Origin of the sequence: Pseudoalteromonas sp. MER144-MNA-CIBAN-0113, assembly GCF_040308965.1 — a bacterium.
GTDB lineage: Bacteria > Pseudomonadota > Gammaproteobacteria > Enterobacterales > Alteromonadaceae > Pseudoalteromonas > Pseudoalteromonas tetraodonis.
On the sequence record NZ_JBEOOG010000004.1, the window covers coordinates 1 to 96,838 of the forward strand.

Sequence of the window (96,838 nt, forward strand, 5' to 3'; positions counted from 1 at the left end):
GTTCAGGGTTCAGGGTTCAGGGTTCAGGGTTCAGGGTTCAGGGTTCAGGGTTCAGGGTTCAGGGTTCAGGGTTCAGGGTTCAGGCAACAATGATAAGCGACATAAAATAATCCAGTTCAAGTAGTTAGCTTCGTTTATTTTAATAAGTACTAACTTGATCTATCAGGTTTGAACTGTAGGACTTTATCAAAGCTGATGGTCGCATTTGTGCTATGAGCGGATAAAAAGTGAATTTGAAAGCCTGTTGGGTGGCGCCTTCGGCTTAACCAACCTACATTTTGACGTAGGTCGGATAAGTGGCGGAGCAACGCCATCCGACAAAAATGATGAATTTATCAGAAACAGTCCAACTTACCGCGTTAACGTTACCAGTGACTGCTTTGTGCCATTTGCAGACAGTGGTAACGCCTGTGTAAGCAGCGGAAGCAGTTGACTAAAGAAGCAGTTGACTAAAATTAGTGAAAAAAAGCAGCCATCTGTTCACCGTCTACTCTTAATACGCTGGTTATAAATCTAACTTAGCTACACACATACGCTACAAATAAGCTGGTGCAATTCCAAGTAGTCTTCAAGCTCAGGCTTATCCGTGGACATCCTTGCTTCATATATATCTACAAGGAAGCCTTTGCCTGGAGGGAAAACGTCCTTAGCAACTCCACTACAAATCAAATCCATCCAATAGTCCAGCTTCTCACCTTCCATATAATACTCAGCGAGTTTTGCCATTGCCGCATAGCATTGTTCAGTTGTAGGCCATTTCATAATGATTCCTAGATTTATAACGCCTTTGGCAACGGCGGTGTTTTTGGAAACAAAAAACGTAACAGTTTACGTAGGACCAGCACGAAGTGCGTGGGTACCTAAACTTTTTAACTTTGTGATGTATCTCTCACTACTTAGCCTTTGCTTTACAATGCTGATAAATACACTCTAATAATTCATGAAGCTCACTATTTACTGCTGCTTCTTGATCTGGATTTATATTGTGACCATTGGCAAAACAAATATATAAATCATTTATACTTCCCATTCCTCCAAACTTTTTAAGTACAGTTCGTGCTGATGACGCAGAACGAACATCACTAAGCCTCCAATTGCGAACACCGTATTTGCCTAATAGCTCATTGTAAGATGTGATTGCTTCGTTTAATTCCATAACTCTCAAATACAGTAACGCCCGCAACAGCGGTATTTATGGAGGGGATTGGCTTGTGCTAGCGTAGCGATAAGCACAAGCCAAGCGCCGGAATAAATATCCGGCTGCTTGCGTTTGTTATGGCTTTTTATAGCTGACCAGCCTTAATTTTACCGGCAATATCTAGCAGAATCTGAATCAACCCGCCTTTGAATAAAAACGCGTCAGTGAAGGTGTGCTCTTTTGCCGAACCATAGCTCTCTTTACGATCAAGGGTCACAAAAGAATACCCGCCCCCGCCGTTACCGTCGGCGTTGAAAGCACGCCCAAGCTTTAGTCGCTCACCGTCAATTTCAGTTTTATCATGAAACTGGCCTTTGGGCAGGCCGCCTTCAGCCTCGGTTTTAAAGAATTTGTGCTGCAAGGTATCCAAGTACCACTGTAAGCCGCGCTTGGGGAATTCGATTTGGTAATGCAGCCATTCACTTTCTTGTGTCTCAAGGTCGGTGAAGTAGTCAGCAGTTGCCAATATTAAGTGATCGGCATCAATTAAGAAGTAATAAGTAATATTAGGGTTTCGGTCATCTTGAATGCTGGCAACCACACGGGGGTCTTGGGAAATGGTTAAGGGGTCTATCTCATTAAATTGCTTCATGTTTGTTCCTTAGGACTTATTCAGTGGAATGCGGGTAACAATGCCGTCTTTTTCCAGCTTGCCCAATGTTTGAGGGTTTTTATCGTAGGTGAAGGTTTCCAGTGGGCCATAGTCTTGGCCGGTCTTAGGTTCACCAAAGGGCGTAACCGGGTTATTGGCGGTATTGTCCTTGGTCATACCGTTACCCAAAAACTGTTCGTTAGCACCGAGCTTTTTGTTCATTTGGTGGCGCATATCCAGCAACACAGTCTGATCTTCATCGAAGCCGAGGCTTTTGGCGTGCTTGTTAAATTGCTGTTTATTATTAAGGTCTACACCTTTACGCTTAGCGGTGCCATGAATATGCTCATAGGCTTCGCTGTATTCCGGTGTCATGCAGGGCTCGATGAGGTATTCACGGCCTTCAAATTCATCGGCAATTTCTTTTTGTGAAAACTCGCTTAAATTGCCATAGGTGGGAATAAAACTCACCATATCGCCTTTGGCGTTGGCCTGTTCTTGGTCAATAAGCAATAAGGTGTAATCGGCCTCGGGGTTGTAATCAATACCAACGGCCTTGGTAATCAGTTCAGCGTCCTTATCGGCATGCTCTAGTTGTGTGTAAGTGGTTGTCCAGTAGGTGGCGGTGGTTGCTCCCTCTGGCATATAGCCAATGGTACCGCTATCACCCGCGTATTTGGACTCAATGACACGCACGATAAACTTATCGCTTAATCCCTCATCGACAATACGCGCCTTATCGGCCGTACTGTATGGGGAGCGCGGAAGCTCCTGTTTGGCTTGGCGGCATTCCTGTACTTTTTTTGTGGCCTGCTCCATGCGTTGTAAAGTTTCTTCTTTGTTTTGCGGGGATTGAGGCAGATGGCTGTCGCTAGTGGCGGGCGCGACAGCGCCGCCACCAGAACCACCACTATCGCCAATCAGTACCGTCGGGCAGCCAATGACAATCTTTCCTCCGTGGCCGCAGGAATCGCCCATGCGGGCAGCGGGTTTGCCATTGATCAAGACAGTAGATGTGCCTGAGGCGGCTTTGTCAGGCGGCCCAACGCAGACGGCCATATCGCCGACGCGGGCGGCGGGCATGCCGCCGATAATCACATTGGTCGAACCCTGTACAATTGGGCCGCCCACATGGGGCACCGGGCCGGGTTCAACTTTGGGACAGACGTGCATATCGCCCAATCGGGCAGCGGGTTTACTCATGAAACATTCCTTGTCATTTGAAAGGGCAGGATTATACCGGAATTATCAGGCTGCGAGGCCATAACGCCGCATTCAGCGGCTTGTCCGCTGCAATGCCTGGTTAGGCTTGGCTACTAGGCTTTCAATTATTGCAACAGCTTTCTCCACGCCGTGTTCTTCTCGCAAATTAGCTCCCAGCGCGGCGGCATGTTCGATTATAGTTTGATTTGTGGTTACCTCTCTAATACCTGCCGCTAGTCTTTCCACCGTCAGCTTTTTCAATGGAATAGGAGCTGCTCCGGCGCCCAGCGAATGCACACGATTTCCCCAAAAGGGTTGATCACCAAAAAATGGAATAACAATTGAAGGCTTGCCTGCCCGTAAGGCAGCAGCCGTGGTTCCAGCGCCGCCGTGGTGAACCACTCCACACACGCGAGAAAATAACCATGAGTGAGGCACTTGATCAACCGCAATCATTCCCTGCGGCAAAGCCTTAATTTCCATACCGCCCCAGCCTGTTGCCAGAATCCCCCGCACGCCTGCGCTTTGCAGTGCCTCAATGACGATACGTGCTAGGCGTTCGGGGTCACGCCCTGTCATGGATCCAAAGCCAACATACACAGGCGGCGGACCTGTCTCCAAAAAGGTCGAAAGCTCTGGTGAAGGTTCATAATCGTCATCATCTTGGGTATGCCAATAACCACAAATGCTGGCGGTTTGGGGCCAGTCGTCAGGTCGTGGTAGTGCCAAGTGACTAAAGCCATGAATAACCGGAATTAATGTGCCATCGGCGGTATGTAAAAGGCTAAACCGCTTTCCTTTAGGCAGTTGATTTGCTTTGCGCCAAGCTCGAGCATACTTAGCCACCGACAACCCAATCAGTCTATTAACAAAGCTATAGGAGAGTCTGTTATACCACCCGCCCAACCTCAGCCGTGGCAGCATCATATTTGGATATTTAGCCGTAGGCACTAAGCCGGGTACTACCAGCGCCAGTACAACAGGAACACCGAGCTTTTCAGCGATATCGGGGGCGGTAAACGCTTTAGGGTGAAACACAATGATGTCAGGCTGAGATTTTTCTGCTGCGGCCCAGCTCTCGTCCGCAAGGGCACGTTGGATTGGGCCAATTTTTTTGAGTAAGCCTAGCGTGCGCTTTACGACTTGAAATATATTGTTTGTATCTTCCAATGCGCCTTGATCTTCTGGTGCATCCAACAACCTCAGCATACCGTCGTTCATGAATGCGTATTGCAGCCCAGCAAGTTCGATATCCTCTTCAAATCGTGAACTCGTGGCTAACGTGACGCAATGCCCAGCCCGCTTCAAGCCTTGCCCCAAGGCAATATATGGCTGCACATCGCCTCGGGTTCCGTAGGTCAGTATAAGTATGTTCATGTTTAGCCTAACATTTTAATAGTGCGCTCATCGCGCATATTTCTGCCGACTAAACACTCATTTTTCTGCATGATATAGTTTTAACAAATAACCTAATGTATTACTATGACTAATTTTTCTAGAATTTTAAGTAAAGTTTAATAGAGCAATAATGCGCGCGTCGCTCATTTTCATGAATATATGCGCAAAGAACAGCTTAACCAATCAATTAACGACGATATTTAGCCACTTTCAATGACCGGTTATCGCTCATAGCAGCTTGTCAGGTGAAGTCTAAACTAATTCTCCTCAGCTGTAAGATCAGATATGAGCTACTACACCTATATGGCTTGCCTTTTTATTTTTATAATGTAATTGGCCGGTCAATTTCTTTTTAAATTTATATTTTATTACTGTGTTTATCGCGGATTGTTTTTTTAAGCTGTTTTTTAATTAAGGTTTGCTCGCAATATAATGCAACAAGAACTCCAATAAAACTCGAAAAGATCACAATAAGCCAATAGTAAATACTATTAAAAATGACCACCCCTGAAATAGATAGATACAAATTGAATGGAACCACAAAAATTAAAAACCCTAAGACTTTGATAAACTCCCTAAATAGCTGAGAGTCCATTTTTGCTGAGTTTATATGAGCATTAATAGTTTCGTCTGACACATTACCTAGCTCAGCATATTCCTTTTTCAACCAATTGAGATAATCCAATTTCACTTCCTTTTTTATATTTTTCGCTTCAATCACCTGATTTCATTCTCGACAAAATAATTACACTTTATTGATTACATGTAAACAATACAATGACTTAACACTTAAGCTGTGTGCTAAAAAGAACTAACAGGGAGAGGTAGTGAATTAAGAAGATGCAGCAAACCACGGCGCTAAATTTAACGCCGTGTTGGGCTCTTTTTACTGACAACTGATAGCTAAAAACTGAACGCTTTTATTTACGTCTTCTATTTGGCGCTCTTTGGCCTGTAATACGTTTTTTATCGCGATCTTTACGCGCTTTGTTAGTGTTTTTGCGGTTATCTTTGGGTGGCTTATTTAAGTCGGGCTCGTAGCCTTCAAGCCATTGTGGTGTTAAGCGGGTATCAAGCAATACTTCAATTTCTTCAAGCAGCCATTGCTCATCTAAGCTCACTAATGACATCGCTAAACCTTGCTCGCCAGCACGCCCTGTACGGCCAATACGATGCACATAATCTTCAGCTATGTATGGCAATTCAAAGTTAATTACGTATTTAAGTGCCGGTATGTCTAAACCGCGCGCCGCTACATCGGTGGCCACTAAAACACGCGTACTGCCTTCTTTGAAGTTTTGTAATGCGCGGTCGCGGGCACCTTGCGATTTATCACCATGAATAGATTCGGTTTTTAAACCATCTTTACACATTTCTTTGGCAAGCTTATCGGCCATTTGTTTTGTGCGGGTGAATATAAGCACTTGGCGCCAGTTTTTCATGCCAATCATGTGCGATACCAGCTCGCGCTTTCTGTCTTCATCTACTGCGTAAATAACTTGTTCAACCTCTACAGCAGCAGAGTTGCGCTTATCGACTTCAATAAGCTCAGGGTCTTTAAGTAATTTTTTACTTAACTCAAATACACTGTCATCAAAGGTGGCTGAAAACAGTAAGGTTTGACGATCGCCTGGGATATGACGCAGTATTCGTCTAATTTCGTCAATAAAACCCATATCAAGCATACGGTCTGCTTCATCAAACACCAAAGAGTCCACGCTTGAAAGCACCACACTGCCCTTCACTATGTGATCAAGTAAGCGCCCTGGCGTTGCCACTATTACTTGTGCTGTTTTAAGCGCTTTAATTTGTGGGCCAATACTTGCGCCACCATAGGCAAGTGCACCTTTTATATCTGTACCTTGTGCGTATTTTTCAAAGCTTGCAAATACTTGCTGAGCAAGCTCCCTAGTGGGCGTTAAAATAACCACACGGGCAATGCCTGGTTCGTCTTTTTTAGCGGTATTTAAAAGCTTATGTAATAGCGGCAAAACAAAAGCGGCTGTTTTACCAGTACCAGTTTGAGCGCTGCCCATAACGTCTTTGCCCGCTAAAATTGGCGGTATCGTTTTGTGCTGAATGGCGGTAGGCGTAGTGTAATTATTTTGCTCTATTGCCGTTAATAGTAACGGGTCTAGGGCTAGTGATGAGAACGATGTGGCAGACATAAGCTTGGCTTTAAAATAACAAAGAACGCTATTATACCTGAGCTTAAGTAATAAAAAAGGCGCTAAATAGCGCCTAAGTAAAATGAAGTATTTAAGCCGGTTTTAATGTGGCTTTACGCTCATTATAAAATGCAATTAAATCATCTACGGTGCTTTGACAGTATTCACGAATACCCGATACCACCATGTGTTTTTCACCAAAACCCACCTTTTCGCCGTTTTCTAATAAATTAAAGCGCAAGGTTATTTTGCCGCGTTTACCAGCGTATTCAAAACTTGGCTCTGCAAACTCTAGGGTCGGTGATTTAATATCAATGTTATTAAGATTAATGATCATTGATTCATAAATAATCATAGGGCGCGCAGGGTTTATCATTACCTCTTGCTTGCCCATTAAAGGAATAATTACATGCGGGAACGCAGCACCTGAGAACTCAACATAATTTTTTATTAAACTGTTTGTAAGTGTTGGGCATTTACTGGTTTTACCGTCGCGTTTAACCTTTAAAATTACTTTTTCGCCATGGTTTACATCAAACTCTTCTCCAGGTTGTTCTGGAAAATTTAGCTTGGTATTTTCATCAACCATACCGGCAAAGGTAAACTCCATTCGCTCACTAATGCCATAGCGGTCTAACACTAGAGAAAAAAGTAAGTCTCCTGGTGCGCAAAACTTTTTAGCGTCTTTATCATGAAGCGGGTTGTAGTCGTCTGCTACACATTTAGCAAAGCGACAACCTTGCTCACGAGAAATTGAAACATAATCAGCATGCTGCTGATAGTAAGGACTTAACATAGTGTGTTCACTGCTTAAACTGCTTATAACCTAGCTATACTACCAGAAAAAAATCTTGAGAGGTCGAATCTGTTTAATAAAGGCGAAAAATGATAATTTGCAACTCGCTAATTTACTAAGTAAATTAGGCAAATACGAGTTTAAGGGATTAACTAATGAAGTATTTTTCTTTATTAATATGCGCGGTTTCATTTTTAATTGGCTGTAATAACGTTACTTACACAACCAATATCGACGACGAGGTTTTATCAGAACACGTTTCAAGCCACATTAAAAAACGTGGCCTAGAGCAGTTTTACAGTGTTCAGGACGCTCTCGATAGAGGTGCAAGCCCCCTTGGTGGAATAAAAGGCGAAAGCTGCGATGTTTCAGATGATACGCGAACATCCTCAATTAGCTATAACCGTTTGAAATCACAAGCTATAGAATCCCTTAAAAACGATGTGCTTTCTTTAGGTGGCAATGCATTTACACTAGAGCAGTGCCAATCAGTATCCCGCTACAATTGTGATTTAGCCGTTATTTGTAGCGGACAAGCCTATAATTATTAATAGCTCAAAATTATCTAATTGAGACTATAACGCTATGTAATTCGTTTTTTCTTATTTCCCCTATCAAACAACAAGCTGTATTTGCCAATGACTTTTTACTTTTTAGCTGCCGCTATTTTATGTGTTTTCCCACAGTGTAAACTCACTGTATTTCGCCAACCATTATGGCAATACTTATTGCTGCTAAGTGTTATTACTGCCTATTATCAAGAATATATAAATTTAAACGCGGTTGCTGTTATAGCTGTTTATGTAGGATTGTTTCACTTTACGCTATTGGCAACCTCAGCGTTAAAACGTAATGTTCTAACGTCTTTATTTTTAACGACCTCCCTCGGGTTAGCCTTACATTGGTTTGCGGGTTTTAATAACCTGCCAATTGTTGTTAATGAACAAGTCACCAGTAACGCAATTGCATTTACCCTGTATGCTAATTTTGATAAAGCATTAGCGGGTTTAATGCTGAGCGCTTATTTTTTTGCAAAAAACAAAACGATAAAGCCAGTGACTATCGGCCACCCTATTTTAATTATAACTATCACCATTTTAGCGGCGCTTATAACTGCTTTAATATTGGGCCTTGTTGAATTTGCGCCAAAAGTACCTGAATTTTGGTTGTTATTTATAGCTATCAACCTACTTTTTACCTGCGTTGCAGAAGAGGCATTATTTAGGGGAGTGATACAAACTAAGCTTTCAAAACTAATAACCCCGAGCAGGTTTGCACTGCTCGCACCGGTGATCAGTACTTGTGTATTTTCACTGGCACACTTTTCAGCGGGTACTCATTATATGCTTGTGGCGGCCGTTGCAGGTTTTGGTTATGGCTATATTTACTATAAAACAAGCCGATTAGAATGGGCCATTTTATGTCATTGGCTCGTTAACGTGTTTCATTTTTTCTTATTTACTTACCCTATGCTGGCAACTCCATCTTAGAATTACAGGCACAAAAAAGCCGCTTAAATTAAGCGGCTTTTGAATCTGTATACGCGATTACGCACTTGGGTAATCGCGGTATGCGCGTTCTATCTTTTTAGCCTGCTTTTTAGAAATACCTAAATGGGCAAGCGCAACACGTAAACGTGCACGCGATAGGTCAGATCCTAAAATTTCCATTGCATCTAATACCGAAGTTGATGATGTTTTGCCGGTAATAGCCACAAATATAGGCTCTAAGAAGTCTTTAATTTTAAGCTCGTGGAAAGTGGCTACTTCTTTTGCAATTGCAAAAATAGCTGGCTTTTCAAAGCTACGTAAGCCTTCTAACTGCCATACAAAAAATTGTAATGCTTGGCGAATAACATCTTCATCAGCTTTACCGGCTGTTAATAGCGCTGGGTCGTAAGTCGGGATGCCGCCTACAAAGTGCCCTGCTAAATCAACCATGTCAGAGAGTGTATTTATACGCGTTTTAGCTTCAGGTAAGACTTTAGCCAGCATGTCGCCATTAAATTTCCAGTCAACAAAACGCTGCATTAGCTCTGCATCAGTTAAGTTTTCGCGGATCCACATACCGTTTAACCAGCTTAACTTGTCTACGTCGAATACTGGGCCACCAAGCGATACACGCTTCATGTCAAAATGTTCAATCATTTCATTAAGGGTGAACTTTTCACGCTCATCAGGCATTGACCAACCCATACGGCCTAAGTAGTTTAGTACCGCTTCTGGTAAGTAACCCATTTCTTTGTAGTAATTAATAGACGTTGGATTTTTACGCTTAGACAGTTTTGATTTATCTGGATTACGCAATAATGGTAAGTGACCTAGTACCGGTGCTTCCCAACCAAAATCTTCATACAGTTTTAATAGCTTAGGCGCTGAGTTTATCCACTCTTCACCACGGAAAATGTGGCTAATTTGCATATGGTGATCATCCACCACGTTAGCTAAAAAGTACGTTGGAAAACCATCCGCTTTTAATAGCACTTGCATGTCTACGTTTTCCCACGGGATCTCAATTTCGTCGCGTAGGTAATCGTTAAACTTAAAGGTACCTTCGCTTGGGATTTTCATACGAATAACGTACGGCTTACCAGCAGCTAGGTTTGCTTTAATTTCGTCTTCTGTATGGTTTAAGCCACGACCATCGTATTTAGGACGCAGACCTTCGGCCATTTGCTCTTCACGCATTTGGTCCAGTTCTTCGCTGGTTGCGAAACAGTAGAATGCTTTGCCGTCTTCAACTAACTGATGAGCGTATTTTTTATATAAATCACTGCGTTCAGATTGACGGTATGGACCAAACTCACCACCTACATCAGGACCATGATCCCATTCAAGGCCTAACCAGCGTAAGCTATCCATGATGGCTTGTTCAGATTCAGGTGTGCTGCGAACTTGGTCAGTATCTTCAATACGAAGTACAAATTCACCGCCTTGCTGTTTAGCAAAACAGTAGTTAAATAAGGCAATGTAAGCGGTGCCAAGATGCGGGTCACCAGTTGGCGACGGAGCAACACGGGTACGAATTGTCATGGTAATGTCTCTTTTAATAAGTGAGATGGTATGAAATACCAATAAATATTTTAAGCGGCTACTTTGTTTAAGTAAGCAATAATATCGTTTGATTCATAAAGCCATTTTACTTGGCCATCTTGCTCAATACGTAAACAAGGTACTTTAACTTTTCCGCCTTGGTCTAATAGCTCTTGGCGGTATTGCTCATCATTTTTTGCATCGCGTGTTTCAATTTTTAAGCCTTCACGCTTAATTGAACGGCGCACTTTTACACAAAAAGGGCATGCTTTGAATTGATAGAGCTTAAATTGTGCGGTTTGCTGATCAAGCTTAGTTTGCTCTTGCGGATCACGTTTTTTGCTACGCGGCGTAAAAACAAAATTAAAAAATAAGATGATACAACCTAAAACCCAGCGAACTAATTTCATCTTCAATACTCTTTACAACAAATTTAAGGTGCAAGATTTTAACACAAAAAAGCGCAACACTATAAGCGGATTATACGTTGCGCTATATCGTTAAAAAAGTGCTTAATTACAACACCACCATATCATCTCTGTGTAGCACTTCCACGCCGCTATCGTAATCAAGTAACTGGCTGATTTGATTAGAATGTGCGCCTTTTATTTTATCGATTTCAAGATGGCTAAAGCGCGTTAACCCCCGTGCAATAATTTGCTGGTTTACATCAATTAAGTTAATTAAATCTCCACGTTCAAATTCACCTATTGCACGCGTAATACCTTTAGCAAGTAAACTAGCCCCCTTAGATTGCAATGCATGCACCGCACCGGCATCAATTAAAATTTGGCCACTACTTTTAGGCCCTGCCAATAACCATTTTTTTCGACCATCTTTAGGCGCGGTAAGTTTTAAAAAACGGGTGCCTGGTAGTTGCTCGCTCATGCATTTTAAAATCACATTTTCATCCGCGCCTTTGGCAATAATCACCTCAACCCCAGCTCTTCTGGCAATATCTGCGGCCTGTAATTTGGTTGCCATACCCCCTGTGCCTAGGTTCGTACCGCTGCCACCCGCAAGTTGGCGTAACTCATCATTAATATGGGTAACTTCGTCAATCAAGGTGGCGTTAATGTCGGTGCGCGGATCGCTGGTGAATAACCCTTGTTGGTCGGTCAGTAGCAGTAACTTATCGGCATTGGCTAAAATAGCCACCAATGCCGACAAGTTATCGTTGTCACCTACTTTTATTTCGCTAGTAGCAACTGCGTCATTTTCATTAATGATCGGTACTACATCGTAATTTAATAGGGCATTGAGGGTATCGCGGGCATTTAAATAACGCTCTCTGTCGTCAACATCCGCGCGCGTTAGTAGCATTTGCCCCACGTTAACACCATACAACGCAAATAAGCTTTGCCAAATATGAATGAGCTGCCCCTGTCCAATGGCGGCCAACATTTGTTTGTCTATTAATGTGCGCCCACAGGGTTTTAATAGCTGTTCGCGACCTGCGGCAACCGCACCACTAGAAACTAAAATAACCTGGTGACCTTGCTTTTTTAGCTCACAGCATTGGCGAACAAGTTCCACCATATGTGCTTTGTCTAACTTATCGGTACCGCCAGTGAGTACGCTTGTACCTAGCTTTACAACTACGACCTGTTCCCTTTGCATGTTTTTTACTTAGTGCAATAAATGATGAATTTATTTATACCAGTTCGGTATTTTTGAACAAGTAAAAAATATTCAATCACACCGTCGCCGTGCTAGGATCGCACTATATTCAACCGATTAAATTACACCTTATGCCTGCCAGTTTATGTTTAATTATTGCCACCTTTTTGTGGGGTAGCTCCTTTATTGCACTTAAATACGCGATTGCGATTTATGATCCGGCCTTGGTGATATTTTTGCGTATGCTCACCACTTTACTGATTTCGTTATGTTTGTGGCGTTACGTAATTCGTTTTGAATATTTAAAAGGCGATTGGAAGTATTTATTAGGTATGTCGCTGGCAGAGCCTTGCTTGTACTTTTTATTTGAAGGCCACGCAATGGAGTACACCTCAGCCTCTCAGGCGGGGGTTATTGTGTCTTGCTTACCTATTATTGTGGCGTTATTAGCCTTTTTTATGCTCAAAGAATACATTAGTAAAGCTATTGTGGTGGGTTTTACACTGTGCATTGGCGGCAGTATTTTACTGACCCTACTTTCACCCAGTTCAAGCCAAGCACCAAACCCGTTATTAGGGAATTTTTTAGAATTAATGGCCATGGTGTGCGCTGCATTTTATACCGTGTGTATAAAGCATTTAGCTAACCGCTACTCCCCACTCACATTGATTGCTCTGCAAGGCGTGAGTGGTAGTTTGTTTTTTGCTCCGTTTTTACTATTTATTGACCTACCCAGTGAAAACCAACACGATTTAACCGCACTAATGAGCATATTGTACTTAGGCTCTTGTGTTACTTTGGGTGGGTACGGCATGTACAACTATGCGATTAGTAAAGTGTCGGTATTAACCGCCGCGGCTTACTCTAATTTAATCCCTATTTTCACTTTAATTTTGTCAGCCATTATCCTCAACGAAGTACTGACTCTTGGCCAGTGGATCAGCATATTTGTGGTGTTTATAGGCGTAATGATTAGTCAACGCCATCAAGAACTAGTGGTCGATATTCCTAACTCAACTTCGGGTGAGAATATTTCTGCCGACACTAACCATCTTAAATCGGTACCCGAGGCCAGTGAATCAAAAGGGTAACAGGTTAATAAATACAACCCTGATTGCTGCAAAAAATCGGTGTTGTACTGATTAATTACCTCAACGTGTGTTACTGAATAATGCTGCACTTGGCCATTTTTAAGTTGTAGAGAAAATTGCTCCCCCACTTTAGCGTTTTTTAAAAACGCAAAGTGGGTATCGTTGTGGCCAGCAATAAGTGCTCCTTGCGAGTTACCAACATCAGCCCCACCTAACTCCCCAGCTGGTAAAAAGTGGCTCGGCGCAAACGCTAAGTTTCTACCACTTGCACCATTAAGCACGGTTAGTCGTTTATTATGCTTTGGCCATATTATTTGTGCCACTGGGTAACTATCAGCATAAAACCACGGCTTAATTTTTTTATTGGGTGATTTAAGGGCTGTTTGCCATGCTTGCTCTATTAACACTTGTGCAAGCCATGCCTTTGCCTGCATATATGCACCATGACCAAATAAGGTCAGTCCTAAGGCTAGTAAACCTATGCTCAACCACTTTTTCATTTACAGCGCCTTACTAACAACAGGCCACCTAGTAGCATTAAAGCTCCAAACACAATATGCATTTTGCTTTGCCCATCAGTTTGCGGCAAGCGCATACTCATTCCTTGCGGCATTGAATTAGCCACTTGTGTAGTTTGTTTAGCAACTTCTTTAATGGTGCTCTCTTCTATGGCAATAAACGCAGTAAATGGGCTAAGTAACTGATGCTCAAGCGCAAGTTGCTGCACTTGCTGTTTTACTTCACTTTGTTGGTTGTATAGCAATAATGACTTTATTTTTTGACGTGCCCAGAGCTTATCAATTCCTGTGGCTTTTGAGCTTGCTTGCGAATTAAGCTTAACCTTAAACTCCCCATGTGTTGTTTGCCCAGTAAAAGTAATTGTATTGGTATTATCTAATTTAATAGCCACCATAATAGGCTCAGCAAAATACAGATCCGGTAATGGGGAGGGCCAAAAATCTAAGCTATCTCCATTTGTATTTGTTAACGCTAAATTAGTCATCGCCGGGTGAGCGAGTTTATCAAACAACTGCTGCATTTTTGGCTGCACATCAAAGGTGCTACCAATAAAGGTATAAGACCCCTTACCTATATCAGCAGCGCGGCGCATAAAAAAGCGATTAGGTGCGCTACCAATACCGACGGTAAATAAGCGGCTGTCACCTAAAGTGCGCGCAATACTTTTAAATAACTGATCTTCGTTACTCACGCTACCATCGGTTAAAAACACCACTTGGCGTACAAAACCCTCAAACTGCGCACCATTAAGTACGGCATCAAGCGCACCTTGTATTTCAGTACCACCGTCGGCTTGCAAGTTATAAATAAAACGCCTTGCACGGCGTAAATTAAAGTCACTAGCAACCAAAGGGGTATCACTCATGGCAGTAACCTGATTATTAAAGCCAATAATATTAAAGCTATCATCACTATCAAGTAACGAGAGTGCGTAAAACAATGCTTTTTTAGCTTGCTCCATAGACTGCCCATGCATAGAGCCCGAGGTATCAACCACAAACACCATTTCACGCGGCAAACGCTCAGACTGGGTAAACTGATCGCTTGGCGGCATCAACATCGCTAACGCAAACTGCTCACCATTTTTTGCTTGCTGAGTAAAAAGTGCGGCTTGAGCTTGCGCTTTTTGTAGTGGCTTAAACTCCAGTACAAAATCTTTATTTATTGCTTGCTGTGGTTTTAGCACAATGCTGTATTGCCCAAACGCAGAGTTTCCAATATTTACCTGATGGTACTTAGCGTTTATATCAACCAATTCTAAGCCTATATCCATGTTAATTGTTAAGCTTAAATCGCTGGCATTAGCCGCCTCATTGGTTTGCTTTGTATAAATAGGGCTTAACCATCCTTGTGGAGTAAACGAAGATGTATGATCACTTTTTACCGTACGCTTATCTTGCTCTTCGTTCAGTTTCCCTGTTGTTGCATGATAGCGTGGCGTTATTGTGGTTGGAAAATGAATCGCAAAGGTTCCATGCTGGTAATCAATAATCTCTTGATATTCAAGCGTTATAACAATCTCTTCACCAGGCCCTATATTCGCCACATTTGTAATAAACATATTTGCACGCTGCTGACGAACCAAAGAGGCCTGCTTCCCTGCTTGCTTGGCAGCTTGATACTGTTTTTCTGCTTGGTGTTTTTTTGCTATTTTACCGTGAATCACTCGCTCACCAATACGCATGGTCATTGCTTGCACGGCACTTTCATCGGGTAAAGGAAAAGCATAACGTGCATTTACTGCAAAAGGATTTTCATTTATGTAGTGCTGCGTTACTACAACATGATTAATTAGCCCTGTTAGGGTCATTTTTGCATCGCTTTTTAAAATAACCCCAGGGTTAACCGCCACTCCTTGGCTATCAAACAAAGATAGTTTTGGCGACTGTGCATGGCTTTTAAAGCTGGCCAAAAGCACGATAATAATAAAAATAAAAAGGCTTACCTTGGTAAGCACTTTGGTGGGTTTACTCAACATAAATCACTCCCTCGAACGCACGCTGTTAATTGCTTGCTGTTTGATTACTTGACTGATTTAACGCACGGGTAGTGAGAGTAACGCGTCTGTCAAAAAAGTTATCTTCAAGGGTGTTACTGTTTGCTATGCTTTGCTGCTCGCCAAATGCTTGTGCGCTTAAACGTGTATGGCTTACACCTTGTTTAATTAAGTAACTTTGTACGGCGTTTACTCTGGCTTTTGAAAGTAATAAGTTTGCTTGCTCTTCACCACGCTGATCGGCAAAGCCACTTAAATCAAGCGCGAGTTGCGGTTGGCTTTTTAATAACGCTACCAATTGATCAAGCTGCTTGGCAAAATGAGGAGCAATATCGCTAGAGCCTGTTTTAAATTGCACTGTCATCGCCAATAAATTATTAAGCTGTGATTGCGTTAGTTGCTCATTTTGCTGAGCCAGCAGCTCAAGTTGCGCCTCTAGGTGGCTGTTATGATTAAGAACATGTTGGTAGTCGTTGGTTTTCTCTGCCATAACTGTTAAAGCTTGTTGCTGCTCGGCAATAGTTTGCTCAGCCACCTTGGCATCGCCAATTAAGCCACCAGCAAATGCACCTACAAACGCGCCAATAGGCCCACCAACAACGCCACCAATAATGGCACCGGTGCTTAGGCCGACTATGGTTTCCTTTTTTGCTTCTTTCGATGGAGTATCCGCGGCAAATACTGGCGTACAAAAAGTGCTAACAAGTGTGAGTGCGATTAATGTTTTCTTCATGGTCTATTCCTTACTATTAATAATGGTTGGCAAGCTATTGGTTGGCACTTGCGTTGTATCTGTAATTTCAATAGTTGTATTAAAACACCATGAAGTGGCAACAAAGGGGATCAAAAATGACAAACTGCTGAGCAATTGTGGCAAAAAAATGGCAATTGTGTTTTTAACCGTACTTAGCGCAAAAACTTCGCTATAGTGCGCCTAAGTCAATATGAGTAATTAATAAAAATGAAGAAAATAGCTATCATTGAAGATGAAACCGCAATCCGCGAAAACTACATAGAAATGCTGAGCGCTCAAGGCTATCAGGTGAGTGGTTATGAAAACCGCGCTCAAGCAGAAGCGGCCTTTAAAGAAGCGCTTCCCGATTTAGCCATTGTTGATATTGGTTTAGGCCATGAAATAGATGGCGGCTTTTTACTGTGCCAAACACTGCGTTCACTGTCTAAAACCTTACCGATTATTTTTTTAACCGCTCGCGACAGCGAAATAGACACCGTATGTGGCCTGCGCATGGGCGCCGACGACTACTTAACCAAAGATATTAGCTTAGCCCATTTAGCTGCGCGTATTGGCGCGCTATTTCGCCGTATGGAAGCATTAGAGCAACCCGCCGATGCTAACGCACTGATAACACGCGGCCAACTAACGCTCGATACGCAACGTATGCAGGTGCTTTGGCAACACCAGTTAGTTGATTTAACCGTAACTGAATTTTGGATGCTGCACTCACTCGCCCAGCGACCAGGGCACGTTAAAAGCCGTAACGATTTAATGAGTGATGCTAAAATTTATGTAGACGACAGCACCATTACCTCGCATGTAAAACGTATTCGTAAAAAGTTTATAGCACTCGATAGCCAGTTTGACTGTATAGATACCGTGTATGGCATGGGCTATAGGTGGGAGCAACCCACATGCTGAGATTTGGCCTACGCAGTAAATTTATCCTACTTTCGTGCTTTTTGTTTTTGTTGCCATGGCTTGGCTACGAATATGTATGGGAAATGGAAAAGTTTTTACGCCAAGGCCAAGAAAAAACGTTGGTAGGCACTACACGCGCACTGGCCACGGCCCTGCATGAACGCCCCGCTTTATTTGACGAACAAACCAACTTTTTAGATCAAGTTGTAAAAGGTCGCGATCTCTATGCTTATAATTTAAAAAGCCCGATTCAGCTCGATGGCAAACTCAACGACTGGGACGCTTATCAATCGCTGTTTTGGCTTTATGATAAACGCTACTTACAAACAGCCAATGATAACCATCAACTGAGCGACTTATCATTTGAGCACATGGTGGGTAAGTTTGATAATTACTTATATGCTTTATTTAAAGTCACAGATGACACTGTAATTTACCGTGCTAAAAACAGCCTCAGCATTACCAATAACGATTACATAAAAATTGGTCTAAAAAATCCTGATGGGCTATTTAATACTTATATTATTGCTCCGCGCCAAGATGGCTGGGTCAACGCATTTGATGCCAACAGTAAAATGCCTTTTACTAAAATTCAGGGCTTTTTTAAACAAACTGAAACAGGTTACAACCTTGAACTGCGCTTTCCTTTGAGCATGCTTGGCAATAAACTGGGGTTTGCCATTGCCGATGTTGATAGTAAACAACCAAACCAAACACCTAATATCATGTCTACATCCAACTTAAATAACCCAAATGATTTAGGCTCAGTACTGGTGCCCTCCCCTGAGATAAACCGTATATTAAAAGGCATGGGCCACAGCGGCAGTCGCATTTGGGTGGTCGATAATCATCACCGTGTTTTAGCGCAATCGGGCAGTATTCAAAATGCCGATGGCGTATGGGCTGATGGGCTAAAAAATCAAGCGCCAAAAACCGCATGGCAACGCTTTGAACAAACCTATTTGCATCCTTTGTACTATAAAATTTTAACCCGTCCCGAAGATGAGTTTATAGACACCCTACACGATGTCGCCTCAATGCAAGGCACTCATTTAGCCAAAGCACTCAAAGGCCAATCCGCATCGTCGTGGCGACTCACCCCCGACAATAAAGCGGTGATATTATCGGCTGCGTATCCTATTTGGATTGAGGATAAGGTGATTGGAGCAGTTATAGCTGAAGAAACCACCAATGGCGTGCGTACACTGCGTAATAAATCGCTGGAAAAACTATTTAATGTGATTTTAGCGGTCATGTTAATTGGCACAGTCACTTTGTTCTTTTTTGCTTCGCGTATATCGAGCCGTATTAGACGACTGCGAGACACAGCAGAGCAAGCCATTGATGCGCAAGGACGAGTAACAGGTCATATAAATTACAGCGATGCCAATGACGAAATTGGCGACCTGTCGCGTAGCTTTTCAAATATAGTGAGCCGACTTGGTGGCTATACCGATTATTTAGAAAATATGTCGTCGCGCTTATCTCACGAGCTGCGCACACCGGTTGCGGTTGTCCGTTCATCTCTTGAAAACTTACAAAGCTTGCAGCAAAGTGAACTGAGTCAAAAATACCTTGAACGTGCTAGCGAAGGGGTTGAGCGCTTAGGAAAAATAATTACCACCATGAGCGAGGCAACCCGCCTTGAGCAAAGTATTCAAAGCAATGAGCCGGAGTCGTTTGATTTACAAAAAGTGATTAGTGGCTGTATGCAGGGCTACCAACTTACTTATCCTAACCAGTTATTTACACTCAACATTTGCCAAAGCACACTGTTGATGCAAGGTGCCCCTGAATTTATAGCGCAACTGCTCGATAAGCTAATTAATAATGCCTTGGAATTTAGTGAAGCTAACACAGCAATTGAAGTCAGCCTTAAGCAAAATGAAAGCAAAGCAACATTAACGGTAAGTAATACAGGTACTTTATTGCCTGAGGGACTTACTGAACATATTTTTGATTCTATGGTATCGGTGCGCAGCCAACAAATGCAGCAACAACCGCATTTAGGCTTAGGGCTTTATATTGTCAGACTGGTATGTGATTACCACAAAGGCACAGTAACGGCGCACAATAATGAGCAAGGCAATGGGGTGGTGTTTACCGTGAACCTGCCTTTAAATAATTAAACAAAAAGCGGTTTAATTATAAACCGCTTTATTTTAAAGCTTTGCAGTTACAATTTAATTCACACTCAAGTGTAACGATTCACTTTTAATTCATTCGCTCAGTCTTAGTCTACTCACCTAGGAGGAGTCAAAATGAAAAAGTTACTAGAACCCGAAGAAATAGAGTTTATTCTCGATTTATATCGTCCTAATGTAGCCAATAACCATGCTCAACAGGGCGCGACTAAAAAGCACAAGGTAAGTAATAAACAAGCCATGCAAGCTGAGGCTTTAGCTCGTAGTGCTTAACTACACAAACCTTACAAGTTAGCCATTAAGCTGTAAAAACGCTTTAATACAGTCTATTTCTGCCTGCTTGACCGTTTCGCCTATTTCAGGGCCCTTTTTGCCGCTTTTAAGCGCGTCTTGCACTATCTGTTTTTTATCCATTTTTTGTAGTTCGTTGTGAATAGCACGTAATTTAGCGGCTTGTGGATAGGGCTTATCCACCAGCGTTTCGCCTCGTCCTTGTGCATCACACTGGCACGCTTGAGTAAAAGCAATAAAACGCTCTGGATGCACTAGCGCATTTAAATTAGTGACGATTAATTTATGAATAGTTTGCGGTCTTAACTGTTCAAGTGTGTGACAAAGGGTATGGTTATCACTGGTAAGCACGCCTATATCACGAAAGCGATTAGGTACTTTTAAACGTTCACAAAACGCCTCAACTACAGCAACCCCTTCACGTTCATGGCCGCGTAAATTACCGCGTTTTTTATAGCTTAGTGCTTTACCAAAATCATGGGTTAAGGCGGCAAACCGCGTTTCTAGGTTAAAGCCTAAATCGGCTGCTCGTCTAAGCACTAGCATGGTATGGACAAACACATCGCCCTCGGGGTGATGATTTGCCGGCTGCGGAGTGTTTTTCATCTGTTCAATTTCAGGAAAAATACCTAACCCATCTAATGCTTGGAAATAAAGCTCAGGATGCTTTTCACCAAGCGCTTTTTCTGTTTCAAGCCAGACTCGCTCTGGTACTAGATGTTCCAACTCGCCTTTATTTTTAAGCTCATGCATTAATGCAGTAGTACTTGGATGAATAGACCAGTCACTACCATAACGGGCTAAAAAGCGAGCAATACGCAATACCCGAACAGGGTCTTCTACAAATGCTTGGGTGGTGTGACGCAGTATTTTATTTTTTAAATCAGCTTGACCATTAAATGGATCAATAATAGTGCCGTTTTCATCTAGTGCCATAGAGTTAATGGTTAAATCTCGGCGTGCTAAATCTTCTTCAAGAGTTACGTTTGGGCTGGCATCCACCACAAAGCCGGTATAACCTTTACCACTTTTACGCTCAGTGCGCCCTAGTGCATATTCTTCTTTAGTGTTTGGGTGTAAGTAAACCGGAAAATCGCTGCCAATGGGTAAAAATCCGAGCGCTTCCATTGTCTCTGGCGTTTCACCAATAACAACATAGTCATTATCTTTTGATTGTATGTTTAGCAGTTTATCTCGCACTGCTCCACCCACTAGGTAAACTTGCTTTAAACTCTGTTGCACTTTATTCCCAACCACTACTTTTAAGCTTTTCTTTGATGTTAATCATACCTAATAGTCATTAAAAAATCTGTGTTGTTTGCCAAGCTTTATTAAGCTCATTACAATAGCGCATTATTTTTTAATACCTAACAGCGAATGAAAAACCACTCAGCAAAAAAAGAACTTATGTTACTGCCCATCCTTTTGGTGGTTATTATTATGTGTGTTGCAGGGCATTTCTTGCTACAGGCTAATTTTCAAGACAGCCATTTGGTTGAGTATTTGTTAGCTGCAATCCCATTTGCTATGTTTGGCTTAGTAATAGTAGCCTTTAAAATGGCAGCCAAAAGTGAACAACAAGAAAATGATGAGTAAATAAGTTACTGATAGTTTTTTTCTGCTTTAGTGACTTTGTATAAATAGCGTCTTGATTCTGCACGTGAGTGCTTAGTGGTGAGAATATTATAAAACTGGCTTGCAGTAAGCTGGTTTATTTGTGAAAACGCCACACTTCTATTTTTATTAAATATGCGCAGTACATTACCCGCCCCGCCGTTATAAGACGAGATCATGGCAAAGTGCTTACTTTTGTCGGTACTAATTTTGTTTAAGTAGTTATTTTTTAAAATACTTAAATAGGCGCTGCCTATATCGATATTATATTTTGGATTAAACAATACTGCTTTGGTTGGCTGCCCAGGTACTTTTTTTATTTTTTGGTATACATCGCGCCCTGCGGTAGCCGGTATCACTTGCATTAATCCATAGGCGTTTGATGAGCTCACCGCATGTGGATTAAAGCTACTTTCGGTTTCAATAATGGCATAAATAAGTGCTGCCGATATTTGATATTTTTTTGCAGCCGCCAGCACATAAGCACTGTACTTTTGCTTTCTTAAATGGGTGTTTTGCTCCACTAAATCAAAGCTAACCGACGAAATAAGATGCCCATACTGACGCCTTTTTTGTAAGCGATTACTCACTAAATATCGAGCAAACCGATTCGCCCGCCAAGAGTATTTTATTGGTAACTTATCTTGGTCGAGTACTTGTTGATATAAAAACGGTTCGCCTTCTAATATGGGGGCTTCGCTGGTAAAAATATCGGTTTTATCGGGGTCGCTGGAGGTCAGTAGGGTCATAACAATGGCCTGCTGTAACAAGCTTATTGTATTTTTTAACGCGATGGTTTCTACTTTTACAGTGCCTTGCTCAAAATCAATAATGGCACGAGCTTGATAATCATTGCTGTATTTAACGTATTTTTTTGCACTAGGCTGTTGCGTATTTTGCTTACCCCACTTGCGCCCAACAACGCTTTCTAATGCGGCTAAAAGCTGCTTTACGCTACCAACCTGCGCTTTAATAGAGCGCTGTGTTTTTTGAGCTTGCTTGTGAATTGCAACCACATTAGTCGGGTCGTTTTTTACTTGCTTTACCAGTTTATTTAAATCAACAACGGGCGGTAAACCCGACAGTGATTTACAGCCACTTAAGCCAACTAGCAAAAGTATAAACGCATACTTTTTCACACAATATCCAAACAAATGCTTAGCAACTATAATACATGATAACCAAACCAGTCAGGTTTAATTGGTTGTGCTTGGCCGCTTGGGGTTAGCTTAATATTAAGCTGACTATCGAGTAAATCAATCGCAAAGCAGTCATCAACATCATATAAATCATCTTTATGAAGATGACTCAGCCCTGCTAATAAGTCATTTTTAGCGCGTTGTTTCGCTTCTTCACTACTACTGGCAACATACAAAGCAAAGTCGTGTTGCTCTGCCATTGAGTCGCTTCTGTAAGCACCTAAGTTAACAAAATAAAGTTGCTTATTTTGCTCTATATAACTATCAACCACCTCGATTTTATAACCATCAATGTGATTAACTGCCATGTAGCTATCCATGTGTACACTGTTTTTATCACCCACCCATTGGCTTTTTAGTTTGGTATAGGTTTGCTCAATATTTTGGCCTACCACAAAGCGTACGTCGTGCATTTCTATGTGACAACCTTGAATGCGTCCACCTAAATACACCATGAATAACTGCATGCTCACTTCCTTTTAAAAACCAAATTAAATTAAACTATCTACGTCAATTTCATGCTTTTTAATCAACTTATAAAAATCAGAACGATTACGCTTGGCAAGTTTGGCGCCTTCCGCCACATTGCCCCCTGCCATTTTCAGGGTATTAATTACATAGTCTCGTTCAAATTCTTTTTTAGCTTCATTAAGTGATAATGGCTCAACGTTACTTTCATTACTGTTTAGGGCACTAAGCACTAAATGTTCAGATATAACCTCACTAGGAGTCAACGCAACCACCTGCTCCACTACATTTTGTAATTGACGTATATTACCTGGCCAATCATACCTTACTAGGGCATGCATGGCATCGTTTGCAAAGCGCTTTTCTTTTTGCTCCATACGCTTTGCGATGTTGGCACTAAAAAAGTTGGCTAATAAGCTAATATCTTCACGGCGTTCACACAGCGGGGGCAGCTTTAAGTTTACGACGTTTAACCGGTAGTATAAATCTTCTCTAAACTGTTGATTACTAATCGCTTCAGGCAGGTTTTTGTGGGTTGCAGAAACAATTCGCACATTAATAGGAATTTCTTCTTGAAAGCCCACTGGGCGAATGGTTTTTTCTTGCAGCACACGCAACAACTTAACTTGTAAATTAAGCGGCATATCACCAATCTCATCTAAAAATAAGGTACCGCCTTGCGCTTGCTGAAATAGGCCTTGGTGATCTTTTACTGCGCCAGTAAATGCCCCTTTTTTGTGACCAAATAGCTCTGATTCTAATAGCTCACCAGGCACGGCCCCACAGTTTATTGCCACAAATGGGCCATCACTAACATGGCTATGCTGATGAATCGCCTGCGCAAGCAACTCTTTACCGGTACCGCTGGCACCAGAAATAAGCACGTTAACTTGTGTAGGCCCTAATAGTTTCACTTGCTCCAACAAATGCAGCATAGCGCCACTGCGGGTGACAATATTACTTTGCGGGGCGACTTCATCATTATTAACCCCATGTATCTCAATGGCTTTGGCTAGGCTGTCAAATAGCTCATCTTTATCAACGGGTTTTGTGATAAAGGCAAAAATACCTTGCTTGGTGGCCTCTACCGCATCAGGGATAGATCCATGAGCCGTCATCATAATAACAGGCAACGCAGGGTAGCGGTTTTGCAACTGTCGGTGAAGCGCCATGCCGTCCATTTCATCCATTCTTAAATCGGTGATCACCGCATCAAACACTTGGTTTTTAAGTAGTTGTAATGCGTTCATACCACTATCACAGGTCGTTACTTCATAACCCTTTGATTGAATTCGAATCGCCAGTAATTGCAGCAAGCTGGCATCATCATCAACGAGTAAAACTTTAGCACTTGATGGAAGTGTGACTGACATAGTTACTGCTCCTTGGTTTCTTCACGTAGTAAAAGTTGCTGTTCAATTGCGGCTAATGACGACAAGGTTTTTTGCATTTTGGCGTTCAATGCTTGCTGTTGTTTTTTTGCATCTATTTGCATTAATACGTGCTGTTTTTGCAGCCATAAATAGTGCTTTATATCATCGGGCCAATAGTACGCCTGATCCAGCTTAAGTAATTGACTCATCACAGTATTGGGGTCACTACTAAGCTTTAAACATGCTGTACTAAAAAACGCTTTCAGTGCTTGCTCACCTAAGTAGGTTTCATTGCTAGGCGCTAATTTAAAACCACCGCACTGATTGGCATGCCAAGCAATAACTTGCGCTGCAGAGGGATATATTGGCTCTGATTTTGGCCGAGGTTTGGGATTTGGCTGATTCGTTTTGCTATCTGGCTGAGAGGGTACATTTAATGCTGATTCCCCCTGTGTTTGAGTGTTTGTTATTTCACACCCAGATAAAAAAACAAGACTGCTGGTTAGCCATACAATAGCCATTAAACGCGCAGACATATTATTTAACTCCTTTATTTTTATAGGGGATGACAATGTTAAATCGACAGCCTTGCGGCTCATTATGCTCAATTTTTAGTTGCCCATGTAACTGTTCAACTGACTCTTTGACTATAGTAAGGCCTAAACCACTGCCTTGTAAGCTAATCTCTTTGGTATGTTTACCTTGATAAAACGCCCCAAAAACATGATCTCTTTCATGCTCTTTAATGCCACAACCCTCATCTGCTACTTGCATATTTAGGCCGTTATTTTCTAGACTCAAGCTAATAGTAACGACTTGGTTTGGCTGAGAAAACTTTAAGCCATTGGAAATTAACTGAATTAAAATCATTTCAATTAACTCCCGTGGTAAACTAAGAGAAATATTAGGTAAACTATTGTGCCAAATAAGCGATTGTTCTCGCGCATTTAAGCGGTGCTCAAAGTGGTTATTTACCTTTTTTATTAGCTGATTAAATTCCACTTCACTGACGTTGTCTTTACTGGTGCGAATGGCGTTATAACTCAATAAACTGTCTATCATAGTACGTAGCCTCACCATCGATTGACTGATCAGCCCAAGTACCGCTTTTTGCTCGTTATTGATGGGGCCAACGATTTCATCGGCTAGTAATTCAGTGCCCTCAACCATAGAAGCCAAAGGGGTTTTTAATTCGTGAGTAACGTGGCGTAAAAATGTATCTTTTTGTTGTTCTAACATATGCAGCTGCGCTTGCACCCACTGCAACTTGTTACCTAACTCTATGAGTTCAGCCGACCCTTGCACCGATATTTTTTGCTGCCAATCTCCTTGGCCTAACTTATCAATCACTGAGGTTAAGCTTTTTAAGCGCCCGCTTATGCGCCACAAAAAACCGCCGCCAACAAGCAGCGTTAAAGGCGTAAGTGCAATCAACCAGTTTATAAAGGAAGCTTGTAAATTTGTGAGCTTAATTTGGTTTTGAGTGATTTTGGCTTCATTTTCCTCACGTAACCACAATGTTAGCTCCGCTAATATTTCGCTGATTGGCACAAATAATTCAGCTTGTTGACGCGCTTCAACCACAAGTTGAGTATGCGCCGTTTGCAAAGTATCCGTTAGCCGTTGCCATTGGTGTGTATTTGCTTGGTTATTTGAAAGCTGTTTTAGCTCATTGATGTTTTGCAATGATGATTGCCATTTATCTACGATTAGCTTATCGAGTGAGTCGCTCTTTAATACCCAGTTTTGTCTTGTTGCCCTTTCTAAACTATTAAGCTCTTGCTTAAGCACATTAAACGACTTAGTTACTTGGTAATTATTACTCACAATTTGCTGAGTGACCGCTAATTGCTTATTTAATACATTTAAAAACACAATAACCACTATAGATAAGGGCAACAGCGACAACAGCATGCTCATTACAAATTGGCCAATTAAATTGGGGCGCCAATTTATCAATGCTTTATATTTTTCAGCCATGACTGCGGGCATACAAAAGTCCTTTACTATTTTTAAACGTTCTATTATTAAGCGCTCAACTTATACACTCGCTGAACCATCAAGGATAAAACCCCCCTGCTGTCTCTAAATAGCGACAAGTTAAGCAATTGATTTAAAAAATTTTAAACGCTTATAACTGCAAAATTGTTGCATAAAACACACAGTTACTTGTAAAAATTACGCACCAATCATCACAAAAAAACATAACTCACTGATTATTAATAAAAATAAATATTGGCATCATTTTTGTTACGAGAACATTAATATTAATCTAAAAAGAGCCAAGGAATGTTCAGAAACAATTTACAGAACGCTGCACTTATCAGTTTGTGCCTAACCAGTACTCATTTATTCGCTCTTGATGTAGATGCTGAATTTAATCGTTTAGACAAAGACAGTAATGGCACATTGAGTGAAGCTGAAGCAGGTGAAGATGCTTTATTACATGAGAACTTTGCACAGATAGACACCGATGAAAACGGGCTCATATCTCTAAACGAATTTAAGCTGTTTATAAAATAAAGGAGTACATTCATGAAACAACTAATTGGTGCTTTTTCGCTCCTATTTTTAGCTATTAGTGCCACCGCACTGGCATCGCCATTAAATGTACGTTTTATGCATTTAGATAAAAATATGGATGACCAAATATCGCTTGTTGAGGCAAAGCAAGATAAACAATTACTTAAGCAGTTTGCCGATTTAGACAAAGATAATAACGAGATGATTTCTAAAAAAGAATTCCAAAACTTTAAACCTTAAGTTTAGATTCAAGTTTAATCTATTAGTATAGAGTTAAAAGCACTTGCCATAATCCCTGAGGGAGTGTGTAAACGGATTTAATGTTGGGATTTAAATTATGGCAAGTGCTTTATTTCATTACTGCCAGCAATTAAAATATGCCTTGGAACGCCAACCATGAAAATACAGCTTCTCCTTATTGGTGCTTTACTATTTGTTAGCCATAGTGCATTTGCACTTGATGTAAAGCAACGCTTTGAACATCTAGACACCAACAACGACGGGGATTTAACCCATAGCGAGCTTGCTGCTCAGCCTCAGCTATTAAACTCATTTTCAAATTGGGATGAAAATCAAGACAACAGAATTTCTTTAACTGAGTTTAAAAACTATCTAACCACCAATTTATACTGAGTATTTAGATGAAACCTATCCGCCATATTATTTTACTAACGCTTACTGTTGTTAGCTGCATGAGCTTTGCGACAAGCAGCTATATTGCCTCAGAATTTGAAAAACTTGACCGTAATCAAGATGGCTTTTTAACTCGTTCGGAAACTGCCAGTGATCCTGCATTATGGTCACGCTTTGGCAGCTACGACCGTGACAAAGACGCACAATTGTCATTAAGCGAATATAGTTTGTACGCCAGTAAATAAATAGCTCCCTCAAATAAAGCCTAGTTAATTAGGCTTTATTTGAGAAGATTAAATAAATTCTTTCCTGTTAACACGCACCCTATCCCACCCTGAATTTGCTTGCTCTAGCTAAAAGCTGGACTTATTCGACTATTAATAAATTATGCTATTGGTATTCTAAATTTGAGTTTGCTACTGTGATAGTACAAATAATAACAACATACCTCTTATGCAACTCAATAAATTAATTAAACCGGTATTACTAGCAAGCCTCTGCGCCTTATCTAGTGTGGCAATTGCACAAACGAAAGTAATATATAATGCCAATGGCTACACCCCTTTATACAAAGGAAAAATGCGCCATGGCGAAGTAAATACATTTACAACCTTAGTCATAAAAGATGGCAAAGTTGTAAAAACAGGTCCTGACAGCTTAAAAAATAGCTTCCCGGGCGCAACCCTAATTGACGCCAATGGAAAAACCTTATTACCAGGGCTCATTGATGCCCACGGACACGTAATTGGCCTCGGTGAAAACTTGTCACAGCTGGATGTGCGCGGCGCAAAATCGGTAGATGAAATAACCGCTAAGCTCAACGAATTTGCCAAAGGCAAAGAAGGTTGGATTATTGGTCGGGGCTGGAACCAAGAGCTATGGTCCGACACGCGTTTCCCTACCGCTGCTGATTTAGACAAAGTCGTCAGCGACCGCCCTGTTATTTTATCGCGAGTAGATAGCCATGCTATTTGGGTTAATTCAAAAGCACTAGAACTTGCCAATATTAATGCTGACACACCAGCCCCAGCAGGTGGAGAAATTATAAAAGACGAGTTTGGCAAACCAACCGGTATTTTTATAGATAAAGCAGAAACCTTGGTTACCCAGCATATGCCTGCAACGTCTGCGCAATCGGTTAGCAATGCATTAGATGCCGCAGGTAAACATTTGTTAAGCTTAGGCATTACCTCAACTCACGATGCAGGTATTGATAAAACCACGTGGCAAGTTTATAAACAGCGCGCTGAGTTAGGTACATTACCGCTTAGAATTGTAGCGATGTTAAGTGCAGCAAGCCCAGATTTAAACATGATGCTTAAAGCGGGTCGGTATCAAGATGCTCAAGATTTTTTATCTATTCGCAGTGTAAAAATTTACGCTGATGGTGCATTAGGGTCACGCGGTGCCGCGCTTATTGAAGAATACGCAGACAGAGCAAACCACTTTGGCCTAATGCTTGAAACCCAACAAAAGCTAGAACAATTATTTACACTCACTTTTAAAAGCGGGTTTAGTGCAAATACCCACGCCATTGGCGATAGAGCAAATAAAATTGTGCTCGATGCCTATCAAAATGTATTTAAGCAAACCGGTGGTATACTACTGCGTAATCGCATGGAGCATGCACAAATAGTCTCGCCAGAGGATATTCCGCGCTTTAAAACCCTGAAAATAATTCCATCAATGCAACCTGTGCATGCTACATCTGACATGCATATGGCAGAGCAGCGTTTAACCGATAAACAACTCAAAGGCGCATACGCTTGGCAAACATTCTTAGAGCAGGGATCGACTATTGCAGCGGGTTCTGATTACCCTGTCGAGCTGGCGAACCCGTTTGATGGCTTATATTCTGCCATTACACGTATGGATCATAATCAATTGCCTGAAAACGGTTGGCGCGCCAGTGAAGTGTTAAGCAGAGAAGATGCATTACGTGCGTTTACCCTTGGCGGCGCGTATGCAGCGCATCAAGAGTTTAAGCTAGGGAGTTTAGAGCAAGGTAAATGGGCTGACTTTATACTGGTTGATCAAGACTACTTTAAAGTCCCTATTGAGCAGCTATACAAAACTCAGGTGCTGCAAACGTGGATTGCGGGCACGTTACGCTACGAAAAAGACGCCACAAAAGCTGAATAATTAAAAACAAAAAAGGGTTAACTTGCGTTAACCCTTTTTTGTATCAACTTTTGACTGACGATATAGCTTAATAATGTGATAAATATTGACCAAAGCCAACAAGCCGTTGGTAAAAGCCACCGGCACTGAGCCTATAGCCGCACCGTAAAAAGTAAACGCAATACAGCCCAATAAATTAAACCAACGTAGTTTGGTTACATCAGTCATGGTTAATGATATGACTAATAAGGCGGATGCTAAATAACCTAAATATTCCCAACTCAATTGTTCTCTCCTAGGCTTTAGGTTAGTATTACGCGTTAAATTTTAGTACATTATTAAGCTACGCTACGCAGTAGTTAAAATAAAAAAGCTAACTTACCAATAAAACCTTAAAATATACTGGTTAATACCACAATTTTTAATCATTACACGGAAGAATGAAGGTCATTTAACGCTATTAATTATATTAACGGCGTGGGCAAGTTAGCATAAATTCTTAATCTTAATGCTATCGTCATTAAGGTGTAATAAATAGGACAATTGTCCGAAGAGCATGATTGATGTTTCAATACCATTTTTCCAGTTACCTTGTTGATCAACTGCTGACGTTTGCCGGCAGTAGTTTTCAGCAATCAAAAAAAGAAATATTAATACAGCAAGACCAGCCGTTAACTAAGTTGGTATTAGTGCGAAGTGGAACTGTATCGTTTAGTTACGATGTAGGTAATGGCCGACGCCTGCTACTTGGCCAACTCGACTGTAACAATACCCTAATTGGCGAAATTGAAGCACTCAATAATAACCCCTGCATTTACACGGTAACCTGCTTTAGTGATGTCACGTATAACTTGATTGAATTAAAACATTGGCGTTCATTATTGCTCGATAAACCCGAGCTAAGCTTATATACGGCGCAAACGATTGCGGCTAAGTTTCAAGAAAATCAAAAAATTAATTTAGATAAGCTGTTACTGCCGTTGAGCTACAATATTGCCAAAGACTGCTTATTACGTGCAGAGAATAACAATCCCACCTTGTTACGTGCTTACCCTACGGTAAATGCAGAAGCTGAGCGCTTTGCAACCACTGAGCGTGCATACAGGCGTGTAGTGAGTGAGTTAGTAGAGAAAAACTTAGTGCAAAGAAGCACGCAAGGACTACAAGCTGTCGATATACCCAAATTAAGTGACTATGTAGATAGCTTTGCACAGCTTTAAAGACAATAAAAAAGGCCATTAAGGCCTTTTTTATTGTCTTTAAAGTAATACTTACTTTTCAAGTAAAATATCGTGGATTTTAGCTAAATCAGATTTACCTTCAATAATTTCATCCGGCGTTAAACCTGATAATTCATGCGGGAATACTAACCATTCTTCAGATTCATGAATGTAGTAATCAGGCACTGTATCTACTTTTGAATTTTTTGGCTTGTAGTATGGACAAGCAATACGAATATCACGTGGTAAGTTTAAACGCATTAGCTCAGAGAGCTTCTCTTTTAACGCTACAATACTACGACCTGAGTCAAAAACATCGTCAACAATCAATAAGGAGTCACCTGCATTTGCGTTTTCAACTATGTAGTGTAAACCATGTACTTTGATTTCTTTTGATTGCTTACCAATACCGTAATAAGACGAGGTACGAACCGCAATGTGATCCGTTTCTATGCCTTTGTAATCATAATATTCCTGAACCGCAATCCCAATTGGAGCACCACCGCGCCATATACCAATAATAAAATCTGGACGAAAGCCATCTTTATACACTTGTGCCGCTACGCGGAATGAATCTTCAAGTAATTGTTGAGCCGTGATATAGCACTTTTCTGACATAGTAAGGATCCCAGTGGTATGTATAATATTTGAGCGAGGTTTAAATAAAAATAGATGCCCAAACACGTAATGGCGAAGGATTTTACCGTAAATAAAACAAAATTGCTTGTTTGGCGGATAAAAAAATAGGCACCCTAAGGTACCTATTTTTTAACTAATGCGTAATCTCAGTAGATTATGCCTTTTCAAGTAGGGTACGTGCTACGGTGCGCATACCTTGTGTAGTTGCACCTGAAGCCCATTGACTTGTGCTACCACCCATATTAAATGCAGCAGCTAAATCGATGTGTACCCAGCCTTTGCCATCGTTTGGCACAAAGCGAGATAAGAAACCAGCGGCGTTAGATGCACCACCGAAACCACCGCCTTTTTGGGCGCGGCTATTTGCTGTATCCGCATACGGCGATGGGCAGTTTTGTTGATGCCATTTTTCAAGTGGTAATGGCCATGCGGCTTCCATTTCTTGTGACGCAAAGTCTTCCACTTCACGCACTAGCTCTTTATCAAGGGCAAACAATGCATTGTACTCTTGACCAACAGCAACAAGGGCGGCACCAGTAAGGGTTGCCGCATCAATAATAAGTGGAGCGCCTGTCTCGCCTGCGGCCATTAAGCCATCAGCCAATACTAAACGTCCTTCAGCATCGGTATTTACAATTTCAACGGTTGTGCCATTTTTGTAAGTAAGAATGTCACCTAGTTTGTATGCATTACCCGAAATTAAGTTCTCTGCACAACATAAAAACAACTTAATACGCTTTTCTACGCCATGGCTAATTGCCAGTGCCAAACCTGCGGTTACCGTTGCTGCACCACCCATGTCGCACTTCATACCCAACATACCTTCGCTTGGTTTAATTGAGTAACCACCTGAGTCAAACGTAATACCTTTACCAACAAGTGCTGCGCTTACCGGTGCGTTCTCATCGCCAGTTGGGTTGTAATCAAGCTCAAGTAATACTGGCGGACGCTCACTACCACGACCAACGGCATGAATACCAATCCACTGCTGTTCTAATAGCGCATCGCCTTTTATGATTTGATAGCTAACATGCTCTGGTGCAAGTGATTGAATAAATTCAGCGGCTTTTTCAGCTAAGCTTTCTGGGTAAATGTCATCGGCGGTACCATTGATCATTTCGCGCGCCCACGTTGCCGATGCTTTTAAATCAGCGAGTTCTTTAAGATCAGATTGTGCGTTATCAACAAACTCAACACCGTTTAGTACTTTTGGTGATACAAAGCCTTGGTAAAAAGCCCATTGGCTCTCTGTGCACCATACATCACCCTCAAGAACAACATTTTTAATGCCTTGATTTGCAATTGTACGACCCGCTTTTTGCACATTTTTTAATGTTTCTTGCTCAGATAAATGAACCGTTGCGCCGTGTTCGTTAAAAGATAATGACGCACTTTCGCCCCAATGCCCTGGTGCCAACTGCTCGCTTAATTGAACAACAAATTTTTCACTCATGTTAGAATATCCTTGCACTTAAATGTGCGGTTGAGTTTACTATAGAGCGCTTAAGTTCCCAACAGCTTGAGGTGAATAACCTCAACCTGCCTGTAAACCTCAATTTCACTTACCCTAAACTCGGGTTAATAAGTTTGCTAACATATTGAGCTATAAAAATATTTAAGTTTATTATCTCTAGAAAAAATGAACTCAACGCAGTTAGCGCTAAAACAACTACTTGAAATAAACTTATTATCCAGCGCTCAGGTTACATAAGGAAGTCATAAATGAAGTACACCCCGCCATTACAATCTGCCACTTTATTAAAGCGTTACAAACGCTTTTTAGCTGATTTAGAGCTCAGTGATGGCACTACTTTTACCGCTCACTGTGCTAATACGGGTAAGATGACGGGCTGTGCCGATGCCGGTTTTACTGCCTTTTATTCCACCAGCAGTAATACCAAGCGAAAGTACCCGCAGTCATTAGAGCTGACGCAAAATAATGTATCACAGCTTATTTGTGTAAATACCGCTATCGCCAATAAAGTGGTCGAAGAAGCACTTAATAATGGGGTTATTGATGAGCTTACTGGCTATCAACACATACAAAGTGAAGTGAAGTATGGCAGTGAAAACAGCCGCATCGACTTTTTACTTACCCACAGCAGCAAAGCCAATTGCTATGTTGAAGTTAAATCAGTCACGCTGCTGAGCGAAGATCGTCCACAAAGTGGTCAAGGCTACTTCCCTGACGCCCAAACTGTTCGTGGGCAAAAGCATATTCGTGAATTAATCGACATGGTAAAACAAGGGCATCGAGCGGTATTACTATTTGCAGTGCTGCACCAAGGCATCACACAAGTCAGTGCTGCGGTGCATATTGACCCAACCTATGCAAAATTGCTTAGCGAGGCCATTGAGCAAGGCGTAGAAGTATTAGCTTATAAAGCACACATTTCAGCGAGTGAAGTTACTTTAATTGAAAAAATAAACTTTGTTGAATCGCCAAATTAAGCGTATGAATAAAATCTGATTAATTTGCTCAATTCACTAATAAGCTCTTAAAGCGCAATTAATATTACTAAAATAAGAGTGCAATTTGTTAAATATGCACTTTGCTGGGCTTTTCTGAACAGCGTGCTTTTAAACGCTGGTATTGTATTACGCCTAAAAAATACTTAACCGAAAAGTAAAAGATAAGTTGTTTTTATTATTTTTGCCCACATAACAACGCCAGTTTATAAACCGATACTGTAATAAAAAAGTATAAACACTGCTTTTGCTACTTTTATATGGGTAAACAGGGTTGAAGCTAATTCGATTATTTAAAAATAAATTTGCCTAGGGTATGAGTTTCTGTTATTTATACCGCCGGCTAATGCTGAGGCATTAAATTAAGGATTTAGGAGAGAGTTATGCCAGACCAAAAAAGACATGGTTTATTGGCTCAAGCCGGTTTAGAACCATACCAAGAAAAACCGGGTGAAGAGTACATGAATGAAGCACAACGTGCTCATTTTAAAACAATTTTAGAAACTTGGCGTAATGATTTACGGAACGAAGTTGATCGTACTAAGTCACACATGCAAGACGAAGCAGCTAACTTTCCTGATCCCGTTGACCGCGCAGCACAAGAAGAAGAGTTCTCATTAGAGCTTCGTACTCGTGACCGCGAACGCAAATTAATTAAGAAAATTGAAAAAACAATCAACTTAATTAAAGAAGACGAGTTTGGTTTTTGTGAGTCTTGTGGTATTGAAATTGGTATTCGTCGTTTAGAAGCACGTCCTACTGCTGATTTATGCGTAGACTGTAAAACACTTGCCGAAATTAAAGAAAAACAAGCTGGACGCGGCTAATTAAGTTATAGCCATGTCTTCTACAGCCGTTACCGCGCAAGTATCTGACTATCGCGGCCGATTTGCACCGTCTCCTTCGGGGCCGTTACATTTTGGCTCACTTGTGGCGGCTGTAGGTAGCTACCTAGATGCAAAAGTTAACCAAGGGAAATGGTTAGTACGCATTGAAGATATAGACACCACTCGCGTTGTTAAAGGCGCAGCCACCGATATCCTAAATACCTTAGACGCCTACTGCCTTAATTGGGATGAAAACGTTGTGTATCAAACACAGCGTCTTACTATTTATCAAGATGCAGTAAACTCACTGTCAAAACAACACCTTATTTATGCCTGCCAATGCTCTCGTAAGCAAATAAAAGCGCTAGGTGGAATTTATCAAGGGCAATGTAAACATAGCCAACTCAGTGAACAGGGTCATGCCCTTCGCTTAACTCAATGCCATGCAACCGTGACTTATAACGACCTTATTCAGGGGCGTATTGACGTTGACCCTGCTCTGGCCCATGAAGATTACATTATAAAACGTAGCGACGGTTTATTTGCCTATCAACTGGTGGTGGTTATTGATGACATTGAGCAAGGGATCAATCGAATTGTACGAGGCGCTGATCTACTTGAACCTACCGCCCGTCAAATAAGTCTGTTTAAGCAACTTAATAACCCTATTCCAGAATTTGCTCATTTACCTTTAGCGGTAGCAAAACCCGGATTTAAACTCTCTAAACAAAATTACGCCCCCGCTATTTGCAAACAAAATCCCAAACCAACTTTGATAGCGGTATTTAACTTTTTAGGTTTGCCAACCCACGACCAACTTATGGATTTAACCACAGAGCAATTACTTGCTTGGGGCGTGGCACATTTTAACTTAAGCCGCGTTCCCACTACGCGTGAAATACAGATTTAACGCTCTTTCGCGGATTGGGTATAACAAATTCAAATAAAATCGTTAAAAATGGCTTAATTTCAGCACTGCAACTTAATTTTTCCACCTTGCTGGTATATGATAGCCGCCTAAATATATACTAATTACATAAAACAGTAAGTACAGCTCTATGAGAAGGTACTTGTTGTCATTTTGATTGCAATGGCGAGTCAATCAACCGCTTCTCTAGGAGACAGACTATTATTTCCAAGCTTTTTCAATTTTGTCGACAAATTATCGGCCCGAATGCCAGTGCCGAAGATGTCGCAATCAGCAGTGAACCGTTGGTGATCCCTCGAGGTGAGCATGGTATTTCTCGCAAACAATTTAGCCCAAATGCAATCAAAGTACTCTATCGCCTAAAAGATGGTGGCTATGATGCCTACTTAGTTGGTGGTTGCATTCGCGATGTATTGTTAGGTCAACAACCCAAAGATTTTGATGTTGTAACCAATGCAACCCCTGAGCAAGTTAAAAAACTGTTTCGTAACTGCCGTTTAATTGGCCGCCGCTTTCGTTTAGCGCACATTGTTTTTGGTCGTGAGATTATTGAAGTGGCCACCATGCGCGGCCATCACGAAGCACAAGAAGACAAAAATCAAATTAGCCAATCAAGCGAACATGGGCAACTACTTCGCGACAACGTATTTGGCAGCATTGAAGAAGATGCCGAGCGTCGTGATTTTTCAATCAATGCCTTATATTACTCAATCAATGATTTTTGTATTTATGATTACGCCAATGGTTTAGCGGCCATAAAGGCAAAACAAATTGAGTTAATTGGCGACCCTGAAACACGCTATCGTGAAGACCCCGTGCGTATGCTTCGTGCAGTGCGCTTTGCTACTAAACTCGATATGCAAATAGCACCTGCAAGCGAAAAGCCAATAACCGCTCTAGCTAGCTTGCTTGATAACATTCCACCGGCACGTTTGTTTGAAGAAATACTCAAGCTGTTTTTAAACGGCAAAGCACAACAAAACTTTTTAATGCTGCGCAAATACGGGTTATTTAAATCGTTGTTCCCAGAACTTGACCGCATTTTGGATAAAAACCCAGGCGGGCTTGAAGAAACTTTCATCAAGCAAATGTTTGCAAACACTGACATCCGCATTAATGCAGAGAAAAAAGTCACCCCTGCGTTTGTATTTGCAGCGTTACTGTGGTTTCCATTGGTTGAACGTACTGAAAAAATTCGACGTCAAGAACAACTCTCTGAATACGATGCCTTTGCCCAAGCAATTAATAAAGTACTTAGTGAGAACGCTCAGCATATTGCAGTGCCAAAACGCTTTACGTTAGGCGCCCGTGATATTTGGCATATTCAACAACGTTTAGACAAACGTGCAGGCCAACGTGCCTATCGCTTAACACAGCAGCCTCGTTTTAAAGCCGCTTATGACTTTTTACTACTGCGTGTTGATGCCGGTGAAACTGAGCATACAGAGCTTGCACAGTGGTGGACACAGTACTTGAGTCAAGATATTAATGGCCAAAAAGAAATGGTGCGAGAGCTAGGTCATCAAGGTGGACCAAAACCACGTAAGCGTCCTCGTCGGCGCACCACTAAAAAACCAGCTGAGTAAATAATGCAACGTGTCTATTTAGGCTTAGGTGCCAACCTTAATACACCTAAAAAACAACTTGATGATGCTGTTTTTGCACTTAAAAACTTGCCTAACAGCGAGTTTATCGCTTGCTCACACTATTATGCGAGCAAGCCTATGGGGCCACAAGATCAACCCGATTATGTGAACGCGGTTGCCTGTATCAATACCTCGATACAGCCAGAGCAATTACTTGATTTAACGCAAGCCATAGAGCTGGAGCATGGTCGAGTCAGAAAGGCTGAGCGCTGGGGCGCACGCACACTGGATATTGATATTTTATTATTTGGTGAGCAGGTTATAAATACTAAACGTTTAACGGTGCCTCATTACGGGTTAAACGAGAGAGAATTTGTTGTTTACCCGCTGCAAGAAATTGCACCCGAACTTATTTTACCAAGCGGCGCATCTATCAAACAGATAGCAAATAACCTACCGCTTAACGACTTACAACAATTACCGCTGTAATTAACTAAGGCTTATGTCTGCGAGAATATTATGTCTAAAATAACCGTTTCAACTTTGAATAAAATGAAGGCTGAAAGTAATAAAATCACTGCGTTAACAGCTTATGATGCCAGTTTTGCTAAGTTATTTCATGAGAATGGCGTTGAAGTTGTTTTAGTCGGTGATTCTTTGGGAATGGTATTACAAGGTGGCGATGACACACTCGCTGTGACAAACCAAGAAATTGCGTACCATACTCGCTGTGTTCGCGCTGGAAGCCGTGACCTATTTGTTATTGCCGACCTACCGTTTATGACCTATGCAAATCCAAATGATGCGTGTAAAAATGCCGCAGAGTTGATGCGCGCAGGTGCTAATATGATCAAGCTTGAAGGTGGCGAATGGCTGCATGACAGCATTAAATCACTTACTCAGCAAGGTATTCCGGTGTGTGGGCATTTAGGGCTTACGCCGCAATCTGTGCACGTATTTGGTGGTTTTAAAATTCAAGGCCGTGAAGAAGCACAAGCACAAAAAATTATTGCCGATGCAAAAGCATTAGAGGCAGCGGGTGCTCAACTACTCGTGCTTGAGTGTATTCCAAGTGCCTTAGCAAAACGTATTACTGACTCATTAAGCATTCCGACTATAGGGATTGGTGCGGGCAATGTAACCGATGGCCAAATTTTGGTTATGCACGATTTAGTCGGTATTTCTGCAGGCTACATTCCTAAATTTTCAAAAAACTTTTTACTCGAAACAGGCAACATGCCTGCCGCTGTTAAAAAGTATTGTAACGATGTTAAAAGCGGCGTTTTTCCAAGCGCTGAACACGAGTTTAAATAATGCAGTCAATCACTGAAATTAAATCATTACGCAGTCAAATAAGAGCTTGGCGCCAAGCGGGTTTAAGTGTTGCACTAGTACCTACTATGGGTAACCTGCACCGCGGTCACTTTTCGTTGGTAGAAAAAGCAAAAACACTGGCCGACAAAGTCGTTGTTAGTATTTTTGTTAACCCGATGCAATTTGGTGCTAACGAAGATCTAGACAATTATCCGCGTACCTTAGATGCCGATAAACAAGGTTTAGCCGATCTTGAAACGGATATTTTGTTTATCCCCAGTGTAGAGGCTATTTACCCAAATGGCTTAGGGGTGCAAAGTTTTGTTGATGTACCAGGTATTTCGATGGGCTATTGCGGCGGCTCACGTCCTGGTCATTTTAAAGGTGTAGCAACAGTTGTCACTAAACTATTTAACTTAGTCCAACCTGATTACGCCTGCTTTGGTGAAAAAGACTTTCAGCAGCTGCAAGTTGTTAAAACAATGGCCCGTGATTTGTCGATACCAGTAGAAATTATTGGTGTGCCAACGATGCGTGAAGTTAGCGGCCTTGCCATGAGCTCACGCAATGGGTATTTATCAAGTGATGAAAAGCAAACCGCTACGATTTTATTCAACACTTTAAATCACTGTGCGCAGCAACTAAAAAGCGGAAATAAAGCGTTTGCTACTCTTGAAGCTGATGCTAAAGCGACTTTAGAAAGCGCAGGGCTAAAACCAGATTATTTTTCGATAGCTCAACGAGATACATTAAAAGCTGCTACACTCGAAGATACACGATTTGTTATTTTAGCTGCCGCCTTTTTAGGGAGTGTTAGATTAATCGACAATATACAGGTTGAAGTTTAATACTGGTGTAGCCTCACTTTAAGGATAAGTATGAAAACTTTTATTAAAACCACTCTAGTGGCTTTTTCTTTTGCAGCATTGGCAGGGTGCCAAAGCCAAGCAGGTAATCCAGCACTTAACCAATGCGCTCAGCAAAGTTATCAATGCGAAACCAGCTGTGAACAACAAACAACCACCGACAGCCTTAAGTCACAGGTTTGCTCATCTAAATGCATCGAAGCGTATAATCAATGCAAAGTACAAGCTGAAAACTTAAGTAAAGCTGACTAATATCAATCGGCATAAATTGTAAACCAAAAAAACCGCTCATTTGAGCGGTTTTTTAATTATTAGCGGTTTATTTTAAGCCTAACTTTTTCAACTCAACTTCAACTAGCTTTGCAGAAAGTGGCACATAACCATCTTTTTCTACAATTTTTTGACCTTCTTGCGAAAGTACCATCTTTAAAAACTCAGCTTCAACTGGGCCAAGTGGCTTATTTGGGTGTTTATTTACATAAACATATAAGAAACGTGAAAGTGGGTATTTACCTTGAGCTACGTTTTCAAGCGTGGCATCAACAAAGTTAGTACCTTTTTTAGATAACGGAACAGTACGCACACCCGATGTTTTATAACCAATGCCAGAATAACCAATGGCATTTAGTGATGCTGAAATTGACTGTACAACAGAAGCTGAACCCGGTTGCTCGTTCACGTTATTACGAAAATCGCCTTTACATAAGGCTTTCTTTTTAAAGTAACCGTAAGTCCCTGATACTGAGTTACGTCCATATAATTGCACGTCTTTTGCAGCCCAATCACCTTCTAGACCAACATCACTCCAGCGGTTTACTTGCTCTGGTGCGCCACATTTACGTGTTGATGAGAAAATAGCATCGATTTGGTCAATACGCAGCCCTTCAATTGGGTTATCTTTATGAACAAATACCGCCAATGCATCAATTGCTACACGTACTTGTGTTGGCTTATAGCCATAGCGCTTTTCAAATGCTTCAATTTCTTTCGACTTCATAGCACGGCTCATTGGACCTAAATTTGCCGTTCCTTCTGTTAATGCTGGTGGCGCAGTAGACGAACCTGCCGCTTGAATTTGAATATTTACATTTGGGTAAATACGCTTATATTCTTCAGCCCAAAAGGTCATCATGTTGGCTAACGTATCAGACCCTACCGATGAAAAGTTACCTGATACACCGCTAATTTTTTGATACTCAGGCATACCGTCTTCTAATGCTACTGCTTGCGCAGATACAAATGTTGTAACAGCCACACCCATTGCGGCAACTAAGTTTTTAAATTTCATTTTGGGGTTCTCCAGTTTGTTCGTCCCATTTCCTAACTGCGGTTCACTCTAAAGTGAGTACATGACAATGGTGTGACTCTTAAATGACACTTTTATGACTAGCAGTATTACTCGTCACTAATGGCGAAATAGAGATCAGCCTATCGCTTGAAAACGCAAAAGAAAAACAGGAGCCTTTACCCAGTTCACTGTTAATTTTTAATTGGCTACCATGGCGAGTAAGTACATGTTTAGTAATTGCTAAGCCTAATCCTGAGCCACCTGTGGTGCGGCTTCTGGCTTTATCGACCCGATAAAAACGCTCAGTTAAGCGATTTATATGCTCTGGTGCAATACCATCACCATTATCGGTAACACTAAAACATGCCTGTTCATTGTTGCGCTGCCAACACACCTCAATTTTACCACCTGGCTTAGTATAATGAATGGCATTAAATACTAAGTTTGAAAACGCACTTCTGAGCTCATCCTCAGCACCGGTAATATCAAGTGACGCATCAATATTAAAAATAAGTTGATGGCCTTTATCTTGATTTATAGACTGTGCTTCAGTTTCAATCAGTTTTAGCAATTGCGGTACCTTTACTGCCTTATCATTACTGTGGCGTTTTGCGCCTTCAATACGTGATAACGAAAGTAACTGGTTCACTAAACTATCCATGCGTTTACATTGTTCTAGCATGGTAGTTTGTGCCTTATTCCACATTGCAGGCGGAGGAAGCGAATCACTGTCGAGCATTTCAAGGTAGCCGGTAACAACCGTTAAAGGGGTTCTGAGCTCATGAGACACATTAGCAACAAAGTCTTTACGCATCTGCTCAAGCTGCTTTAAACGGGTGACATCACGTACTACCACCAATAACTGAGTGTTAGCATAAGGCATCACCCTAAACTCAAGTACTTGTTCTACACTGTGGCCACTTTCAAGCTCCAGTGCATCACTAAACTCTTTACGGCGCATATATTTAGCAAATTTAGGATCGCGAATGAGGTTATCTAAACGCTGACCATGATCAACCGGCCATTGTAACCCTAACACTTTGAGTGCAAGTTGATTACACCACACAATTGATAAATCGTTTTGCAATACAACAACAGCATCAGGCACCGCCTCAGCACCGTCACGAAAACGGCGTATCAGCTCTGCCAGTTCGTTACGCTTTTTACGATTACGATGTTGCAGCTGATAGATGCCTTCAAATACTTGCTCCCACGACCCTTCACCTTCTGGTGGATTAAAACTGCGCTGGTTATGCAGCCAATCACTTAACCGATAAAGTTGATGGTAATGCCACATAAGTAGCGAAAAAGCGCCCAAAAACAACATCAAAAATGGGGCACCAATAAGCACCCCAATTAAAAGTAAAGGTATAAAATAGACAAACAGCCGCTTTGTTAGCGCCTGCTTGTTAATAACTCGATACATACACGCTCTTTACCTTATAAACGCTAGCAGACAAGTTGACTGAGCTAGGTTAATAGATTGCTACTTAACTAAGTAAGCTTAATTGTAAGCACACTATAATTTACTCGAAAAGCGATAACCAGCTCCGCGTACCGTTTGTACTAAGCGGTCGTGTCCAAGCGTAGCAATCGCTTTACGCAAGCGACGAATATGAACATCTACTGTTCTGTCTTCAACATACACATTCGTGCCCCATACATGATCAAGCAGTTGCTCACGGCTGTAAACCCGCTCTGGATGGGTCATAAAAAAGTGTAATAGTCTAAATTCGGTTGGCCCCATATCAAGCTCACTGCCCCCTGAGGTAACACGATGCGAAATAGGGTCCAAGCGCAGGCCGTGCACTTCAATTGCTTCTTCTAAAGAGGTAGGTGCTACTCGGCGAATAACCGCTTTGATACGCGCCATTAACTCTTTAGGTGAAAACGGCTTAGTAACGTAATCATCAGCACCGACTTCTAAACCGCGTATTTTGTCTTCTTCTTCGCCGCGAGCAGTCAGCATAATGATAGGGATTTGGCGTGTGTGTTCATTTTGTTTGAATTTTTTAGCGATTTGAATTCCACTACCACCAGGTAGCATCCAATCGAGTAACACCATATCTGGATAAGGTTCGACCATTGCGGCTATTGCAGAATCATAATCTTCTGCCTCAATGGCTTGAAAGCCATTTTGTTCTAAAACAAAAACCAACATTTCCCTGATAGGTGCTTCGTCATCAACGACTAATACTTTACGTGACATTCCAATTTATCTCTTAGGCTATTGAGTAGGTTTCATTATTATGACTAAGTATGACATTTTTATTAAAGTGTAACGTCTAAATTAAAATGAGACTAAAAAAAACACAAAATAGTAACAAAAAATTGAATATGTCATATTTTTACCATCTTGAGCAGTAAATAAAAAAGTGGTTTGCAGTAAAGTGAGTCGTTATTAAAGGCACTATTTATGATATTAACTTGGGATCATCAAATTACTAACTAGCAGCTATTTTTAGGCTTAATAATAAAAGTCGGCACCTATTTAGATCAGGTTTATTATGATCTTAAATACAAGGATCAGAGTTTTATCAAGCAGATCCCTTTTCGGATCACTATTTTACCCACTAACAAAGCTAAACCAATGATTTACTGTGTGATTTTTATCCATTAATTATGATGTTCGACACTTAAAAGTACAAAATGCGTCACTTTAAGCCCTTCACTTAGTAAAGTAATGATCCCAGATAAGGTTAGTTAGTAATCGAGTGATCCCAGATTTATCTGGTAAGTAAAATACTGATCTCTTACAGATCAAAAAAGCCAGTGCGTAAGCAACTGGCTTTTTATAATGAGTGCGAGAGTATCGCCGTTATTGGCTCATTATTTTATTTTTGGGTTTAACTCACCGCTTAAGTATTTAAGGTGCATTTCATCTAATGAAATTGGCTTAATTTTACTTGCTTGACCCGCCGTACCAAACGCTTCGTAACGAGCGATACAAATATCAGTCATTGCTTGGGTTGCAGCAGCTAAAAACTTACGTGGGTCGAAGTTAGACGGGTTCATCGCTAAATGACGACGAATCGCACCGGTAGACGCTAAACGTAAGTCAGTATCAATGTTTACCTTACGCACACCATATTTAATACCTTCAACAATTTGCTCAACTGGCACGCCGTAAGTTTCTGGAATTTCGCCACCGTATTGGTTGATCACTTCTAACCACTCTTGTGGAACAGAAGACGAACCATGCATTACTAAGTGGGTATTTGGTATACGCGCGTGAATTTCTTTAATACGATCAATTGCTAAAATGTCATCGGTTGGTGGACGAGTAAATTTGTAGGCACCGTGTGATGTACCACAGGCAATAGCCAGCGCATCAACATGGGTTTTATTTACAAAGTCTGCCGCTTCTTCTGGATTTGTTAGCATTTGCTCAGTGGTAAGTTTACCCTCAGCGCCAACACCATCTTCTTCACCCGCTTCACCAGTTTCAAGTGAACCTAATACACCTAGCTCACCCTCTACAGATACGCCACACGCATGCGCCATTTCAACTGTTTTACGTGTTACATCAACGTTATAATCGTAGCTTGAAGGTGTTTTACCATCGCTCATTAATGAGCCATCCATCATTACTGATGAAAAACCTAGCTGAATTGAACGCTGACATACACCCGGTGATGTACCATGATCCTGATGCATAACCACTGGAATATGTGGCCATTCTTCAACTGCAGCTAAAATCATATGACGAATAAAAGGTGCACCGGCATACGCACGTGCGCCCGCAGAACCTTGTACAATAACTGGGCTGTTTGTTTTATCAGCCGCTTCCATAATTGCACGCATTTGCTCTTGGTTATTTACATTAAACGCGGGTACACCGTAACCATGCTCTGCGGCATGATCAAGAAGTTGTCGCATACTGATTAAAGCCATTGGGTATTCTCCAATTTATCGGTAGTTATTTTACTACCTAGTTTGAACGGATTTGTTAGTTTGGCGCAATCACTGCGCCATGAATTAAAAGGCAAATGGCCTAAAATTCATATTATTAACGACTAAATAAAAGTGAGAGGTATTTACTCGTTAATTGTAGCAGATGTGAAATAAGCACATCTGCTTTACGGCTAGCTAATACCCAAAGGTATTATTTAGCGCGTGATTCTAGCATTGCAACTGCAGGTAGTTTTTTGCCTTCTAAAAACTCTAAGAACGCACCACCACCTGTAGAGATATACGATACTTTATCACTAATGCCATACTTATCAATTGCCGCTAGGGTGTCACCACCACCAGCAATAGAAAATGCGCTTGAATCAGCAATCGCTTTTGCAATAGCGCGAGTGCCATTACCAAATTGATCAAACTCAAACACACCCACTGGGCCATTCCATACAACAGTGCCCGCATTAGCAATAATTTTTGCAAGTTTGTTTGCTGTATCAGGGCCAATATCAAAAATCATATCGTCGCTGGTAACTTCGCTTACATCTTTAAGTGTTGCTACAGCTGATTCTGAGAATTCATTACCCACAACAACATCAGTCGGTACTGGAATTTCACCATTGTTAGCTTTTGCTGCTGCACATAAGCGATTAGCTTCGTCCATTAAGTCAGCTTCAAAAAGGGACTTACCTACAGGATAACCTGCAGCGGCAATAAAGGTATTAGCAATACCGCCACCGGTAACAAGCTGGTCAACAATTTTAGATAACGAATCAAGTACGGTTAACTTAGTTGACACTTTAGAGCCACCCACAATCGCCACTAATGGGCGTGCTGGGTTATCAAGTGCTTTGCCTAGCGCTTCAAGTTCAGCCGATAATAATGGACCGGCACACGCTACATCAGCAAATAAACCTACACCATGCGTTGATGCTTGTGCGCGATGCGCAGTACCAAAAGCATCCATTACGTACACGTCACATAATGCAGCTAATTGCTTTGATAAGGTTTCGTCGTCTTTTTTCTCGCCTTTATTAAAACGCACGTTTTCAAAAACAACGACTTCGTTATCTGCAACATCAACGCCGTTTAAGTAATCTTTTTCTAGGCGAACTGTTTGCTCAAGTGCATCATTTAAGTAATCGACAACCGGAGCCAATGAAAACTCTTCTTCGTATTGCCCTTCCGTAGGACGGCCAAGGTGTGACATAACCATCACTTTCGCGCCTTTCTCTAACGCTAGTTTGATAGTAGGTAACGCAGCACGAATACGTGCATCTGACGTCACTTTTCCTGCTTTAACGGGTACATTTAAATCTTCACGAATTAATACGCGTTTGCCGTTTAAATCTAAATCTGCCATTTTAATGACCGACATGAACATCTCCTTAGTTAACGATACTAAACCTAGGGTCTGTTGACCTTTCAAGGTTGAATTTGCAGCTGCCTGTTTGGTATTTAGGCAAGGCAGAGCCTATATGGTGTGGTTATTCCCCATAAATAGGCGATAACGCAGCATCAATGCCAAACAGGCGCAGCCCAAAGGGTTCTACCTAGGGGCAATTTACTCTTTGTTGCTCGGTTTTTACTTAGCCCACTAGGTTACAAACCTCGCGCCGCGATTAAATTGCCCTTAGTTTGAACAAATATCAATCCGCAAAGGTCAACAGACCCTTACAAATACGTTTTAAATATTACTTAAATGCCATCATAGCACGCGCGGTATCGAGCATGCGATTCGCAAATCCCCACTCGTTATCACACCAAACTAATAACTTTATCAGTCGTTTATGACTAACACGTGTCTGTGTGCCATCTATGATACAAGAATGTGGGTCATGGTTAAAATCAACCGATACCAATGGCTCTTCGGTGTAACTTAAAATACCTTCAAGACGGTCTTTAGCTTGTGCTTTAAGGGCATTATTAACCGCACTTAAATCTACATCTGCATTAACCGTGACACTTAAATCCATCGCCGTCACATTAATGGTCGGTACACGAACCGCAATGGCCTCAAAGCGACCTTTAAATTTAGGTAAAATACGGTCTATACCACGGGCTAATTTTGTATCTACAGGAATAATAGACTGGCTGGCGGCACGCGTACGGCGTAAATCATGATGATACGCATCAATCACTTGCTGATCGTTCATTGACGCATGAATGGTTGTAATAGCACCTGATTCAATGCCAAAAGCATCATCGAGTACTTTAATAACAGGAACAACGCAGTTGGTGGTACACGAGCCATTAGAGACAATAGTATGCTCGCTTTTAAGCTCATCGTCATTAATACCGTAAACAATAGTGGCATCAACATCATTATCCGCAGGATGTGAAAACAGCACCTTTTTTGCACCCGCAGTCAAATGTAACTGTGCATGCTCACGTGAGTGGTAAACCCCCGTACATTCAAGCACCACGTCAACATCTAACGTTTGCCACGGTAATTCAACTGGATTTTGTTCACAAAATAACGCAATGGTGTCATCAGCAACGCTGATAGTGTCTTCACCTAGTTTAACTGGAAAAGCAAAACGACCATGAGAGGTGTCGTATTTTAATAAATGGGCAATAGCTTCAGGGTCGGCTAGTTCGTTAATTGCAACAATTTTGATCTCGTCGCTTAAGCCTGATTCGTATAGTGCACGGACAATATTTCGACCAATACGACCAAAACCATTAATTGCAAGTTTGATTGCCATGAAATATAAAATCCACTCTAGTTACGTACAGAGAAAGGCAGCGTCGCCTTTTAGATGGCGGTATTGTAATCGACCTTGCTTGTGATTATAAGAGCCAAGCATTAGAAACTTTAAATTAACGTCATAATCAACACACACTGCACTTTTACTTTTAGTCCTGCTAGTGGGTATTTGCACTGTTTGCTATTTTAGTTTTAAATCAAACACCACCTTTATTGATGCTTTAACGCTTATTATTGCGCCTAAATATTGCTGCTGCATAAATGGATTCTCGTTATTACTAGCAACCATACTATTTCTGTGGCTAGATAAAATAATGTGCTTAACACCGCCCGCGTCATAATCGTAATCTGAGCTGCTGGAATTTGCACTGATACTGTAAACGTTGCCAAGTTCAGCGCCAAAAGCTTGAGCGAGCTTATTTCCCTTCGCTTTTGCGTTATCGATTGCTAATTGTGTTGCCTCTGCCTCTAACTGATTAACTTTAGAGGATAAACCATTAATTTTTTCGATATTGTCTATTTTTAAGCTTTGAGCAAAATTAATAAATTCATCGACTTTTTTAATATCTTTTAATGTGACTTTAACTGTTTTCAGGGCTAAATACTTATCGCCTGAAACAGTCCCAGATTCTGTACCAATCATAGTGTATACCTTGCTTTTTAAACCAGATATATAAACATCGTCTTGGCCAAAACCGTATTTGTCTGATTGTTCAAGTAGCAAGCTAATCCGGCCATCAAGCTCACGTTTAGCCTCAAGTAATGTATCTTCAGTGCTTTTTACTTCAAATATAATTTGAGCCATATCTGGCTCAACAAATACCTCAGCTGACCCCTGCACTGCAATATGACGATTAGCTGGCACGCTTGAATTAGCAAAAGTAATAAGAGGGAATAAGGTAATAAAAATAGCGATGATAAGTTTCATATTCGTTCCTTGAATTCATAATAAATCACACGTTCCCATAATTATACAAATAAAAACAAAAGTAAACTGCCTCATTAACCAAGTATTTATGCATTCTTTATAGGTTGGGTTTCGCTTCGCTCTGCCCAACCTACGTCAACTCGCCTACTTTGAGCTCCTTACCGGCGCTTATTTGATGGCATTGGGCTAATAACAACTCAGCAGTAGCTTGTGCATCGGTAAGGGCGTGATGACAATGATAGCTTGGTAAGTCGTAGCGTTTACGACATTCATTAAGAGTTAAATCGTCTAATTTTATATCTGAGCTATGTTTTAGCAGACGCTTTTTTTCTATTTGTAAGGTATCGATAATCAACTTGGGGCGCTGGGTGATCCCTGCATTTTTTAGTGCTAACTTTAAAAAACCCCAATCGAGCATGGCATTATGAAATACTAAAATACAGTCACTAAAGTGAGCGCTTAAAGACGTTATAATGCTTTGTAGACTTTGCCCTTGTGCCACCGAGTCAGTACTAATGCCATGAAAAACGGGGCTCTGCTCTAGACTTTTCACCTCTTTATTAACCAAATGCTGCGACTGACTGTTTTTGATACATTCGTTATCAATAAGTACCCAAGCAACCGAAACAATTTCATGTTGTTTAGGATCAAGCCCTGTTAATTCCAAATCAATCACTAAGTAACGTTGCTTTAAAGCACTTTGCTCAAGCAAATGGCGGCGCTTTAAATAACGAGTAATAAGCTGCTTAACCATTGTTGTTACAAACTCCCACGCGCAAATTTAAACGCCGCGCCTTGCTGCGCTTGTTTTACTAGGTAAAACGCTTCTTTAAGCTGATGACGCTCTAACGAATTGAGCTTATCTGGGTTTATACAATTGCTGGGTAACCCCTCTTCGTTTATTTGTGTGCGCAGCCGAAGCTGAGTTAAAAATCGCCAACAATCTTTTAAATTATAAATATCTTCTTTGCTTAACAATGAATACTTTAATAAGGAGTCTAATCGCTCTTGGGTGTTAGCACGGCGGATGCCTACTTTTAATGCATACAGCCTTGCCAGATCGTTAATGATCACTACCCCGCGCTTTTTAAGATCGATGTATTTGTGGTGCTGCTCGGTTTTTTCGGTTTTAAAGTTATTGAATAAACCAATCGGCGCACTGTTAGCGTTAACATCGCTGGCCATTGCCGCATAAAAAAGATCATTGCGAGAAATATGGGTCAACTCTTCACAAAACTGGCTATAGAGTGTGGTTGAGCCTTCAATAAAACGCAGATCAAAAAAGATTTTACAGTTGAGCATTGCCTGGGGTGTGGGACTGGTGATCCACTTTAAAAACTTCGCCCCCCAATCACTAACACTCATTCGACACGCATCACTGCTAGCCATTATGTTACCAGGACAACGACGAATGCCGCACTCAACTAAGTTTTCACAAACAAATTCGCCCATCTGTTTAAAATATGCGTGCTGTTCATCGTTTAGACCATCAGGTAATAACAAGCCATTATCTTGATCAGAATGCAGTGTTTGCTCTTCGCGCGCTTGAGAGCCAAAACAAATAAAACTAAAACTGGTTGGCGCGGCGCCATGGTGTTGTTGAAATAAAAAAATTAGCCGCGAGGTCAACGCATCGGTTAAACCACTGAGTAACTTTCCGATCAGCGAAATATCATCAATATTATTTGAAAAACCTTTTAATAACTCAGGAATTTCTTTCGCGTAACGTTTTAAATCAGCCACATTATGGGCCTTGTAAATACGACCAATTAGCTGCACGGGGTCGCTTTTTTGTTGGCGTAGTAAGTCTGTACTGGTGATCATTCCTAGCGGTTTGTGGTTTTCGTCAAGCACAGGTAAATGATGAATATTATGCTTAAGCATTAAGTGCAGCGCTGAAAATACGCGGTTATTTTCAAATATAAACTTAGGCTTATTGGTCATAATACTATTGATAGCTTGCGCGGGATCCACTTCATCAGCAAGCACTCGATTACGTAAATCACGGTCAGTAACCACCCCAACAAGATGCGAATTTTCGGTGATCATCATTGATGAAATCCCATGCTCTTGCATTTTTTTAGCACTATGACGGATGCTGGCATCGGGGGGCAGCGTAATCGCTTTGCGAGTCATGATCTCTGATATTTTACGCTCAGACCAGCTGTCGTTATTACTTTTATAATGTGATGACAGCAATCGATTAGCATGAGCACGAACAAAGTATTGCTCGAATGCTTTATATTCTCGACGTAAGTAATCAAAATCCGTTTGGTCGAGCATATAGACAATGCCCTCTTTTTGTACTTCTAAACTGTTTTGTATTGAATCTCCCGTCAGTAACGAGGGATAACCAAAGTAATCACCTTGAGTTAAACGCGTTACCGTATCGCCTTGAGCATCCACTAAATCGTATAACCCGGAACGAATTAAAAATAATTTAGGCTGTTCACTGTTAAGCCATTGCGTTTGGTTTTCTCGGGTCAAATAAATACTATCGAGATGGTTAACAAAATAACTGCAGGCGCTGTCCTGTAACATTGAAAATGGTGCTTGTTTGTTAATAAACTGCGCGACTTCCTGTTGCTCACTACTCATAAATCATCCTCAATAAAAAAGCGACTTAACCTGAAATATGGTTATTTAATATAGCGATTATTTAATGTAGTCATTATTTAAACAAATAAAAAGCCCGACTTAAGTCGGGCTTTGATGGGTTATATCATTAGATATATGGATTAGTGAGCATGCGCTTCACTAGACCCTTTAGGATTACGAATACCTTCAACCATTTCTTGAATTTCAACTGGTGTCGGTTGAGTCATTTTCATAACACCTGCAGCTACTGCAAAGTTAATGATCATACCTACTAAACCAATCCCTTCAGGTGAAATACCTAAGAACCAATTTTCTGGGCTATTAAGCTCTGGGCTCACAAACTTGAAGTAGATGATGTATGCAGCAGTAAAGGTGATACCCGTTACCATGCCTGCAATTGCACCATGTTTATTCATTGATTTAGAGAAAATACCCATAATAATTGCAGGGAAGAAGCTCGCCGCCGCTAAGCCGAAGGCAAAGGCAACAACCGAGGCCACAAATCCTGGCGGGTTAATCCCAAAGTAGGCGGATATTACAATAGCAATCATCGCTGCCAACCTCGCTGCAAGTAACTCTTGCTTGTCGGTTATATCCGGTTTGAGTGTCCGTTTTAGTAAATCGTGAGATACTGAGGTTGAAATAACCAATAGTAAGCCCGCTGTAGTCGATAGTGCCGCGGCAATACCACCAGCTGCAACGAGTGCAATAACCCAGGCTGGTAAGTCGGCTATTTCAGGGTTCGCTAGTACCATAATATCGCGGTCAACATTTACTTCGTTTGCGCTATTAGGGTCAGTGATTTTACCTGATGTGTAGAACATTTTGCCGTCACCATTTTTATCATTAAAGGTGATTAGACCCGTACGTTCCCAGTTTTTAATCCAAGCTGGTGCCTCTGCATACGCTGTACCGCTTCCGTCTTTACCATTTATTGTGTCAATCATGTTTACACGGGCAAACGAAGCTACTGCAGGTGCTGTTGTGTAAACAATAGCAATAAACACCAGTGTCCACGCTGCTGAAATACGTGTGTCTTTTACGCGAGGAACAGTGAAAAAGCGAACAATTACGTGTGGTAAACCGGCTGTACCCACCATAAGAGCACCTGTGATTGCAAATACATCAATCATGCTCTTCGAGCCTTCAGTGTATTGCCCAAAACCAAGCTCAGCACTTAAACCGTCAAGTTTATCCAATACATACATTCCAGAGCCATCACTTAGCGTGGCACCAAAACCAGTTTGTGGGAAAAAGTGACCTGTTGCCATCATAGAGATGAAAATAGCCGGTACTAAATAAGCAAACACTAGTACACAGTACTGCGCAACTTGCGTGTAAGTAATACCTTTCATGCCACCAAGTACGGCATAGAAGAAAACAATGATCATACCGATGTACACACCGGTTTCAATTTCAACTTCTAAGAAACGAGAGAACACTACACCAACACCGCGCATTTGACCCGCAATGTAAGTAAAACAAATAAAGATGGCACATAAAATAGCCACTAAACGCGCAGTACGTGAGTAGTAACGGTCACCGATAAAATCTGGCACGGTAAACTTGCCGAATTTACGTAAGTAAGGCGCTAAACACATAGCCAGTAGTACATAACCACCGGTCCACCCCATTAAGTAAACACTTCCGTCGTAACCCGCAAACGAGATAATACCTGCCATTGAAATGAACGACGCAGCACTCATCCAATCCGCAGCAGTTGCCATACCATTGGCTAGTGGAGGTACACCGCCACCAGCAACGTAGAATTCATTTGTTGACCCAGCACGAGCCCAAATTGCAATACCGATATAAAGCGCAAAGCTTAAACCGACAATTATAAATGTGAGTATTTGAACATCCATTGACTAGCTCCTATTCGTCTACGCCATATTTTTTATCTAACGTATTCATTTTGAAAACGTACACAAAAATCAAAGCCACAAAGGTATAAATCGCGCCTTGCTGGGCGAACCAGAAGCCAAGTTTAAACCCAAAAAAACGTACTTCATTAAGTACATCAACCAGTAATATGCCAAAGCCAAAAGAGACCACAAACCATACTGCTAATAATTTAAACAGTAATGAAATGTTTTCTGCCCAATAAGCTTTTGCTTGTTCTTCATTTTTAAAAGCCATTTTTATTTTCCCCTTTAAACATCGCAAGATTACGATGGGTGGTTTTTTATATTCGTTAATCAATTTAGCAACGCTACTCAAATATTGAATTGCGACAATAGTCGTAACAACATGTTAACGTTTTCGTAAACTGTAGGCGCTTAATTAGTAAACAACAAGTGAACTACTTTAATTTCAGTAAGTTAATTAATTTATTTGCGAGGTGTTTACGCCAATTTTTGAGTAATGCGTGGGAATAAGACATTAGTCTAACTAAATAACCAATTTAAAATAAATCATTAAAAATCAATGTTTTATTTTATTTATAGATAATATAAATAAAATGTATACCCCCCTATTTAACCCGCAACCAAATATTGTAAAAACCCAAACTACCTCAAACGCCAACTGACGCTCGCATCTTGAAATAGTTTGGGTATAGTTATGGCAAATTATAAAAATATTCTACAAGGTTAAATAAACATGACGGCTGTACTACTCATTGTTGCCTTTGGCTACATAGGCGTGCTGTTTTGGCTGGCTAATTGGGGGGATAAAACCACGCCACTTGCCAAGCGTATTAGTCATCACCCGTTTGTGTATTCATTTGCACTAGGTATTTATTGCACTTCATGGACTTACTACGGCTCAGTAGGCACAGCAGCGACCAGCAGCTGGAGTTTTTTACCTATATTGTTAGGCCCCGCTTTATTGTTTTTTTTCGGTCAAGGCTTTTTACGTAAACTGGTACTGGTGAGTAAAAAACAAAATATCACCACTATTGCCGACTTTATTTCAGCCCGCTATGGTAAGCGTCAAACCACCGCCATTATGGTGACAATAATCGCCTTATTGGCCACCATTCCGTACATTGCATTGCAATTAAAAGCACTCAGCTCTAGCTTTTTACTCCTACAAAACAGCAATCAGATATCAGGGGATATTTTAGCGCTATCGGCCACGTTAATGATGGCGCTATTTGCTATATTTTTTGGTACGCGCAAAGTTGATGTAACCGAATACCGTTCAGGTTTAATGCTCGCTGTGGCGTTTGAATCTCTAGTTAAACTGTTTGCCTTAGCCGCCGTTGCAGGGCTTGCGATATACAGCTTATTTAATTTACCTACCCAAAGTAGCAGTCAAGTTGCCGAGTCTATTTGGATGCACTGGACACACTTTGACTTTTTTAGTTTTAATTTTATCGGCCAGTCACTTATGGCAGCAGCGGCTATTATTTGTTTGCCACGCCAATTTCATGTAACCGTGGTCGATAACCAAGATAAGCGCCATTTATTCACTGCGCGTTGGGCCTTCCCACTGTATTTATTGCTAACAGCAGCAATGATTTTACCTATTGCCACCGCTGCGATTCACCCAGAAATAGGCCGCAGCTTATCACCAGACAGCTTTGTACTTGCCTTACCTATGCTGCACAATAATGCTTTTTTGACTACGTTTGTGTTTATTGGGGGGCTTTCAGCAGCTACAGCCATGATTGTTGTAGCCACATTGACGTTAAGTACCATGATCTCAAATGATGTGGTATTGCCGTTAATGTTACGTCGTAAATTTAAACGTAACTTAATTACCAGCAGCTATAAATCACGTATTTTACTAGTGCGTCGATTTACCATTGCCGGAGTACTTATTTTAGCTTACTTCTATCAGCAATGGTTTGGAAATGGCAGTGCACTGGCTAGTATGGGATTGGTTGCTTTTTCATTGGTATCGCAACTATTGCCTGCCATTGTGGGTGGTTTATATTGGCGAAAAGGCCATGCTTACGGCGTTTATGCCGGGCTACTCGCAGGGGTCATTTGTTGGGTACTATTTTTGATGCTACCTATTTTAGATGCCCCCAACCCACTAGACAGTGAGTTACAACAAACCCTAATAACGCGCGGTACACTTATCGCTTTGTTTGCTAATATTGGCTGTTACATTAGTTTTTCACTAGGGGCTGAAGAGCGCTTAATCGACAAAATTCAAGCGGCTGCTTTTGTTAATCCTAAAGATCAGGCTATTTTATCGCGTCGCTTAAATAAAAATGTAAAAGCCACGGTATACGACTTCAAAATACTGCTACAGACCTTTTTAGGCATTCAACGTAGCCAGCAAGTATTATCACACTATGCGCTTCATCACGACTTAAACGACAACAATGCTCACCCTCGCGCTGACTTTATTGCTTACTGCGAGCGTGCGCTTACTGGGGTATTAGGTGCCTCGTCGGCGCAAGCACTTATTCATACCGTATCGTCGGGCAAACGCATGGCGTTTGAAGAGGTGGTAAACTTTTTTGATGAAACCACACAAGCACTGCAGTTTAATCAAAACTTGCTGTTTACCTCGTTAGAAAACTTAAGCCATGGCCTATCCGTTGTTGATAAAGACCTAAACCTCGTGGCTTGGAATAAGCGCTACAGTGAAATGTTTAACTACCCCGAGGGCTTTTTACAAGTTGGCCAACCTATTGAGGAAATAATCCGGTATAACGCAGAGCGCGGTGAATGTGGCCCAGGTGAAATTGACCGTCATGTTGATAAGCGAGTTCAGCATTTAAAAAATGGTAGTTCACATCACTTTATTCGCCATCGTCGAAACGGCCAAGTGTATGAAATGATCGGTAACCCACTTCCTGATGGCGGATTTGTAACCAGTTTTTCTGATATTACTACTCACATTAGTACTCAAAATGCGCTAGAAGAAATTAATATGGACTTAGAAAACCGTATTGAAGCGCGCACCCAAGAAGTACAAACGATTAATAGTAATCTACAAGCACAAATAGATAGCCGCGTACAAACAGAGCAAGCACTTACTTTGGCCAAGCGTGAGGCAGAACAAGCTAATGATAGTAAAACTCGCTTTTTAGCATTGGCAAGTCACGATATTTTACAGCCATTGAATGCTGCACGTTTATACCTTGCCGCGATTGATGAAACACAACTAGACACCACGAATAAAAATAATTTTAATAAGCTTGGCGACAGTTTAGATTCAACTGTGCATTTAATGTCGGCCTTACTCGAAATTGCAAAATTAGAACAAGGCGCAATGACCCCAAGCCCACGTCACTTTTGTATTGACGATATTTTAGACCCTCTCAAAAGTGAATATGCCATTTTATCAAGCGATAAAGGACTGTCATTTACAGTGCGCTCAAATAAGCAAATAGTGCATAGTGACATTACCTACTTGCGTCGAATACTACAAAACTTGCTGTCTAATGCGATTAAATACACCGAAAATGGCCGTGTATTAATTGCTTGTAGAAACAGAAAACACAGTTTACGGATTGAAGTATGGGATACAGGCCCAGGCATTAGCGATATTGAACAGGCAAAAATATTTAACGACTTTTACCGAATTGAAGCGGGCGACAATAAAGGCGTAGGCCTTGGTCTAGGGGTAGTTAAACGTATGGCTGATTTATTGAGCCTGCCGATTGATGTGGTTTCTTTACCTAATAAAGGCAGTCGATTTAGTATAGAAGTGCCTTATGGTGATGCGCAATTAGTGCAACAAAAACAAACAAATCAAAATATCGTAGACAACCGCGCTGCGATTAATATTATTGCCGTTGACGACGATCCTGAAAACTTAGCCGCGATGGCCAGCTTATTGAAAAAATGGCGGGCAAATTACACCTTATTCGACAAAGTTGATGCTGTGTTAGCGTATGCTAAAGCGCATGCAGCGCCCGATGTTATTTTAATGGATTATCAATTAGGTAATGATTGGGATGGCATTACTTTAATTAAAACACTGCGAGAGACTTGGCAAAGCGACATTCCGGCAATTTTAATTACCGCGGTGCGTGACACCGAGCTAAAACAAACAACCAAAGCTGAAAATATTCATTACCTAAGTAAACCAGTAAAACCAGGTAAACTTAAGGCCCTGCTTAATCATAGTACTTAACCACCAATAAACGCTTAAGCCCAGTAAAATACTGGGCTTAAAGCTATGCTTAATTGCTATAATTACGCTTTCTTAGTTTTTGGAACAACCAACTAAGCCCGACTAACGAAAGCCCTAAGCCAATAAACGATAATGCCTTTAAAAGCCCAGTTAAATTAGCCATATCAATTAAAAATACTTTAACGATTACCGCACCAAGAATCCCCAAACCGACATTTTGTAATAACCGCAGCTGTTTTAAATGTCCGGCGATCACCACCAATGCGCCAAGTAATAACCAAATAACCGAATAGCTATATAGCTCGGCGTCACTGGTTGCCTTATCAAGGTAAATAAAGCCGCCTTGCCAATATTGGCGGATCAAGGTGTTGATAGCTAATACCGCTAATAAACCAGACCCACCGAGTATAATTTGACTCAATTTAGCATTTAACGATTTAACTAAACTCGCTAACCATAACGCTAGCAGGCTCGGAATAAACCAGATTAAAAGCACCCAGTTAAATATTGGCGTTTCACCAACATAAAGACGCATTAATAACGGATTATCATCCAACGTTGTATTGATTAATAATAAGCCAGCTAACGCTGATAAAATCAAACCTGCAGTGCGGTATAACTTACCCAGCTGCCCTGCACTTTGCGCGCGATATAAATAAACGCAGCCTAAAGCAAGCAAGTTACAGCTGAGCAAAACTTGCTCATAAAAACTTAAAGAAAACAACTGAGGGTAGTGCCCTACCAGTTGATAACTGGTTTCGGTTGTCACAAATAACGCTAAACAATGCAGTGCTGCCCCCTCTAACCATATTTTTAGTTTTGAAGTATTAAAACATTTAGCCGCTGCAAAAAATAACCCAATACACAGCGGGTAAACAACTAAGCTCCAATGCAAACCAAAGATAGTTAGAGAATCATAACTAGGCGTCCACGGCGATAAGGTAAGGCGTAAAAGTAATGCCGCCACAAGGGCTTTTATTGGCCAGTGTGGCATAGCCACTTTGTATTTTTTTATTAATAAGCTCAGCAGTAATACTTGAACAGCCAGTGCAATGGTAAGGCCGCTATCGCTCAGTAGCATAGTAATTGCTAAAGTGATATTGGCGTTTGCTCCCACCCAATAACTAAAACGCTGCCATAAGGTTGTATTATTTTGCGTAAATTTAATTAACACCGCACTCATTAAACATAACAATACCGCCCAAAGTGGATAAGCGGTTGCTAAAGCCGTATTTGGGATCATCGCATACAAAGTGCCCACCAATACAAACACACTTAACGAAGCAAGCAAATGAAAAGCTAATCGTTTTGAGTATTTATTACCAAAATAGAGTCCATAGCCACTTAACCCCAGAGCAAGTAATAAGCCTAGCCCATATTCGTTTTTAAAAATAAATAACGCATCATCAAAGGCATAAGTTTGTTTAGCACTGATCACTAGTAACAGCGCAATCACTAAAGAAACCCCTTGCCATGCATCCCAACGGCTATTTTTTAACACTAAAAATAGTAACAAAGCGATGCTTAACAACGCCACGATTTGCCATTGTAAATTAAACAAACTCAATAGCATGGCAATCATTAAAGGCGCCATAAAGGCCAGTAATAATCCGTGATCTGGAAATAAGTTAACTAATCGTTTGAAGCTGTGCGGGCGCACTTCAAGGGTATTAAAGCCCAAGCCTAAGCGTGCAATAGCGATTAAGCCTAAAATACTTAGTAACGCATAAGCGCCTATTAACCACACTGTGTCATAGTTAAATAGAGTGAGTCCGACCAAGTACCAGCCTATATGCCCTACCCATAGTAAATACCACAACCACACTCGCTGTACTTTATGTGCCACAACCGCTGCGGCAACACTCACAAGGGCAACATAAATAAGTAAAGAAAATAACTGACCACTGCCCGTATTTACCCAAATAGGAACACTGTATGCGCCTATAATGCCAATTACAGCAAGTAAAGGACCTAACTTAATCGCCATTGCACTGGCGCAAAGAGCAATCACTGCTAAGCCAATAAATGCCCACTCAGCACTTAGCATGGTAAAGCTGTTATAAGCCAAAAACATTAAGGCAAAGCAAGTCATAAAGCCGCCACTGGCAAGGGCTGCAGGAATGTAATTATTAAAGCCTTCAAAAACAATACGTTTATAATGTAAATAATACGCTGCTGCGATTAAGCCAATGCCAAATAATCCACCGGCACTGAGCCTCATTGCAGGTGAAAGTAGCCCCGCCTCTAAACTGTATTTGGCTAAAAAAACGCCACCTAAAGCCAAAGCAATAGCACCAATCCAAGTCATCCAGTTTTGTTCAAAGCCTGCACGTAATTGTTTAAAAAGCAGTTCAATACTCGATGGCTTTTTAATTGCTACTTTAGATAGTGGCGTATGTTTAATGCTCGCAGGTTTATAATCAGAATCAGGAATGTCTGCGCGGTTTAAAGATTTTGCGTTATCTGGTTGTGTGTTTACAGGGGATTCGCTAGAGACTGTATTTGGGTTTAACTCATACTGTGATAGCTTGAATTTTAATACTGCAATCTCTTGTTTTAAGCCGTTTAATTGCACTAAGGCAACTAAACCACATACGCCTCCTGCAACAATCGCAATAGATATAATGATTGCTAATCCGATTAACTCATCCATACAGTCCCTTTTTTATTTTACAAAACAAGTACCCAAAAAAAATTACAAACAAAGCTTATACCATAAAATTACGATGTTTAAGCAACCTCAAGGCGATCACGGCCTGCTTTTTTAGCGCGGTATAATGCTTGATCAGCACGTTTCATTACATTATCAAAGGTCTGGTCGCTTGTACGATGTGCAATACCTATACTAACCGTTAAAGAACGCTGATTTTGTACTGTAATAGTACGAGCCGTCTCTAGAATAGTCTGCGAAAAGTTAAGTACTTCATCAAGCTCATAACTAGGCAGGTAAGCGGCAAACTCCTCACCACCTATACGAGCAAAAATATTTTCATCTTTAAAAAGACGATTCACTTTATCAGCAAACTGTTTAAGCACCTTATCGCCCACATCGTGGCCATAATCGTCATTAATACGTTTAAAGTGGTCGAGATCTATAATAAAAACAGTGTAAGGATTATTAACAACCCCCTTCACATGCTGATAAAAGCAGCGACGGTTATACACTTTAGTTAAATCATCCATAATAAACTCTTGCGCTAACCGGTTGTGCATTCGCTGCATAAAGTGCATGGTTTTAAATAAACCATAAGCGGTAATTAGCATACCTAATGTGCGACATAAGTCTTCTACGTAATTACTTATCCAAAAAGGCTGACGTATTACTTCATCAAGCACATCGGCAGTAGAGCCTACAATCCATAGCATTAAACCGATACTGACATATAAATACGCTTTTTTAGCTAACCGTGAACATTGCACTACAAAAAAAATAGCAAAAATCACCACTAAATTAATAAAGTCAGTGGTAAAGCCATAGAGGTTTTGGGTTATGTCTAATGGGGGAAAGTACATCAACGAAAAAATTGAGAAAGCGATAATAAACGCCAGCGTCATCAAAATTAACAGCTTATTTAATCTGGTAATTTTAACAAAATGGCTTAACTTTAGACTCACTTTTTCCGGGTTCATCATAGGCGATATTTACATTATTTTTATAATTACTATTAAAAACTATACCACAAATTATAAAACGGATTGATTTATATTAGTGTGCTAACAACCCAGCCAATAGCAACTAAAATAGTTAACCCAATCATGGTTTTAGTTTTATGTTTACTGATAAGTCGCTCAGCTTGATTGCCTGCATAATATACCACTAACGCTAATCCAAAATAGCGTATAGAGCGCGCAATCGCAGATGCCACTAAAAACAGTGCCAGCGAATACTTAGTTGCACCAGCGGCCAACATCGCAATTTGAAACGGAATAGGCACAATACCTAAGCTTAATACAAACCAAAAACCTTGTGCCTGCATTTTTTGCTTAACGTTTTCAAACTGCTCAGGGCTTGAGAATGTGTTGATAACCCAATCGCCAATCACATCAAATAAATAATAACCCAACGCATAACCAAACAACGCCCCTACAATACAGCCAAGTGTTGCCATAAGGGCAATTTGCCACAGTTTTTCACGCCTTGCCTGCATTAATGGCACCAGTACTGCTTCAAGTGGAATGGGCACTATGGTGGATTCTAAAAATGAGGCAAACGTAATACCGCTGAGCATATTTTTAGACTCAATAAACTGACGCGTTTTTTGCTTTAGCTTTTTTTGTATAGCCATTAAACATCCTTTTAACTACTGAGATTAATATTTTTAGCGGGTACTGGCATCATCGCACAGTTAGGTTAATCTAACCTGAAAATATAACGCCTTATTATTTATAGATTTAACATTGGCAAAATAGTAATACTTCCCAGAGTACTTTATTATTGCTCAATGCCATTATACTTTTCTGACAATTATTAATTATGCAAACTGCGCGTTTTATTCCTTTTAGAAAGCAAGATATCATAGGCATGTGCAGCCAAGAGCTTGCCGATAGTGCACAACAAACCTCTTTTAAACAGTTTTGCGACGTGCTCGCCAGCCTGATTCATTATAATTACCACTCAACCCTTGAGTCACTGAAAAACAATTACGCACCGTTTGATCCTAATAGCGACACTCGCTCGTTAGCCCCTGTCTCGAAGGAGCAAAAAGCCCAGTGCCAACGCGATTTTGCTAAAGATTTTGCCAACGTATTAAATGCGGCTAATTTTGAAGTGATCACCAATGAAGACCTACAAGATGCGCTCAACGAAGAATCGCTTTTTAAGGTACGCCTAGAGGTAGAGTTTGACGACTTTGAAGAAGTGGTCTTTTATCGCAGAGGCGAATCGCAACTCACCGAAACCATAACCAGCTTTTGGGGGTTACGTAAAAAGCCACTGCATTTTACCAACTACGACCGCGTAGCGGTATTTATTCGCTTTAAAGATAAAGCCTATTTTGAATCAAAAAATAAACTACCTATGGGGTTTGAGCCAAGTTCTACCATAGTAAAACTATTTCAAAATGTGCCAAAAGCTGACTTAGAAATGCTGTTTCCGAATAGCGAAGTGCGGATGCGCCCGATTGATAAAATTATTATTGGCTCATCTGCACTTATTGGCGGTGCGGTGGTGTTAGTTACCAAACTGGGCGCCTCATTACTTTTATTGTTTGCTTTGTTTGCATTTTGGGGAGGGTTTAGAGATGAAGCCGTTACCATGACTCAGCAGCACTTTATTACGTTAGCGATTGGTATTGGGGTATTTGGTAGTTTTGTTTTTAAAGAGTGGAGTAAATTTAAAAACCGCAAAATTAAATTTATGAAAGCGTTGAGCGATAATCTCTACTTTAAAAACCTAGATAACAACGCCGGTGTATTCCACACTCTGATAGACGCTGCCGAAGAAGAAGACATTAAAGAAGCCCTGCTTGCGTATACGTTTTTACTAAAATCTAAAAATGGCTTAAGCGCACACGCGCTTGATGAGCAAATAGAGACGTGGTTTAAAACTAAGTATCAATGCGAGCTAGATTTTGAAATTAGTGATGCGCTTGAAAAACTTGAACGTATGCATTTAGTAACCTGCACAAACACCCTATATAACGCGATAAATCTAGAGCACGCAAAAGCCATATTAGATGAACGCTGGGATAACCTGTTTCAATATAATTAAACTGCACGCTTTACTTAATAAAAACGAAAAAGCAGCTGACACTTCAGCTGCTTTTTACGTTATTACCTAATTGGTAATTAGCTAGGGTCTGTTGATCTTTCAAGGTTGAATTTGCAGCAGTTTGTTTGGTATTTAGGCAAGGCGGAGCCTATGTGGTGTGGTTATTCCCCATAAATAGGCGATAACGTAGCATCAATGCCAAACAGGCGCTGCCCTAAGGGTTCCGCCTAGGGGCGATTTACTCTTTGTTGCCTACATGGATGTAGGTAAGGGGCGTGAGCAGGACGCGGAAGCTTTGCTCGGTTTTTACTTATTCTTACATGGATGTAAGCCAGTAGAATAACGCAGGAGCAGTTATCGAGCCCACTAGGTTACAAACCTCGCGCCGCGATTAAACAGCCCCTAGTTTGAACAAATTTTAATCCGCAAAGATCAACAGACCCTAAGCTGTTTGCAGCTTTTTAAATTTTGCATGCACTAATTTATAAAGTGCTGGTAAAATTAACAATGTGAGCAAAGTGGATGACATAATTCCACCTACCACCACGGTTGCCAAAGGCCGTTGTATTTCAGCGCCGGTACCGGTATTTAGCGCCATAGGTATAAAGCCTAAACTAGCCACAAGCGCGGTCATTAGCACGGGGCGTAATCGCTGTAGTGCCCCGCTATGTATTGCATAATATAAGCTTAACCCTTCGTTTCGTAACTGCTTAATAAACGACAACATCACTACACCGTTTAATACCGCAACCCCACTTAGCGCAATAAACCCCACACCCGCTGAAATAGAAAGCGGCATATCTCGTAGCAATAACGCCAATACCCCACCGGTCAGTGCCAGAGGTACACCGCTGAATATAATGAGTGAATCACGCAGCGAGCCAAAAGCACTATAAAGTAAGCCAAAAATAAGCAATAAAGTCACAGGCACAACCAACGACAAACGTTTACTCGCCGATTGTAATTGCTCAAACGTACCGCCGTATTCAAGCCAGTAACCGCTAGGTAGGTTAAGTTGTGCGTTCATTTTCGCTTGGACATCACTTACAAAGCTTGCTAAATCGCGCCCCGCTACATTGGCCGTTACTACCACATTACGCTTACCACTTTCGCGGTTTATTTGGTTAGGGCCTTTTTCAATGCTGATTGTAGCCACTTCTCCCAGCGGTACAAATGCAAGCTCAGGGTTACTACTTTGAGGTAATGCGACAGGTAAACGCGCAAGCGCAGAGACATCATCAGACCAACGCTTATCTAAGCGTACTAGTAACGAAAAGCGCTTATCGCCCTCATAAATGAGCCCTGTTTGCACCCCACCAACAGCAGCGGCAAGAGTTTGTTGAATGTCGTTTACGGTTAATCCTAATAGCGCCATATGGTCTCGCATTGGGGTAACAGAAAGTGTAGGCAAGCCCTCCATTTGCTCTAAACGAACATCGGTAGCACCAGTAATATTTCGCATTAAACCAGTGGCTTTTTCGCCAAACTGCTTAAGTATGGCTAAATCGTCACCGTAAATACGTAGCGCTACATCGGCACGCACACCGGCAATTAACTCGTTAAAGCGCATTTCTATAGGCTGGGTAAATTCATAGTTATTACCCGGTACCTCATTCACGCGATGACGAATTTGCTGCACTAACGCGTCTTTACTTAGTGATGGGTTTGGCCATTGCTCGGACGGCTTTAACATTAAAAAGGTGTCGGCAACATTAGGCGGCATAGGATCGCTGGCTACATCCGCGGTGCCAATCTTTGAAAATACGTTTGCAATTTCGGGTTGCGCTAATAAAGCCTGCTCCAATTGCTTTTGCATTTGCACCGATTGTTCAATACCGGTGCCAGTAATACGCAGCGCATGCATTGCAATGCCACCTTCATCTAGCTGGGGTAAAAATTCGGCGCCCATATTTTTAACTTTAAAGCCAAGCACTAGTACTAAAACCGTGGCAATACTCACCATCAGCCACGGTAATTTAAGCGATAAGTTAAGCAGTGGTTTGTAGATTTTTTTAACGCCACGCATTACTGCGTTTTCGCTTTCATCTACTTTACCACGCACAAATACGGCAATAGCCGCCGGCACAAAGGTGACAGCAAAAATGAGTGCACCTATTAACGCGGCAACAACAGTAAACGCCATAGGCTGAAACATTTTGCCCTCAACACCACTGAGCGCAAATAGCGGTAAATACACCAACATAATAATTAAAATACCAAATACGGCGGGGCTAAACACTTCTTTGGTGGCTGAAGTGACAACCTTTAAACGCTCACTGAGTGTAAGTAAGCGCCCATGTTTATGTTGAGCCATCCCTAATTGACGAAGGCAGTTTTCAACCACAATCACCGCGCCATCTACAATTAATCCAAAATCGATTGCGCCTAAGCTCATTAAGTTACCCGAGACTCGATTGCCCACCATACCAGTAATAGCAAATAGCATACTCAGCGGAATAACCATGGCGGTAATAAGCGCACCAGTGATATTCCCAAGCAATAACAGTAAAATGACGATAACTAATACCGCCCCTTCAAACAGATTTTTTTGAACTGTGGCAATGGTTTTATCAACCAGGTTGGTACGGTCATAGACAGGCTCAACGATAACCCCTGCAGGTAAGCTTTTTTGTACCTCTATCAACTTATCAGCCATGGCTTTGGCGACCACACGGCTGTTTTCACCTATTAGCATCATTGCCGTGCCTAGTACGGTTTCTTCGCCATTATAGGTAGCCGCGCCGGTTCTGAGCTCTTTTCCTAAATACACACATTTGCCACGTCTTTAATTCGCACAGGAGCATCATCACGCTTAGCAATAACGGTGTTTGCTATATCCGCTAATGTTTTTAATTGCCCAGGGGAGCGCACTAAATATTGGCCGTCAAAGCGCTCTATATAACCGGCTCCGCGATTGCTGTTATTAAGCTCAAGTGCACTAATAACATCCTTGATTGTTAGCTTATAAGCGATGAGCTTTTCTGGCATGGGCGCAACTTGGTACTGGCGCTCAAAGCCACCTTGGCTATTTATTTCGGTTACGCCTTTTACTTTTAAAAGCTGCGGACGAATAACCCAGTCTTGTAAAGTACGTAAATCTTCGGCGCTGTAAGGCATACCATCACTTTTTAACGCATCGGGTTTTGCATGCACGCTATAGGTAAATATTTCACCTAAACCACTGGCAATAGGTCCAAGGTTTGGCTCAACATTATTAGGTAAATCGGCGCGAATACTTTGAATACGCTCTCCAATTTGTTGACGCGCCCAATAAATATCGGTGCCTTCATCAAAAATAATGGTTACTTGAGAAAGCCCATAGCGAGAAAGCGAACGGGTATAGTCAAGCTTAGGAATACCCGCCATCGCTGTTTCGACTAAGTAAGTGATACGCTGCTCAACTTCAAGCGGCGTAAAACCAGGCGCTTTAGTATTAATTTGCACTTGCACGTTGGTAATATCGGGGACAGCATCTACCGCTAAGTTTTGGATGTTATACACACCAAACCCAGCAAATAAAAATGTTAGCGCAAGCACCATCATGCGGCGTTTAACCGCAAAAGAAACAATCCAGTTAATCATGGTACCTCCTAGTGAGCGTGACTTGCGCCGCTTTTTAAAATATCGGCTTTGATCACATAGCTATTGGCAGTGACGTACTCGCTACCTGGGCTTAAACCTGCGATGACTTCAACCCACTCGCTATTTTTTGCGCCTAAAGTAACCGGGCGTACTTCAAACACATTATTTTCACGCACAAATACACTCGCCATGCCGTTAAACTCTTGAATAGCCTCAGGCTTTACACGCACGTTAGCATTAACCTTATCGATACTGACATCAGTATTAACATGCATACCTGGGCGCCAATGACCATCTGGGTTATTAAGCGCTATACGGGCACGTGCAATGTGCCCGCCGGTCATCATAGGCGCTATAAAAAACACCTTACCTTGGGCATTTAAATGATGATGTAAATCGTACACCGTGGCGCTTTGACCAATGGCTAGATTTTCGATGTTTTCAGGAAAGGCTGAGAGCTCAACCCATACTTTATCAAGATTCACGACTTGCATAAGCGCGCGAGTACTTGCCAGTTCGCCTCGCTTTAAATATTGCTCGGTTACCACACCGCTAATGGGGCTTTTAATACTGTAGTTTTGCAATGTTTCACGGTTGGTGACACTGGCCAGTACCTCACCTTTTTGAACCGTTTGACCAATGCTGACAAAAATATCGCTGATCAATCCGGTATATGGCGCCATCACTTCTACTGTGCCGTGCTGTGTCGGTGCAATAACACCAAACAGCGTGTCAGAAATATCAACTTCGCCACTTTTTGCTATCTGCGTTTCAATACCCGCACCTTTAATCGCTCGCTCACTAAGCATAGTGCGACCTTCGTGTTGGGTGTACTCAAAACTAACGTGTTCACCTTTATAATTGGCAGTAATGAAAAGCGCAAACGAATGTGGCTCATTTATGGGTTGCGTGCTAACAAGGTACTCATTCTCACGGGTAAATTGTATTTTTTGCGGCGCTTCTACTAATCGTTTTAAGTTCATTTCGATGCTTAAATCGTTTATATCTACCGGCTGATTTTGCTCATAACCACATACGCGCAGCTCAACTTTACCTGCCAATTCTCGCAGCTTTAACTCAAGAGTGAGCTTTGCGTTGGTTAATAAAAAGCCGCCATGGGCACCTTGTTTTTGGGATTGCTGCATTTGCCCATGCTCTGCTGAGGCAAATACATGTGTGCTTATAACGCTCGTTGTAAACGAAAGAAATATTAATAGTGCGATAAACGTGTTGTTCATGATTGAAAAGTCTCAGTTAAAGATTGGCCAGTTAAACGCTCAAGAGTAAGGTGCGTTTGATATAACGCTGCATAGGTGTTGATAAGCGCGCGTTTAGAATCAAAAAGGGCTTGTTGAGCATCGAGTAATTGCAACACCGAAATTTGTCCGCGTTGATAGCTTTTTAAACTTTGCTCAATGAGTGTTTGGGCTTGTGGAATAACCAGCTCAGATAACAACTGCACCTGTAATGTTTTGCCTTGGTAATAGGCATACAAAGTACGAACTTGCTGACGTAATTGAATCCGTAACTGTCCTTGCTGCTTGCTTAGCAGTGCCAACTGACTGTTAGCCGCTTCAATATTACCGCTATTTGAGTTACTCAATTGCAACGGCATAGAAAACGAAAACAGCAGCGAACTGGTATCGCTTTGCTGATTGTAGCGCAGGCCCGCACCTACATTAATGTCGCTTTGCCCGTTAGCTTTTTGCAGCGTTAAGTTGGCCGCTTGCTGTAAGTATTGTTGCTGCAACATGGCAAACTCAGGCGCTTGGTTAACTGCATTGAGTAACGCTTGCTCAGATTTAAGCGGTATTAAGGTAGCCATATTCCCTGCGAAATTCGTGTAGTCATGTTGCTCATTCCACAACTCATTGAGCGATAAACGCGCTCGCTCAAATTCGCTATTTAGCTTAGCTGTCTCAAGCTCAACTTGGCTTAGTGCATAACGCATACGGGTTACATCGGCTTGCGATACAGCGCCAGCGTTAGCCCGTTGCTTTATTGCTTTGAGAGCTTGGCTCACCACGTGTTGTCGTTCACTGTTAAGCGTAAGTAAGGTTTGAAATTTAAGCGCCTCGTAATATCGCTCACCAGTGGTTGCTAATAAAGCTAACCGAGTATTTTGATATTGTATTGCTTGGGCTTTAATATTAGCCGTTGCGTAATTTATGCGGCTTTGGCGTTTATCTCCAAGCTCTATAAGCTGGCTAAATGCCAAGCTTATTTCAGCCCCTTGCACACCACGCGCATCGTTTGTTCCTAAGAGGTTTTCGGCTTCTACATTTATTACAGGATTAGGCGAAAGCGCCGCTTGAGATTTAAGCGCGCTGAGTATTTTTTGATGATAAGGGTAGCGTTTTAATAGCGGATTTTGTTGCTCGGTATTTATCAACGCTTGTTTTAGGGTTAACGTTTTAACATTTGCAAACGCACTAAAAGCAGGTAGCGCGCACAGCATCACCACCAGCATAATTGGTTTTTTATTCATATAGCTTGTCCGTTTTTTAATAAACAGGGTTCACTTGCAAACCATTCACAACCTACGCTAAAAATAGCGACAGTGTAAAATAGTTAGCAATATAAACATGCCTATAACAGCCCATGGAACGCTTACGCGCAGGCAGCTAAAAGCACAATAATTAATTGAAATTAAAAACTAGCTAAATGAATTCGGTGGGGGTACATCAGGTGGATAATTTAAACCATGGTAATACACAAGTACTGAGGGTTTACTTTGTTGAGGAATAATAGCGTGACTAAGTGTGCTGTAATAGCCACAGTGACAATGTTGGTGTGCATGAATCTCAACCGGTGGCTGATTATCGCTTTGTCCTTGGTCATTATCAGCGGTTATAGTGTTTTGTGATAATGCGTTACTTACATGCTCAACGTCTTCTTGTAAATGGTATGCAGCGCCATCACAACTTATAAAGCTGTGCACAAGCACGAGTAACATGACCATTAAGAAACGATTTGAGCGCATAATTTAGCTATCTTCTCAGCCTAAATTAGCTATCTTCTCAGCCTAAAATTGACTTAAATAAACCTAACCAATTGAAGCCACATAGTATATTAGCGGCAAACGACAATAAAGGGCTTTTTATCAATTAATGGCGCCAATTGCGTTTACTGAGGTTAACTATAAAACAAAAAACCACCGGCTTTAATAGCCAGTGGTTTTTTAAAATTAACGCTTAAGCAACCGCGTGTTCTAAAATTTCACGGCTTTCTTTTAGCGTAATCGCTTGGTTTTCACCAAGGGCAACCATGCCATGTGCTTCTAATTTGCCAATAATATTATCAATGGCAGCCGCTTTATCATCACCATGTTCAGTTAGCTGTGTTGCAACCTCAAGGCTGTGGTAAAACGCTTCAATCACTTGAATTGTTTGCTCTGCTAAATCGTCTGTTTGCTCAAGGCCAAATACGTTTTTACCCATTTGCTCTAGTTTCGCTTTTTTAACTGCAAATTGATTGCGCAATAAAGAAGGCTGAACAATAGCAAGCGAACGCGCATGGTCAACACCATAGGCAGCAGTAAGCTCATGACCAATCATGTGGGTTGCCCAATCTTGCGATACGCCAGAACCAATTAAGCCATTAAGTGCTTGGTTAGCTGCCCACATAAGGTTTGCACGCCATGCATCGTCTTGGTTTTCAAAGTTATCGCCCAGTGTTTTGAGCGTTTTTAACAGTGCCTCTGCGTATCCTTCTTGTACCAATGCGCCTTCAGGGAACGTAAGGTATTGCTCACAAGTATGCACCCACGCATCAACTAAGCCATTTACAAGCTGGCGCTGTGGTAATGTTTTCATTACATCAGGATCCATAATCGCAAATTTAGGCAGTACTTCTGGTGAAGCAAACGGCAATTTTTGCTTAGTCGCTTCTTTGCTTACCACTGAGTTTTGGTTAGATTCAGAACCTGTAGCTGGTAGCGTTAATACGGCACCAATTGGTAATGCGCTAGTAATTGTATGCTTGCCAGTAGGAATGTCCCAACCTTCGCCGTCGTATACTGCAGAAGCCGCAATGTATTTAACGCCGTCTATTACAGAGCCGCCGCCGACACCTAATACAAAGTCGATATCTTGTTCTTTACAAATTTTAACCGCTTGGTCAAGTACTTCAATTGTTGGGTTAGCACCCACGCCCGAGAATTCTACCCAATCAAAACCTTCAAGTGCAGCAGCAACTTGGTCATACACGCCGTTCTTTTTAATTGAGCCGCCGCCATAAACAACTAATACTTTTTGATCTTTTGCGATCAAGTCGCTAAGTGCGGCAATTTGCTGTTGGCCAAATTGGATGAGAGTGGGATTTACGTAGCTAAATTTCATTATTTTGCTCCTAGGTGACGGTTAATTTCATAATGCTTTACTTAGTCACATATCAAGTAAAGCTTTGATGAATGCATATTAGTAGCAAAGTTAATATATAAAAAGCCCAATAACTGCCTAAAGCTTGCCTAAAACTACCAGCACTGTTATTTTACGCAAAATATTTTAATTACAGATACTTTTATGCCCATCATAGCCAAAATGTTGCAACAATACGCCGAGCACAATAATTTACTAAGCTTTGAGGGCACCATGGAAACAATTATTCCTGGGGTGTATTTTCATCGCGCTACCAAAAGTTCACCGCGCCAGCCGCTTATTTATAATTCAGGCATAATCGTGGTTGGCCAAGGCCATAAAATAATTCACTTCCCAGAACATCAAATAAAATACGGCGAAGGTGATTACTTGGTACTAGGTGTACCGGTCCCATTAGAGTGTGAAGCGTTTACCGATAATGACTTACCGGTTATGGGCATAGCTATAGATATAAACCCTGTCATGTTGCACAAGCTGGTTAATCAGATGATGCAGCACCAGCCTTTATCTGTCTCCAGCGCGAACATTGGCGCAGTACAATCAGCAAAGCTAGACTGCGCAATGGAGCAGGTAACATGTAGGTTACTAACGGTTTTAAATAATCCACTTGAGGCTGAGGTATTCGGCGAAGATATAGTAAAAGAGCTAGTGTATCGTGTCCTTTGCGGCCCCCAAGGGAATACTTTAATAGGCCTAGCTATGCATGATGGCCATTATGCGCGTATAGCTCGCACACTAGCAACGATGCATCAGGACTATGCAAACCCTATTACTGTTGAAGGTTTAGCAGAAGAGGTAAATATGAGCGTATCCTCTTTTCATCGTGCATTTAGACAGGTAACGTTTGAATCTCCCTTACAATACTTAAAAAAAGTACGTTTAGCTAAAGCAAAAGAGTTAATTACCACAGCGGGCAGCAAAGCAAATGAAGCTGCTTTTAAGGTAGGTTACACCAGTGCATCACAGTTTAGCCGTGAGTTTAAACGCCACTTTAATAAAACTCCGAGTGAAATACAGTTATAAAAATAAGATTTACCCATTCATGCGCTATATCAAACTTTACTATTAACTTTTACTAGCAAAGATAACACGCTTTGTTAATATAGAGTAACTGCCATTTTTATAACCCTACTATGCTCAATAACACCGTAACAATAAGGAAGCACTTACATACAACCACCTCCTTATGTATTAAATTTTGCGGTGCTTTATTTGTCATTTTTATTTTTCTTATCTGCAATGCAGCTATTGCAAAAGATAGCTGCAATTTAAAATCTATCGCAAACAGTGTATCCATTCCCTTATCGCAAGGTATTGCTGCAGACATAAAACTAGAAAAAGGCATTAACCAATTTGAGTTGGTATGTACGCTAAACCAAAGCGGTGTTTTTACGTTTACTCGCCCTGCACTTGAAAGTTTTTCGTGGCAACAAAATAACCAATTAAAAGCCCCTTTAAAAACAAATCAAATGGCTATTTTAATGGAACAAGGCAGCTTTAATGCAAAGCTAACTTTAACCACTACTGCCAGCTATAACCCCCGGTTTACTTGGCTAGACTCACAGCAATTTATTGAAAAGGTGCAGTTGTACAATTTAATATTTGGGGTGTTTTATGGATTATGCGCAACGCTTATTTTTTATGCTTTAATAATAGGTTATGGCATTAAAGACGCTATTTTTAAACTGTATGGCATCTATCTTTTTTGTATCGCTAGCTTTATTTTTTTACAAGAAGGCCAGCCCTATTTATTTACCAATGGCTACTTTTCTGCGTATATCAGCCACCTTTATACATTAAGCATTGGTTTAACTATAGTCAGTGCTACTTGGTTTATGAGCGCACTATTAGAGCTACCTGAGTATTGGCGCAAATTAAGTTATGCATTAAAAATTATCGCGTTATGTGTACTGACTTTGTGCTTACAAAAAATAGCTTTAGATTTACCCGCTATTACTAATATTACCACAATCGTTACTGGCTATTTGTCACTACTGATTGTGATGACCATTTTTATACTCTCAGCTGTGCAAGCTAAACAAGGCGTTAACGAAGCCAGCTTGGTATTTATTGCCTTAAGCTGTGTATTTATCAGCATGATATTTAGAGTGTTACTAACCGAATACAGTCCTTTTATACAGCGTTATGGGTTTGTGATTGCTTTTACGATTGAATCTCTGCTTCTTGCTATAGCAGTTGGTAGGCGAATTCAACGACTCAGTTATGCTAAAAAACAGGCTGAACAGCACGCTAATTACGATCATCTTTGTCATATTTATAACCGCCGAGGCTGGAGTTTAAAAGCCAATGAGTTATTAAAAAAACACGCTCAACGTGGTGGCGTGTTGTGTTTTTTATATATCGATTTAGACCGATTTAAAGCAATAAATGATACCTACGGCCATGATGTTGGCGATAAAGTACTCTGTACGGTGGCAGAGTCAATTAGTCAGCATATGCGCAGTGAAGACGCAGTTGGCCGCTTAGGCGGAGATGAGTTTGTGGCTATGGCATTATTTACCAGCAAAGATAAAATTAACCAGCGAGTTGCGACCCTTGAACAAAAATTAAATGCGCTTAGCTTAGAACACCAAGGCAACACCATCGCTATTTACGCAAGCGTAGGGCAAATAAACTATAGCGAAGCGCCTAAAAATTTAGATGAGGTTTTAAAAGCCGGTGATGAAGCAATGTATCAAAAAAAGTCATTACGAAAAGCGCAGGCTAAGCAAACCTACACTAGGGTCTGTTGATCTTTCAAGGTTAAATTTGCAGCAGTCTGTTTGGTATTTAGGCAAGGCAGAGCCTATGTGGTGTGGTTATTCCCCATAAATAGGCGATAACGCAGCATCAATGCCAAACAGGCGCTGCCCGAAGGGTTCTGCCTAGGGGCGATTTACTCTTTGTTGCCTACATGGATGTAGGTAAGGGGCGTGAGCAGGACGCGGAAGCTTTGCTTGGTTTTTACTTAGCCCACTAGGTTACAAACCTCGCGCCGCGATTAAACCGCCCCTAGCTTGAACAAATTTTAATCCGCAAAGGTCAACAGACCCTAGAGAAAACGCCTAAAGTAATCGTTTAGGCGCATAATCATTACTCGTCTTTTTTGAATAAGACTTCTGGGTTTACCATAGTTTTCATTTCTAAAACGTTACCATTTGGATCTTCAATAAAAAACGTTTCTTGCTCAAATTCATCACCTACAAAACGGCGGTAAGGCTTATCTAAATATTCAAGGCCGGCGTCTGCAATACGTTTTTTTAATGCTTGAAATTCATCTTCAGATAAATGAATGCCAAAATGCGGTACAGCTACAGCGCCCATATCAACATCATGACGCACCGTTGGTAAGCGCTCTGTGCTTTGATGAAGCGTTAACTCGTTACCCCAAAAATCAATGTCTACCCATCGCCCAGCTTCACTATTACCCGTTTTACAACCAAGCACGTCACAATAAAACGCTTTCGCTTTTTCAAGATCACCAGCTGGAATAGCCAAATGCAAACAGTTAGACATAAATTACCTTAGGTTATAACTTTTAATATATGAAATATGCTGCATTATACATAATTTGTAATTTATAGAACATTAACGGCATTATTTTTAGTCATTCATTGCGTACATTTAATTTAAAGCCACGGTTATTTGCTCTTTTGGGAGCCATATATCGCTTTTAGTCTTAAATCGTCGATTTTAACTATTAAAGCTAAAACTGAACCTTTATGATGTGCGCCTTATGACTAAATTCATACTTTTAAAATTCATCACCTTTTTTATCGGCTGCTTGTCGTGCTTTATAATGCATACCACATTGGCATTACCTATTGTTGTGTCTGCTGCTTTAACAGGCCTCATCGGCTCATTTATTCCGTTTCCTGCACGTTATCAAAATCACCCTTATGCCTCCATTTATGCAGGTAGTTTTGCCGGTATGTGTTCCACCAGCTTAATTAGCAACTATTGGGAAATCGCTATTATTTCTGCCATTGGCGCTGTTTTATATACACTAACACTTAATGTATTTGCAGGATTTGGCGGACGATTAGGCAGTATTGCATTTGCCAGTGTAGCCCTGTTTGTTTTAGCTAAAGGATTGCTGATATGACTATTACATACCCAGTATTAGCCTTGGCTGGTGCTTTTTTTACCTTTTATTTAGCAAAGCATAACCGCTTTGATGCTATAAGAGCCTCAGCTGCACTCTCAATTATTGCCTATCTGATTTTTGCACAGCTGAGCCTCAACGCAGAACTCTATAGTATCGTCTTTTTTGGCGGCACCTTTATTGGCATGAGCGCCCCTCACCGCTTTGGTGTTTATACGCTTGCCAGTTCAGCAATTATATTTTCATTGTTTTTTGCCTATTTGGTTCCCATTCTTGATGGCTTTGGTGGCGCTTTGGGAATTAGTGCATTTTTATCGGTGTGTATTTGCCACCTTTTTATTTTACTGGGTGCGCCTCGCAGTAAAAAAACTAAAATTTAAGACTTGCTTGAATAAAAGTTCAATTAAATCTTACACCTATTAAATCGTACACCTATTAAATCGTACAAAAATAACGCTCCTTTTTTTGATCAATACAGATCTTGGCTACGTAGAGTTCACAAAACTGTAACACTGTAACATTCAATTAAAGGAAAAATTATGAATAAAGTATTTAAGCTCGGTGCTATCATACTTCCCTTGTTACTCATTCAAGGTTGTAGTAGCGACGATGATAACAACGCCCCTGTCACTGTAGATCCACAACCAGCCGTTTCTGTTTTTGATGCCGCTCAAGGTTCTGGAGAATTCACTACCCTTGTTGCAGCTTTAGAAGCAACAGATCTAGATGAAACACTAAACGACTTAACTAACAGCTATACCGTTTTTGCTCCTACTGATGATGCATTTGCGTTATTAGGTGAAGAAACTATCAATAATTTATTAGCTGATCCTGATACTTTAAGCTCAATTTTAACTTACCATGTGATCTCTGGCAGAGTAGATGCGCAAGCAGCAATTGGTTTGGCTGGGTCAACCGTTGAAACGGTAAACGGACAAAGTATTGCACTGTCTTTAAATGGTGAAAGCTTATTAGTTAATACCAGCACGGTAACAATGACCGACATTAAAACCGACAACGGTATTATTCATGTTATTGATGCAGTACTTACACCAAAAACGGTGTCAGAAACACCGCCAACCAACAATATTGTTGAAACAGCTCAACAAGCAGGCGACTTTATTACTTTGCTTGCCGCACTTGACGCTGCAGGCTTAACATCGGCACTGGCGGATACGTCGAAAGAGTTCACCGTTTTCGCTCCAACCGACGCTGCATTTGAAGCAATTGGTAGTGGTTTTTTAAATTCACTGCTGGCAAACCCAACCGTTTTAGCGGATGTTTTAAAGCAGCATGTACTTGTTGGGTCCGTTGATTCAGTCACTGCAATGTCTTTAAACGGCCAATCAGCTGAAACGCTATTAGGCAATACACTTCCAATTGCGATAAACGCAGATACAAATATGTTGTCGTTTGGCGGTGCAAACATCATTGTTAAAGATATTATGACTTCTAACGGTGTTATCCATGTAATCGATTCGGTTATTGTTTCTGATGTAACCTTACCGCAAAGCGCAGGAACAATTGCTGATATAGCCAGTGCAAATGGTAACTTTACTACACTTCTTGCTGCGCTAACGGCAACAGGCTTAGATACGTTAGTTGCTGATCCAGATAACACTTTTAGTGTATTTGCTCCTACGGATGATGCATTTGCAGCGCTCGGTCAGGATACAATTAATGCGCTGTTAGCTGATACAGATACACTTCGTGATATCTTGCTTTACCATGTATTCCCTGACGCCACTGTTTTATCTGATGACGCTGTAGCCATTGCTAATAGCAATAGTAACAAAGTAGAAATGGCCAATGGCGACATGGCTGCTATTTCTTATGTAAATAGCTCGCTATTTATCAATGATTCGGCAATCACAGAGGCAAATGTAACCGCTAGCAACGGCGTTATTCATGTATTAAATAAAGTGATTATGCCACCGGCTGAAGTCGGCACACCGACTAAAACTATTGCAACAGTTGCCACAGAAACGCCTGCACTATCTACATTAGTAACTGCACTGCAAGCAGCAGGGTTAGTTGATACGTTTAACGATACCACTCAATCATTTACTGTATTTGCACCAACAAATGCGGCATTTAGTAAAATCCCTTCCGCTGATTTAGATGCCTTATTGGCTGACACCGCTGCACTAACAGGTGTTCTGACTCAACATGTATTAGGCGCTCAAGTTGGAAGTACCGATGCATTTGCAGCCAATGGTAAAATGGTCACTACACTTGCTGATAATATGCTAAGCGTAAACGTGGTAGATTTTACCAGCACCGAAAATACAGCAACAGACAGCTTAGCTTATGATGCAACAAATAATCGTTTAGTAACGGGTATGGCCGATGCAATGCCTGGTAAAACCGTGTATGTATTTGATAACGACTTAGGTGAGGCAATGAGCGTATGTGAAGCAGCTTGTGCAACAACGTGGCCACCCGTGTTAGGCACTGCGGAGTCTATCGAAAATATTCCGGGTTTATCATTGATTGCTCGCTCAGATGACAGCATGCAAGTCGCTTACCTTGGCCGCCCTTTATATACCTTCTCAGGTGATACGGCAGCTGGTCAGAATAATGGTCAAGCTGTGAACGATATTTGGTGGCAAGTAAGCTTACCGGCTACATCACTACAAGTAGCTGGCAGCAATGTAACAACCACTGATATTTACACTAGTAATGGCGTTGTACACTTAATTGATACAGTGATCACAACGGCCAAATAACTAAATTTTACTGTGAGATAAGCCAGGAGTGATGCTATTTGCTCCTGGCTTTTTTATATAAAAATAGGCTTACTTATTACTACTTTGAGAGCTTGTTGGGTAGCCAAACAACACGTTTAACTTGGCTTTTAACCCTTTAGCTTGGTAAGTACTTTTAAATAAATACTGCCACTGATGAAAGGTGATTTTGATTGGGTTGTTACTGTTTAATTGACCAATAATGCCGTATTTACAGGGCTTGTTTTCATCCTCTTCTACATAAGTGCCAAATAATTTATCCCAAATAATTAAAACGCCAGCGAAGTTTTTATCTAAGTAGCCATTATTTATAGCGTGGTGCACCCGATGATGCGATGGGGTATTAAATAATGCTTCAAACCAACCGAGCTTTTTTACCACTTGAGTGTGTACAAAAAATTGATAAGCCAAATTAAGTGCCACCACCGCAAAAACAACCACAGGCTCAAAGCCTATTAATATCATCGGCAACCAAAATAGCCACATTCCCGCCAGCGGATACATTAAACTTTGCCTAAATGCCGTGGTAAAGTTCATTTTAGTAGAACTATGATGCACTACATGAGCGGCCCATAACCAATGAATATGGTGTGATGCACGATGAAACCAATAGTATAAAAAGTCTTGCAGTAAAAAAGCGCCTAATACAGTAAATAACGTCAATTCAATATCAAATAGCCGAAACTGATACAACCAATAAAAAAACGGCATTAATAATAATAACGCAATGGCATCAGCTCCTTGATGTAATAAAGCAAGTAACGCGTTGGCTAAGCTGTCTTTTATATCGTAGTAACGTCTAAATTTTATAAACTCAACCCCTACAAACAGCAAAAAAATAGGGCTCAGTGCCAATAAAATAATTTCAATGCTCATGGCGTTTACTCCTGAAAATAGCTGGCTATTTTTTTAAGTGCTTGGCTAACATCTTTTTTTATAAAAAAAACCAGTATAAAGTCGGGTAACCACAAAGGCGCAATACAACGAATATGGTAGCTGATCTCGGTGAGTGATGGCTGAGCATTATTGGCTTTTAAGTAAATATCACCACGGTGCTGTGCAACGGGTTTATCCCCTAAAATACGGTAACTAATGTGGCTATTATCGGCCGTTATTATTTGCTCTTTAAATGTTGTACCTTGCATTTTTATTTGTCTAATAGTGCCTTTTCCACCACTTATTTCACCCGAGTCTTGCGGTGTTAACACTTCAAACTGCGCATTAAAAAAGCGCCCCAAATCAGCATGCGCTAATAATAAGGTGCGTAATTGTTCAGGCGTTGCTGCCACACTATGTTTAACGTTTATCTCAATCATTGTGTGCCCCCTATTATTTTTATAGATCTCTAGCATATAAAAATATTGCATGGCAAACTTGCGATTAGATGACTATTTTTTAGCTTTAGGCGACAAATGAAAACCTTAGCCGATCATTACTTTTCTAGCTGTTTGGATTATCTTCAAAGCACAGGATTAGATAGCCAAGAGATACTAACTGCCATTGAATTTGATGAATATACAAATAAGCAAACACAACAATTAGCGCCTCGTATTAGCTTAAAAAGCTATAATGCGCTGCTTAGTTATGCACAGCAAACGCTAAATGACTCCTTATTCGGGTTTGAATTAGGAAAACAAATACGTACCGCTGATTTTGGTGTACTTGGGTATTTAATTGAATCGAGTACTAATCTAGCCAGTGCCATTACTGCACTACTGAGTTACGACAGCCTAGTGGCTAACATAGGGCGTGCTGAGTTTGAACAGCAACAAACACTTTGCAAGGTAACTTGGTTAGCAGACCCACAGTGCAGCCCACAGACCGTATTACGAAATATGACCGCGTGGGTAAGTGTTATACGCCAACTGCTTAATCCTCAGCTTTCGCCTAGTTGCGTTTATTTTACAGCACATTTTTCAGACAGTGAGTTACAACAATTAGCGCAATGGTTTAATTGCCCAGTAAAAGCTGGCGCTAACTTTAATCAAGTAGAGTTTCCAAGTAGTTACTTAGCCCTTCCTTTTAAAACCGATAACTCCCAGATTAACGCTGTGCTAAAGCAAATGTCAGAGCAACAGCTATCCCAGTTTAAAAGTCAGCAATTATTAACAGAAAAAATTAATCATATTTTAATGGCTAAATACGATTTGCAGGACTGCTCACTGATCAGAACGGCTAGTGCTTTAAATATGACCCCGCGCACAGTGCAACGTCATCTAAAGCAAGAAAACACCAATTTTGCCGCGCTTCTTGAGCAAGAGCAAAAACGCCGTTTGTTAACATATATTCCTCATTATTCGCTAAGCAGTATTGCAACTATGTTGGGGTTTAATGATCAAAGCTCTTTTAATCGCGCCTTTAAGCGCTGGTATCAATGCTCACCTCGTCAATTTATAAAAAACAATAATTAAACAATTTGATTACCTAAAACACACATTTAACGTGTACCTTTTTATTGATTTTATTTACACTAGCCTCATGTATTGGTTTTTTATAGTGCGGTCTGTCACGCAAACCCGGTTACCTTCATCGCTGAAGATTTGCCCCCTTATCATTTTAAAAACCCTCAAGGTGAAGCGCAGGGTGCCTTAGTAGATATCGCTAAAGCAGTATTAAAAGGCACGGCTTTAACAGCAACGTTTGAAATAATGCCGATGGCGCGTATGTTTCAACAACAACAAGCCAATCCTAATGCCATCATGCTGTCACTGTTAAAAACGCCAAACAGAAACAGCCAGTTTAAGTGGCTGGGAAAAGTGTATTTTGCAGATGCATACCTAGTAAGTTTACGCAGTCATAACGATGAAGTGATTCACTTAAACTTTGCCAAAGAATACAAAGTAGCCACTATTCGCGGTTATTCTGCGCAGGCTTATTTAGAAGCTCAAGGCTTTACTGAAAGTGAGAATCTAGTCTTAGTGAGTTACTACCAGCAGCTATGGAGAATGCTGTATAAAAATCGTATCGATTTTGTGGTGACTAACACCCTCACTCTTGAAAACGAGTTAAAGCGAGCAGGGCTCGACCCAAGCTTAATTACTAAGCGTATACACTTAGATGAGCTACCTTCTTCTCTTCACTTTGCAGCAAGTAAGCAGCTTAACCCGCAAACAGCGAAAATTATTACTGATAGATTAAACGCTATAAAAGAAAGCGGTGAATACCAACAAATTTTAAATAAATGGCAACTCCCTATTCCAACGCGCCTTTAGTATTGAGTAGGTAAAACGCCTTGCGTTAAGTAATTTTTCAATGAAGTAAATAAAGGTGAAGGTAAGTTATTAATATCGCACCAACGCCACTGTAAACATTTGTTAGGCTCTTTATTCACAGGCTCGCCACCTTCATACTTTGCCTGCACATATAAAGTAATATAGTGCTTGTTCTCGGCGCTAAATATATCGTTGGTAAAATCGAGTTTACGAATATTAGTAACAGTAAGCCCTGTCTCTTCTGCTACTTCGCGCACTGCACATTGCTCAACCGTTTCACCAAATTCTAAATGCCCCCCAGGGGTTGCCCAGGTATTTGCACCATGTGCGCCTATTCGCTCACCGAGTAAAATTTTATTATCATGCATTACTATCACTGCAACGCCTACTCTGACAACTTGACTCATTATTACCACATTAAATAGTTCATCATTTTTATATGTTACCTCATTTAAATCATCAAACTAGTCGTTAGTTCGTTATAAACCATAGCGTTAGCTAAAAACCACACAACCCGTTCATTATTTAACCGACCATAGTCGAATATCACTCCTGATAAAAAGCGCTTAGTTTTAAATAAAGTTATATTAAATTTTGCTCAGGAGCCTTTATGTCAGGTGAATACAAACAACACTACAACGAGTTTAAACAAAACCCGGCAGCGTTTTGGTTATCGCAAAGTAAACGCCTCCCTTGGTACCAGGCTCCCGAAACAGCTTACACACAAGATGAAAACGGTTTATATCACTGGTTTGCCGACGGCCAACTTAATAGCTGCTTTTTAGCGGTAGATCAGCATGTTATTGCCGGCCATGGTGATGAAACAGCGTTAATTTATGACTCACCCGTAACCAATACCGCGCGCAGCTACAGCTACTTTGAACTACAACAAAAGGTCGCTAAATTCGCAGGAGTAATGCAGTCTTTAGGCGTAACAAAAGGCGACCGCGTAGTTATTTATATGCCCATGATCCCCGAGGCCGTAATTGGTATGTTAGCCTGCGCCCGCATCGGCGCTATTCATTCGGTCGTATTTGGCGGGTTTGCAGCGCATGAGCTTGCCGTAAGAATTGATGACGCCAAGCCTAAGTTAGTACTCAGTGCTTCTTGCGGTGTGGAAGTGAATACCGTAATTGAATACAAAGAGTTACTTGATAACGCCCTCGAATCAGCCTCTTATAAAGTAGAAAATTGTATTATTTATCAGCGTGAGCAAGTAACTGCACCACTTATGCCTGAGCGTGATATTGACTGGGCTATTGCAATGCAAACAGCTACTGGCGTTGATCCTGTTCCGGTAAGTGGCGAACACCCGCTTTATATTTTATACACGTCAGGCACAACGGGTACTCCCAAGGGGGTTGTTCGTGAAAATGGCGGCCATGCTGTTGCCATGCATTACAGCATGGAAACCGTATACGGGATGAAACCCGGTGACGTGTTTTGGGCCGCTTCGGATATTGGTTGGGTTGTAGGCCATTCGTACATAGTGTATGCACCGCTTATGTACCGCTGCGCCACTATTTTATTTGAAGGTAAACCAGTTAGAACCCCAGATGCCAGTGCATTTTGGCGAGTGGTTGAACAGTATAAAGTAACGGCTTTATTTAGCGCACCAACGGCCTTTAGAGCGATAAAAAAAGAAGATCCCAATGCCGATGGGTTTAAACAATACGATACTTCAAGTCTGAAACGCTTGTTTTTAGCAGGCGAGCGCTTAGATCCCCCCACCTACGATTGGCTCAAAGAAAAAACAGGCCTACCTGTGCTTGATCATTGGTGGCAAACAGAAACTGGTTGGGCGATAGCCTGTAATCCTGTCGGCATTGAGCACCTACCTACAAAAGCAGGCAGTTCAACGGTTGCGACTCCTGGGTTTGACGTACGTATTTTAGATATGAATGGTGACGAATGCGCCCCCAATGAACAAGGTGCAGTCGTTATTAAACTGCCTTTACCGCCAGGATGTTTACCCACTATTTGGCAAAATACCGAGCGCTTTAAAGCCGGTTATTTAAGTGAATATGAAGGCTATTATCTTTCTGGCGACGGCGGTTATATTGATGATGATGGCTACCTATTTATTATGGGCCGCACCGATGATGTTATTAATGTCGCGGGACATCGTTTATCAACCGGTGAAATGGAAGAAATTGTAGCCGCTCATCCCGCGGTTGCTGAATGTGCCGTATTTGGTGTTAATGATGCGCTCAAGGGTCAAAACCCCATGGCTATGGTGGTATTAAAAAATGATTTTCATGGATCGCATAAAGAAGTAGAGCAGCAATTGGTGCAAACCGTGCGTAATCAAATCGGCGCTATTGCGTGTCTTAAAAATATTATGTGTGTAGAGCGCTTACCAAAAACACGCTCAGGTAAAATTTTACGCAAAAACTTACGTCAACTTATTGATGGTGAAGAACTGCAAATTCCATCAACCATTGACGATCCGAGTATTTTTGAGGAGTTAACTCTGCAACTTGCTGAAAATAAAATATAAATATTATTTTTAAAAAGTCTATTTAAGCGCGGCTTAAATAGACTTTTCTCGCCCCATCTGCTTAACTAGATTTCATTAAATAGATGAAACTCACGCAAATAAATCTCTTGGGAATATAAATGACTGAAATACGATCGCAGCTGCGAGAATTTTTACTGCAATGGTTTAGTCTTTATTTTCCTGGGAGTGCGCATTTATGGTACAACATATTAGTACTGTGCTGGGTTGGCTTATTTGCGCTCATATTGCACCTCATCTTAAGGTCAGTTTCAAAACGACTACTTAAAGGCCGCTTTAGTGATAAAGTTGTTCAAACCGATACCCACACGCCTGCCGACTTAGCGCTTAAATTAACACGTAATATTTCCTTTGTTTTACAAGGTGCTGTGGTTGTTATACAAGCAAGGCTCTGGGTTCCCGAAGGAACGGCTTTTTTACATATCATTGAGATGTTTACTGATCAGTGGATCATTTTATTTGCACTGCTCTCGCTGTTCTCTTTGCTCAATATTTTTCAAGCAATATCTGACAGGCAACCCATTGCAGCTCACTTTCCATTACGTGGTTTTTTACAAACAATTAAACTGATCGCCAGCGTATTAACCGGTATTTTAGCGATTTCATTATTAATGAATAAATCCCCGTTAATATTACTCAGTGGTTTAGGTGCGCTATCGGCTGTACTGCTACTGGTGTTTAAAGACGCTATTTTAGGGCTGGTGGCCGGTATTCAGCTTTCAGCAAACAATATGCTTGCGGTTGGTGATTGGTTAGAAATGCCCAAATACGGCGCAGATGGCGATGTGATTGATATAGCCTTGACCACAGTTAAAGTAAGAAATTGGGATAAAACCATTACCACTATCCCAACCTATGCGCTAATTTCTGACTCATTTAAAAACTGGCGCGGTATGACAGAATCCGGTGGGCGGCGCATAAAACGGAGTATCCATATAGAAATGAGCAGTGTGCGCTTTTTAGATGAGCAAGAGATCACCGCGCTGAAAAAAGCAGATTTATTAAGTCACTACCTCGAAATTACCCTACCGGCTATTAACGAGCAAAATACCACGAAAAAAATAGATATGAGCTGTACGTTAAATGGTCGTCGGCTCACAAATGTTGGCACATTTCGTCATTATTTAGTCGAGTTATTAAAACAGCATCCACATATTCATCAGGGAATGACACTGATGGTAAGGCAGCTAGAGCCAACTAAAAATGGCTTACCCATTGAGATTTATGCATTTACCAATACAACTAATTGGGGTGAGTATGAAAATATTCAGTCAGATATATTTGACCATATTTTAGCGATATTACCCGCCTTTTCGTTACGTGCCCATGAGGCACCAACAGGGAACGATATTCGTCAACTAATTAAATAATCACTAAATCCGTTTTAATTGTGCTATTAACCACTGGTGAATATCGCTGTTATTTGAACGTGGATGCCATGCAGCAATCACCTTAAATGGCGGTGGTAATAATTCAACTTCAAGCTGTTTCACTTTGGCGTTTGGCAGTAAACGCGATGGGTAAAAAGCAATTAAGTCAGTACTGCAAAGCAAATCGGGGACAAATGAAAAGCCAGGCACTGACATAACAATATTGCGCGCATAGCCCTTATCAGCAAACCATTGGTCGTGAGAGCCTCGTAAGTTAGCACGTGACGCTGAAACCACTAATTGAGGGTGTGCGGCCACTTCAGCAAGGCTCAACGTCGATGAAGAAAACACCGTGTTTTTCCCCGCAATACAAATATGTTGTTCTTCAAATAATGTGTCATAGATTAAGTTTGCAGGGATAAATTCAGGAAAACTAATTAATAAATCCAGCTCTCCTGCACTTATTAATTGATTAACATTATCAGAGGCAAAGTCACGAATAATCAGCTTTAATCCTGGCGCTTCGCGTCTTGTTATTTCTAATAATTGTGGCAAAAGAGCTGCTATAGCGTAATCAGTCGCACTTATTGTAAATACGCCCTTGTAGCTACTTGGGATAAATTGTTTAGGTATTAATAACGCTTCTACCTGAGTTAATATTTGATTAATGGGCTTCTCTAGTGCAATTGCTTTAGGTGTTGCAACCATTGTATTGCCTTGGCGAATAAAAAGCCGATCGTCAAATAAGTCACGCAATTTTCGCAGCTGCTCACTAATAGCCTGCTGGGTTAAGCCCATTTTGCGGGCCACATCCGACACATTTTTTAGTTTAAGTAATGCACTCAATATTCGTAATTGTTTTATATCAAGCCGAGATATACCATTCATAATTGTATCTTAAACAAAAAAGCATTGTTTCAAATTGTACCTTTTAATCCCTATGCTCACCAGCATTGTAATTGGCACTAAACAGCATTATTAATTTAAAAGGTATTAAAATGAGTCAACCAAGTAAAAATATCGACAGTCTATTTTCATCAATCAATTTAGGCCCATACACACTTAAAAACCGTATTGTAATGCCGCCACTTACACGTTCACGTAGCACGGTTCCTGGCAATATCCCCAACGAGGTGATGGCCACATATTATGCACAGCGTGCTAGTGCTGGTTTTATGGTTACCGAAGGCACTCAAATTGAACCAAGAGGACAAGGGTATGCCTGGACACCGGGCATTCATTCTAATCAACAAATAGCTGGTTGGAAAAAAGTAACTGATGCAGTACATGCAGAAGGTGGAATTATTTTTGCTCAACTTTGGCATGTTGGCCGCGTTTCACACACCAGCTTACAGCCTAATGAAGCCAAACCTCTTGCCCCCTCAGCTCTAATAGCTGATAGCGTTAAAGTCTTTATTGAAACAGGACCGGCTCAAGGCGCTTTAGCCAACCCAAGTGAACCACAAGCTTTGACAACCGATGAAGTAAAAGAGCTTGTTGGCATGTATGCACAAGCTGCCCGTAATGCGCTAGAAGCGGGGTTTGATGGCGTAGAACTGCATTGTGCTAATGGGTATTTAGTAAATCAGTTTATTTCTGAGCACACCAATAAACGAGATGATGAATACGGCGGATCTCTTACTAATCGCCTGCGCTTTTTAAAAGAAATTGTCGCGGCAGTAAGTGACGTAGTAGGCCCTGAGCGCTTAGGGGTTAGATTTGCGCCCTTATTTAGCAGTACTGATGAAACCCGTGTTTATTTAGGGTTAGTAGAATCAGACCCACATCATACCTACATTGAAGCGATTAAAGTACTTGAACAAGCCGGTATTGCTTACCTTTCAATTGCAGAAGCTGATTGGGACAATGCTCCTGATTTACCAGAGCTATTTTATCAAGCAGCTAGAGCTGAATTTTCTGGGCGTATTATTTACGCTGGTAAGTACACTGTTGAAAAAGCGGTGGCGATGTTAGCTAAAGGCTACGGTGATTTATTTGCTTTTGGTCGCCCTTTTATTGCAAACCCTGATTTACCAGCGCGCATAAAAAATCAATGGCCATTAAATGAAGCCGATGCAGCCACTATGTATGGCGGGACTGAGCAAGGTTACAGTGACTACCCTTACTACAAAAACGATTAATTAATAGGCCATGGATGGCCTTATTCAATGTTTAAACGCTTTTTACATCGTCTCTCGCCTTGTTGAATTTAATCTGCTCACTATTTTTACATTTACTAAAATGTCATACATTTGGTTAAAAAATGTCGATAAAAAGCATTAAAATTAGTTTTAAAGTATTGCTTTTAAATAATTAACAAGCATTAAAGTAGTAATATTTTTTATATATCAATACAATAAGCTTTTATTTTTTTAGGCATCGGTCTTTGGAGCATGGGTTGTTAAAATTAGCAGGAGTTAAATCAACTTCTTTGAGTCTTTTAGCTGTGTGTGGATTATTTTTGTTATTAACTCAATTTCAAACCCAATGGCAAAGTAAGCTCTCTCTTATTAATAATCTTGTTTATCCATTACTAATTATTACCGCTATATTTGCCACTCAGTTTAATCGAAGTCGAGTCGCTATTTTGTGCGCATTTTGGTTACTTTATTTATGTTCACTTGAGTATGCTTTGCCGTGGTCAAGTTGGCTTAAAGCGCAATCTGATTGGGTTTTACTATGCGCTGCAAGTTTATTAATGTTGTTAGCCGTGATAAAAGATCGCGCACTTTTATCAATACACACTGCGACCCGAACCTTATTAATTATTCTATGTGGCGGCGCAGCGTTTGCGTGGCTGGCACTGAGTCTGCATTTACAAGGGCTATCATTACAACCTTCTGTTTATACTCAACTGCTTCCTTATTTACCCATAGCTTTACCACTGTCGCTCATTGGCAGCTTACTCATTTGGCAAAGCGTAAGAACACATAACCTGACGCAAACGGCGTTACTCATTACTTTTATTGTGTGGTGCCTTAACCAACAACATGTTATTGATTTTCCTTGGTCTGTCATTGCTGTACTTATGGCTTCTCTGTATTTATTAGCGGTGAGTACCGACTCATATTATTTAGCTTACAGAGACGATTTAACGAGCTTACCAACGCGCCGCGCACTTAATCAGCTTGCTCTATCATTAGGGCGAAAATACACTGTTGCTATGCTCGATATTGACCACTTTAAAAAATTCAACGACACCTATGGCCATGATATTGGCGACCAAGTACTTAAGCTAGTGGCAGCAAAAATGAGTGGCGTTAAAGGGGGTGGCAAAATTTACCGTTATGGCGGAGAGGAATTTACCGTTGTATTTCCAAGAAAAACAGCTGAGCAGTCAATTCCTGAACTAGAAACACTGCGTCAAAATATTGCAACCTACGACATGGTGATCAGAAACCCAAAACGCACAGATAAAAAATCCCGAAAGGGCAAACAGACAAACGACAATAAAACGGTAAACGTCACAGTTTCTATTGGCGTAGCACAAAGAACGGCAAAACAAACCTTTGACGAGGCTCTAAAAAATGCTGATTTAGCGCTTTATAGAGCTAAAAAGAAAGGCAGAAACAACGTAAGCGAATAATGCTTTTATAACGTGGCACGCTAACGTTTAGTTATAGCATGCCCAAAGGCATGCTAACTTTACCTGCAACCTATTGCTTTTCAATCACCGCTTTTAAATTATTTAACGCGGAGACCGAAAAACCACGGTCGTAAAAGTAAATAATTTTGCCACTCTCATCAAGCAGTATTACGCGGCTGTTGTTTGGGTTTTCGTTACCAGTAAATGCTTGAACTTTATCGCCATCTTTGTAAATTGTGATCACCCCACCCCACAACTCTTTTGGGATCCCTTTGCGCATACCGCTATCAATTAAGGTACTAAACATACGAGGAACCATACCCTGAATAGTGGGCAACTCATAAGCGGTCACATTCACTGCGCTCATATCTAAACCAATAAGCCAACGATCAATATCAAACTGGCTATCTTGTTTGTATCCAATTAATAACAACGTATTTGGGTTGTTAAAGTCCTCAGGAATGGTGAATGACTTTTGCTCTAAGCTTTCTCCCGTCACAGTAGGAAATTGCTTACCAATTAGTGCTTGGTTTGGGTATTGGGTTGAACACCCACTAACCACTAAAACCATCATCAGTGCCATTATTGCCTTTAACATACCTCTACTCCCTCTTTTAAATAAAAACTAAAGTGAACAAATTAATTTATTACTACGTATTAGGGTTACGATTTTATTTGTAGTTAAGATCTTACTTTCATCTAGTAAACGCCATAAATTAAAGAAAATACAATCATATGGGCTAATTTTTTCAACAATGCGCTCATTCGTTATACTTTAATATTATTACTATATTCATTTTAATTCTATACCATAGCGAAAGCGTATTTTGTTAACGTCTTACAAAGCGTTAAAGTGCCGCGCTAATTCACAGCTATAAAAGAGGGTACTATGTCGCTTGCTGTATTATTAATGTTGGCATTATTTGTCGGTTTGCTATTCGCGATTTATCTTGTTTCGCAAAAAAGCAGCTCTTTATCTCGTACCGTTTTATTTGGTTTAGTACTTGGTAGCGCCTTTGGTTTAGCCCTACAGTTTTTGTTTGCCCATTCCCCAGAAACCATTAAAGAAATACTCAGCTGGGTAAGCGTGGTGGGTAAAGGCTATGTCGGTTTATTAAAAATGATCATCATGCCATTGGTATTAATTTTTATGATTGCCGCAGTGGTAAAGCTCGAAAACCAAGGCTCTTTAGGTAAAATATCCTTTATTAGCATCTCTGTTTTACTTTTTACCACCGCGATTGCAGCATTAATTGGTATTGCGGTAACGTATGGATTTGATTTGAGCATTGAAGGGCTTGTATCAGGTACTCGTGAAGCCGCTAGAATGGACACCCTGCAAAGCAAAGCAGCGAATGTGGCCGACTTAAGTGTGCCACAAATGCTACTTAGCTTTATTCCTGAAAACCCCTTTGCGGATTTAAGTAATCAACGTTCAACCTCTATTATTGCCACGGTTATATTTGGTGTACTTGTTGGTATAGCTGCGCGTAAAGTAATGCTGGAAAAAACAGAACTTGCTAGCCCAATTCGTAACGGTGTAAACGCCCTACAAGCGACAGTAATGAGCTTAGTTCGCATGGTAATTGCTCTAACGCCTTATGGTGTTGCAGGTTTAATGGCAAGTGTTGTGGCAAACTCTAGTAGTAGCGACATTTTAAATTTACTTGCCTTTATCGTTGCTTCTTACGTGGCTATTTTATTAATGTTTGTTGTGCATGGTTTACTGCTTAGCTTAGTAGGTGTTAATCCAAAACATTACTTTGAAAAAATCTGGCCAGTGCTCACCTTTGCCTTTAGCTCGCGTAGCTCAGCGGCATCGATTCCTATGAATGTAGATGTGCAAATTAACCAGTTAAAAGTGCCCCCAGCAATCGCTAACTTATCGGCTTCTTTTGGTGCCACCATAGGTCAAAACGGCTGTGCTGGTATTTACCCTGCCATGCTTGCGATGATGGTTGCGCCAAGTGTGGGGATAGACCCACTCACATTTGAGTTTATTTTACCGCTTATTGGTATTGTGGTTATTAGCTCGTTTGGTATTGCAGGTGTTGGTGGTGGTGCTACCTTCGCAGCGTTGGTTGTATTGCCTACCATGGGATTACCTATAGAGGTTGTGGCTTTACTTATTTCTATTGAACCCTTAATAGATATGGCACGCACTGCACTCAACGTGTCGGGCTCTATGACCTCAGGTGTGATCACCAGTAAATTAATGAAAAATCAATAACACAGATTTTAATCTAATAGCCCAGCCTACGCTGGGCTTTTTTATGTCTGTCACTTTCAAAGCTCTTTAGTGATTTGTTTATTTAATCATTTAACTTTAATGAATCATTTTTATAGATTGTATCAATCGGTTTATTTCGCACACGGTTTTTAGCCCCTCTACTATACTATTCGCACTGCTTAGTCATTCAAGCTTGGTAAACAACAACTTGAATGGAGTAAAAGCTCACTAACTTTTAAATTATTAGATTCTATTTTTAATAATAGTAATACGCTTTGTATATAACAAAATTCGTTAACTTTAAGGAAGCTGACAATGAAAAACCGGTCATTTACTAAAAAAGCGCTTGTTGGATTTATAAGTATGGTACTTATGTCTGGCTCTGCTTTTAGCCAAGAAAAACCACAAATGTCTAAGCCACAAGGTGCTGTAGGCATGGGTGAGGCAAAAATGGGCGCAACCAGAACAAACCAATTTTGGTGGCCAGATCAACTAAACCTATCTCCTCTTCGTGATCATGATCTACGTTCAAACCCTTATGGTGCAGACTTTAATTATGCAGAGGCATTTAACAGCCTAGATTTAGACACAGTAAAAAGTGATATTGACGCCCTACTTACGCAATCTCAAGACTGGTGGCCAGCGGATTTTGGTAACTATGGCCCATTTTTTATTCGTATGACATGGCACAGCGCAGGCACCTACCGTACGCTTGATGGCCGTGGTGGCGCTGGCGGTGGTCAACAACGTTTTGAACCGCTTAATAGCTGGCCAGATAACGTAAGCTTGGATAAAGCGCGCCGTTTACTTTGGCCAATTAAACAAAAATACGGAGAAGCACTTTCATGGTCAGACTTAATCGTATTAGCCGGTAATGTTGCCTTAGAAAACATGGGGTTTGAAACCTATGGTTTTGCCGGCGGGCGAACTGACGACTGGGAACCAGACATGGTTTACTGGGGTCCAGAAGTAGAAATGCTTGCCAGCGACCGTGAAGATGCCAGCGGCAAATTAGAACGCCCATTAGGTGCAACGCACATGGGTTTAATTTACGTAAATCCTGAAGGCCCTAAAGGGGTTCCTGATCCAATTGGTTCAGCTAAAAATATTCGTGTTGCATTTTCTCGCATGGCGATGAACGATGAAGAAACCCTAGCACTTATTGCCGGTGGCCACACCTTTGGTAAAATGCATGGTGCGCACAAACCTAAAGATTGTGTGGGTGCAGAGCCTGCAGCAGCAGGTATTGAAGAGCAAGGTTTAGGCTGGAAAAACAAATGTGGTAAAGGCCACTCTGAAGATACCGTATCTAGTGGTTTAGAAGGCGCATGGACACAAGCCCCTACTCGCTGGTCATCACTGTACTTGAGCAACCTGCTTAACTTTGAGTGGAAACAAACTCGCAGCCCTGCAGGTGCCATTCAGTGGATCCCAACGGATGAATCGTTACACAACGCTGTACCTGACGCTCATATTAAAGGTAAGTTTAACGCACCGGTAATGACTACGGCCGACTTAGCGTTAAAATTTGATCCTGAATACCGCAAAATTGCAGAACGCTTTTTAAATGACCCTAAAGAGTATCAACTGGCCTTTGCTAAAGCATGGTACAAATTAACTCACAGAGATATGGGACCACCACGTAACTTTTTAGGTAAAGAAGTACCAAAAGACGACTTAATTTGGCAAGACCCTATTTCAGCAGAAACTCAATCAAACATTGATGCTGGTGCAGTAAAAGAGCTTAAAGCCGCTATTTTAGACTCAAACTTAAGTGTACCTGAGTTAGTACGTGTAGCCTGGGCTTCGGCTGCAAGTTACCGTGACTCTGATATGCGCGGCGGTGCCAACGGCGCACGTATTGCGCTTGCTCCACAAAAGGATTGGGCAGTAAATAATCCAGCAGAAACCGCAAAAGTACTTAACGTATTAAAAGCGATTCAAGCTGACTTTAACGATAGTTTCTTTAGCAAAAGCCAAGTGTCACTAGCCGACCTGATTGTGTTAGGTGGTAATGCAGCGATTGAAAAAGCAGCGAAAGATGCAGGTTACACAGTAGACGTACCGTTTAATGCTGGCCGTGGCGATGCTACGCAAGCGCAAACTGACGTTAATGCATTTAGTTTATTAGAGCTGCCTGCCGATGGCTTTAGAAACTACTTTGATGCAGAAAAAAGCTACAAATCGCCAACTGAAATGCTAATAGATAAAGCCGATCAGCTTGACCTAACCGTGCCAGAAATGACCGTGTTAGTAGGCGGCTTACGTTCGCTTGATGCAAACTACAAAGGCACTGACTACGGCGTATTTACTGACAAGCCAGGCACTCTAAATAACGACTTCTTTGTTAATTTATTAGATATGTCGACGGTTTGGAAAAAGTCATCAGATGCGGGTATTTATCAAGGCTTTGATCGTCAATCAGGTGAGCAAAAGTACACAGCCACTTCAGTTGATCTGATTTTTGGTTCAAATTCAGAATTGCGTGCAGTTGCCGAAGTATATGCCTTTGATACATCAAAGCAAAAGTTTGTAGAAGACTTTGTTGCGGCATGGACTAAAGTAATGAACTTAGACCGTTAATAACCATTAAGTAATACAACCATAGCGCTGCAATTAATTGCAGCGCTTTTTTATTAAGCTACTTTAAAGCAACCACTCGCTCGCGCAAATCATCGGCATTAACCTTCTGTGCAGCCACCATTTCACCAATAGTCACATTGACCAACGACCACTTTGGTCTAGGCAATCGCCACTTGGTTTTTCGACTAAACATACTGCCCCATAGTCCATCTAAATGAACAGGAATAACAGGCACCGGTGTGCGCTGAATTATTTTTTCAATGCCACGGCGAAATACATCAACTTCGCCATCTCCACTGAGCTTGCCTTCAGGAAAAATTCCCACCAGCTCTCCACGCTCTAGTGCCTGAGCGATATCGTCAAAGGCTTTATTAAACGCCTTAGGATTTGCTTTTTCACTATCAATTGGAATGGCTTTGGCCATTTTAAACAACCAATTAAGTGCTGGTGAATAATAAATAGGGGCAAACACGACAAACCGAATTGGCCTAGGTGACGCGGCTAAAATAAACATCCAATCAACAAAGCTAACATGGTTACTCACCACCACTGCAGCCCCATCATCGGGCATATTAAGCGTTCCCTTAGTGCGTACTCGGTACATACAAATCGCTAAAATATAAATAATAAAACGTAAGAAAAACTCAGGCACTTTGCTATATATGTACAGCGATATCAGTAAATTAAGCCCTGCTAATAACAACAGTAATTGTGAAATTTCCCAGTGTAAAAGCGTTAGGGTAACAATACTTAAAACAGCGCTGCCCACCATAAATAAGGCGTTTAGTACATTATTGGCAGCAATCACTCGTGAACGGCTATCTGGGTGAGTACGCTGCTGAATAAGTGCATACAGTGGCACCGTATAAAAACCCGCCGCTATACCAATACCAGCCATCCAAATAAAGTGCCAGAGCATATCGCCGGTATTAATCACTTGTTCAAGGGTAAGCAGCGATTCATTAGTTTGGCGATAAAACTCAATGCTTGGCTCTTGGCTTAATAAATATAAAAACAAGCTAATTAAAAGCGCCCCAAAAGGCACAATGCCTAACTCAATACGTGAGCGCGATAGCTTCTCACAAAGTAAAGACCCCAATGCAATACTCAACGAAAACACCACTAAAGCTGAGGTAACCACCAGCTCATCGCCTCCCATTACATGTTTTACATAGTTAGGGAGCGCGGTTAATATCACTGCACCAATCAGCCAAAACCAGCTGATCCCCAATACTGATTTACCCACTGACTCGGTTTGTGCGTTAAGCGCATTAAAAACACTTTTGGTTGAAGTAATAGGGTTAATCGATACTTTTAAGTTAGCATCATTGGCTGCACTTTTAGGAATAAATCGACTGCTTAAAAAGCCAATAACTGCAAGGCTTACTATTGCGATACTGATATAAATAGGGCCCGTTGCTTGGGTTATATAATAGGTGCCAAATACCGTGCCCAATAAAATAGCGACAAAAGTGCCCGACTCCACCAGTCCATTCGCTTTAGTTAGTTCATTTGGGGCCACATGCTGCGGTAAAATAGAGTATTTAAGTGGCCCAAAAAAAGTGCTTTGTAAACCCATTAAAAACACAGTACCCAACATTAACCAAACCTGCTCGGTTAAAATTGATACCACGCCCACCAGCATAATAGGTATTTCGCAAAACTTTACGATGCTGATTAGTTTTGATTTTTCCAACTTTTCTGCAATTTGCCCAGCCATGCCTGAAAATAAAAAGAATGGTAAAATAAATAATCCCGCAGCCACGTTAGAATAAAAAGCACCATCGGCCACCGTAGCAGCCTGAAAAATTAAAATAAGTAGGATTGATTGCTTATAAACATTGTCATTTAAAGCAGAGAAAAACTGCGTCACAAACAGAGGTAAAAACCGTTTACTGCTCAGTAAAGCTCCTTGATATTGTTGTTTATTTTCCTTCATTACGGTCTCTTAAAATTAGCTACAACGTTTAGATTACCACTGTGGAAAAGAAATACGAACCCACTTTTTAAGTACATGCTCAAACATATATTTAAATAAACAAAATAGCTAACCCAACAAAAATGACTAACAAATGAACAATGCGACTAAATCAATCGTATAAGTTGTTTATGAGTTGTAAATAAAACATCTATGTTCTAAACCTAAAAGGTGACTAAAAAAGGAGCATCTTTATGCCAACTACAAACACAATAGACAAAGACACTAAATTCGCACGTTTTTTAGAGTGCAACAAAGTAAATACATTTGCCGCTTTTCATTGGCTTTCGTTAGCGTTTAAGGATATGGCGCGCGCGCCCATGTTGAGTTTAATTTACGGTTTAATCTTCACGCTTATTCCGGTAGCGATTGTTTACTCTGTTGTACTTACCGACAGCCACTTAGCTATTTTACCTGCAACCGTTGCTTTTGCTTTGATCGGTCCGGTATTCGCCGTTGGCCTATACGATGTAGCCTGGGAACTTGAAAAAGGCCACAAACCTACATTAAGCCATTCATTAAAATCAATGTTTCGTAACCCTGTAGGTGAATGGGGTTTTGCGGTATTACTCATGGTAATTATGATTATTTGGATGCGCCTAGCTGCAATCGTACATGCATTATACCCAAACCATGTAAACCCCACCTTTGAAGAGCTTTCGGCGTTTTTAACTATAGGCAGCATTATCGGTGGGATTTTACTAGTCAGTGTGTTTTCAATTTCTGCATTTACGCCGCAAATTATGATGGAAAGACGTGTTGATATTATGACTGCTGTCGTTTCTTCAATCCACGCAGTTAAAGAAAACTTTGCAGCCATGGTAGTATGGTCAATTTGTATATTTATACTGGTAGCGTTGGGCTTTGCTGCAGGTGCCGCTGGATTTATTATTATTATGCCACTACTTAGTTACGCTAGTTGGCATGGATACATTGCGGTTATTAAAACAAAAACACCACGTGGTTATGAATAACATTTACCTGTAGTTTTATCACTTAATTAAATGCTTTTTGGCATTTAATTAAGTGTTGCCTCTTCTCCCTCAGTTTATAAAATCCGTAAAAACCTTGATCTGAATAAGGTGCAAAGCTTAAAAATAGCGCTAATATAAGCTGATACACCACAGATAATATAAAGGAATAAACATGAGTCAAAACGTTACAGACTTAATGACACCGAACCCATTTTCAGTGAACGTAAAAAGCACTTTGCATGACGCACATAATTTAATGAAAGAAAAAAACGTTCGCCATATTCCTGTTATTGACGAAGACGGCGCATTTGTCGGTATGCTCACACAAAAAATAATGGTCGCCAAAGTCATGGGTATCATGGCAACGTTTGGTGCTAATGCATTACAACGCAAAGAAAAACTCACAAAAGTAGAAGATATTATGGTGAGTGATTTTATTAGTGTAACCCCAGAGCAGCCGCTATCAGATGTCGTTAAATTTTTTGTAGATAATCGCCACGGTTGCATGCCCGTTGTTAGCGAGCAAGGTCAGCTAGTAGGTATTTTAACGTCTTCTGATTTTGTGCGCTTAGCTGCAGCACTGCTCTCGTAAATATTCTTCTTTAATGAAAACTGTATTTAGCTTTGCCAAATGCAGTTTTTACTCACTTAACAGATATATAAAATTAACAGCATAGATAGCTAAGTCACTAACAGCCTGTTATGGTAAACACCCTGCTTTTAATGGTTATTACAAGGTAAGTTTTCATATGGCTAATCAATTAAATGTACTAGGAACTCGCTTACAACTTTGCTGTGGCAACGGTGGCTATACCCGTGAGGGATTTTGTTATGTGCCCAGACTGTGTGAAAACTCTGATCACCTTTTGGTCTAAGTATGTTCTGCTTATGATCTATTAATCTATACATT

At 41.0% G+C, this 96,838-nt stretch carries 85 protein-coding genes and 3 pseudogenes; 39 read left to right on the forward strand and 49 right to left on the reverse strand.

All coding sequences use genetic code 11. The features are described from left to right. Positions 1-522 precede the first annotated feature (522 nt). The 8 genes and pseudogenes from AAEY57_RS01790 to AAEY57_RS01825 all read right to left on the reverse strand — a co-directional run bounded on the left by AAEY57_RS01790 (position 523) and on the right by AAEY57_RS01825 (position 7,355). Positions 523-762: a hypothetical protein gene (locus tag AAEY57_RS01790; protein ID WP_350605926.1), complete on the reverse strand. Its 240-nt coding sequence runs from the start codon at positions 760-762 to the stop codon at positions 523-525. Between the two features lie 130 nt (positions 763-892). Beyond that, entirely contained in the window at positions 893-1,156 is a 264-nt protein-coding gene (locus tag AAEY57_RS01795; protein ID WP_024602320.1) for a DUF6966 domain-containing protein, read from the reverse strand. 127 nt (positions 1,157-1,283) lie between these two features. Continuing rightward, complete coding sequence (locus tag AAEY57_RS01800; RefSeq protein ID WP_024602319.1) at positions 1,284-1,790, reverse strand: hypothetical protein; 507 nt, start codon at positions 1,788-1,790, stop codon at positions 1,284-1,286. A gap of 915 nt (positions 1,791-2,705) precedes the next feature. Then, a pseudogene (locus tag AAEY57_RS01805) lies at positions 2,706-2,993 on the reverse strand (PAAR domain-containing protein); the annotation flags it as partial. 72 nt (positions 2,994-3,065) lie between these two features. Beyond that, on the reverse strand, positions 3,066-4,370 hold the full coding sequence (locus tag AAEY57_RS01810; RefSeq protein WP_350605929.1) for a glycosyltransferase: 1,305 nt from the start codon (positions 4,368-4,370) through the stop codon (positions 3,066-3,068). A 379-nt stretch (positions 4,371-4,749) separates the two neighbouring features. Further along, positions 4,750-5,112, reverse strand: a complete 363-nt coding sequence (locus AAEY57_RS01815; RefSeq protein ID WP_249928746.1) for a hypothetical protein — start codon at positions 5,110-5,112, stop codon at positions 4,750-4,752. 199 nt (positions 5,113-5,311) lie between these two features. Next, a complete protein-coding gene (locus tag AAEY57_RS01820) occupies positions 5,312-6,559 on the reverse strand; it encodes a DEAD/DEAH box helicase (protein WP_036956563.1) in 1,248 nt (415 codons plus the stop codon). Between the two features lie 91 nt (positions 6,560-6,650). Continuing rightward, entirely contained in the window at positions 6,651-7,355 is a 705-nt protein-coding gene (locus tag AAEY57_RS01825; RefSeq protein WP_016900441.1) for a DUF3581 domain-containing protein, read from the reverse strand. Positions 7,356-7,510: 155 nt separating this feature from the next. Here AAEY57_RS01825 and AAEY57_RS01830 point away from each other — a divergent pair, with 155 nt between their 5' ends. Then, positions 7,511-7,906 carry a hypothetical protein gene (locus AAEY57_RS01830; protein WP_350605933.1) on the forward strand — a complete coding sequence of 132 codons (396 nt, stop codon included), beginning with the start codon at positions 7,511-7,513 and terminating at the stop codon, positions 7,904-7,906. Between the two features lie 87 nt (positions 7,907-7,993). Then, positions 7,994-8,845: a CPBP family intramembrane glutamic endopeptidase gene (locus tag AAEY57_RS01835; RefSeq protein ID WP_350605936.1), complete on the forward strand. Its 852-nt coding sequence runs from the start codon at positions 7,994-7,996 to the stop codon at positions 8,843-8,845. Positions 8,846-8,902: 57 nt separating this feature from the next. Here the strand turns inward: AAEY57_RS01835 and gltX are convergent, their stop codons facing one another. From gltX to proB, 3 genes are all read right to left on the reverse strand, one after another. After that, positions 8,903-10,387 (reverse strand): glutamate--tRNA ligase, encoded by a 1,485-nt coding sequence (gene gltX, locus AAEY57_RS01840; RefSeq protein WP_008111109.1) that lies wholly within the window; start codon positions 10,385-10,387, stop codon positions 8,903-8,905. 50 nt (positions 10,388-10,437) lie between these two features. After that, a complete protein-coding gene (locus AAEY57_RS01845; protein ID WP_350605939.1) occupies positions 10,438-10,797 on the reverse strand; it encodes a glutaredoxin family protein in 360 nt (119 codons plus the stop codon). 106 nt (positions 10,798-10,903) lie between these two features. Next, entirely contained in the window at positions 10,904-12,007 is a 1,104-nt protein-coding gene (proB, locus tag AAEY57_RS01850; RefSeq protein WP_350605941.1) for a glutamate 5-kinase, read from the reverse strand. Positions 12,008-12,138: 131 nt separating this feature from the next. On the opposite strand from proB, the gene AAEY57_RS01855 reads away from it, so the two are divergent. After that, entirely contained in the window at positions 12,139-13,098 is a 960-nt protein-coding gene (locus AAEY57_RS01855) for a DMT family transporter (RefSeq protein WP_350605943.1), read from the forward strand. Here the strand turns inward: AAEY57_RS01855 and AAEY57_RS01860 are convergent. Genes AAEY57_RS01860 through pdsO form a run of 3 tightly spaced genes read right to left on the reverse strand, consistent with a single transcriptional unit; the run spans position 12,993 to position 16,346 of the window. After that, entirely contained in the window at positions 12,993-13,598 is a 606-nt protein-coding gene (locus AAEY57_RS01860) for a class GN sortase (RefSeq protein WP_350605946.1), read from the reverse strand. The two genes, AAEY57_RS01855 and AAEY57_RS01860, sit on opposite strands and share 106 nt — an antisense overlap. After that, positions 13,595-15,595, reverse strand: a complete 2,001-nt coding sequence (locus AAEY57_RS01865; RefSeq protein WP_350605948.1) for a marine proteobacterial sortase target protein — start codon at positions 15,593-15,595, stop codon at positions 13,595-13,597. The genes AAEY57_RS01860 and AAEY57_RS01865 overlap by 4 nt, the downstream gene beginning before the upstream one ends. Before the next feature lie 25 nt (positions 15,596-15,620). After that, the gene (pdsO, locus tag AAEY57_RS01870; RefSeq protein ID WP_138686708.1) at positions 15,621-16,346 is read right to left on the reverse strand and encodes a sortase-associated OmpA-like protein PdsO; all 726 of its coding nucleotides are present in this window, start codon (positions 16,344-16,346) and stop codon (positions 15,621-15,623) included. A 228-nt stretch (positions 16,347-16,574) separates the two neighbouring features. On the opposite strand from pdsO, the gene pdsR reads away from it, so the two are divergent. From pdsR to AAEY57_RS01885, 3 genes are all read left to right on the forward strand, one after another. Then, positions 16,575-17,270, forward strand: a complete 696-nt coding sequence (gene pdsR / locus AAEY57_RS01875) for a proteobacterial dedicated sortase system response regulator (protein WP_215521799.1) — start codon at positions 16,575-16,577, stop codon at positions 17,268-17,270. Beyond that, entirely contained in the window at positions 17,264-19,399 is a 2,136-nt protein-coding gene (pdsS, locus tag AAEY57_RS01880; protein ID WP_350605952.1) for a proteobacterial dedicated sortase system histidine kinase, read from the forward strand. The genes pdsR and pdsS overlap by 7 nt, the downstream gene beginning before the upstream one ends. Positions 19,400-19,531: 132 nt before the next feature. Continuing rightward, entirely contained in the window at positions 19,532-19,687 is a 156-nt protein-coding gene (locus tag AAEY57_RS01885) for a hypothetical protein (RefSeq protein ID WP_350605954.1), read from the forward strand. A gap of 18 nt (positions 19,688-19,705) precedes the next feature. Here AAEY57_RS01885 and AAEY57_RS01890 read toward each other — a convergent pair whose 3' ends face one another. Next, positions 19,706-20,947 carry a multifunctional CCA addition/repair protein gene (locus tag AAEY57_RS01890; protein WP_350605957.1) on the reverse strand — a complete coding sequence of 414 codons (1,242 nt, stop codon included), beginning with the start codon at positions 20,945-20,947 and terminating at the stop codon, positions 19,706-19,708. Between the two features lie 135 nt (positions 20,948-21,082). Between AAEY57_RS01890 and AAEY57_RS01895 the strand changes: the two genes are divergently transcribed. Then, positions 21,083-21,301, forward strand: coding sequence for a hypothetical protein (locus AAEY57_RS01895; protein ID WP_036981490.1), 219 nt, complete (start codon positions 21,083-21,085; stop codon positions 21,299-21,301). 5 nt (positions 21,302-21,306) lie between these two features. Here AAEY57_RS01895 and AAEY57_RS01900 read toward each other — a convergent pair whose 3' ends face one another. From AAEY57_RS01900 to AAEY57_RS01920, 5 genes are read right to left on the reverse strand one after another with little or no spacing between them, the layout of a single operon-like run. Further along, positions 21,307-22,458 carry a murein transglycosylase domain-containing protein gene (locus tag AAEY57_RS01900; RefSeq protein ID WP_350605960.1) on the reverse strand — a complete coding sequence of 384 codons (1,152 nt, stop codon included), beginning with the start codon at positions 22,456-22,458 and terminating at the stop codon, positions 21,307-21,309. 26 nt (positions 22,459-22,484) lie between these two features. After that, positions 22,485-22,985, reverse strand: coding sequence for a DUF1543 domain-containing protein (locus AAEY57_RS01905; protein ID WP_350605962.1), 501 nt, complete (start codon positions 22,983-22,985; stop codon positions 22,485-22,487). Between the two features lie 24 nt (positions 22,986-23,009). Next, complete coding sequence (locus tag AAEY57_RS01910) at positions 23,010-24,359, reverse strand: sigma 54-interacting transcriptional regulator (protein WP_013465725.1); 1,350 nt, start codon at positions 24,357-24,359, stop codon at positions 23,010-23,012. Between the two features lie 2 nt (positions 24,360-24,361). Beyond that, positions 24,362-24,895 carry a hypothetical protein gene (locus AAEY57_RS01915; RefSeq protein WP_033102858.1) on the reverse strand — a complete coding sequence of 178 codons (534 nt, stop codon included), beginning with the start codon at positions 24,893-24,895 and terminating at the stop codon, positions 24,362-24,364. Between the two features lies 1 nt (position 24,896). After that, the gene (locus AAEY57_RS01920) at positions 24,897-26,351 is read right to left on the reverse strand and encodes a HAMP domain-containing sensor histidine kinase (RefSeq protein ID WP_033102859.1); all 1,455 of its coding nucleotides are present in this window, start codon (positions 26,349-26,351) and stop codon (positions 24,897-24,899) included. A 297-nt stretch (positions 26,352-26,648) separates the two neighbouring features. On the opposite strand from AAEY57_RS01920, the gene AAEY57_RS01925 reads away from it, so the two are divergent. The 5 genes from AAEY57_RS01925 to AAEY57_RS01945 all read left to right on the forward strand — a co-directional run bounded on the left by AAEY57_RS01925 (position 26,649) and on the right by AAEY57_RS01945 (position 29,657). Beyond that, complete coding sequence (locus AAEY57_RS01925) at positions 26,649-26,882, forward strand: EF-hand domain-containing protein (protein WP_350605964.1); 234 nt, start codon at positions 26,649-26,651, stop codon at positions 26,880-26,882. 12 nt (positions 26,883-26,894) lie between these two features. Further along, entirely contained in the window at positions 26,895-27,122 is a 228-nt protein-coding gene (locus AAEY57_RS01930; protein ID WP_024602367.1) for a hypothetical protein, read from the forward strand. A 156-nt stretch (positions 27,123-27,278) separates the two neighbouring features. Further along, the gene (locus tag AAEY57_RS01935) at positions 27,279-27,515 is read left to right on the forward strand and encodes an EF-hand domain-containing protein (RefSeq protein ID WP_350605968.1); all 237 of its coding nucleotides are present in this window, start codon (positions 27,279-27,281) and stop codon (positions 27,513-27,515) included. 8 nt (positions 27,516-27,523) lie between these two features. Continuing rightward, positions 27,524-27,760, forward strand: a complete 237-nt coding sequence (locus tag AAEY57_RS01940; RefSeq protein ID WP_033102860.1) for an EF-hand domain-containing protein — start codon at positions 27,524-27,526, stop codon at positions 27,758-27,760. Positions 27,761-27,968: 208 nt separating this feature from the next. Further along, a complete protein-coding gene (locus AAEY57_RS01945; protein ID WP_350605971.1) occupies positions 27,969-29,657 on the forward strand; it encodes an amidohydrolase in 1,689 nt (562 codons plus the stop codon). 27 nt (positions 29,658-29,684) lie between these two features. Here AAEY57_RS01945 and AAEY57_RS01950 read toward each other — a convergent pair whose 3' ends face one another. Next, positions 29,685-29,921 (reverse strand): YgjV family protein, encoded by a 237-nt coding sequence (locus AAEY57_RS01950; protein WP_033102862.1) that lies wholly within the window; start codon positions 29,919-29,921, stop codon positions 29,685-29,687. A gap of 278 nt (positions 29,922-30,199) precedes the next feature. Here AAEY57_RS01950 and AAEY57_RS01955 point away from each other — a divergent pair, with 278 nt between their 5' ends. Further along, entirely contained in the window at positions 30,200-30,856 is a 657-nt protein-coding gene (locus AAEY57_RS01955) for a Crp/Fnr family transcriptional regulator (RefSeq protein ID WP_016900456.1), read from the forward strand. A 51-nt stretch (positions 30,857-30,907) separates the two neighbouring features. Here AAEY57_RS01955 and AAEY57_RS01960 read toward each other — a convergent pair whose 3' ends face one another. Both AAEY57_RS01960 and pepB read right to left on the reverse strand, forming a co-directional pair. Beyond that, on the reverse strand, positions 30,908-31,474 hold the full coding sequence (locus tag AAEY57_RS01960; protein ID WP_008111161.1) for a phosphoribosyltransferase: 567 nt from the start codon (positions 31,472-31,474) through the stop codon (positions 30,908-30,910). A gap of 175 nt (positions 31,475-31,649) precedes the next feature. Beyond that, positions 31,650-32,948, reverse strand: coding sequence for an aminopeptidase PepB (gene pepB / locus AAEY57_RS01965; RefSeq protein ID WP_350605974.1), 1,299 nt, complete (start codon positions 32,946-32,948; stop codon positions 31,650-31,652). Between the two features lie 269 nt (positions 32,949-33,217). On the opposite strand from pepB, the gene sfsA reads away from it, so the two are divergent. The 8 genes from sfsA to AAEY57_RS02005 all read left to right on the forward strand — a co-directional run bounded on the left by sfsA (position 33,218) and on the right by AAEY57_RS02005 (position 39,737). Then, entirely contained in the window at positions 33,218-33,946 is a 729-nt protein-coding gene (gene sfsA / locus AAEY57_RS01970) for a DNA/RNA nuclease SfsA (RefSeq protein ID WP_350605976.1), read from the forward strand. A gap of 401 nt (positions 33,947-34,347) precedes the next feature. Beyond that, positions 34,348-34,791 (forward strand): RNA polymerase-binding protein DksA, encoded by a 444-nt coding sequence (gene dksA, locus AAEY57_RS01975; protein WP_013465738.1) that lies wholly within the window; start codon positions 34,348-34,350, stop codon positions 34,789-34,791. A 13-nt stretch (positions 34,792-34,804) separates the two neighbouring features. Next, complete coding sequence (gene gluQRS, locus AAEY57_RS01980) at positions 34,805-35,701, forward strand: tRNA glutamyl-Q(34) synthetase GluQRS (protein WP_013465739.1); 897 nt, start codon at positions 34,805-34,807, stop codon at positions 35,699-35,701. A gap of 305 nt (positions 35,702-36,006) precedes the next feature. Then, the gene (gene pcnB / locus AAEY57_RS01985) at positions 36,007-37,305 is read left to right on the forward strand and encodes a polynucleotide adenylyltransferase PcnB (RefSeq protein ID WP_024602358.1); all 1,299 of its coding nucleotides are present in this window, start codon (positions 36,007-36,009) and stop codon (positions 37,303-37,305) included. A gap of 3 nt (positions 37,306-37,308) precedes the next feature. Further along, positions 37,309-37,794 (forward strand): 2-amino-4-hydroxy-6-hydroxymethyldihydropteridine diphosphokinase, encoded by a 486-nt coding sequence (folK, locus tag AAEY57_RS01990; RefSeq protein ID WP_350605980.1) that lies wholly within the window; start codon positions 37,309-37,311, stop codon positions 37,792-37,794. Positions 37,795-37,824: 30 nt separating this feature from the next. Continuing rightward, positions 37,825-38,619: a 3-methyl-2-oxobutanoate hydroxymethyltransferase gene (gene panB, locus AAEY57_RS01995; RefSeq protein ID WP_016900473.1), complete on the forward strand. Its 795-nt coding sequence runs from the start codon at positions 37,825-37,827 to the stop codon at positions 38,617-38,619. Further along, on the forward strand, positions 38,619-39,467 hold the full coding sequence (panC, locus tag AAEY57_RS02000) for a pantoate--beta-alanine ligase (RefSeq protein WP_016900475.1): 849 nt from the start codon (positions 38,619-38,621) through the stop codon (positions 39,465-39,467). The genes panB and panC overlap by 1 nt, the downstream gene beginning before the upstream one ends. Positions 39,468-39,497: 30 nt before the next feature. Further along, complete coding sequence (locus tag AAEY57_RS02005; RefSeq protein ID WP_013465744.1) at positions 39,498-39,737, forward strand: hypothetical protein; 240 nt, start codon at positions 39,498-39,500, stop codon at positions 39,735-39,737. 67 nt (positions 39,738-39,804) lie between these two features. Here AAEY57_RS02005 and AAEY57_RS02010 read toward each other — a convergent pair whose 3' ends face one another. From AAEY57_RS02010 to AAEY57_RS02060, 11 genes are all read right to left on the reverse strand, one after another. After that, positions 39,805-40,773: a PstS family phosphate ABC transporter substrate-binding protein gene (locus tag AAEY57_RS02010; protein ID WP_013465745.1), complete on the reverse strand. Its 969-nt coding sequence runs from the start codon at positions 40,771-40,773 to the stop codon at positions 39,805-39,807. Between the two features lie 79 nt (positions 40,774-40,852). Further along, the gene (phoR, locus tag AAEY57_RS02015; protein WP_016900478.1) at positions 40,853-42,199 is read right to left on the reverse strand and encodes a phosphate regulon sensor histidine kinase PhoR; all 1,347 of its coding nucleotides are present in this window, start codon (positions 42,197-42,199) and stop codon (positions 40,853-40,855) included. 93 nt (positions 42,200-42,292) lie between these two features. Next, positions 42,293-42,982, reverse strand: coding sequence for a phosphate regulon transcriptional regulator PhoB (gene phoB / locus AAEY57_RS02020; RefSeq protein ID WP_013465747.1), 690 nt, complete (start codon positions 42,980-42,982; stop codon positions 42,293-42,295). Between the two features lie 620 nt (positions 42,983-43,602). Then, the gene (gene fba / locus AAEY57_RS02025) at positions 43,603-44,667 is read right to left on the reverse strand and encodes a class II fructose-bisphosphate aldolase (RefSeq protein WP_008111197.1); all 1,065 of its coding nucleotides are present in this window, start codon (positions 44,665-44,667) and stop codon (positions 43,603-43,605) included. A gap of 211 nt (positions 44,668-44,878) precedes the next feature. Beyond that, positions 44,879-46,054: a phosphoglycerate kinase gene (locus AAEY57_RS02030; RefSeq protein WP_096038718.1), complete on the reverse strand. Its 1,176-nt coding sequence runs from the start codon at positions 46,052-46,054 to the stop codon at positions 44,879-44,881. A gap of 316 nt (positions 46,055-46,370) precedes the next feature. Next, positions 46,371-47,384, reverse strand: coding sequence for an erythrose-4-phosphate dehydrogenase (gene epd, locus AAEY57_RS02035; RefSeq protein ID WP_016900482.1), 1,014 nt, complete (start codon positions 47,382-47,384; stop codon positions 46,371-46,373). Positions 47,385-47,567: 183 nt separating this feature from the next. Further along, positions 47,568-48,314 carry an SIMPL domain-containing protein gene (locus AAEY57_RS02040; protein ID WP_350605988.1) on the reverse strand — a complete coding sequence of 249 codons (747 nt, stop codon included), beginning with the start codon at positions 48,312-48,314 and terminating at the stop codon, positions 47,568-47,570. A 130-nt stretch (positions 48,315-48,444) separates the two neighbouring features. Next, positions 48,445-49,068 (reverse strand): 3'-5' exonuclease, encoded by a 624-nt coding sequence (locus AAEY57_RS02045; RefSeq protein WP_350605989.1) that lies wholly within the window; start codon positions 49,066-49,068, stop codon positions 48,445-48,447. Positions 49,069-49,073: 5 nt separating this feature from the next. Continuing rightward, positions 49,074-50,912: a DUF294 nucleotidyltransferase-like domain-containing protein gene (locus AAEY57_RS02050; protein ID WP_350605992.1), complete on the reverse strand. Its 1,839-nt coding sequence runs from the start codon at positions 50,910-50,912 to the stop codon at positions 49,074-49,076. Positions 50,913-51,052: 140 nt separating this feature from the next. Beyond that, positions 51,053-52,777, reverse strand: a complete 1,725-nt coding sequence (locus AAEY57_RS02055) for a sodium:solute symporter family protein (RefSeq protein ID WP_010387613.1) — start codon at positions 52,775-52,777, stop codon at positions 51,053-51,055. Positions 52,778-52,787: 10 nt separating this feature from the next. Further along, entirely contained in the window at positions 52,788-53,051 is a 264-nt protein-coding gene (locus AAEY57_RS02060) for a DUF4212 domain-containing protein (RefSeq protein WP_008464847.1), read from the reverse strand. Between the two features lie 462 nt (positions 53,052-53,513). On the opposite strand from AAEY57_RS02060, the gene AAEY57_RS02065 reads away from it, so the two are divergent. Next, positions 53,514-56,954, forward strand: a complete 3,441-nt coding sequence (locus AAEY57_RS02065) for a hybrid sensor histidine kinase/response regulator (protein ID WP_013465755.1) — start codon at positions 53,514-53,516, stop codon at positions 56,952-56,954. A 49-nt stretch (positions 56,955-57,003) separates the two neighbouring features. On the opposite strand, the gene AAEY57_RS02070 is transcribed toward AAEY57_RS02065, so the two are convergent. The 3 genes from AAEY57_RS02070 to AAEY57_RS02080 all read right to left on the reverse strand — a co-directional run bounded on the left by AAEY57_RS02070 (position 57,004) and on the right by AAEY57_RS02080 (position 61,240). Next, positions 57,004-59,607 (reverse strand): DUF2339 domain-containing protein, encoded by a 2,604-nt coding sequence (locus tag AAEY57_RS02070; protein WP_350605996.1) that lies wholly within the window; start codon positions 59,605-59,607, stop codon positions 57,004-57,006. Between the two features lie 77 nt (positions 59,608-59,684). Next, entirely contained in the window at positions 59,685-60,584 is a 900-nt protein-coding gene (locus tag AAEY57_RS02075) for a GGDEF domain-containing protein (protein ID WP_350606049.1), read from the reverse strand. A 71-nt stretch (positions 60,585-60,655) separates the two neighbouring features. Continuing rightward, positions 60,656-61,240: a YqaA family protein gene (locus AAEY57_RS02080; protein WP_350605999.1), complete on the reverse strand. Its 585-nt coding sequence runs from the start codon at positions 61,238-61,240 to the stop codon at positions 60,656-60,658. Between the two features lie 188 nt (positions 61,241-61,428). On the opposite strand from AAEY57_RS02080, the gene AAEY57_RS02085 reads away from it, so the two are divergent. Continuing rightward, a complete protein-coding gene (locus AAEY57_RS02085; RefSeq protein ID WP_013465759.1) occupies positions 61,429-62,664 on the forward strand; it encodes a TMEM143 family protein in 1,236 nt (411 codons plus the stop codon). 442 nt (positions 62,665-63,106) lie between these two features. On the opposite strand, the pseudogene AAEY57_RS02090 reads toward AAEY57_RS02085, so the two are convergent. The 5 genes and pseudogenes from AAEY57_RS02090 to AAEY57_RS02110 form a co-directional block, all read right to left on the reverse strand. Further along, a pseudogene (locus AAEY57_RS02090) lies at positions 63,107-66,246 on the reverse strand (efflux RND transporter permease subunit). An 8-nt stretch (positions 66,247-66,254) separates the two neighbouring features. Then, positions 66,255-67,484 carry an efflux RND transporter periplasmic adaptor subunit gene (locus AAEY57_RS02095; protein ID WP_350606000.1) on the reverse strand — a complete coding sequence of 410 codons (1,230 nt, stop codon included), beginning with the start codon at positions 67,482-67,484 and terminating at the stop codon, positions 66,255-66,257. Next, positions 67,481-68,734 (reverse strand): TolC family protein, encoded by a 1,254-nt coding sequence (locus AAEY57_RS02100; RefSeq protein ID WP_350606002.1) that lies wholly within the window; start codon positions 68,732-68,734, stop codon positions 67,481-67,483. Before AAEY57_RS02100 ends, AAEY57_RS02095 begins: the two co-directional genes overlap by 4 nt. 168 nt (positions 68,735-68,902) lie before the next feature. Beyond that, the gene (locus AAEY57_RS02105) at positions 68,903-69,229 is read right to left on the reverse strand and encodes a hypothetical protein (RefSeq protein ID WP_350606004.1); all 327 of its coding nucleotides are present in this window, start codon (positions 69,227-69,229) and stop codon (positions 68,903-68,905) included. Between the two features lie 211 nt (positions 69,230-69,440). Then, entirely contained in the window at positions 69,441-70,586 is a 1,146-nt protein-coding gene (locus tag AAEY57_RS02110) for an iron-containing alcohol dehydrogenase (RefSeq protein ID WP_350606006.1), read from the reverse strand. 183 nt (positions 70,587-70,769) lie between these two features. On the opposite strand from AAEY57_RS02110, the gene AAEY57_RS02115 reads away from it, so the two are divergent. Both AAEY57_RS02115 and AAEY57_RS02120 read left to right on the forward strand, forming a co-directional pair. Further along, positions 70,770-71,648, forward strand: a complete 879-nt coding sequence (locus AAEY57_RS02115; RefSeq protein ID WP_024601309.1) for an AraC family transcriptional regulator — start codon at positions 70,770-70,772, stop codon at positions 71,646-71,648. Positions 71,649-71,758: 110 nt separating this feature from the next. Further along, positions 71,759-73,378: a sensor domain-containing diguanylate cyclase gene (locus tag AAEY57_RS02120; protein ID WP_350606008.1), complete on the forward strand. Its 1,620-nt coding sequence runs from the start codon at positions 71,759-71,761 to the stop codon at positions 73,376-73,378. Between the two features lie 340 nt (positions 73,379-73,718). On the opposite strand, the gene AAEY57_RS02125 is transcribed toward AAEY57_RS02120, so the two are convergent. Then, complete coding sequence (locus AAEY57_RS02125) at positions 73,719-74,141, reverse strand: VOC family protein (RefSeq protein WP_350606010.1); 423 nt, start codon at positions 74,139-74,141, stop codon at positions 73,719-73,721. 283 nt (positions 74,142-74,424) lie between these two features. On the opposite strand from AAEY57_RS02125, the gene AAEY57_RS02130 reads away from it, so the two are divergent. The 3 genes from AAEY57_RS02130 (at position 74,425) to AAEY57_RS02140 (ending at position 77,459) form a co-directional block, all read left to right on the forward strand. Further along, positions 74,425-74,730 carry a hypothetical protein gene (locus tag AAEY57_RS02130; RefSeq protein ID WP_008111425.1) on the forward strand — a complete coding sequence of 102 codons (306 nt, stop codon included), beginning with the start codon at positions 74,425-74,427 and terminating at the stop codon, positions 74,728-74,730. Beyond that, positions 74,727-75,110 carry a hypothetical protein gene (locus AAEY57_RS02135; RefSeq protein ID WP_008111424.1) on the forward strand — a complete coding sequence of 128 codons (384 nt, stop codon included), beginning with the start codon at positions 74,727-74,729 and terminating at the stop codon, positions 75,108-75,110. The genes AAEY57_RS02130 and AAEY57_RS02135 overlap by 4 nt, the downstream gene beginning before the upstream one ends. Positions 75,111-75,269: 159 nt before the next feature. Then, complete coding sequence (locus AAEY57_RS02140) at positions 75,270-77,459, forward strand: fasciclin domain-containing protein (RefSeq protein WP_350606013.1); 2,190 nt, start codon at positions 75,270-75,272, stop codon at positions 77,457-77,459. Positions 77,460-77,528: 69 nt separating this feature from the next. Here AAEY57_RS02140 and AAEY57_RS02145 read toward each other — a convergent pair whose 3' ends face one another. Both AAEY57_RS02145 and AAEY57_RS02150 read right to left on the reverse strand, forming a co-directional pair. Next, positions 77,529-78,353 (reverse strand): sterol desaturase family protein, encoded by an 825-nt coding sequence (locus AAEY57_RS02145; RefSeq protein WP_350606015.1) that lies wholly within the window; start codon positions 78,351-78,353, stop codon positions 77,529-77,531. Between the two features lie 5 nt (positions 78,354-78,358). Continuing rightward, positions 78,359-78,793 (reverse strand): SRPBCC family protein, encoded by a 435-nt coding sequence (locus AAEY57_RS02150; protein ID WP_350606018.1) that lies wholly within the window; start codon positions 78,791-78,793, stop codon positions 78,359-78,361. Positions 78,794-78,889: 96 nt separating this feature from the next. Here AAEY57_RS02150 and AAEY57_RS02155 point away from each other — a divergent pair, with 96 nt between their 5' ends. Beyond that, complete coding sequence (locus AAEY57_RS02155) at positions 78,890-79,888, forward strand: AraC family transcriptional regulator (protein ID WP_350606020.1); 999 nt, start codon at positions 78,890-78,892, stop codon at positions 79,886-79,888. Positions 79,889-79,960: 72 nt separating this feature from the next. After that, positions 79,961-80,689 carry a substrate-binding periplasmic protein gene (locus tag AAEY57_RS02160; RefSeq protein ID WP_350606023.1) on the forward strand — a complete coding sequence of 243 codons (729 nt, stop codon included), beginning with the start codon at positions 79,961-79,963 and terminating at the stop codon, positions 80,687-80,689. Here the strand turns inward: AAEY57_RS02160 and AAEY57_RS02165 are convergent. Continuing rightward, on the reverse strand, positions 80,686-81,096 hold the full coding sequence (locus AAEY57_RS02165; protein WP_016900495.1) for a nucleotide triphosphate diphosphatase NUDT15: 411 nt from the start codon (positions 81,094-81,096) through the stop codon (positions 80,686-80,688). The two genes, AAEY57_RS02160 and AAEY57_RS02165, sit on opposite strands and share 4 nt — an antisense overlap. 203 nt (positions 81,097-81,299) lie before the next feature. Here AAEY57_RS02165 and AAEY57_RS02170 point away from each other — a divergent pair, with 203 nt between their 5' ends. Both AAEY57_RS02170 and AAEY57_RS02175 read left to right on the forward strand, forming a co-directional pair. After that, on the forward strand, positions 81,300-83,189 hold the full coding sequence (locus AAEY57_RS02170; RefSeq protein ID WP_350606027.1) for an acetate--CoA ligase: 1,890 nt from the start codon (positions 81,300-81,302) through the stop codon (positions 83,187-83,189). A gap of 119 nt (positions 83,190-83,308) precedes the next feature. Beyond that, entirely contained in the window at positions 83,309-84,577 is a 1,269-nt protein-coding gene (locus AAEY57_RS02175; protein WP_350606030.1) for a mechanosensitive ion channel family protein, read from the forward strand. A 3-nt stretch (positions 84,578-84,580) separates the two neighbouring features. Here the strand turns inward: AAEY57_RS02175 and AAEY57_RS02180 are convergent, their stop codons facing one another. After that, on the reverse strand, positions 84,581-85,465 hold the full coding sequence (locus AAEY57_RS02180; protein ID WP_024601320.1) for a LysR family transcriptional regulator: 885 nt from the start codon (positions 85,463-85,465) through the stop codon (positions 84,581-84,583). A gap of 110 nt (positions 85,466-85,575) precedes the next feature. On the opposite strand from AAEY57_RS02180, the gene AAEY57_RS02185 reads away from it, so the two are divergent. Further along, positions 85,576-86,718 carry an alkene reductase gene (locus AAEY57_RS02185; protein ID WP_350606032.1) on the forward strand — a complete coding sequence of 381 codons (1,143 nt, stop codon included), beginning with the start codon at positions 85,576-85,578 and terminating at the stop codon, positions 86,716-86,718. Between the two features lie 257 nt (positions 86,719-86,975). Beyond that, positions 86,976-88,163, forward strand: a complete 1,188-nt coding sequence (locus AAEY57_RS02190; protein ID WP_254772060.1) for a GGDEF domain-containing protein — start codon at positions 86,976-86,978, stop codon at positions 88,161-88,163. A gap of 70 nt (positions 88,164-88,233) precedes the next feature. Here AAEY57_RS02190 and AAEY57_RS02195 read toward each other — a convergent pair whose 3' ends face one another. After that, positions 88,234-88,761, reverse strand: a complete 528-nt coding sequence (locus AAEY57_RS02195) for a hypothetical protein (protein ID WP_350606036.1) — start codon at positions 88,759-88,761, stop codon at positions 88,234-88,236. A gap of 291 nt (positions 88,762-89,052) precedes the next feature. On the opposite strand from AAEY57_RS02195, the gene AAEY57_RS02200 reads away from it, so the two are divergent. After that, positions 89,053-90,393, forward strand: coding sequence for an L-cystine transporter (locus AAEY57_RS02200; RefSeq protein ID WP_350606039.1), 1,341 nt, complete (start codon positions 89,053-89,055; stop codon positions 90,391-90,393). 315 nt (positions 90,394-90,708) lie between these two features. Then, positions 90,709-92,976, forward strand: a complete 2,268-nt coding sequence (katG, locus tag AAEY57_RS02205) for a catalase/peroxidase HPI (protein ID WP_350606041.1) — start codon at positions 90,709-90,711, stop codon at positions 92,974-92,976. 58 nt (positions 92,977-93,034) lie between these two features. Here the strand turns inward: katG and AAEY57_RS02210 are convergent, their stop codons facing one another. Further along, positions 93,035-94,915: an MFS transporter gene (locus AAEY57_RS02210; RefSeq protein WP_350606043.1), complete on the reverse strand. Its 1,881-nt coding sequence runs from the start codon at positions 94,913-94,915 to the stop codon at positions 93,035-93,037. 233 nt (positions 94,916-95,148) lie between these two features. Here AAEY57_RS02210 and AAEY57_RS02215 point away from each other — a divergent pair, with 233 nt between their 5' ends. The 3 genes and pseudogenes from AAEY57_RS02215 to AAEY57_RS02225 all read left to right on the forward strand — a co-directional run. After that, positions 95,149-95,928 (forward strand): DUF2189 domain-containing protein, encoded by a 780-nt coding sequence (locus AAEY57_RS02215; protein WP_350606046.1) that lies wholly within the window; start codon positions 95,149-95,151, stop codon positions 95,926-95,928. A 172-nt stretch (positions 95,929-96,100) separates the two neighbouring features. Further along, on the forward strand, positions 96,101-96,520 hold the full coding sequence (locus AAEY57_RS02220; RefSeq protein WP_010387564.1) for a CBS domain-containing protein: 420 nt from the start codon (positions 96,101-96,103) through the stop codon (positions 96,518-96,520). Positions 96,521-96,677: 157 nt separating this feature from the next. Then, a pseudogene (locus AAEY57_RS02225) lies at positions 96,678-96,767 on the forward strand (DUF2237 domain-containing protein); the annotation flags it as partial. Positions 96,768-96,838: the final 71 nt, after the last annotated feature.

Excerpts from the sequence above, each read along its gene's own strand:
- AAEY57_RS01790 (WP_350605926.1), bottom strand. The coding sequence starts at position 762 with ATGAAATGGCCTACAACTGAACAATGCTATGCGGCAATGGCAAAACTC.
- AAEY57_RS01795 (WP_024602320.1), bottom strand. The coding sequence starts at position 1,156 with ATGGAATTAAACGAAGCAATCACATCTTACAATGAGCTATTAGGCAAA.
- AAEY57_RS01800 (WP_024602319.1), bottom strand. The coding sequence starts at position 1,790 with ATGAAGCAATTTAATGAGATAGACCCCTTAACCATTTCCCAAGACCCC.
- AAEY57_RS01810 (WP_350605929.1), bottom strand. The coding sequence starts at position 4,370 with ATGAACATACTTATACTGACCTACGGAACCCGAGGCGATGTGCAGCCA.
- AAEY57_RS01820 (WP_036956563.1), bottom strand. The coding sequence starts at position 6,559 with ATGTCTGCCACATCGTTCTCATCACTAGCCCTAGACCCGTTACTATTA.
- AAEY57_RS01825 (WP_016900441.1), bottom strand. The coding sequence starts at position 7,355 with ATGTTAAGTCCTTACTATCAGCAGCATGCTGATTATGTTTCAATTTCT.
- AAEY57_RS01830 (WP_350605933.1), top strand. The coding sequence starts at position 7,511 with ATGAAGTATTTTTCTTTATTAATATGCGCGGTTTCATTTTTAATTGGC.
- AAEY57_RS01835 (WP_350605936.1), top strand. The coding sequence starts at position 7,994 with ATGACTTTTTACTTTTTAGCTGCCGCTATTTTATGTGTTTTCCCACAG.
- gltX (WP_008111109.1), bottom strand. The coding sequence starts at position 10,387 with ATGACAATTCGTACCCGTGTTGCTCCGTCGCCAACTGGTGACCCGCAT.
- AAEY57_RS01845 (WP_350605939.1), bottom strand. The coding sequence starts at position 10,797 with ATGAAATTAGTTCGCTGGGTTTTAGGTTGTATCATCTTATTTTTTAAT.
- proB (WP_350605941.1), bottom strand. The coding sequence starts at position 12,007 with ATGCAAAGGGAACAGGTCGTAGTTGTAAAGCTAGGTACAAGCGTACTC.
- AAEY57_RS01855 (WP_350605943.1), top strand. The coding sequence starts at position 12,139 with ATGCCTGCCAGTTTATGTTTAATTATTGCCACCTTTTTGTGGGGTAGC.
- AAEY57_RS01860 (WP_350605946.1), bottom strand. The coding sequence starts at position 13,598 with ATGAAAAAGTGGTTGAGCATAGGTTTACTAGCCTTAGGACTGACCTTA.
- AAEY57_RS01865 (WP_350605948.1), bottom strand. The coding sequence starts at position 15,595 with ATGTTGAGTAAACCCACCAAAGTGCTTACCAAGGTAAGCCTTTTTATT.
- pdsO (WP_138686708.1), bottom strand. The coding sequence starts at position 16,346 with ATGAAGAAAACATTAATCGCACTCACACTTGTTAGCACTTTTTGTACG.
- pdsR (WP_215521799.1), top strand. The coding sequence starts at position 16,575 with ATGAAGAAAATAGCTATCATTGAAGATGAAACCGCAATCCGCGAAAAC.
- pdsS (WP_350605952.1), top strand. The coding sequence starts at position 17,264 with ATGCTGAGATTTGGCCTACGCAGTAAATTTATCCTACTTTCGTGCTTT.
- AAEY57_RS01885 (WP_350605954.1), top strand. The coding sequence starts at position 19,532 with ATGAAAAAGTTACTAGAACCCGAAGAAATAGAGTTTATTCTCGATTTA.
- AAEY57_RS01895 (WP_036981490.1), top strand. The coding sequence starts at position 21,083 with ATGAAAAACCACTCAGCAAAAAAAGAACTTATGTTACTGCCCATCCTT.
- AAEY57_RS01905 (WP_350605962.1), bottom strand. The coding sequence starts at position 22,985 with ATGCAGTTATTCATGGTGTATTTAGGTGGACGCATTCAAGGTTGTCAC.
- AAEY57_RS01910 (WP_013465725.1), bottom strand. The coding sequence starts at position 24,359 with ATGTCAGTCACACTTCCATCAAGTGCTAAAGTTTTACTCGTTGATGAT.
- AAEY57_RS01915 (WP_033102858.1), bottom strand. The coding sequence starts at position 24,895 with ATGTCTGCGCGTTTAATGGCTATTGTATGGCTAACCAGCAGTCTTGTT.
- AAEY57_RS01920 (WP_033102859.1), bottom strand. The coding sequence starts at position 26,351 with ATGCCCGCAGTCATGGCTGAAAAATATAAAGCATTGATAAATTGGCGC.
- AAEY57_RS01925 (WP_350605964.1), top strand. The coding sequence starts at position 26,649 with ATGTTCAGAAACAATTTACAGAACGCTGCACTTATCAGTTTGTGCCTA.
- AAEY57_RS01930 (WP_024602367.1), top strand. The coding sequence starts at position 26,895 with ATGAAACAACTAATTGGTGCTTTTTCGCTCCTATTTTTAGCTATTAGT.
- AAEY57_RS01935 (WP_350605968.1), top strand. The coding sequence starts at position 27,279 with ATGAAAATACAGCTTCTCCTTATTGGTGCTTTACTATTTGTTAGCCAT.
- AAEY57_RS01940 (WP_033102860.1), top strand. The coding sequence starts at position 27,524 with ATGAAACCTATCCGCCATATTATTTTACTAACGCTTACTGTTGTTAGC.
- AAEY57_RS01945 (WP_350605971.1), top strand. The coding sequence starts at position 27,969 with ATGCAACTCAATAAATTAATTAAACCGGTATTACTAGCAAGCCTCTGC.
- AAEY57_RS01955 (WP_016900456.1), top strand. The coding sequence starts at position 30,200 with ATGTTTCAATACCATTTTTCCAGTTACCTTGTTGATCAACTGCTGACG.
- AAEY57_RS01960 (WP_008111161.1), bottom strand. The coding sequence starts at position 31,474 with ATGTCAGAAAAGTGCTATATCACGGCTCAACAATTACTTGAAGATTCA.
- pepB (WP_350605974.1), bottom strand. The coding sequence starts at position 32,948 with ATGAGTGAAAAATTTGTTGTTCAATTAAGCGAGCAGTTGGCACCAGGG.
- sfsA (WP_350605976.1), top strand. The coding sequence starts at position 33,218 with ATGAAGTACACCCCGCCATTACAATCTGCCACTTTATTAAAGCGTTAC.
- dksA (WP_013465738.1), top strand. The coding sequence starts at position 34,348 with ATGCCAGACCAAAAAAGACATGGTTTATTGGCTCAAGCCGGTTTAGAA.
- gluQRS (WP_013465739.1), top strand. The coding sequence starts at position 34,805 with ATGTCTTCTACAGCCGTTACCGCGCAAGTATCTGACTATCGCGGCCGA.
- folK (WP_350605980.1), top strand. The coding sequence starts at position 37,309 with ATGCAACGTGTCTATTTAGGCTTAGGTGCCAACCTTAATACACCTAAA.
- panB (WP_016900473.1), top strand. The coding sequence starts at position 37,825 with ATGTCTAAAATAACCGTTTCAACTTTGAATAAAATGAAGGCTGAAAGT.
- panC (WP_016900475.1), top strand. The coding sequence starts at position 38,619 with ATGCAGTCAATCACTGAAATTAAATCATTACGCAGTCAAATAAGAGCT.
- AAEY57_RS02005 (WP_013465744.1), top strand. The coding sequence starts at position 39,498 with ATGAAAACTTTTATTAAAACCACTCTAGTGGCTTTTTCTTTTGCAGCA.
- AAEY57_RS02010 (WP_013465745.1), bottom strand. The coding sequence starts at position 40,773 with ATGAAATTTAAAAACTTAGTTGCCGCAATGGGTGTGGCTGTTACAACA.
- phoR (WP_016900478.1), bottom strand. The coding sequence starts at position 42,199 with ATGTATCGAGTTATTAACAAGCAGGCGCTAACAAAGCGGCTGTTTGTC.
- phoB (WP_013465747.1), bottom strand. The coding sequence starts at position 42,982 with ATGTCACGTAAAGTATTAGTCGTTGATGACGAAGCACCTATCAGGGAA.
- fba (WP_008111197.1), bottom strand. The coding sequence starts at position 44,667 with ATGGCTTTAATCAGTATGCGACAACTTCTTGATCATGCCGCAGAGCAT.
- AAEY57_RS02030 (WP_096038718.1), bottom strand. The coding sequence starts at position 46,054 with ATGTCGGTCATTAAAATGGCAGATTTAGATTTAAACGGCAAACGCGTA.
- epd (WP_016900482.1), bottom strand. The coding sequence starts at position 47,384 with ATGGCAATCAAACTTGCAATTAATGGTTTTGGTCGTATTGGTCGAAAT.
- AAEY57_RS02040 (WP_350605988.1), bottom strand. The coding sequence starts at position 48,314 with ATGAAACTTATCATCGCTATTTTTATTACCTTATTCCCTCTTATTACT.
- AAEY57_RS02045 (WP_350605989.1), bottom strand. The coding sequence starts at position 49,068 with ATGGTTAAGCAGCTTATTACTCGTTATTTAAAGCGCCGCCATTTGCTT.
- AAEY57_RS02050 (WP_350605992.1), bottom strand. The coding sequence starts at position 50,912 with ATGAGTAGTGAGCAACAGGAAGTCGCGCAGTTTATTAACAAACAAGCA.
- AAEY57_RS02055 (WP_010387613.1), bottom strand. The coding sequence starts at position 52,777 with ATGGATGTTCAAATACTCACATTTATAATTGTCGGTTTAAGCTTTGCG.
- AAEY57_RS02060 (WP_008464847.1), bottom strand. The coding sequence starts at position 53,051 with ATGGCTTTTAAAAATGAAGAACAAGCAAAAGCTTATTGGGCAGAAAAC.
- AAEY57_RS02065 (WP_013465755.1), top strand. The coding sequence starts at position 53,514 with ATGACGGCTGTACTACTCATTGTTGCCTTTGGCTACATAGGCGTGCTG.
- AAEY57_RS02070 (WP_350605996.1), bottom strand. The coding sequence starts at position 59,607 with ATGGATGAGTTAATCGGATTAGCAATCATTATATCTATTGCGATTGTT.
- AAEY57_RS02075 (WP_350606049.1), bottom strand. The coding sequence starts at position 60,584 with ATGAACCCGGAAAAAGTGAGTCTAAAGTTAAGCCATTTTGTTAAAATT.
- AAEY57_RS02080 (WP_350605999.1), bottom strand. The coding sequence starts at position 61,240 with ATGGCTATACAAAAAAAGCTAAAGCAAAAAACGCGTCAGTTTATTGAG.
- AAEY57_RS02085 (WP_013465759.1), top strand. The coding sequence starts at position 61,429 with ATGCAAACTGCGCGTTTTATTCCTTTTAGAAAGCAAGATATCATAGGC.
- AAEY57_RS02095 (WP_350606000.1), bottom strand. The coding sequence starts at position 67,484 with ATGAACAACACGTTTATCGCACTATTAATATTTCTTTCGTTTACAACG.
- AAEY57_RS02100 (WP_350606002.1), bottom strand. The coding sequence starts at position 68,734 with ATGAATAAAAAACCAATTATGCTGGTGGTGATGCTGTGCGCGCTACCT.
- AAEY57_RS02105 (WP_350606004.1), bottom strand. The coding sequence starts at position 69,229 with ATGCGCTCAAATCGTTTCTTAATGGTCATGTTACTCGTGCTTGTGCAC.
- AAEY57_RS02110 (WP_350606006.1), bottom strand. The coding sequence starts at position 70,586 with ATGAAATTTAGCTACGTAAATCCCACTCTCATCCAATTTGGCCAACAG.
- AAEY57_RS02115 (WP_024601309.1), top strand. The coding sequence starts at position 70,770 with ATGCCCATCATAGCCAAAATGTTGCAACAATACGCCGAGCACAATAAT.
- AAEY57_RS02120 (WP_350606008.1), top strand. The coding sequence starts at position 71,759 with ATGCTCAATAACACCGTAACAATAAGGAAGCACTTACATACAACCACC.
- AAEY57_RS02125 (WP_350606010.1), bottom strand. The coding sequence starts at position 74,141 with ATGTCTAACTGTTTGCATTTGGCTATTCCAGCTGGTGATCTTGAAAAA.
- AAEY57_RS02130 (WP_008111425.1), top strand. The coding sequence starts at position 74,425 with ATGCATACCACATTGGCATTACCTATTGTTGTGTCTGCTGCTTTAACA.
- AAEY57_RS02135 (WP_008111424.1), top strand. The coding sequence starts at position 74,727 with ATGACTATTACATACCCAGTATTAGCCTTGGCTGGTGCTTTTTTTACC.
- AAEY57_RS02140 (WP_350606013.1), top strand. The coding sequence starts at position 75,270 with ATGAATAAAGTATTTAAGCTCGGTGCTATCATACTTCCCTTGTTACTC.
- AAEY57_RS02145 (WP_350606015.1), bottom strand. The coding sequence starts at position 78,353 with ATGAGCATTGAAATTATTTTATTGGCACTGAGCCCTATTTTTTTGCTG.
- AAEY57_RS02150 (WP_350606018.1), bottom strand. The coding sequence starts at position 78,793 with ATGATTGAGATAAACGTTAAACATAGTGTGGCAGCAACGCCTGAACAA.
- AAEY57_RS02155 (WP_350606020.1), top strand. The coding sequence starts at position 78,890 with ATGAAAACCTTAGCCGATCATTACTTTTCTAGCTGTTTGGATTATCTT.
- AAEY57_RS02165 (WP_016900495.1), bottom strand. The coding sequence starts at position 81,096 with ATGAGTCAAGTTGTCAGAGTAGGCGTTGCAGTGATAGTAATGCATGAT.
- AAEY57_RS02170 (WP_350606027.1), top strand. The coding sequence starts at position 81,300 with ATGTCAGGTGAATACAAACAACACTACAACGAGTTTAAACAAAACCCG.
- AAEY57_RS02175 (WP_350606030.1), top strand. The coding sequence starts at position 83,309 with ATGACTGAAATACGATCGCAGCTGCGAGAATTTTTACTGCAATGGTTT.
- AAEY57_RS02180 (WP_024601320.1), bottom strand. The coding sequence starts at position 85,465 with ATGAATGGTATATCTCGGCTTGATATAAAACAATTACGAATATTGAGT.
- AAEY57_RS02185 (WP_350606032.1), top strand. The coding sequence starts at position 85,576 with ATGAGTCAACCAAGTAAAAATATCGACAGTCTATTTTCATCAATCAAT.
- AAEY57_RS02195 (WP_350606036.1), bottom strand. The coding sequence starts at position 88,761 with ATGTTAAAGGCAATAATGGCACTGATGATGGTTTTAGTGGTTAGTGGG.
- AAEY57_RS02200 (WP_350606039.1), top strand. The coding sequence starts at position 89,053 with ATGTCGCTTGCTGTATTATTAATGTTGGCATTATTTGTCGGTTTGCTA.
- katG (WP_350606041.1), top strand. The coding sequence starts at position 90,709 with ATGAAAAACCGGTCATTTACTAAAAAAGCGCTTGTTGGATTTATAAGT.
- AAEY57_RS02210 (WP_350606043.1), bottom strand. The coding sequence starts at position 94,915 with ATGAAGGAAAATAAACAACAATATCAAGGAGCTTTACTGAGCAGTAAA.
- AAEY57_RS02215 (WP_350606046.1), top strand. The coding sequence starts at position 95,149 with ATGCCAACTACAAACACAATAGACAAAGACACTAAATTCGCACGTTTT.
- AAEY57_RS02220 (WP_010387564.1), top strand. The coding sequence starts at position 96,101 with ATGAGTCAAAACGTTACAGACTTAATGACACCGAACCCATTTTCAGTG.